General features: G+C 65.1%; 102 protein-coding genes (2 of these 102 only partly in view). 59 read left to right on the forward strand and 43 right to left on the reverse strand.

The window, feature by feature from the left end:
- The 5 genes from dusB to ruvA all read left to right on the forward strand — a co-directional run.
- Positions 1–999 carry the 3' portion of a tRNA dihydrouridine synthase DusB gene (gene dusB / locus AC1DB0_RS22115; RefSeq protein ID WP_054424745.1) on the forward strand. The gene continues 27 nt to the left of window position 1, outside the view, so 999 of the gene's 1026 nt are visible here — the last part of the coding sequence; its start codon lies off the left edge, out of view; it ends in the stop codon at positions 997–999.
- 36 nt (positions 1000–1035) lie between these two features.
- Positions 1036–1275, forward strand: a complete 240-nt coding sequence (locus AC1DB0_RS22120; RefSeq protein WP_006217670.1) for a helix-turn-helix domain-containing protein — start codon at positions 1036–1038, stop codon at positions 1273–1275.
- Between the two features lie 103 nt (positions 1276–1378).
- Complete coding sequence (gene purH / locus AC1DB0_RS22125) at positions 1379–2968, forward strand: bifunctional phosphoribosylaminoimidazolecarboxamide formyltransferase/IMP cyclohydrolase (protein WP_476757796.1); 1590 nt, start codon at positions 1379–1381, stop codon at positions 2966–2968.
- Positions 2968–3516, forward strand: coding sequence for a crossover junction endodeoxyribonuclease RuvC (gene ruvC, locus AC1DB0_RS22130; RefSeq protein ID WP_175170812.1), 549 nt, complete (start codon positions 2968–2970; stop codon positions 3514–3516). The genes purH and ruvC overlap by 1 nt, the downstream gene beginning before the upstream one ends.
- Before the next feature lie 132 nt (positions 3517–3648).
- A complete protein-coding gene (gene ruvA / locus AC1DB0_RS22135; RefSeq protein ID WP_476757797.1) occupies positions 3649–4221 on the forward strand; it encodes a Holliday junction branch migration protein RuvA in 573 nt (190 codons plus the stop codon).
- A gap of 93 nt (positions 4222–4314) precedes the next feature.
- Here the strand turns inward: ruvA and AC1DB0_RS22140 are convergent, their stop codons facing one another.
- The 5 genes from AC1DB0_RS22140 to AC1DB0_RS22160 all read right to left on the reverse strand — a co-directional run bounded on the left by AC1DB0_RS22140 (position 4315) and on the right by AC1DB0_RS22160 (position 9986).
- A complete protein-coding gene (locus AC1DB0_RS22140; RefSeq protein WP_175170811.1) occupies positions 4315–5223 on the reverse strand; it encodes a complex I NDUFA9 subunit family protein in 909 nt (302 codons plus the stop codon).
- Positions 5224–5340: 117 nt separating this feature from the next.
- Positions 5341–6306 (reverse strand): threo-3-hydroxy-L-aspartate ammonia-lyase, encoded by a 966-nt coding sequence (locus AC1DB0_RS22145; RefSeq protein ID WP_054424578.1) that lies wholly within the window; start codon positions 6304–6306, stop codon positions 5341–5343.
- Positions 6307–6464: 158 nt separating this feature from the next.
- Positions 6465–7538 carry a Holliday junction branch migration DNA helicase RuvB gene (ruvB, locus tag AC1DB0_RS22150; protein WP_054424579.1) on the reverse strand — a complete coding sequence of 358 codons (1074 nt, stop codon included), beginning with the start codon at positions 7536–7538 and terminating at the stop codon, positions 6465–6467.
- A 169-nt stretch (positions 7539–7707) separates the two neighbouring features.
- Positions 7708–9285, reverse strand: coding sequence for a sensor histidine kinase (locus tag AC1DB0_RS22155; protein ID WP_175170810.1), 1578 nt, complete (start codon positions 9283–9285; stop codon positions 7708–7710).
- The gene (locus AC1DB0_RS22160) at positions 9285–9986 is read right to left on the reverse strand and encodes a response regulator (RefSeq protein ID WP_054424747.1); all 702 of its coding nucleotides are present in this window, start codon (positions 9984–9986) and stop codon (positions 9285–9287) included. The genes AC1DB0_RS22155 and AC1DB0_RS22160 overlap by 1 nt, the downstream gene beginning before the upstream one ends.
- Positions 9987–10353: 367 nt before the next feature.
- Here AC1DB0_RS22160 and AC1DB0_RS22165 point away from each other — a divergent pair, with 367 nt between their 5' ends.
- Together AC1DB0_RS22165 and recQ are read left to right on the forward strand one after the other, a co-directional pair.
- Positions 10354–11706: a fimbrial protein gene (locus tag AC1DB0_RS22165; protein WP_476758752.1), complete on the forward strand. Its 1353-nt coding sequence runs from the start codon at positions 10354–10356 to the stop codon at positions 11704–11706.
- 146 nt (positions 11707–11852) lie between these two features.
- A complete protein-coding gene (gene recQ / locus AC1DB0_RS22170; RefSeq protein WP_054424582.1) occupies positions 11853–13682 on the forward strand; it encodes a DNA helicase RecQ in 1830 nt (609 codons plus the stop codon).
- Positions 13683–13874: 192 nt separating this feature from the next.
- On the opposite strand, the gene AC1DB0_RS22175 is transcribed toward recQ, so the two are convergent.
- Complete coding sequence (locus tag AC1DB0_RS22175) at positions 13875–14930, reverse strand: cytochrome d ubiquinol oxidase subunit II (protein WP_476757798.1); 1056 nt, start codon at positions 14928–14930, stop codon at positions 13875–13877.
- A complete protein-coding gene (locus AC1DB0_RS22180) occupies positions 14927–16270 on the reverse strand; it encodes a cytochrome ubiquinol oxidase subunit I (RefSeq protein ID WP_054424584.1) in 1344 nt (447 codons plus the stop codon). The genes AC1DB0_RS22175 and AC1DB0_RS22180 overlap by 4 nt, the downstream gene beginning before the upstream one ends.
- A 136-nt stretch (positions 16271–16406) precedes the next feature.
- On the opposite strand from AC1DB0_RS22180, the gene AC1DB0_RS22185 reads away from it, so the two are divergent.
- The 4 genes from AC1DB0_RS22185 to minE all read left to right on the forward strand — a co-directional run bounded on the left by AC1DB0_RS22185 (position 16407) and on the right by minE (position 20414).
- Positions 16407–18176, forward strand: a complete 1770-nt coding sequence (locus tag AC1DB0_RS22185) for a glutamine--tRNA ligase/YqeY domain fusion protein (RefSeq protein ID WP_054424585.1) — start codon at positions 16407–16409, stop codon at positions 18174–18176.
- A 163-nt stretch (positions 18177–18339) separates the two neighbouring features.
- Positions 18340–19227, forward strand: coding sequence for a septum site-determining protein MinC (gene minC / locus AC1DB0_RS22190; protein ID WP_447981101.1), 888 nt, complete (start codon positions 18340–18342; stop codon positions 19225–19227).
- Between the two features lie 110 nt (positions 19228–19337).
- Positions 19338–20153: a septum site-determining protein MinD gene (gene minD, locus AC1DB0_RS22195; RefSeq protein ID WP_054424590.1), complete on the forward strand. Its 816-nt coding sequence runs from the start codon at positions 19338–19340 to the stop codon at positions 20151–20153.
- Positions 20154–20156: 3 nt separating this feature from the next.
- Positions 20157–20414, forward strand: coding sequence for a cell division topological specificity factor MinE (gene minE, locus AC1DB0_RS22200; protein WP_054424591.1), 258 nt, complete (start codon positions 20157–20159; stop codon positions 20412–20414).
- A gap of 99 nt (positions 20415–20513) precedes the next feature.
- On the opposite strand, the gene AC1DB0_RS22205 is transcribed toward minE, so the two are convergent.
- The 6 genes from AC1DB0_RS22205 to AC1DB0_RS22230 form a co-directional block, all read right to left on the reverse strand.
- Positions 20514–20738, reverse strand: coding sequence for a glycine zipper 2TM domain-containing protein (locus AC1DB0_RS22205; protein WP_054424593.1), 225 nt, complete (start codon positions 20736–20738; stop codon positions 20514–20516).
- A gap of 191 nt (positions 20739–20929) precedes the next feature.
- Positions 20930–21463 (reverse strand): isochorismatase family protein, encoded by a 534-nt coding sequence (locus tag AC1DB0_RS22210; RefSeq protein WP_175170804.1) that lies wholly within the window; start codon positions 21461–21463, stop codon positions 20930–20932.
- 78 nt (positions 21464–21541) lie between these two features.
- Positions 21542–21922: a type II toxin-antitoxin system VapC family toxin gene (locus AC1DB0_RS22215; protein ID WP_054424597.1), complete on the reverse strand. Its 381-nt coding sequence runs from the start codon at positions 21920–21922 to the stop codon at positions 21542–21544.
- On the reverse strand, positions 21909–22118 hold the full coding sequence (locus tag AC1DB0_RS22220; protein ID WP_082387118.1) for a type II toxin-antitoxin system VapB family antitoxin: 210 nt from the start codon (positions 22116–22118) through the stop codon (positions 21909–21911). Before AC1DB0_RS22220 ends, AC1DB0_RS22215 begins: the two co-directional genes overlap by 14 nt.
- A gap of 121 nt (positions 22119–22239) precedes the next feature.
- Positions 22240–23913 carry an energy-dependent translational throttle protein EttA gene (gene ettA, locus AC1DB0_RS22225; RefSeq protein ID WP_006217650.1) on the reverse strand — a complete coding sequence of 558 codons (1674 nt, stop codon included), beginning with the start codon at positions 23911–23913 and terminating at the stop codon, positions 22240–22242.
- An 86-nt stretch (positions 23914–23999) separates the two neighbouring features.
- Positions 24000–24926: a DMT family transporter gene (locus AC1DB0_RS22230; RefSeq protein ID WP_156336661.1), complete on the reverse strand. Its 927-nt coding sequence runs from the start codon at positions 24924–24926 to the stop codon at positions 24000–24002.
- Positions 24927–25023: 97 nt separating this feature from the next.
- Here AC1DB0_RS22230 and AC1DB0_RS22235 point away from each other — a divergent pair, with 97 nt between their 5' ends.
- Positions 25024–25815 carry an AraC family transcriptional regulator gene (locus tag AC1DB0_RS22235; RefSeq protein ID WP_342067615.1) on the forward strand — a complete coding sequence of 264 codons (792 nt, stop codon included), beginning with the start codon at positions 25024–25026 and terminating at the stop codon, positions 25813–25815.
- 121 nt (positions 25816–25936) lie between these two features.
- Positions 25937–26452: a hypothetical protein gene (locus AC1DB0_RS22240; protein ID WP_476757801.1), complete on the forward strand. Its 516-nt coding sequence runs from the start codon at positions 25937–25939 to the stop codon at positions 26450–26452.
- 504 nt (positions 26453–26956) lie between these two features.
- Here AC1DB0_RS22240 and AC1DB0_RS22245 read toward each other — a convergent pair.
- From AC1DB0_RS22245 to AC1DB0_RS22275, 7 genes are all read right to left on the reverse strand, one after another.
- Positions 26957–27952, reverse strand: a complete 996-nt coding sequence (locus AC1DB0_RS22245) for an ABC transporter ATP-binding protein (protein ID WP_054428069.1) — start codon at positions 27950–27952, stop codon at positions 26957–26959.
- The gene (locus AC1DB0_RS22250) at positions 27949–28929 is read right to left on the reverse strand and encodes an ABC transporter ATP-binding protein (RefSeq protein ID WP_054428070.1); all 981 of its coding nucleotides are present in this window, start codon (positions 28927–28929) and stop codon (positions 27949–27951) included. The genes AC1DB0_RS22245 and AC1DB0_RS22250 overlap by 4 nt, the downstream gene beginning before the upstream one ends.
- Positions 28930–28936: 7 nt before the next feature.
- Positions 28937–29851 carry an ABC transporter permease gene (locus AC1DB0_RS22255; protein WP_175170801.1) on the reverse strand — a complete coding sequence of 305 codons (915 nt, stop codon included), beginning with the start codon at positions 29849–29851 and terminating at the stop codon, positions 28937–28939.
- On the reverse strand, positions 29851–30840 hold the full coding sequence (locus AC1DB0_RS22260; RefSeq protein WP_054428072.1) for an ABC transporter permease: 990 nt from the start codon (positions 30838–30840) through the stop codon (positions 29851–29853). The genes AC1DB0_RS22255 and AC1DB0_RS22260 overlap by 1 nt, the downstream gene beginning before the upstream one ends.
- Positions 30841–30907: 67 nt before the next feature.
- Entirely contained in the window at positions 30908–32479 is a 1572-nt protein-coding gene (locus AC1DB0_RS22265) for an ABC transporter substrate-binding protein (protein ID WP_054428073.1), read from the reverse strand.
- 264 nt (positions 32480–32743) lie between these two features.
- Positions 32744–33250, reverse strand: a complete 507-nt coding sequence (locus AC1DB0_RS22270; RefSeq protein WP_054428074.1) for a MarR family winged helix-turn-helix transcriptional regulator — start codon at positions 33248–33250, stop codon at positions 32744–32746.
- A 26-nt stretch (positions 33251–33276) separates the two neighbouring features.
- Entirely contained in the window at positions 33277–33639 is a 363-nt protein-coding gene (locus AC1DB0_RS22275; RefSeq protein ID WP_156337066.1) for a hypothetical protein, read from the reverse strand.
- On the opposite strand from AC1DB0_RS22275, the gene AC1DB0_RS22280 reads away from it, so the two are divergent.
- The 14 genes from AC1DB0_RS22280 to AC1DB0_RS22345 all read left to right on the forward strand — a co-directional run bounded on the left by AC1DB0_RS22280 (position 33620) and on the right by AC1DB0_RS22345 (position 50973).
- Positions 33620–35911: a thiamine pyrophosphate-dependent enzyme gene (locus tag AC1DB0_RS22280; protein ID WP_476757802.1), complete on the forward strand. Its 2292-nt coding sequence runs from the start codon at positions 33620–33622 to the stop codon at positions 35909–35911. The genes AC1DB0_RS22275 and AC1DB0_RS22280 overlap by 20 nt on opposite strands.
- Before the next feature lie 13 nt (positions 35912–35924).
- Positions 35925–37469, forward strand: a complete 1545-nt coding sequence (locus AC1DB0_RS22285) for an indolepyruvate oxidoreductase subunit beta family protein (RefSeq protein ID WP_175170798.1) — start codon at positions 35925–35927, stop codon at positions 37467–37469.
- 26 nt (positions 37470–37495) lie between these two features.
- Positions 37496–38473, forward strand: coding sequence for a PDR/VanB family oxidoreductase (locus tag AC1DB0_RS22290; RefSeq protein WP_441370547.1), 978 nt, complete (start codon positions 37496–37498; stop codon positions 38471–38473).
- 31 nt (positions 38474–38504) lie between these two features.
- A complete protein-coding gene (locus AC1DB0_RS22295; protein ID WP_054428077.1) occupies positions 38505–39824 on the forward strand; it encodes an aromatic ring-hydroxylating dioxygenase subunit alpha in 1320 nt (439 codons plus the stop codon).
- Positions 39821–40312, forward strand: a complete 492-nt coding sequence (locus AC1DB0_RS22300; RefSeq protein WP_175170796.1) for an aromatic-ring-hydroxylating dioxygenase subunit beta — start codon at positions 39821–39823, stop codon at positions 40310–40312. The genes AC1DB0_RS22295 and AC1DB0_RS22300 overlap by 4 nt, the downstream gene beginning before the upstream one ends.
- Before the next feature lie 9 nt (positions 40313–40321).
- The gene (locus AC1DB0_RS22305) at positions 40322–41971 is read left to right on the forward strand and encodes an AMP-binding protein (RefSeq protein ID WP_342067742.1); all 1650 of its coding nucleotides are present in this window, start codon (positions 40322–40324) and stop codon (positions 41969–41971) included.
- Complete coding sequence (locus tag AC1DB0_RS22310) at positions 41968–43137, forward strand: thiolase family protein (RefSeq protein ID WP_476757803.1); 1170 nt, start codon at positions 41968–41970, stop codon at positions 43135–43137. The genes AC1DB0_RS22305 and AC1DB0_RS22310 overlap by 4 nt, the downstream gene beginning before the upstream one ends.
- Positions 43134–44375, forward strand: a complete 1242-nt coding sequence (locus AC1DB0_RS22315) for an SDR family NAD(P)-dependent oxidoreductase (protein WP_476757804.1) — start codon at positions 43134–43136, stop codon at positions 44373–44375. The genes AC1DB0_RS22310 and AC1DB0_RS22315 overlap by 4 nt, the downstream gene beginning before the upstream one ends.
- A gap of 68 nt (positions 44376–44443) precedes the next feature.
- Positions 44444–45229 (forward strand): cyclase family protein, encoded by a 786-nt coding sequence (locus AC1DB0_RS22320; RefSeq protein ID WP_054428082.1) that lies wholly within the window; start codon positions 44444–44446, stop codon positions 45227–45229.
- A 35-nt stretch (positions 45230–45264) separates the two neighbouring features.
- Complete coding sequence (locus AC1DB0_RS22325; protein ID WP_476757805.1) at positions 45265–45993, forward strand: SDR family NAD(P)-dependent oxidoreductase; 729 nt, start codon at positions 45265–45267, stop codon at positions 45991–45993.
- Positions 45994–46169: 176 nt separating this feature from the next.
- A complete protein-coding gene (locus AC1DB0_RS22330; protein ID WP_054428084.1) occupies positions 46170–47321 on the forward strand; it encodes an ABC transporter substrate-binding protein in 1152 nt (383 codons plus the stop codon).
- A gap of 18 nt (positions 47322–47339) precedes the next feature.
- Positions 47340–48380: a branched-chain amino acid ABC transporter permease gene (locus AC1DB0_RS22335; RefSeq protein WP_175170791.1), complete on the forward strand. Its 1041-nt coding sequence runs from the start codon at positions 47340–47342 to the stop codon at positions 48378–48380.
- On the forward strand, positions 48377–50173 hold the full coding sequence (locus AC1DB0_RS22340; RefSeq protein WP_054428086.1) for a branched-chain amino acid ABC transporter ATP-binding protein/permease: 1797 nt from the start codon (positions 48377–48379) through the stop codon (positions 50171–50173). The genes AC1DB0_RS22335 and AC1DB0_RS22340 overlap by 4 nt, the downstream gene beginning before the upstream one ends.
- Positions 50170–50973 (forward strand): ABC transporter ATP-binding protein, encoded by an 804-nt coding sequence (locus tag AC1DB0_RS22345; RefSeq protein ID WP_342067746.1) that lies wholly within the window; start codon positions 50170–50172, stop codon positions 50971–50973. The genes AC1DB0_RS22340 and AC1DB0_RS22345 overlap by 4 nt, the downstream gene beginning before the upstream one ends.
- Here the strand turns inward: AC1DB0_RS22345 and AC1DB0_RS22350 are convergent.
- Complete coding sequence (locus AC1DB0_RS22350) at positions 50938–51873, reverse strand: glycosyltransferase family 2 protein (RefSeq protein WP_054428087.1); 936 nt, start codon at positions 51871–51873, stop codon at positions 50938–50940. The genes AC1DB0_RS22345 and AC1DB0_RS22350 overlap by 36 nt on opposite strands.
- A 223-nt stretch (positions 51874–52096) precedes the next feature.
- Here AC1DB0_RS22350 and AC1DB0_RS22355 point away from each other — a divergent pair, with 223 nt between their 5' ends.
- Positions 52097–53065 carry a LysR family transcriptional regulator gene (locus AC1DB0_RS22355; protein WP_054428088.1) on the forward strand — a complete coding sequence of 323 codons (969 nt, stop codon included), beginning with the start codon at positions 52097–52099 and terminating at the stop codon, positions 53063–53065.
- A 132-nt stretch (positions 53066–53197) separates the two neighbouring features.
- Here AC1DB0_RS22355 and AC1DB0_RS22360 read toward each other — a convergent pair whose 3' ends face one another.
- From AC1DB0_RS22360 to AC1DB0_RS22375, 4 genes are all read right to left on the reverse strand, one after another.
- Entirely contained in the window at positions 53198–53326 is a 129-nt protein-coding gene (locus AC1DB0_RS22360; RefSeq protein ID WP_006226408.1) for a hypothetical protein, read from the reverse strand.
- Between the two features lie 183 nt (positions 53327–53509).
- Complete coding sequence (locus AC1DB0_RS22365; RefSeq protein ID WP_054428089.1) at positions 53510–54442, reverse strand: sugar kinase; 933 nt, start codon at positions 54440–54442, stop codon at positions 53510–53512.
- A complete protein-coding gene (locus AC1DB0_RS22370; protein ID WP_054428090.1) occupies positions 54435–55082 on the reverse strand; it encodes a bifunctional 4-hydroxy-2-oxoglutarate aldolase/2-dehydro-3-deoxy-phosphogluconate aldolase in 648 nt (215 codons plus the stop codon). The genes AC1DB0_RS22365 and AC1DB0_RS22370 overlap by 8 nt, the downstream gene beginning before the upstream one ends.
- Before the next feature lie 22 nt (positions 55083–55104).
- A complete protein-coding gene (locus tag AC1DB0_RS22375; protein ID WP_447981092.1) occupies positions 55105–55890 on the reverse strand; it encodes an IclR family transcriptional regulator in 786 nt (261 codons plus the stop codon).
- Between the two features lie 240 nt (positions 55891–56130).
- On the opposite strand from AC1DB0_RS22375, the gene uvrA reads away from it, so the two are divergent.
- The 3 genes from uvrA (at position 56131) to AC1DB0_RS22390 (ending at position 63848) form a co-directional block, all read left to right on the forward strand.
- Positions 56131–61932 (forward strand): excinuclease ABC subunit UvrA, encoded by a 5802-nt coding sequence (gene uvrA, locus AC1DB0_RS22380; protein ID WP_175170788.1) that lies wholly within the window; start codon positions 56131–56133, stop codon positions 61930–61932.
- A 5-nt stretch (positions 61933–61937) separates the two neighbouring features.
- A complete protein-coding gene (locus tag AC1DB0_RS22385) occupies positions 61938–63074 on the forward strand; it encodes an aminodeoxychorismate synthase component I (protein ID WP_175170787.1) in 1137 nt (378 codons plus the stop codon).
- 141 nt (positions 63075–63215) lie between these two features.
- The gene (locus AC1DB0_RS22390) at positions 63216–63848 is read left to right on the forward strand and encodes an aminotransferase class IV family protein (protein WP_476757806.1); all 633 of its coding nucleotides are present in this window, start codon (positions 63216–63218) and stop codon (positions 63846–63848) included.
- On the opposite strand, the gene AC1DB0_RS22395 is transcribed toward AC1DB0_RS22390, so the two are convergent.
- On the reverse strand, positions 63829–64761 hold the full coding sequence (locus tag AC1DB0_RS22395; protein ID WP_447577157.1) for a LysR family transcriptional regulator: 933 nt from the start codon (positions 64759–64761) through the stop codon (positions 63829–63831). The genes AC1DB0_RS22390 and AC1DB0_RS22395 overlap by 20 nt on opposite strands.
- Positions 64762–64872: 111 nt before the next feature.
- Here AC1DB0_RS22395 and AC1DB0_RS22400 point away from each other — a divergent pair, with 111 nt between their 5' ends.
- From AC1DB0_RS22400 to AC1DB0_RS22410, 3 genes are read left to right on the forward strand one after another with little or no spacing between them, the layout of a single operon-like run.
- Positions 64873–66111, forward strand: coding sequence for an aromatic ring-hydroxylating dioxygenase subunit alpha (locus AC1DB0_RS22400; protein ID WP_427945515.1), 1239 nt, complete (start codon positions 64873–64875; stop codon positions 66109–66111).
- A gap of 2 nt (positions 66112–66113) precedes the next feature.
- Entirely contained in the window at positions 66114–66587 is a 474-nt protein-coding gene (locus AC1DB0_RS22405; RefSeq protein ID WP_054428097.1) for an aromatic-ring-hydroxylating dioxygenase subunit beta, read from the forward strand.
- Between the two features lie 13 nt (positions 66588–66600).
- On the forward strand, positions 66601–66912 hold the full coding sequence (locus tag AC1DB0_RS22410) for a non-heme iron oxygenase ferredoxin subunit (protein WP_054428098.1): 312 nt from the start codon (positions 66601–66603) through the stop codon (positions 66910–66912).
- 44 nt (positions 66913–66956) lie between these two features.
- On the opposite strand, the gene AC1DB0_RS22415 is transcribed toward AC1DB0_RS22410, so the two are convergent.
- From AC1DB0_RS22415 to AC1DB0_RS22430, 4 genes are all read right to left on the reverse strand, one after another.
- The gene (locus tag AC1DB0_RS22415; protein WP_175170783.1) at positions 66957–67796 is read right to left on the reverse strand and encodes a tRNA threonylcarbamoyladenosine dehydratase; all 840 of its coding nucleotides are present in this window, start codon (positions 67794–67796) and stop codon (positions 66957–66959) included.
- A 1029-nt stretch (positions 67797–68825) separates the two neighbouring features.
- Positions 68826–70241 carry an efflux transporter outer membrane subunit gene (locus tag AC1DB0_RS22420; RefSeq protein ID WP_054421345.1) on the reverse strand — a complete coding sequence of 472 codons (1416 nt, stop codon included), beginning with the start codon at positions 70239–70241 and terminating at the stop codon, positions 68826–68828.
- 5 nt (positions 70242–70246) lie between these two features.
- Positions 70247–72205, reverse strand: a complete 1959-nt coding sequence (locus tag AC1DB0_RS22425) for a MacB family efflux pump subunit (RefSeq protein WP_054420606.1) — start codon at positions 72203–72205, stop codon at positions 70247–70249.
- Position 72206: 1 nt separating this feature from the next.
- Complete coding sequence (locus AC1DB0_RS22430; RefSeq protein WP_054420605.1) at positions 72207–73409, reverse strand: efflux RND transporter periplasmic adaptor subunit; 1203 nt, start codon at positions 73407–73409, stop codon at positions 72207–72209.
- Between the two features lie 384 nt (positions 73410–73793).
- Here AC1DB0_RS22430 and AC1DB0_RS22435 point away from each other — a divergent pair, with 384 nt between their 5' ends.
- The 6 genes from AC1DB0_RS22435 to purU all read left to right on the forward strand — a co-directional run bounded on the left by AC1DB0_RS22435 (position 73794) and on the right by purU (position 79069).
- The gene (locus AC1DB0_RS22435) at positions 73794–75002 is read left to right on the forward strand and encodes an MFS transporter (RefSeq protein ID WP_476758739.1); all 1209 of its coding nucleotides are present in this window, start codon (positions 73794–73796) and stop codon (positions 75000–75002) included.
- 2 nt (positions 75003–75004) lie between these two features.
- Entirely contained in the window at positions 75005–75667 is a 663-nt protein-coding gene (locus AC1DB0_RS22440) for a gamma-glutamylcyclotransferase (RefSeq protein WP_054420604.1), read from the forward strand.
- 204 nt (positions 75668–75871) lie between these two features.
- The gene (gene pdxH / locus AC1DB0_RS22445) at positions 75872–76501 is read left to right on the forward strand and encodes a pyridoxamine 5'-phosphate oxidase (protein ID WP_054420603.1); all 630 of its coding nucleotides are present in this window, start codon (positions 75872–75874) and stop codon (positions 76499–76501) included.
- Between the two features lie 39 nt (positions 76502–76540).
- Positions 76541–77065, forward strand: coding sequence for a flavin reductase family protein (locus AC1DB0_RS22450; protein ID WP_054420602.1), 525 nt, complete (start codon positions 76541–76543; stop codon positions 77063–77065).
- Complete coding sequence (locus AC1DB0_RS22455; RefSeq protein WP_476757807.1) at positions 77062–78171, forward strand: NAD(P)/FAD-dependent oxidoreductase; 1110 nt, start codon at positions 77062–77064, stop codon at positions 78169–78171. The genes AC1DB0_RS22450 and AC1DB0_RS22455 overlap by 4 nt, the downstream gene beginning before the upstream one ends.
- A 43-nt stretch (positions 78172–78214) precedes the next feature.
- Complete coding sequence (purU, locus tag AC1DB0_RS22460; protein WP_447981087.1) at positions 78215–79069, forward strand: formyltetrahydrofolate deformylase; 855 nt, start codon at positions 78215–78217, stop codon at positions 79067–79069.
- Positions 79070–79072: 3 nt separating this feature from the next.
- Here the strand turns inward: purU and AC1DB0_RS22465 are convergent, their stop codons facing one another.
- Entirely contained in the window at positions 79073–80050 is a 978-nt protein-coding gene (locus AC1DB0_RS22465; RefSeq protein ID WP_447981086.1) for a LysR family transcriptional regulator, read from the reverse strand.
- Positions 80051–80167: 117 nt separating this feature from the next.
- Here AC1DB0_RS22465 and AC1DB0_RS22470 point away from each other — a divergent pair, with 117 nt between their 5' ends.
- The 4 genes from AC1DB0_RS22470 to AC1DB0_RS22485 all read left to right on the forward strand — a co-directional run bounded on the left by AC1DB0_RS22470 (position 80168) and on the right by AC1DB0_RS22485 (position 85574).
- Complete coding sequence (locus AC1DB0_RS22470) at positions 80168–81898, forward strand: acyl-CoA dehydrogenase family protein (RefSeq protein ID WP_476757809.1); 1731 nt, start codon at positions 80168–80170, stop codon at positions 81896–81898.
- 48 nt (positions 81899–81946) lie between these two features.
- Positions 81947–82930, forward strand: coding sequence for a Bug family tripartite tricarboxylate transporter substrate binding protein (locus AC1DB0_RS22475; protein ID WP_441370531.1), 984 nt, complete (start codon positions 81947–81949; stop codon positions 82928–82930).
- Between the two features lie 11 nt (positions 82931–82941).
- Positions 82942–84069: a CaiB/BaiF CoA transferase family protein gene (locus AC1DB0_RS22480; protein WP_054420598.1), complete on the forward strand. Its 1128-nt coding sequence runs from the start codon at positions 82942–82944 to the stop codon at positions 84067–84069.
- Between the two features lie 95 nt (positions 84070–84164).
- A complete protein-coding gene (locus tag AC1DB0_RS22485) occupies positions 84165–85574 on the forward strand; it encodes an APC family permease (RefSeq protein ID WP_054420597.1) in 1410 nt (469 codons plus the stop codon).
- Between the two features lie 55 nt (positions 85575–85629).
- Here the strand turns inward: AC1DB0_RS22485 and ggt are convergent, their stop codons facing one another.
- Positions 85630–87396, reverse strand: coding sequence for a gamma-glutamyltransferase (ggt, locus tag AC1DB0_RS22490; protein ID WP_476757922.1), 1767 nt, complete (start codon positions 87394–87396; stop codon positions 85630–85632).
- Between the two features lie 156 nt (positions 87397–87552).
- Here ggt and AC1DB0_RS22495 point away from each other — a divergent pair, with 156 nt between their 5' ends.
- Positions 87553–88458: a LysR family transcriptional regulator gene (locus AC1DB0_RS22495; RefSeq protein WP_054420595.1), complete on the forward strand. Its 906-nt coding sequence runs from the start codon at positions 87553–87555 to the stop codon at positions 88456–88458.
- 114 nt (positions 88459–88572) lie between these two features.
- Here AC1DB0_RS22495 and AC1DB0_RS22500 read toward each other — a convergent pair whose 3' ends face one another.
- Positions 88573–89565: a tripartite tricarboxylate transporter substrate binding protein BugE gene (locus AC1DB0_RS22500; protein WP_054420594.1), complete on the reverse strand. Its 993-nt coding sequence runs from the start codon at positions 89563–89565 to the stop codon at positions 88573–88575.
- Between the two features lie 244 nt (positions 89566–89809).
- Between AC1DB0_RS22500 and AC1DB0_RS22505 the strand changes: the two genes are divergently transcribed.
- Positions 89810–90709, forward strand: a complete 900-nt coding sequence (locus tag AC1DB0_RS22505; RefSeq protein ID WP_476757810.1) for an AEC family transporter — start codon at positions 89810–89812, stop codon at positions 90707–90709.
- Positions 90710–90911: 202 nt separating this feature from the next.
- On the opposite strand, the gene fumC is transcribed toward AC1DB0_RS22505, so the two are convergent.
- Positions 90912–92306, reverse strand: a complete 1395-nt coding sequence (gene fumC, locus AC1DB0_RS22510; protein ID WP_054420592.1) for a class II fumarate hydratase — start codon at positions 92304–92306, stop codon at positions 90912–90914.
- Positions 92307–92470: 164 nt separating this feature from the next.
- On the opposite strand from fumC, the gene tsaE reads away from it, so the two are divergent.
- Complete coding sequence (tsaE, locus tag AC1DB0_RS22515) at positions 92471–93010, forward strand: tRNA (adenosine(37)-N6)-threonylcarbamoyltransferase complex ATPase subunit type 1 TsaE (RefSeq protein ID WP_346552213.1); 540 nt, start codon at positions 92471–92473, stop codon at positions 93008–93010.
- Positions 92938–94320, forward strand: coding sequence for an N-acetylmuramoyl-L-alanine amidase (locus tag AC1DB0_RS22520; RefSeq protein WP_054420591.1), 1383 nt, complete (start codon positions 92938–92940; stop codon positions 94318–94320). The genes tsaE and AC1DB0_RS22520 overlap by 73 nt, the downstream gene beginning before the upstream one ends.
- 177 nt (positions 94321–94497) lie before the next feature.
- Here the strand turns inward: AC1DB0_RS22520 and AC1DB0_RS22525 are convergent, their stop codons facing one another.
- Positions 94498–95133 carry a VTT domain-containing protein gene (locus tag AC1DB0_RS22525; protein WP_156336307.1) on the reverse strand — a complete coding sequence of 212 codons (636 nt, stop codon included), beginning with the start codon at positions 95131–95133 and terminating at the stop codon, positions 94498–94500.
- Positions 95134–95236: 103 nt separating this feature from the next.
- Between AC1DB0_RS22525 and mutL the strand changes: the two genes are divergently transcribed.
- Together mutL and miaA are read left to right on the forward strand one after the other, a co-directional pair.
- Entirely contained in the window at positions 95237–97234 is a 1998-nt protein-coding gene (gene mutL / locus AC1DB0_RS22530) for a DNA mismatch repair endonuclease MutL (protein WP_054420590.1), read from the forward strand.
- Between the two features lie 2 nt (positions 97235–97236).
- Entirely contained in the window at positions 97237–98208 is a 972-nt protein-coding gene (gene miaA, locus AC1DB0_RS22535) for a tRNA (adenosine(37)-N6)-dimethylallyltransferase MiaA (RefSeq protein WP_447981082.1), read from the forward strand.
- Positions 98209–98295: 87 nt separating this feature from the next.
- On the opposite strand, the gene purM is transcribed toward miaA, so the two are convergent.
- Positions 98296–99345 (reverse strand): phosphoribosylformylglycinamidine cyclo-ligase, encoded by a 1050-nt coding sequence (gene purM / locus AC1DB0_RS22540; RefSeq protein WP_054420588.1) that lies wholly within the window; start codon positions 99343–99345, stop codon positions 98296–98298.
- Between the two features lie 419 nt (positions 99346–99764).
- Here purM and hda point away from each other — a divergent pair, with 419 nt between their 5' ends.
- Genes hda through AC1DB0_RS22560 form a run of 4 tightly spaced genes read left to right on the forward strand, consistent with a single transcriptional unit; the run spans position 99765 to position 103046 of the window.
- Positions 99765–100466: a DnaA regulatory inactivator Hda gene (gene hda / locus AC1DB0_RS22545; protein WP_476758740.1), complete on the forward strand. Its 702-nt coding sequence runs from the start codon at positions 99765–99767 to the stop codon at positions 100464–100466.
- On the forward strand, positions 100463–101161 hold the full coding sequence (locus tag AC1DB0_RS22550) for an HAD family hydrolase (RefSeq protein ID WP_476758741.1): 699 nt from the start codon (positions 100463–100465) through the stop codon (positions 101159–101161). Before hda ends, AC1DB0_RS22550 begins: the two co-directional genes overlap by 4 nt.
- On the forward strand, positions 101162–102553 hold the full coding sequence (pcnB, locus tag AC1DB0_RS22555; RefSeq protein ID WP_175170771.1) for a polynucleotide adenylyltransferase PcnB: 1392 nt from the start codon (positions 101162–101164) through the stop codon (positions 102551–102553). It begins immediately after the preceding gene.
- Positions 102554–102569: 16 nt separating this feature from the next.
- A complete protein-coding gene (locus AC1DB0_RS22560; RefSeq protein WP_476757923.1) occupies positions 102570–103046 on the forward strand; it encodes a 2-amino-4-hydroxy-6-hydroxymethyldihydropteridine diphosphokinase in 477 nt (158 codons plus the stop codon).
- A 181-nt stretch (positions 103047–103227) separates the two neighbouring features.
- Here AC1DB0_RS22560 and AC1DB0_RS22565 read toward each other — a convergent pair whose 3' ends face one another.
- From AC1DB0_RS22565 to AC1DB0_RS22580, 4 genes are read right to left on the reverse strand one after another with little or no spacing between them, the layout of a single operon-like run.
- Positions 103228–104124, reverse strand: coding sequence for a sugar kinase (locus tag AC1DB0_RS22565; RefSeq protein WP_342067583.1), 897 nt, complete (start codon positions 104122–104124; stop codon positions 103228–103230).
- On the reverse strand, positions 104121–104954 hold the full coding sequence (locus AC1DB0_RS22570) for an HpcH/HpaI aldolase/citrate lyase family protein (RefSeq protein ID WP_054420582.1): 834 nt from the start codon (positions 104952–104954) through the stop codon (positions 104121–104123). The genes AC1DB0_RS22565 and AC1DB0_RS22570 overlap by 4 nt, the downstream gene beginning before the upstream one ends.
- Positions 104951–106144: a CaiB/BaiF CoA transferase family protein gene (locus AC1DB0_RS22575; protein ID WP_054420581.1), complete on the reverse strand. Its 1194-nt coding sequence runs from the start codon at positions 106142–106144 to the stop codon at positions 104951–104953. Before AC1DB0_RS22575 ends, AC1DB0_RS22570 begins: the two co-directional genes overlap by 4 nt.
- Positions 106141–106971, reverse strand: coding sequence for an HTD2 family dehydratase (locus tag AC1DB0_RS22580; protein WP_342067582.1), 831 nt, complete (start codon positions 106969–106971; stop codon positions 106141–106143). The genes AC1DB0_RS22575 and AC1DB0_RS22580 overlap by 4 nt, the downstream gene beginning before the upstream one ends.
- Positions 106972–107121: 150 nt before the next feature.
- On the opposite strand from AC1DB0_RS22580, the gene AC1DB0_RS22585 reads away from it, so the two are divergent.
- Entirely contained in the window at positions 107122–108015 is an 894-nt protein-coding gene (locus AC1DB0_RS22585; RefSeq protein ID WP_054420579.1) for a LysR substrate-binding domain-containing protein, read from the forward strand.
- Positions 108016–108055: 40 nt separating this feature from the next.
- Here the strand turns inward: AC1DB0_RS22585 and paaG are convergent, their stop codons facing one another.
- From paaG to AC1DB0_RS22600, 3 genes are read right to left on the reverse strand one after another with little or no spacing between them, the layout of a single operon-like run.
- Positions 108056–108937, reverse strand: a complete 882-nt coding sequence (gene paaG / locus AC1DB0_RS22590) for a 2-(1,2-epoxy-1,2-dihydrophenyl)acetyl-CoA isomerase PaaG (RefSeq protein WP_254600654.1) — start codon at positions 108935–108937, stop codon at positions 108056–108058.
- Positions 108934–110118 (reverse strand): acyl-CoA dehydrogenase family protein, encoded by a 1185-nt coding sequence (locus tag AC1DB0_RS22595; RefSeq protein ID WP_476757811.1) that lies wholly within the window; start codon positions 110116–110118, stop codon positions 108934–108936. The genes paaG and AC1DB0_RS22595 overlap by 4 nt, the downstream gene beginning before the upstream one ends.
- A gap of 34 nt (positions 110119–110152) precedes the next feature.
- A complete protein-coding gene (locus AC1DB0_RS22600) occupies positions 110153–111343 on the reverse strand; it encodes an acyl-CoA dehydrogenase family protein (RefSeq protein ID WP_476757812.1) in 1191 nt (396 codons plus the stop codon).
- A 198-nt stretch (positions 111344–111541) separates the two neighbouring features.
- Between AC1DB0_RS22600 and AC1DB0_RS22605 the strand changes: the two genes are divergently transcribed.
- The 4 genes in view from AC1DB0_RS22605 to AC1DB0_RS22620 are tightly spaced (at most 57 nt apart) and all read left to right on the forward strand, a layout consistent with a single transcriptional unit that may run on beyond the window.
- A complete protein-coding gene (locus AC1DB0_RS22605) occupies positions 111542–111946 on the forward strand; it encodes a Zn-ribbon domain-containing OB-fold protein (protein ID WP_054420576.1) in 405 nt (134 codons plus the stop codon).
- Complete coding sequence (locus tag AC1DB0_RS22610; RefSeq protein ID WP_476757813.1) at positions 111943–113115, forward strand: thiolase; 1173 nt, start codon at positions 111943–111945, stop codon at positions 113113–113115. The genes AC1DB0_RS22605 and AC1DB0_RS22610 overlap by 4 nt, the downstream gene beginning before the upstream one ends.
- Positions 113116–113132: 17 nt before the next feature.
- A complete protein-coding gene (locus tag AC1DB0_RS22615) occupies positions 113133–114653 on the forward strand; it encodes a class I adenylate-forming enzyme family protein (RefSeq protein WP_476757814.1) in 1521 nt (506 codons plus the stop codon).
- A 57-nt stretch (positions 114654–114710) separates the two neighbouring features.
- Positions 114711–115343: the 5' portion of a Bug family tripartite tricarboxylate transporter substrate binding protein gene (locus AC1DB0_RS22620; RefSeq protein WP_054420573.1), read on the forward strand. 342 nt of this gene lie beyond the right edge of the window; 633 of the gene's 975 nt are visible here — the first part of the coding sequence; the start codon lies at positions 114711–114713; its stop codon lies beyond the right edge, outside the window.

Below are 115343 nucleotides of genomic sequence, written 5' to 3' on the forward strand. Positions count from 1 at the left end.
AACAACGTGCTTGTCGCTCCCATGGCGGGAGTGACGGACCGTCCGTTCCGACAACTTTGCAAGAAGTTGGGGGCGGGTTACGCCGTATCCGAGATGGCGGCCAGCAACCCCAAGCTGTGGGATAGCGTCAAAACGTCCCGCCGCCTGAACCACGATGGCGAAATCGCCCCCATTTCCGTGCAGATTGCGGGTGCCGACCCGGCCATGATGGCCGAAGCGGCCGTTTTCAACGCCGGCAAGGGCGCGCGCATCATCGATATCAACATGGGCTGCCCCGTGAAGAAGGTCTGTAATGTGGCCTCGGGGTCCGCGCTGCTGCGCCACGAAGACCTGATCGTCCGCATCCTGGACGCCGTCGTGTCGGCCTGCGCCCCGCTGGGGGTGCCGGTTACGCTGAAGACGCGCACAGGCTGGGACCGCGATAGCCGCAACGCCTTGCGCGTGGCGAAGCTGGCCGAAAATGCCGGCATCGCCGCCCTGACCTTGCATGGCCGCACCCGCGCCGACCTCTATACGGGCGAGGCGGAATATGACACTATCCGCGCCGTCAAGGCCGAGCTGAATATCCCCGTGATCGCCAACGGAGATATCGACTCGCCTGAAAAAGCCAAGCACGTCCTGGATTACACTGGCGCCGACGCGGTCATGATTGGCCGGGCGGCCCAAGGCCGTCCCTGGATTTTCCGCGAAGTCGACCACTACCTGCGCACGGGCGAAACACTGGCCCCTCCCTCTTACGGGGAAATGCGCGAGCTGCTGCTCGAACATCTCGACGACCATTACCGGTTCTATGGCGAGCACACCGGCGTACGTACGGCGCGCAAGCATATTGGCTGGTATCTGGACGGCCTGCCGGGCGCGGATTCGTTCTGCGCCCGCATGAACCTGATCGACAATACCCGCGACCAGTGGCGGGCGGTGTCGGATTGGTTCGACACTCTCTCGCGCGACGGCGAGACCCACCCGGCGCCGGTCGCAGAAGCCCTGCTGGCGGCATAACCGCCTCAACACCAACATAAAAATATCTGTACTCAAATGAGCAAGAAAGATGTCCTGGAAGAATGCGTGCGCGCCAGTCTGGAGCGCTATTTCGAAGACTTGGGTGAATCCGAGCCCCACGATATGTGGGACATGGTGATGCGCTGTGTCGAGCGCCCGGTGCTTGAAGTGGCGCTGGAGCGTTCGGGCGGCAACCAGTCGCGGGCATCTGAAATGCTGGGCATCACCCGCAACACCCTGCGCAAGAAGTTGCTGGCGCACAATATCCAGGTATAGCTTTCCCGCGTGGCCGGCCCCTGCCGGGTGCTGGCCGCCCCTTCGCAGATTTCCCATCCCGACCTGAACGAGAAAGGCGCACCGCCCGACTCCCGTCCCCACCATGAAAATCGAAACCGCCCTGCTTTCGGTGTCCGACAAGACCGGCATCGTTGAATTTGCCCGCGCCCTAGCTACGCGTGGCGTGCGCCTGCTGTCGACCGGCGGCACCGCCAAGCTGCTGGCCGACTCCGGCCTGACCGTCACCGAAGTGGCTGCCCACACGGGTTCGCCGGAAATCCTGGATGGCCGCGTCAAGACGCTGCACCCCAAGATTCACGGCGGCCTGCTGGCCCGCCGCGACAGCGCCGAGCACATGGACACCATCAAGGCGGCGGGTATCGATCGCATCGACATGCTGGTGGTCAACCTGTATCCGTTCCGCGAAACCGTCGCCAAGCCGGATTGCACGTTCGCTGACGCGGTTGAGAACATCGACATCGGTGGCCCGGCCATGCTGCGCGCCGCCGCCAAGAACCATGGCACCGAAGCCGGTGGCGTGACGGTCGTGATCGACCCGGTCGACTATTCGCGCGTGCTGTCCGAAATGGACAAGAACGGCAGCACCTCGTACGGCCTGCGCCTGGCGCTGGCCTCGAAGGTCTACGCCCACACGGCCGCGTACGACGGCGCCATCGCCGCCTACCTGACCAGCCTGACCGACGCCGAACCGGCGCAGGAAGCCGTGCCCGCCCGCAACGAATGGCCCGGCACGCTGACCCTGCAGGTCAAGCAGGAGCAGGCGCTGCGCTACGGCGAGAACCCGCACCAGACCGCTGCTTTCTACGTGGACGCCCAGCGTCCGGCCGGCCTGCTGGGCAACTACCGCCAGCTGCAGGGCAAGGAACTGTCCTACAACAACATCGCCGACGCCGACGCCGCATGGGAATGCGCGCGCAGCTTCGACGTGCCGGCCTGCGTCATCGTCAAGCATGCCAACCCCTGCGGCGTGGCCGTGGCGGCTGACACGCTGGGCGCCTACCAGCAAGCCTTCAAGACCGACCCGACTTCCGCTTTCGGCGGCATCATCGCCTTCAACCGCCCGGTTGACGCCGCGACCGCCGAAGCCGTTAGCGGCCAGTTCATGGAAGTGCTGCTGGCCCCGGCCTACGACGGCGCCGCCTTGGCCATTCTGGCCGCCAAGAAGAACGTGCGCGTGCTGGAAGTGCCGATGGGCGTGGGCCAGAACGCCCTGGACATCAAGCGCGTGGGCGGCGGCTGGCTGGTGCAAAGCCCGGACGCCTACAACGTGCCGCGCGATGCGCTCAAGGTGGTCAGCAAGCGCCAGCCCACCGAACAGGAAATGAACGACCTGGCATTCGCCTGGAAGGTCGCCAAGTACGTCAAGTCCAACGCCATCGTGTTTGTGGGCGGCGGCATGACGCTCGGCGTGGGCGCCGGCCAGATGAGCCGTATCGACTCGGCCCGCATCGCATCGATCAAGGCGGAAAACGCCGGCCTGACCCTGAAGGGTTCGGCCGTGGCGTCGGACGCGTTCTTCCCGTTCCGCGACGGCCTGGACGTGGTGGTGGCCGCCGGCGCAACCTGCGTGATCCAGCCCGGTGGCAGCATGCGTGACGACGAAGTCATCGCCGCGGCCGACGAGCACGGCATCGCCATGGTGCTGACCGGCACCCGCCACTTCCGCCACTGATGCGCGTTCTCGGCATCGATCCCGGCTTGCGCCGCACCGGCTTCGGTGTGATCGATGCCGACGGCTCCCGGCTGCGTTACGTGGCCAGCGGGACCATCGTGGTCCCGCCGGCGCTGACGCTGGCCGAACGCCTGAAAGTCATCCTGGACAATCTGCGCCAGGTGGCGCACGACACCAAACCCGATGTCGCCGCGCTTGAAATCGTCTTCATGAATACCAACCCCGCGTCCACCCTGCTCTTGGGTCAGGCACGCGGCGCGGCGTTGTGTGCGCTGGCCGATAGTTCGCTGGCGGTGCACGAGTACACCGCCTTGCAGATCAAGAAAGCCGTGGTGGGCACCGGACGCGCCGCCAAAGAGCAGGTGCAGATGATGGTCCAGCACTTGCTGGCGCTGGATGGCACGCCCGCCCCTGACTCCGCTGACGCCTTGGCCTGCGCCATCTGCCACGCCCACGTCGGCCCGCTGCAAGACAAGCTGGAACGCCTGGGCACGACGCTGCGCATGAGCGGCAAGACGCGCATCCGCAATGGGCGCTTGATCGGCTGATCGCGCCGCGCGCAATCGGTCTGCGACCCTCTGCATCATCCCCGCACGATCCACGCGCGCCCCTCGCGCGTATAGAATGCCCGCATTCGCCGCGCATTCTGCGGCCTCATTTTTTACCAGGCCATCATCACCATGATCGGACGCATCACCGGAACCCTGATCGAAAAACTGCCGCCCACCATTTGCGTGGACGTAGGCGGTCTGGGCTATGACATCGACGTGCCCATGAGCACGCTGTATTCGCTGCCGGAAACCGGCGCGCGCGTCACGCTGTACACGCACCTGACGGTGCGCGAAGACGCGCATATTCTGTATGGCTTCGGCACGGCGGGTGAACGCAGCGCGTTCCGCGAACTGATCAAGGTCAGCGGAATTGGGGCGCGCACGGCGCTGTCGGTGCTGTCTGGCATGTCGGTGGCGGATTTGGCGCAGGCTATTACGCTGCAGGAATCGGGCCGCTTGACCCGCGTGCCGGGTATCGGCAAGAAGACTGCTGAACGCCTGCTGCTGGAAATGCGCGGCAAGTTGGGCGCGGATATTGGCGCGGCATCGCATGCCACGCTGGATAATCAGTCGGATATTTTGAACGCGCTGCTGGCGCTGGGGTATTCGGAGAAAGAATCGCTGTCGGCGCTGAAGACGCTACCTGAAGGCGTGGGCGTGTCCGACGGGATCAAGCAGGCGCTGAAGGCGTTGGTGCGCTGATGGCGGCTTGATTGCTTGCTTGGAGCGCTGCTTGATGGGTTGCGCGCGTTCAGCTTTTGCTTTTTTTGGCGATTGTTTCGCACTTCACCCCCGCTACAGGTAGCGGGGGGCGACGGCTTCCAGGCCTGTGGGCACCACGTGCAGTTCGGGGGCGATCGGCCCGGCGCAGATGTTGTCTCGGCGCAGGGAATCCAGGTTGTCGCGCGACATCAGCGGGGTGCCTGGCATGCATTCAAACAAGCGCGCCTGCATGCGGCCCACGCCCATCGGCATGGTGATCACCGGGCGGGGATGGCCGCTCCAGGCGGCGCACAGCCGCGCAATCTCGCCCAGCGTGTAGACCTGCGGGCCACCTAGCTCATAGATTTTTCCGCACGTGTGGGTGTTGCCCAGCGCGGAGGTCATCGCGGCGACCACATCGCCCACATAGACCGGCTGCATGCGCACGTGCGCCCCCGCCAGCGGCAGCACGGGCAGCCAGCGCGCCAGCCTGGCGAACATATTCGTGAAGTTATCGTCGGCGCCAAAGATCACCGATGGCCGGAAGATCGTCCAACCGGCGTCATTGGCGGCTTGAAATTCTTTTTGGATGGCCGCTTCGCCGTCGCCCTTGGAGCGCTGATACATGCTGTCGCCCTGGGAGTCTGCCCCCAGCGCGCTGACGTGAAGCAAGCGGTGTACGCCCTGGCGCACGCATGCCTGGGCAATGCGCTGCGGCAAATGCACATGCGCGCGCGCAAAGTCCGATCCATACGGCTGGCCCGTGTTGCCGTGCAGGATGCCCACCAGGTTCACGACCACGTCGCAGCCGCGTACCAGCTCGTTCAGCGCGGCATCGTCATGGATGTCGGACTGAATCAGGGTAACGGTGGGAAATACTTGCAGTTCACTGCCCCGCGCCAACAGGCGGGTGGGCACGATGATCTGGTGCAGGTCGCCGGACAATCGGGCAATCAGATGACGGCCAAGGAAACCGGTGCCGCCGATGACAAGGATACGCATGCCGCAGCCCCCTGTTTGTCAGGATCGAGATTCGATTCTGCCCTGCACGGGCGACAACCGCAAGCACGTATCCGCGCGACGGTTCGGCGGCCCGGCTGGCGGGCCGCCTCCTGCGCATCAGGACGCCAGCAACTTGGCGTAAGCCGGAAGGTCGACGTTGCCGCCGCTGATGATGACGCCGACCCGCGCGCCCTGCACCGGCACCACGTTCTGCATGACCGCGGCCGCCGCCAGGCAGCCCGTGGGCTCCACCACCATCTTCATGCGTTCGGCGAAGAACTTCATGGTGGTGACCAATTGCGCATCCGTCACCGTGACAATATCGCGCACATGCTTCTGGATGAGCGGGAACGTCAGATTGCCCAGGTGCGTGGTGGCCGCGCCATCAGCCAGCGTCTTGGGCGCCGGGATGCGGACGATTTCACCCTTGCGCAAGGACTGCTGGCCATCGTTGCCGGCTTCGGGCTCAACGCCGTAGACCAGGCAGCGCGGGCTGAGCGCAAACGCCGACAAGGCCGAACCCGACAACAGGCCACCGCCGCCCAGGCACACAAACAGATAGTCCAGTTCGCCTACTTCTTCGAACAATTCCTTGGCCGCCGTGCCTTGGCCGGTGATCACGTCTTCGTGGTCGTAAGGCGGAATCAGCGTGGCTCCGGTTTCGGCCTGGATGCGCAGGGCGATCTGTTCGCGGTCTTCGGTATAGCGGTCATAGGTGACGATCTTGCCACCGTAGCCTTCCGTTGCCGCGCGCTTGGCCGCGGGGGCGTCCAGCGGCATGATGATCGTGGCCTGCACGCCTTGCAGCTTGGAGGCCAGCGCAATGGCCTGCGCATGATTGCCCGACGAGAACGTCACGACGCCTGCGGCGCGCTGTTCAGGGGTCAGGCGCGCGATGGCGTTATAGCCTCCGCGGAACTTGAAGGCGCCCATGCGCTGGAAGTTTTCGCACTTGAAGAAGACGGACGCGCCGCTGATGGCGTCGGCGGTCGTCGAGGTCAAGACGGGCGTACGGTGGGCGTTGCCGGCCAGGCGCTCGCTGGCGCGGACCACATCATCATAGGTAGGCAATTCGGGCAGCATGGAATCCGGTCCTTTGATCGCGGGAATGTCGAAACCCTCGGATCATAAACCTGTCACGCGAGTGCGCGCCACGCGGAATGCGCGCCACGCGAAATGCGCGCCACACAGAATACGTGCCACGCTAAATGCGCGCGACACAAAATGCGCGCTGCGCGCGCCTACTTGCCGAAGAGTTCACCGCTGCCGGTGGACACGCCGGCAGGCGGCGTCAGGCCCAGATGGCGCCATGTGGTCAACGTGGCCGTGCGGCCGCGCGGCGTGCGTTGCAGGTAGCCGTGCTGGATCAGGTACGGTTCGATGACGTCTTCGATCGTGTCGCGCTCTTCGCCGATGGCGGCGGCCAGGCTGTCCACACCCACCGGCCCGCCGTCGAACTTGTGGATGATGGCTTCAAGCAGCTTGCGGTCCATCAGGTCCAAACCTTGCGGGTCCACTTCCAGCATGGCCAACGCGCGGCCGGCAACGTCCGCATCGATAGTGCCGCTGGCCTTGACCTCGGCATAGTCGCGCACACGGCGCAACAGGCGGTTGGCGATACGGGGCGTGCCACGGGCGCGGCGCGCCACTTCGGCTGCGCCGTCAGGCGTGATGCCCGCGTTGAGCAGACCCGCGCTGCGCGTCACGATGTGGCCAAGGTCAGTGGCGTTGTAGAACTCAAGCCGGGACACGATGCCGAAACGGTCGCGCAACGGATTGGTCAACATGCCCGCGCGCGTGGTGGCGCCCACCAGCGTGAACGGTTGCAGGTCCAGCTTCACGCTGCGCGCGGCCGGGCCTTCGCCGATCAGGATGTCGATCTGAAAATCTTCAAGCGCCGGGTAGAGAATTTCCTCGACCACTGGCGACAGGCGATGGATTTCATCGATGAACAGAACGTCGTTCTTTTCCAGGTTGGTCAGCAGCGCGGCCAAGTCGCCCGGACGCTCCAGCACCGGGCCGGACGTCTGGCGCAATTGCACGCCCATTTCGTGCGCAATGATGTGGGCCAGCGTGGTCTTGCCCAGGCCCGGGGGGCCGAACAGCAGCACGTGGTCCAAGGCCTCGCCGCGCTTGCGGGCGGCGGCGATGAAGATCTCGAGCTGTTCGCGCGCACGCTGCTGGCCAACGTATTCCTGAAGCGCCTTGGGACGCAAGGCGCGTTCGATCGATTCCTCGTTGGGCGACACCGGTTGAGGCGCCACGATACGGGGCGCGTCGGGACGGGAGGACAGGGAATCGGACTGAATGGCCATGGTGCGGAAACGACAAGGGAAGAAGCAGGATGCATCGTACCGTATGGAGGGGTCCACCAGGGGCCATCGGGAGCGGCCACCAGTGGCTAGCAGGAGGGTCCACCAGGGGCCAGCGGGAGGGGACGCCCCGCGGCTGGCGAGGCGGGAGCGCCTGGGCCGCCCTATTCCCTTAAACCGTTTCCGATGACAGCGGCAGCTTCACCCGCACGCACAAACCGCCGGATTCCGCCTGAAGCAGTTCCAGCGAACCGCCATGCGCGCGCGCGATGGCTTCGGCCAACGCCAGGCCCAGGCCCACGCTGCCCGTGCGCGTGCGCGCGTCGTCCAGCCGGCTGAACGGCCGCAGCGCTTCCTGGCGGCGGTCTGGCACGATGCCGGGGCCATGGTCCGCCACGTCCAGCACCGCGTAGCGGTCTTCGCGGCGCAGGTTGACGTCTACCGGCGGCGCGCCGTGGTTCAGCGCATTGCCGATCAGGTTGTCCAGCAAGCGGCCCAGCGCCACGGCGTCGGCCTGCACGACCAACGGCGCGTCGTCGTCCACCGTTTTCAGATGGATGTCCGTACCCGCGCCCTGCCAGGCGCCCACGCGTTCGGTCAGCCAGTCGGACAGCACCATTGACGCGTAGCGGTACGCGGCAGGGTCGGTGCCGCGCACGAAGCCGATGAACTGGTCGACCATGTGCTGCATGTCTTGCAGATCGGTGCGCAGACCTTCCTTCAGCTTGGAATCGTCGGCAAGTTCGATGCGCAGCCACATGCGCGACAGCGGCCCCTTCAAGTCGTGCGGCAGGCCCGACAACAGCGTGCGCCGCACGGAATCGGATTCCGCCAGCGCGTCCAGCATCGCGTTAAACCGCACGCCCAGCGCACGGGTTTCATGCGGCCCCGAGGGCTCCACGCGCTGCGGCTGCCCGGCAGCCAGGCGGTCGGCCGCATCGGCCAGCCGGGTGATGGGGCGCGTGATGTGCCACGAGAAACCCACGGCCAGCAGCAGCAACAGACCCAGCCCGCCCAGCCAGGCGGCGATGAAGGGGGTCGCCACGGGCGGGTCCAGGCGGTCAAGCGGAATGACCAGCCATTCGCGCAGGCGCGGCACGTCTTCGCTGGCGGAGTTGGGCGCCAGCGAAATGAAGATCTCGGGTGCGGGGCCACGTGACAGCGCCACGCGGGTGCCATCGTTCAGCCGTTCGTTCAGCAGTTGCACCAGCACGCGCAAATCACGGCGGATGTCGTCGGGCTCGGGCTTGTAGCGGCGCATGCGTTCTTCATGCGCGGCGTGGTCCGCATCGCGTTGCTCGGCCACGCGCGTGTCGTCCCGCCCGTTATCGTCGTCGTGCTCTTCGCCGCGGACGTCGGGCGGCGGCGGCATCCCGCCCGGACGGGCGTCAGCGGGCGGCGGCGGGGGCGGCCGGGGGGCAGAACGTGGGGGTGGCGGCGGACGGCGGCCATTGAAGCGCTGCAACTTGGCTTCAGCCGGCAACACGCGCGACCACAGCCGCCATTGGTTCTGCGACGCGGTGCGCACGAAATCGGCGCGGTCTTCGGCAGGCACTTCGGACAAGGCTGCACGCAGCGTGCGGATCGTGGTGACGATATAGCCGATGGCCACGTCTTCCATGAACTTGTGCCGGAAGTACGACACCGTCACCAGCGTGGCCGCCTGGGTCAGCAGCACCGACCCAAGGATCAGCAGGATCAGACGTGCCCGCAGCGAACGCGGCACCAGAAAGCCGGGGGAAAAACGCATCAGGGCGAGAACCGGTAGCCAATGCCCCAGACGGTCTGAATCCAGCGCGGCTGCTTGGGGTCGTCTTCGATGACGCGGCGCAGGCGCAGGATGGCGATGTCGATGGCGCGGTCGTTGCGTTCACCGGCGTCGTCATCGCGGGCCAGCGCCAGCAGGCGTTCGCGCGACAGCGGCTTGCCCGCGTTGCGCACCAGGGCTTCCAGCAGATTGATTTCGCCGCCGGTCAGCTTGACCACCGTGCCTTCGCGCGACAGTTGGCGGGTGGAAGGATCGAACAGGAAGGGGCCGAACGTGACGGGCGCGTCCTTCGTCAGCGCGGACGGGCCGCGCTTGCGGCGCAGCACGGCCTCAATGCGGGCCAGCAGTTCACGCGGGTCGAAGGGCTTGCCCACGTAGTCGTCGGCGCCGGCTTCCAGGCCGATGATGCGGTCCACCGCTTCATCGCGGGCGGTCAGGAGAATGACGGGGATGTCTTCGCCCTGCTCGCGCAGGCGGCGGCAGGCATCGGCGCCATCGCCGCCCGGCAGCATGCGGTCAAGCACGAGCAGATCGGGCGCATAGCGGGTGATGCGCGATGACAAATCGGTGGCGTCCGGCGCCAGCAGGGTGTCGTAGCCGTGCCGGTTCAGATAGTCGGCCAGCAGTTGGCGCAGGGCCGGGTCGTCGTCAACGACCAGCAGCTTGGTGTGGGGATTGTCCATGGATGCCATAGTGCGGCGCGGCGCGTTCCGCCGCAAGGGGCAAGAAATCAACTGAAATACACCTGTTGCACGATGTACGGCGGGTTTTCCAAGCCGTTGCGGCGCGCGTGCCGTTCGCCTTGGACTGGCCCTAAAATAGCCGCCGGCCTTGCCGCTCGTCCGGTTTACTAAAAATCGTTTACAGCTACGGTAACGCCCCCTATTTACACTGGTCCGTATGGTCGCCCCTGCAAAGTGGCGCAGACGGTTGTTGCACGCGGCACTGGCGGCGGGTTTGTTCTGCCCGCTGGCCGCAGCGCTTGGCGACACCCTGTATGCGCCCCCCTATTCCGAATCCACGCCCGTTGGCGGTACGCCCGCCGCGGGTATGCCCGCTGCGGGCAGACCGGTGCTGGTCGCGCGCGGCATTGGGGTTCTGTCCCCGGTGCAACCCATCCCCGTGCGTCCCGCGCCGTCGATTGATGCGCGCGCCGTGCCGTTKGACCCGGCCCCCTGCGATTTGATGGTGGCGGAACCGGCCATGGACACCTCGGTGCAAGGCGCCGGGGGCAGCGGCGACGCCGATCCCATTCCCGGGCTGGGGTCGAGCCTGAATGGGGCCGCCGAGGTGGGGGCCGCCGAGGTGGGGGCCGCCGAGGTTGGCGCCGCCGAGGTTGGGGCGGCTCAGGTTGGAGCGGCTCAGGCCGGACCCGCCCCGGGCCAGGCCACTGCGAATGGTGCGGCCGGCTCCTCGCCGCTGGGCTGCGAGCTGACCGCTTCGGCGCCCACGGCGGATTCCGCTGCGGCACCCGAGGAAACCCCGCCGGACTATGACTTTGCGTTGGACACGGGCGACATCCCCCGCATCCCGGTCGTGGTGATTTCGGGCGTCTCGCGCCCTTCCCGCCCCTGGTTTGCCTCCGTCAGCGGCCAAGATGGCCTGCGCTATGCAGGCGACCGCAACTGGGTCTACCGCAACACCACCGGCCCGTCGGTGACGGTGGGCAACATCAACGCCAATGCACCCGTCTGGGGCAGCAGCGCGCCGGTGGGCGGCTTGCAGATCGCGAACTGGGCGGGGTCCAGCGCGACCGTGCCCGAGGGCAGCTTCGGCTACTCGTCGTCGGTCGGCAAGCTGAACCGCATGGACCCCACCGCCAGCTCTGGGGCGGTGGACTATGGCGCCTCGGTCGGCACGGGCAGCGTGCGCTACGGCCTGACCCCCGCCCTGACCGTCGAAGGCCAGATGCAAAGCGCCCCGTCGCTGACCACCCGCGGGATGGGCACCACGTATGCGGCGGGCGAATATGGCACCTTCCAGGCCGGCGCCACGCAAAGCACGTTTGACGCCTCCAACGCCTGGCGCTACCGCATCGGCTACAGCGTGGACGTGGCCGACACAGTGAACCTGGGCTACACGAACGAACAGATCGGCGCCGGCTTTGGCGACCTGTCGACGTATTCCGGCGGCGTGGCCTCGGCCCCGCAGTCACGCAACACCTTGTCGGCCGGCGTGCCGATCACCGGATGGGGCACGTTCAGCGGCACATACTCGGGGCTGCATGAAGGGTCCACGCTGGCCGAGCAGCGCGTGGGCCTGTCGCACAGCATGTTCGTGGCGCCCAAGGTGAAGCTGGCCGTCGGGGCCGACCGCGACATCATCTCGGGCAACTACGAGTGGCGCGCCAACCTGAGCATGCCCGTGGATACGTTCATGCGCGGGACCTGGCTGAGCTGGTAGGGATCGCGGGAGCGCCGGCACTCCCCCGAGCGCGAATGCCCGACCGCCGGTTGGCCGGACCGCCACCCGGACGGAAATATCCCGGTAAAAGAGGCGTCCGGGAATTGCGGCTTAAAATCCCTGCATGATGCTTCCGGCCTACCCCCATGTCTGACGCGCGCGCCCTCGGCGTATTGCAGCGCGTTTTCGGTTACGAATCCTTCCGCGGCGACCAGCAAGCCATTGTCGAACAAGTGATCGACGGCGGTGACGCGCTGGTCCTCATGCCCACGGGCGGAGGGAAATCGCTCTGTTATCAGATCCCGTCACTGGTGCGCGAAGGCACCGGTATTGTCGTGTCGCCGCTGATCGCGCTGATGCAGGATCAGGTCGACGCGCTGACCGAACTTGGCGTGCGCGCCGCGTTCCTGAACTCCACGCAAGAGTGGCGCGTGGCCCGCGACGTCGAACAGGCGTTTCTGGCGGGCGAGCTCGACTTGCTGTACGTCGCCCCTGAACGCCTGTTGACCGACCGCTGCCTGCAGCTGCTTGAACGCGGCCGCATCGCGCTGTTCGCCATCGACGAAGCGCACTGCGTCTCGCAATGGGGGCACGATTTCCGGCCGGAATACCTGGGCCTGTCGATGCTGCACGAGCGCTGGCCAGACGTGCCGCGCATTGCGCTCACCGCTACGGCCACGGCCGATACGCGCGCCGAGATCGCCCAGCGCCTGCAACTGGACGACGCCCGCCATTTCGTTTCCAGCTTTGACCGCCCGAACATCCGCTACCGCATCATCGAAAAGAACGAGGTGCGCAAGCAGCTGCTGGACATGATCCGCACCGAACACGATGGCGAGTCCGGCGTGGTGTATGGCTTGTCGCGGGCGCGGGTGGAAGAAACCGCCGAATTCCTCTGCAACCAGGGCATCGACGCGATGCCCTACCACGCCGGACTCAGCCCGCAGGTGCGCGCGGCCAACCAGTCCCGGTTCCTGCGCGAAGACGGCGTGGTCATGGTGGCCACCATCGCCTTCGGCATGGGCATCGACAAGCCCGATGTGCGTTTCGTGGCCCACATCGATCTGCCCAAGTCCGTCGAAGGCTACTACCAGGAAACCGGCCGCGCCGGCCGCGACGGCCTGCCCGCCACCGCGTGGCTTGCCTATGGCCTGCAAGACGTGGTGCAACAGCGCCGCATGATCGACGAATCCCCCGGCGACGAATCCTATCGCCGCCGGCTGGGCCAGCAATTGGACGCCATGCTGGGCCTGTGCGAAACCGTGGAATGCCGGCGCGTGCGGCTGCTGGCGTACTTCGGCCAGCAGATCACCGCCTGCGGCAACTGCGACGTCTGCCTGGAACCGCCGCAAGCGTGGGACGGCACCGTCGCCGCGCAGAAAGTGCTGTCGGCCGTTTACCGCTTGTGGAAAGAACGTGGCCAGCGTTACGGCGCCGGCCACATCATCGACATCCTGCGCGGCAAAGTCACCGACCGCACCAAGCAGCACGGCCATGAAACGCTTAGCGTTTTTGGCGTGGGCGAAGACCTGAGCGACACCGCCTGGCGCGGCGTGCTGCGCCAACTGCTGGCGCAGGGCCTGTTGACGGTGGACAACGAAGGGTTCGGCACGCTGGCGCTGACCGAAGGCAGCCGCGCCGTGTTGAAGGGTGAACGCCAGCTGATGCTGCGGCGCGAATCCGAAAAGAAAACCCGGTCAGGCAAAACCAGCAGTGGCCGCCCCAAGGCCGCGGCTATCGACCTGCCGGCCGAACTGCAACCCGTGTTCGAAGCGTTGCGCGCGTGGCGCGGCGAAGTCGCCAAGAGCCACGGCGTGCCCGCGTATGTCATCTTCCACGATGCAACGCTGCGCGAAATCGCCCTGGCTCAGCCCGACTCGATGGATGCGCTCAGCCACATCAGCGGCGTCGGCGCGCGCAAGCTCGAAGCCTACGGCGAAGAGATCCTGCAACGCGTGGCCAAACCGGTTTTGTAGGATGGGTGTAGCGCGAGCGGCCCGCCCGTAGAAAACGGCTGGTGAACGCGCGCAACCCATGAAGCAGCGCTTGCGTTGTGGCCGAGTCCGAGAAGAATCAGATGTTGTTTGATGGGTTCCGCGCGTTCGAGATCGGAGTTCTTGGCCTCGTTCTCTTGCGCTTCACCCACCCTACGCCAGGGCCAGGCCCCATCAATACGACGGCGGCGGCAGCAGCGGCACCGGGCCGCGTTCCTTGCCGAAGACCGAGCGGTAAGCCAGGATGTTGAACACCAGCACCACCGGTATCCCCACGACCGCCCCGGCCAGCACCAAGCGCATCGAACCCAGCGCGCCCGCGCCATCCCAAAGCGTCATGTCGTCCAGGATCAGGTACGGGAACAGGCTGTATGCCAGGCCGCTCAGCATCAGCAGGAACAACGCCACGCACAGCACGAACGGCAGCCAGCTGAAGCGGTCGGCCTTGCCGGGCAGACGCGCCAGCAGCATTTCTGCCGCCACGTAGCCCGCCAGCATCAGCACCCAGACCGTGGCCGCCAGGCTCAGGTGGGCGATGTTGCTCCACTTGTAGAAGATGCCCGCATTGGCCAGGCCCAGCGTGACGGCGATCGACACCATGCCCACCGCAGTCCAGCGAATGGCGTGGCGCGCCCAGTTGGCGGCGCGGCGTTGAAGGTCGCCATCCACGCGCATGACAAGCCACGACGCGCCCAGCAACACATAGGCCGCCACGGCGCATAGCCCGACGAACATCGCGAACCAGCCGTAGCCGGCGTCAGATTGATACCCGGTGGCGATGCGGCCCAGCAGCATGCCTTGGCCGAAAGCGGTAATGATCGAGCCTGCCCAGAACCCGAAGATCCAGCGCGGTTTGCTTTCATTGCGGGCGCGGATGCGGAATTCAAACGACACGCTGCGCAGCACCACGCCCAGCACCATGAAGGTCAGCGGCCCGTACAGCTTGCCCAGCACGGTGCCCCACGCAAAGGGAAAGGCCGACGCGAACAGCCCCATGCCCAGCAGCAGCCAGAACTCATTGGCGTCGCGCCAGGGGCTTAACAGAGACATCATGCGGCCGCGCTCGTGCTCGGGCGCCAATTGCAGCAGGATGCCCACGCCCAGGTCGAAGCCGTCGAGCACCATGCCGGCGGCAATCACCACGAACAGCAAGCCCATGAAGGCCAGCGGCATCCAGAAGGAAGGGTCTTCGGGGCTCAGCCCCTGCGATGCGGCAAGCATGGCGATCATGGCGTACCTCCGCCCAATTTGCGCACCGGCACGACGCCGTAGCGCGCGGCATGGAACAACATGCCCGCGAAGGCGGCCAGCAGCAAGGCATACAGCAGGCCATATCCCAGCAGCCCGTACAGCACGGTGCTGGACGGAATCTGCCCCAGCACCTCAGACTGCGTGATGGTGCCGTTCACGGCAAACGGTTGCAGCCCGATGATGGATACCCACCATCCGGCCACGACGGCAATGCCGCCCGAGAACATCATGGTGCACAGCACGCGCTGCCACCAGACAGGCAGCGTCGACGGGTCCAGCCCGCGGCGGAACGTCATCAAAAAGGTCACGCACGCCACCGCCAGCATCAACAGGCCCAGCCCGACCGCCACCCGCAATGACCAGAAGGTCAGCGCAACCGGCGGCAGCATGCCGGAATACTTGTCCAGGCCCTGATAGGTGCCGTCCGCATTGCGGTGCAGCCACATGCCGCCCGCGTTGCGGATCGTCAGGTCAGACACGTTGGTATGGGCACGTGCATCGGGCCAGCCAAACAGCACCAGTTGCGGCTCCGAGCCACTTTCCCAATAGCCCGCGGCCGCGGCGGCCTTGGCAGGCTGCAACTTGGCCACCATCTGGCCCGCGCCTGTTGCCACCGGCACCTGCAAGAACGCAGCCACCACCGCAATCACCAGCGCGGTCTTGAAGGTATTGCGTTCACCATCACCCAGCGGGCGGCGCAGCGCCTGCAAGGCGGTGACGCCCATCATCAGGAACGCGGCGGCCAGCGCCGCGCCGACCACCACCACAGCCATGCGCCATCCCACCGACGGGTTCAGCACCACGGCCACCCAGTCATAGACCTGGTAGCGGCCATCGACAAGAATCGCACCGTCGGGCGTTTGCATCCAGGATTGCAGGGCCAGCACCCAGAACACCGCCACCAGCTGGCCCACGGCCACCATCAGCACCGCCAGCGTGTGCGCGAAGTCGGACACGCGGCGCTGGCCGAACAGCATGACGCCCAGGAAACACGACTTCAAGATGAAGACGGACAGGATGCCGTAACCCAGCAAGGGGCCGGCGACGTTACCGATCTTGTCCATGAGGCCGGCCCACAGGCTGCCGATCTGAATCAGCACGGGCACGCTGGCCGCCAGGGTCAGCACGAAGGCCAGGGCGAAAATTCGCACCCAGAAGCGGTAAGCGGCGGTCCAGCCGCCGCGGCCCGACCACCGGGCGCGCACTTTGAAAAACAGCAGCACCCACGCAAGCGCCAGGGAAACGGCCAGGAAAAGCGCCAGAAAGCTCAGGCTGGCCACGAACTGCGCACGGGCCAGGGAAAGGGTGGATATATCCATAATGGGCCGTAGTGTAGAGCCAGTTACAAGACAATGGGGGCAGTTTGAAACCGCTTGAACCCGGTCTAAAAAGGCCCCTGAGGCGGAACGTGGCAAAATTGACGCTTTGTCGCCGCTTTTTCCTATTCTTTCAAGAATGACCTCCGCCACGACGCCGACCCCTGCTGCATCCAATTTCCTGCTTAACATCGTCCAGGACGACCTTGAAGCCAACCGCTTCCAGGGCAAACGCTGGGCGGGCAAGCCTGGCCCGGCCGCCGTGCAGGAACAGGGGCAGCTGGACGCCGCCCGTATCCGCACGCGCTTCCCGCCGGAGCCCAACGGCTACCTGCACATCGGTCACGCCAAGAGCATTTGCGTGAACTTCGGCCTGGCGCGCGATTTCGGCGGTGTCTGTCACCTGCGTTTTGACGACACCAACCCCGAGAAAGAAGACCAGGAATACGTCGACGCCATCATCGAAGCCGTGCACTGGCTGGGCTTTGACTGGAAGGCCGACAACGGCCAGGAAAACCTGTACTTCGCCAGCGACTACTTCGGCTATATGTACGAGTTCGCCGAAGCCCTGGTCGAAGCCGGCCACGCTTACGTCGATGAGCAAAGCCCCGAAGAAATCCGCGCCAACCGCGGCACGCTGACCGAACCCGGCACCGACTCGCCCTGGCGCAACCGCCCGGCCGCCGAGTCCATCACCCTGCTGCGTGAAATGCGCGACGGCAAGCATCCGGACGGCAGCCTGGTGCTGCGCGCGAAGATCAACATGGCCTCGCCCAACATCAACCTGCGCGACCCGGTCATGTACCGCGTGCGCCACGCGACCCACCACCGCACGGGCAACCAATGGTGCATCTACCCGATGTACAGCTGGGCTCACCCGGTGGAAGACGCGCTGGAAGGCATCACGCACAGCGTCTGCACGCTGGAATTCGAAGATCAGCGCCCGTTCTACGACTGGATACTCACGCGCCTGGCAGAGCTCGGCAAGCTGGCCCAGCCGCTGCCGCATCAATATGAATTCGCCCGCCTGAACCTGAGCTACGTCGTCACCAGCAAGCGCAAACTGCTGCAACTGGTGCGCGAAGGCCATGTGGACGGCTGGGACGACCCCCGCATGCCGACCATCTTCGGCCTGCGCCGCCGCGGCTACACGCCGGCCTCGATCCGCCTGTTCTGCGACCGCACCGCCGTGTCCAAGTCCGACTCGCGTATCGACTACAGCCTGCTCGAACAAGCCGTGCGCGACGATCTCGACCCCATCGCCGCCCGCTCGGTGGCCGTGCTGGACCCGATCAAGCTTGTCATCACGAACTATCCGGAAGGCCAGTCCGAAACCTGCACCGCACCGCGCAATCCGCATGACCCGGAAGCGGGCGTGCGCGAATTCCCGCTGTCGCGCGAGCTCTGGATTGAACGCGACGACTTCCGCGAAGAAGCGCCGAAGAAGTATTTCCGCCTGTTCCCCGGCAACACCGTGCGCCTGAAGTACGGCTACGTCGTGCGCTGCACCGGCTTCACCAAGAACGAAGCCGGCGAAGTCGTCGAAGTGCAAGCTGAATACCTGCCGGAAACCAAAAGCGGCACGCCGGGCGCAGACAGCGTCAAGGTCAAGGGCAACATCACCTGGGTCAGCGCGGCCCACGCGGTGCCGGCCCAGATCCACCTGTACGACCGCCTGTTCGCCGATGCGCGTCCGGATGGCGGCGACAAGGACTTCCTGGCCTGCCTGAACCCGAACTCCAAGCAGACCGTCACCGCCTGGCTGGAACCGGGCACCGTCGCCACGCCGGGCGCCACCTGGCAGTTCGAACGCCTGGGCTACTTCACGGCCGACCTGAAGGACTCCACGGAAGCCGCGCCGGTGCTCAACCGCATCGTGACGCTGCGCGACTCGTGGGCGCAAGGCTGACCCGCCACGCGTGCGTAACACGGAAAAAGGCGCCTTCGGGCGCCTTTTTCTTTCGTCTTCCCCCCTGCGCACCCCACCCCGTAGCGGGTTATCATGCCCGACATCCCGCAGCCGGTTGCGCGCGCCGTTTTCCTGGCGTTGCGAACCGCCAGCCACAATCAAGATGAACACTGAATCTCTAGCCCTGGACTTCAAAAGCGCCACCCTGTATGCCATCCGGGTGGTTCTGCACAGCGCAGACCCCGAACGCCTTACCGCCGCGCTGGCCAAGCGCATGGCGGATGCTGGCAGCTTCTTCGAGAACGAACCCGTGGTCATCGACGCCAGCCGCGTCGACGAGAAGATCGATTGGACGGCGCTGGTCGCCGCGCTGCGCGCCCACAACCTGCCCCCGATCGGCGTGGTGGCCGAAGGCGCGAACCTGAAGGCCGCACGCGAGGCCGGCCTGACGCCGGTGGAACTGTCCACCCCCGCCGCCCGCCCCGCCCCCGTCGTGGACACCGCGCCGCCAAACGACGTGTCGACGCCCGTGCCCTCGGTGCCGGCCGCAGCCGTTGAAACCGCGCCCGCGCCCACCGACACGTCGGCCGCTGATGGCGCAGCAACAGATACCGCAGCAACGCCGGCCAAGTCCGCATCGGCCGAACCGATGCCGGGTCGCGAAGCCAGCAGCACCACGTCCGCGCCCAGCCCCACGCAAGCCGCCCCGCATTCGGCGTCGGCGCTGGTCATCACCAAGCCCTTGCGTTCCGGCCAGCGCGTTTACGCGCGCCACACGGACCTTGTCGTGATCGGCATGGTGAGCCAGGGCGCCGAAGTTATCGCCGACGGCAACGTGCACGTGTACGGCCCGTTGCGCGGCAAGGCCATGGCTGGCGCGCGCGGTGACACGTCGGCGCGCATCTTCACAACGCATCTGGATGCCGAGCTGCTGGCCGTGGCTGGCGTGTACCGCGTGGTGGAAGACAAGCTCGACCGGACGCTGCAAAATCAGCCGGCCTTGATTCGCCTGGACGGCGATACGTTACGCATCGAAGCGCTGAAACCGTAGATCGTTTTTGCGCGGCGCCACGAACGTCTCAACACATTCTGTAAGAAGCCTTACACGGGCTTTTTGCTTTACGATAACGCGATTTATTCGAACATAAGGGTTTGATCGTCATGACACGCATTGTTGTGGTGACTTCCGGCAAAGGCGGCGTGGGTAAAACCACGACGAGCGCCAGTTTTTCCGCGGGCCTCGCGATGCGGGGCCACAAGACCGCTGTCATCGACTTCGATGTCGGCCTGCGCAATCTCGACCTCATCATGGGCTGCGAGCGTCGCGTGGTGTACGACTTCGTCAATGTGATCCAGGGCGAAGCCACCCTCAACCAGGCACTGATCAAGGACAAGCAGCTTGAAAACCTGTTCATCCTGCCCGCCTCGCAAACGCGCGACAAAGACGCGCTGACGCAGGAAGGCGTGGAAAAGGTCATCAACGACCTGAAGGAAATGGGCTTCGAGTACATCGTCTGCGACTCGCCCGCCGGCATCGAAACGGGCGCGCTGATGGCCGCCTACTTCGCCGACGACGCACTCGTCGTCACGAACCCCGAAGTCTCGTCGGTACGTGACTCGGACCGCATCCTGGGCATCCTGGCGGCCAAGTCCAAGCGCGCCGTTGACGGCGGCGATCCGGTCAAGGAATTCCTGCTGCTCACTCGCTACAACCCGAAGCGCGTGGTCGACGGCGAAATGCTGTCCTTGGGCGACATCGAAGACATCCTGCGCATCAAGCTGATCGGCGTCATCCCCGAATCGGAAGCGGTGCTGCAAGCGTCGAACCAAGGCCTGCCGGCCATTCACCTGAAAGACACGGACGTCTCCGAAGCCTACAAGGACGTCGTGGCCCGTTACCTTGGCGAAGACAAGGCCCTGCGCTTTACCGACTACGAAAAGCCCGGTCTTCTGAAACGCCTGTTCGGAGGCAAGTAAGCAATGTCCTTCCTGTCGTTTCTGCTTGGTCAAAAGAAATCGTCCGCGTCCGTTGCCAAAGAACGGTTGCAGATCATCCTGGCCCACGAGCGGGGCCGCGGCGACTCGCCCGACTACCTGCCGCAGTTGCAGCAGGAACTTATCGCCGTGATCTCAAAATACGTGAAGATCAACCCTGAAGACATCAAGGTGCACCTGGAACGCCAGGACACGCTGGAAGTGTTGGAAGTGAAGATCGAGATGCCGCAGAACGATACGTGATGCGGCGTGGCCGCGCCGGCCTCTGCTGGCGCGCGTCCACCACAACGGCCATAAAAAAACGCCCGGCAATGCCGGGCGTTTTGCATGGCGGGCAGACGCTTAGCGCTTGCCGACCTGATCGCCGATCACGCCACCGATCGCTGCTCCGCCAACCGTACCGAGCACGCCGCCGTTAGTGATCACGGCGCCCGCGACACCGCCCAATGCGGCCCCGCCCACCGTGCTCTTTTGACGATGGCTCATGCCGTCCCAGGACGAGCAGCCGGCCATTGCGGCGGTCATCGCCACGGCGATACAGATTTTGGAAAGAGATGCGATTTTCATGATGAGGCTCCTATTCTTATACCCAGGGGCCGCACCATGGACCTAACGCGAGCGCGCGATCCCCTTTTGGGTTTAGAAACTTCAGGATCTCAAAATATCGCGGCAAGCGGTGTTAGGTTTGCCCAGGAATTGTGTCAAACAGCGAGAGAATCTTTGCGCGCCTCTGGGGGCAATGTTGCAGGCCGAGTCGGCTATTTGACCAGACGTAACACATCACGAAAGCGCGGATGCTCGCAAGTCTCCATCCACTCAAATATGGCCATTTCCGATGTGACGATATCCGCACCATGCGCACGCGCACGGCGCAACGCGGCATGATGATCAGCAGGCTTGCGCGAGCCGGCGGCGTCAGACACCAACACCGCCTTGTAGCCCATGTCCGCCAAGCCGATCACGGTTTGCAGCACGCAGATATGCGCCTCGCAACCTGCCACCAGAATGGTCTTGCGCGCGGCGGGCAACCACGCTTCAAAGCCGGGTTCGCGCGCGGAAGAAAAATGCATCTTCTGAAACGTCGACTGCACAATGTCGCGCAGCGGGTCGACCGTGACGCCAAGCATCTTGCTGTGATGTTCGGTGGCGATCACCGGCACATCCAGCAGCCTCGCGGCTTGCGCAAGCTTGTGCGTGGAGTTCAGCACGGCCTCGTTGTCATGGATGACCGGCATCAGCCGGCCCTGCATATCAACGATGAGGAAAGTGGAATCGGAGGCGTGCAGCAGCATGGAAGATCTCCGGAAATTCTGCATCTGGAATGTTGGGCCGCATCAGCAGCAATGCTCAGGCACCCGCCGCTGCAAACCTCAATGATATAGCGGCGGCTCAACGGACAAATTCAACGCCACCGCGACGGACCTGAGCCGTTTGTCTTTGGTCCACAACGAGGCGCCAGGCGTAAGTCGGGTGGACGCAAGCAGATGCAGGTCAACATAGCCGATACCCTTACCAAACAGTCTTTCGGCATGAAGGAAATGTATCGCCTCGTCGTGACTTGCCCGGACGGCCTGCGGTAATAGCGTCATCGCACCCAACACCATGTCACGCTTTCCCAGAGAACCAAGCGCCAGCTCGCCCACAATGAACGGATGCATCAGCACGTACTCATTGTTCAACAGCTGCTCAAGCCGGGGCTCGCGAGCCGCGCCCAGATGGTCAACCCAGATAGACGTATCAACTAGGATCATCTGACGTCTCCGTTTGCCGCCTGGGAGCCAGCTTCAATTTCGGAGAAGATCCACCCAGCTTCGCCAGGCGCTTCGCTGCTTCTTTCTGAACAAGATTGGTCAGCGCCTGCTGCACGAGTGCAGACGTCTCTTGTATACCCGTGTAGGTACGCGCCCTCTCGAGCAATTCATCATCGAGCGTCACCGTCGTACGCATGTTTGCCCCGCCACAATAGGTGAATCAAAAATTACATCATCTGATGCGGTTTTTGATTCTAGCATCGTGAAAAAATCCCGGCGCATCGGCCGGGATTTCTCAGACTGCTTTACCGCAAGGCTTACTTCAGTGCCTTGTAGCGCAGGCGCTTGGGCTTGGCGCCTTCTTCGCCCAGGCGGCGCTTCTTGTCGGCTTCGTACTCTTGGTAGTTGCCGTCGAAGAACACCACTTGCGAATCGCCTTCGAACGCCAGGATGTGCGTGGCGATACGGTCCAGGAACCAGCGATCGTGGCTGATGACCATGACGCTGCCGGGGAACTCCAGCAAGGCGTCTTCCAGCGCGCGCAGCGTTTCAACGTCGAGGTCGTTGGACGGTTCGTCAAGCAGCAACACGTTGCCGCCCGCGATCAGCGTCTTGGCCATGTGCAGACGGCCGCGTTCACCGCCCGACAGTTGGCCCACCACCTTGTTCTGGTCGCCGCCCTTGAAGTTGAAGCGGCCCAGATAGGCGCGCGACGACATTTCGAACTTGCCCACGGTCAGGATGTCGGCGCCGTCGGCTACCGCATCAAACACCGTCTTCTTGTCTTCCAGCGCATCGCGCGACTGGTCCACATAGGCCAGCTTCACGGTCTGGCCGATGGTGACTTCGCCCGAATCCGGCTGTTCGCGGCCGGCGATCATGCGGAACAACGTGGACTTACCGGCGCCGTTCGCGCCGATGATGCCAACGATGGCGCCCGGCGGGATCTTGAAGCTGAGGTTGTCGATCAACAGGCGATCGCCATACGCCTTGCTGACGTTGTTGAATTCAATGACCTCGTTACCCAGACGCTCGCCCACCGGAATGAAGATTTCCTGGGTTTCGTTGCGCTTCTGGTATTCGTAGGACGACAGTTCCTCAAAGCGGGCCAGACGCGCCTTGGCCTTGGCCTGACGGCCCTTCGGGTTCTGACGCACCCACTCCAGTTCTTTCTTGATCGTCTTCTGGCGGGCCGATTCCGAGGACTCTTCCTGCTTCAGGCGGTCTTCTTTTTGCTCGAGCCACGAGCTGTAGTTGCCCTTCCAGGGAATGCCGTAGCCGCGGTCCAGTTCCAGAATCCACTCAGCGGCGTTATCCAGGAAGTAGCGATCGTGGGTCACGCCGACCACGGTGCCGGGGAACTTGTGCAGGAATTGCTCCAGCCATTCCACGCTTTCGGCGTCCAAGTGGTTGGTGGGTTCGTCCAGCAGCAGCATGTCGGGCTTGGACAGCAGCAGGCGGCACAGGGCCACGCGGCGCTTTTCACCCCCCGACAGATTGCCGACGATGGCGTCCCAGGGCGGCAGGCGCAGGGCGTCTGCGGCGATTTCCATCTGGTGCTCGATATCGTCCGAACCGCTGGAGGCGGCGGCGGCGATGATGGCTTCCAGATCGGCTTGTTCAGCGGCCAGCGCGTCGAAGTCAGCGTCGGGCTCGGCGTAAGCGGCGTAGACCTCGTCCAGGCGCTTCTTGGCGGTGACGACGGCGCCCAGGCCTTCTTCGACCGATTGGCGCACCGTGTGCTCGGGGTTCAGTTGCGGTTCCTGCGGCAGATAGCCGATGTTCAGGCCCGGCATGGGAATGGCTTCGCCTTCGATCTCTTTATCGACGCCAGCCATGATCTTCAGCAGCGTCGACTTGCCCGAGCCGTTCAGGCCCAGCACGCCGATCTTGGCGCCAGGAAAAAACGAAAGCGAGATATCACGCAAAATCTGCCGCTTGGGCGGCACGATCTTGCCGACGCGGTTCATGGTGTAGACGTATTGGGCCATGGGCTCGTATAGGGAAAGAAAGCTGATGAACCGTCGATTGTAGGCCGGAACCCTGACAGGCGTGCGTCAGGGACGGAACACTGCGGTCAACCGCCAGCTTTGCCCGTGCGCAACCCCAGGCGCGGCGTGCGCATCTGAGCCAGCATCACCCCCGCCAGCGCCAGCGCGCCCCCCACGATATGGAAGATATGCGGCTTTTCGTCCAGGAAGACGGCAGCGATCGCCACCGTGGCCACCGGCATCAGGTTCAAAAAGATACTGGCGCGGTTCGGGCCCAGGTGCTTCACCCCCTGCATCCACAGAAACGGCGCAAACAGCGACGGGAAAATTGCCGCATACAGCACCAGCGGCACGTTGTCGGCATTCAGCGGCGACGGCGCCGCCATCAGGAACGCGGGCAGCTGGAACAACACGCCAAACGCCACCTGCACATACAGCGACTGCCACGGCCCCACCGGCAAGCCCCAGCGGCGCAGCAGCACGCCGTACAGCGCATAGGCCAGCGCGGCCATGCCCATCAGCAGATCACCCGGGTTCGCACCCACCGACAAGAGCCGCGCCGGATCGCCTTCGCCAATCAGCAGCGCCAGCCCGGCCAGCGATACCAGGCCGCCCAGCATCGCCATCAGCGTCGGCCGCTGGCGCAGCACGACCGTCCCGACCGCGATAGTCAGCAGCGGAATCATCGCCGTGATGATGCCCATATTGGTCGCGGTGGTGGTGGACGCCGCCACATAGGCCAGGCCCTGGTACAGCGCCATCCCCAAACCGCCCAGCACCGCGAACTTGGGCAAGTACGGCACGATCAGCCGGCGCTGCGCCCACACGCCCGGCAGCGCAAACGGCGTCAGCATCACGCCAGCCAGCGCCCAGCGGTAAAAACCGATCACGGCAGGTGAAATCACGCCAGCGGCCATCTTGGTAACGATCATATTGACCGACCAGATCAGGGCCGCCAGCATCGGAAACAACAGATAGCGGGCGGGAATGGTGGGAGAGTCAGCGCGCGTCATGAATGCGTAATGCCAGATAGGAATAGGCCGCAAGTGTAGGGCGTGTCCGACATGCTGTATATAATGAAAAACAGACATTCCCGTACGAACTTCCGACATGGACTTCGCCGATTCCGCCCCGGTTCTGGCCGGCCACCTGCCCTATCCGCTGGCCTGCCGCATCCTGCATTTCACGCCCCATTCGCGCATGCAGCGCCACAGCTCGCCGTGGGCGGAACTGAACTTTGCGCTGTCGGGCATCATGGAAATCGGCATCAACGGCGTCACCTACCTGTCGCCGCCGCAGTACGCCATCTGGATACCGCCGCATGTGGAGCACTGCTGCCAGAACGAAGGCGAAGTGCACTACGCCTGCATCGATATCCCGGCCGAGGCCTGCGCAGGGCTACCCGATACGCCCTGCACCCTTGAGATCAGCCCCGTCATGCGCGCGATTCTGGCCGACTTCGAACGGCGCGGCATCCGCTACCCCGCCACCCCCGAAGACCGCCGGATGGCGCAGATCGTTATCGACCAAGCCCGCCAGGCCCGCGCCTACGCGAGCTATCTGCCATCCACCACAGAACCGGTGCTGGCCTCCATCCTGTCGGCGTTACAGCGCCGCCCCGGCGACAAACGCGGCGCCGCCTACTGGGCCGCCACCGCGGGCATCACCGAGCGCACCCTGCTGCGCCACTGCCAACAACATCTGGGTATGTCGTTCAACGACTGGCGCCAGCGCCTGCGCGTCGTATCCGCACTAGGCATGCTGGACGCCGGCCAACCCGTGCAAACCGTAGCGCGCGAACTGGGCTACAGCACACCCTCCGCCTTCATCGCCATGTTCCAGCGGCTGACCGGCGAATCCCCCGACAGCGTGCGCAAACGCAGCGTACCGGCCATGGCCTGAAAGGCCTTACCACTTCGTCATCCAAGCGTCCGATGCATTGCAACGCCGATCGCGCGACAATGTCGCCTGACCTTATGTATTTTGCCGTGCCGTCGCGGCTTCATCGCGCCCAGGAAATTTCATGTCCGCCTCTGCAACTCCCCCCACTTCCGTCACCCACTTCAGCGCATCCGAACTGGACATGCTGGCCAAAACGGCTGACGCCCTAAGCGCCTACCTGGGCAAACCGGTCCTGGCCGAAGTGGTGCTGGGCGACGAAGGCACCGAGTGGGTGACCTACGGCGTTCCGCTGGACGAAAACGCAAAAGTCGAAGAAGACCAGACCCACGTCCAACTGGGCGGCGCCGGCTCCCGCATCCTGGGCAACCGCGGCGGCCTGCCGCATTCTGACGACGACACCTACGACTGCCTTTACCTGTGGGCCGTACAGATTTCGCTGAACGAAGGCGAAAGATTCATCAAGCTGGACCACGACGGCGAAGAATCCGCGTGGTCAGACAGCTTGGAAGACGTCTTGCCCTTCGCGTTGAGCGAGGAGCCGCAGCCGGTTCAGAACGACGAAGAGGAAGAAGAAGAAGACGAGGACGATGAAGACGACGACACGCCGTATGAGCGCGTAGAAGAACCGCGCCATTGAATTTGAAGTAATAGCACGTCGGCAATGATGGGTAAGCGCGATCCACAATCGCGCGATCCGCAATAGCGCAAGAGGGCAAGAGCGCAAGAGCGCATGCCAATACGCGCGTCCCCCATCCTACGAATGACCCAGCACCGTCCGCCGCAAGCGGCCATCAGCGGCCGTACCCCACAAGCCACCCCACAAGCCACCCCAATGCCAAAAAAGGCCGCCCGCGCGGCCGGCTTTGGCGGCCCTGCAAGACCTTCCCACCCAAAAAAAACGCGCGGCAAAAACGCCAAGCACACCCCCCGCCCCAGGGCCGGTCAATTCATGCACAACGCGAGTCCGTCGCGGTGGGGGGCGGGGTGCGCGGGGAGTCGATGCGCCCGAGGGAATCTGAAGGCAGTTGCCGCAGGCAACAACGAAGATGACGAAGGGGCAGTCCGGAGCGAAGGCTCCGGACCGCAATCGTTGACCCGCGCACCCCGCCCCCCACCGCGACGGACGCCACAAGAACAACGATCACCCCGAAATCCGCCCCTCCTCCACCGCGTGGCAAGCCACCACCGACACCCCCGCCAACCGAGCCACCGGCGCCTCCGCCCGGCACCGATCATTCGCATGCGGACACCGCGGATGAAACGTACACCCTGACGGCGGATTCAACGGATTCGGCACTTCCCCCGCCACCGCGGTACGCGGCTTCCCCGCCCCATTGATATCCGGAATCGCCTCCAGCAGCATCCGCGTATACGGATGCCGTGGCCGCGCAAACAACTCATCACGCGGCGCCACTTCCACCATCCGCCCCAAATACATCACCCCGACGCGATCCGCCACGTGATGCACCACCGCCAGATTGTGCGAAATGAACAGGTAAGTCAGCCCCAGCTTGCGTTGCAGATCCTTCATCAGATTCAGCACCTGCGCCTGCACCGACACGTCCAGCGCCGACGTCGGCTCATCGCACACCAGGAATTCCGGATTCACCGCCAACGCCCGCGCAATCGAAATGCGCTGGCGCTGACCGCCCGAAAACTGATGCGGATAGCGCCCCTGATCCGCCGGGTCCAACCCCACCTGCTTCAGCAATTCACTCACCCGCGCAACCCGTTCGTCGGGCGTCATCTGCGTATGCGTCAGCATCGGCTCCGCAATGATGCGGCCCACGCGCCAACGCGGATTCAAGCTGGCATACGGGTCCTGGAAAATCATCTGCAAGCGCTTACGCAACGCCCGCCCGCCCTTCTCCGACATCCGCGACAACGGCTGCCCATCGAAACGGATATCCCCCCGCGTCAGGCCATACAAACCCACCAGCATCCGCGCCACCGTGGATTTTCCACACCCTGACTCGCCCACCAGCGCCAACGTTTCGCCCCGCGCAATCTCGAACGACACGCCATCCACCGCGCGCAGCATCACCCGCGGCTTGCCCGCCAGCTTGCGTTCCAACCAAGGCGGCGACACATCGAACCAGCGCGCCGCGTCTTTCACTTCAACCAGAGGCGTGCTCATGCGGCCACCTTACTTTTTTCGTCATGCAACCAACAGGCCGCGCGGGACGTGCCCGCCGGCAACAACTCGGGGCGCTCCGTCGCACAGCGCGGCAAACGCTGCCCGCAACGCGGGTTAAACGCACAGCCCGGCGGAATCGCGTTCAGACGCGGCATGCTGCCGTCAATCTGCACCAGCCGTTCCGTGTGCCCTTCCAGCGACGGAATCGACCCCATCAGCCCCGAGGTATACGGATGGCGCGGCTTGTGAATCACATCCGCCACCGGCCCGATCTCGGCCACGCGGCCCGCGTACATCACCGCCACGCGGTCGGCCGTTTCCGCAATCACGCCCATATCGTGCGTGATCAGCATCACCGCCGTGCCATGCTCGCGGCACAGCCGTTTCAGCAGCTCGATGATCTGCGCCTGAATGGACACATCCAGCGCCGTCGTCGGCTCGTCGGCCACCACCAGCTTGGGCTCGGCCGCCAGCGCCAGCGCAATCACCACGCGCTGACGCATCCCGCCCGAAAACTGATGCGGATAGTGGTCAATGCGCTCGCGCGCCGCCGGAATACCCGTCGACGCCAACAGCTCCACCGCGCGGTTGCGCGCCTGCGACCACGTCATATCCAAGTGCGTGACGATAGTTTCGGCCAACTGCCGGCCCACCGTGTACAGCGGATTCAACGACGTCAGCGGGTCCTGGAACACCGCCCCGATCTCGCGTCCGCGCACGCGGCGCATCTGCTCATCAGGCAGGTTGTCGATACGGCGGCCCGCCAGCAGGATCTCGCCTGCGGCGATGCGCCCCGGCGGCTCCAGCAAACCAATGATGGACGCGCCGGTCAGCGATTTGCCGGCGCCCGACTCACCCACCACGCCCAGGACTTCGCCCGCCTGGATGGAAAAGGACACATCGTCCAGGGCGCGTAGCGTGCCGCGGCGCGTGGGAAACTCCACGCGCAGATTGCGGACTTCTAAAAGTGCGCTCATGGTTACCTCAATTCAGCCGCGGGTTGAGCGCATCGCGCAGCCAGTCACCCAGTAGGTTGACCGACAGCACCAGCAGCACCAGCGCCGCGCCCGGGAAAATGGTGATCCACCATTCGCCGGAAAACAGGAAGTCGTTACCGATACGGATCAGCGTACCCAGCGACGGCGCCGTCGGCGGCACGCCCACCCCCAGGAACGACAAGGTCGCCTCGGTGATGATGGCGGTGGCCAGATGCACCGTCGCCAACACCAGCACCGGCCCCAGCACATTGGGCAGCACGTGGCGGAACATGATGACGGGCGACGCCACCCCAATCACGCGCGCCGCCTGCACGTATTCGCGGTTCTTCTCCACCAGCGTGGAGCCGCGCACTGTGCGTGCATATTGCGGCCAGCCGGCCAGCGCAATGGCGCCGATCAGAACCGGGAACGCGATCAGCTCATGCATGTCGCGCGGCACCGCGGCACGCGCCACGCCATCGATCAGCAGCGCGATCAGAATGGCCGGGAACGACAGCTGCACGTCGGCCACCCGCATGATGAACGCGTCGATGCGTCCGCCCGCGTAGCCCGAGATCAGACCCAGCACAATGCCGATCAGCATCGACAGCACCACCGACGCCAACCCGATCAACAGCGACACGCGCGTGCCGTACAGAATGGCCGAATACAGATCGCGGCCCTGGCTGTCGGTGCCCAGCAGATACGTCGCCTGGCCGTTGGCCTCCCAAGCGGGCGGCAACAAGGCGTCCAGCAATTCCACCTTGGTCAGATCGAAGGGGTTGTGCGGCGCGACCCAGCCGGCGCCGAACGAGCCAATCAGCAACGTCGCCAGCAGCAGCGTTGCAATGATGGCCACGGGCGCCCGGCGCCAGGCCCAGGCAATGTCACTGTCCCACCAGCGTTTGAGTACGGCGCGCATCAGTGAGCCCCCCCGGCGCGAGTCATCCCGGAACGCAAGCGCGGGTCCACGACGAAATAAAGAAGATCGACGATCAGGTTGATCACCACGAACACCAGCGCGATCAGGCACAGGTACGCGGCCATGACCGGCACGTCGGCGAATTGCACCGCCTGGATGAACAGCAGGCCCATGCCCGGCCACTGGAACACGGTCTCGGTGACGATGGCGAAAGCGATGATGCCGCCCAGCTGCAAGCCGGTAATGGTGATCACCGGCACCATCGTGTTCTTCAGCGCATGGCCGAAGTGGATGGCCCGGCGCTTCAGGCCCCGGGCGCGGGCAAACTTGATGTAGTCAGACCGCAGCACTTCCAGCATTTCCGAACGCACAAGGCGCAGCACCAAGGTCATCTGAAACAGCGACAAGGTGATGGACGGCAGGATCAAATGCTTCCAGCCGGTCGCGGTGAAGAGGCCCGACGTCCACCAGCCCACGGCGACGGTATCGCCCCGCCCATAGCTGGGCAGCCAGCCCAGCTGCACCGAGAACACCAGAATCAGCAGGATGCCGATCAGGAACGTCGGCAACGACACGCCCAAGAGCGATCCTGCAAGCAGCAACTGAGACACCAGGCTGTTGCGCTTGAGCGCGGTGTACACCCCCAGCGGCACACCCACCACCAGCGCCAGCAAGGCGGCCACCATGGACAGCTCTAGCGTTGCCGGCAGGCGGGATTTCAACAAGGTGGAAACGGGTTCGCTCTGACGCAGGGAGATACCGAAATTACCCTGCGCGGCGTTGGCCACGAAATGGCCGAATTGAACGATGGCGGGCTCGTTCAGCCCCAAGCGTTCACGCAACTCGATGCGCTCGGCATCGGTGGCGTCCTGCCCCAGCATGATGGTGACAGGGTCGCCGACGTATTGAAAAAGCACAAAGGCCAGTAGCGCGACGGTGAGCATCACCGCTACGGCCTGCAACAGGCGACGCAGTATGAAAGCAAACATAGGCGGGAAAAACCAAAAGCAAAACGGCGGGAGCCGGGTAGGCTCCACGCCGTCTGGTTAGCCGGGATCAGTCAACCTTGACCCAATCGGCAACAAGGCGATTGTCGGCACGGTGGATGACCGTGACGTTCTTGCGCATCGCCCAGGGGATGACCTGGTCATGCAGCGGGATGTGACCGAAGTCCTTGGCGTGCCCTTCCAGCACGGTGATGATGTCGGCGTCGCGCTTGGCGGGATCAGTCTCGGTCTTGATGCGATCAATGATGGCGTCAAGTTCCTTGTTGCTGTAGCCGCCCAGGTTGTACATGCCGTCCGCGCCTTCGCCCTTGGTGCGGATCAGGTTTTGCAGCGAGTACATGGCGTCGAACGTGGGCACGCCCCAGCCGAACAGGTAGGCGCTGGTGTCAAACGACTGCACCTTCGGGAAGTACGTGGAACGCGGCATGGCGTTCATCGTGGCCTTCACGCCCACCTTCGCCCACATGCCAACCACGGCCTGACAGATGGCTTCGTCGTTGATGTAGCGGTTGTTCGGGCAGTCCAGCGTGAAGTTCAGCGTGCCGTCGTAGCCCGCTTCCTTCAGCAGCGCGCGCGACTTTTCGGGATCGTAGGGCACGCGCTTGTGCACCGATTCCGCCCAGCCATGCACCTGCGGCGCGATCATCGTGCCGGTGGGCGCAGACAGGCCGCGCATCACGGCGCGCTTGATGGCGTCCACGTCGATGGCGCGGTACAGCGCTTCACGCACGCGGATGTCCTGGAACGGGTTCTTGCCCTTGATGTTCGAGTACTGCAACTCCGGACGCTTCTGATCCAGGCCCAGGTAGATGGTGCGGTATTCGTTGCCTTCAACGACCTTCTGCGCCTGGCGCAGACGCTCCAGATCTTGTGCGGCAGGGTCCAGCACGAAGTCGATCTCGCCCGACAGCAGCGCCGCGGTGCGGGTGGCGTTCTGCTTGATCGGCGTGAACACCACTTCCGTCACGTTGCCGACCTTGCCAGCCTTGTTCCACCAGTCCTTGTTTTCTTCAAAGACGGTGCGCACGTCCACTTCGCGCGTCTTCAGCTTGTACGGGCCGGTGCCGTTGGTGTTGCGGGCGCCGAAGGTTTCTTCCTTGTTGACGTAGTCCTGCGGCTTGGCGATGTTGTTCTTTTCCGACCAGGCCTTGTTCATGATGAACACGTTGGTCAGCTGGCGCAGCAGCACCGGGTTGGGCGCCGACGTTTCGATTTCGATCGTCAGGTCGTCGATCTTGCGCGCTTCCTTGATGCCGGTCGTGTAGGCCTTGTAGTTCGACGTGGGGGCCATGGCGCGGTGAATCGAGAACACCGCGTCGTCCGCCGTGAAGGCGGCGCCGTCATGGAACTTCACGCCGGGGCGCAGCTTGAAGCGGTACAGGGTGGGCGACAGTTGTTCCCATTCCGTCGCCAGGCGCGGCACCACCTTGAACGTCTTGTCGTAGTCCACCAGCGGTTCGTAGATGTAGCTGTTGGCGGCGATCGTCATGCCTTCGTTCTGCGAGTGCGGATCAAAGGTAAGGATGTCGCCCTGAGCGGCCCAACGGAAAGTCTTGGCGTACCCGATCGAGGGTGCTGCCACGGCGGCGGCGATCGCGATAGCAATCAAAGTGCGGCGCATAGGGGTTAACTCCTGACATTAGTCTGAATACCGGCGCGAGTGTGCCTAGCGCCAAGACCCCAGTCAATTCAGGGTTTATGCGTACCGTGGCCCCTTTTCACAGAGGGAGACCTAATAAGGGACACATATGCTTGTAACAAAATAATTGGATCGAACGATGTTCGAGTGCGCGGATGCAACGGGCCCGTTCACGCGCAGCCCGGCGCGTCCCCGGCAAGGCTCACGCGCCGTTCGGCTCATCCACGGCACGGCTTGCCCTGATTCCTACTCGTCCGCGTCAATCGGCAATTCCAGCGGCACGTGCTCGGTCATCAGCGTGCCCAGCATCTCGATCAGCAGCGCGGCCTTCTCTTCGCCAAACGGCGCCAGCACCGCCTTCTGATGCTGCAAGGCCTGTTCGCACAGGCTCGCGATCAGATGCGTGCCTTTGGTGGTGATGCAGACGCGCGTCTGGCGCCGGTCTGCCCGCACGCCGGTGCGCGCCACCAGCCCTTCGGCTTCCATCCGCTGCACCACCTTGCTCAGCGTGGGCTGCTTGGTAATGGCCAGCACCGCCAGCGTGCCGATAGTTTCGCCGGGGCTGCCCTCCAGGCTGGCCAGCACCCGCCATTCGGTCACCGACAGCCCCGCCGCCTTCACCTGCAAATGGAATTCGGCCGAAATGCGCTGGCTGGCCTGCGCCAGCAGATAGGCCAGATAGCCGTCAACGAAACGCGGCCCCGCCGCGCTGCGTCCTGTCAGAAGCGTGTCCCGCTGCTTGTCCAACCGCATGTTGCTTTGCTCCCACGCACCGGAATTCATGTATGGCCGACGGCCGAAAAAAGGCATTGCACCACGACGGCGCAAACGCGCGCCATGTTGTGCCGCAATGCTGTTGCGCAGCACAGGGTATACCCGAAATCGCAACCCGTTTTTGCACCATGACAGCGCCAGAATACTGCCATGGGACTAGAGAACAACCAGTATATACACCCTTGTTTTAGCGTGATATTTTTTGATTTCCATGAAATTTCATCTTTTTTGTTGACAGCTAAAACGTTGACTCCTAAAGTATTTTTCAGACGGAAATTTCGTGACACGACGATGCTGCATGGCAGCAAGGCTTGAGGACCGGCGCGCCGGCCCGCGAAGGAGTTCGAGATGGCTGAAAGGTCTTTCAAGAAAGAAGTCCAGCAGTTGCGCATCGGGGCCGGCGAAGAGTTTCGCGGCGAAGGCATTCTGGCCGTCACGAAGGGGCTGTTGCAGTCGGGCGTGGGGTATGTCGCGGGCTATCAGGGCTCACCCATTTCCCACCTGATGGATGTGCTGGCGGATGCCAACGACATCCTTCAGGAACTGGGCGTGCACTTCGAGGCCAGCGCCTCGGAAGCCACCGCCGCCGCCACGCTGGCCGCCTCCGTCATGTACCCCATTCGCGGCGCCGTCACGTGGAAATCCACCGTCGGCACCAACGTCGCGTCGGACGCGCTGGCCAACCTGGCCTCTGGCGGCGTCACGGGCGGCGCGCTCGTCATCGTGGGCGAAGACTACGGCGAAGGCTCGTCCATCATGCAGGAACGCTCGCACGCGTTCGCCATGAAGTCGCAGATCTGGCTGCTGGACCCGCGCCCCAACCTGGAAAGCATGGTCAAGGCCGTGGAAGACGGCTTTGCATTGTCCGAAGCCAGCAAGACACCGGTGATGCTGCAACTGCGCATCCGCGGCTGCCACGTGCATGGCCGCTTCATCGCCAAGGAAAACAAACGGCCCGCGTTCTCGCTGGCCGAAGCGTTGGAAAGCCCGGCGCGCGACACCAGCCGCATCGTGCTGCCGCCCGCGTCCTTCCTGCACGAACAGGAAAAGATCAAAGAACGCTGGCCCGCCGCCATCCGCTACATCAAGGAACACCAGCTCAACGAGCACTTTGACGGCGGCCAGAACGACATCGGCCTGATCCTGCAAGGCGGCCTGTACAACGGCGTCATCCGCGCATTGCAATTGCTGGGCCTGGCCGACAACTTCGGCAACAGCCGCATTCCGCTGTACGTCATGAACGTGACCTATCCCGTCATCGAAGACGAGGTCACCGAATTCTGCCGCGGCAAGCGCGCCGTGCTGCTGCTGGAAGAAGGCCAGCCCGACTACATCGAACAGAACCTCCATGCGGTGTTGCGCAAGGCCGGCATCGATACGCATCTGTCCGGCAAGGACGTGCTGCCGATGGCCGGCGAATACACCACGCAAGTGATGCGCGACGGCTTGCACGAATTCTTGAAGCGGCATCGCCCGGAATCGTTGCAGACGCACGCAGCGGTGGCGGTGGATGCGCAGGCTGCGGCAAGCGCCGGTGCCGGTGCCGGTGCCGGTGCCGGTGCTGATGCCGGTGCTGAATCCCGGCAGCTGGAAATCACCGAGCTGTCGCGCCCGAAGCCTGCGGCAAAGCCCGCCGCACCACCCACTGAGCAGCCCATTACCTTCCACAAGCAGGTGGCTGGCCTGGCCTCGGTCGTGCCGCCGCGCCCCGCCGGGTTCTGTACGGGCTGCCCCGAACGCCCCATCTTTTCCGCGCTGACGCTGGCGCAGGAAACGTTGGGCCAGCACCATATTTCCTGCGATATCGGCTGCCATCTTTTTTCCATCCTGCCGCCCTTCAACCTGGGCGCCACCACCATGGGCTACGGCCTGGGCGCGTCCAGCGCGGCGGCGTTCAACGTGCCGGCCGCCAAGCGGCCCATTTCCATCATGGGCGACGGCGGCTTCTGGCATAACGGCCTGTCGTCCGGCATCGGCAACGCGGTATTCAACAAGTACGACGGCGTCATCGTCATCGTCGACAACTTCTACGCGTCGGCAACCGGCGGGCAAGACATTCTGTCGTCCCGCGCCGACAACCCAGACCGCTCCACCAACAACCCCATCGACCATGCCGTGCGCGGCGTCGGCGTGAAATGGGTGCGCACGCTGGACCGCACGTACGACGTGGCCAAGGTGCGCGCCACTATCGAAGAAGCGCTGACCACCGACATCAAAGGCCCGAAGGTCATCATCGCGCAGTCGGAATGCATGCTGAACAAGCAGCGCCGCGTGAAGCCGCTGTTCAACAAGGCGGTCAAGGAAGGCCGCCGCATGGTCAAGGAACGCTTTGGCGTGGACCCCGACGTCTGCACCGGCGACCACGCCTGTATCCGGCTGTCGGGCTGCCCGTCCTTGTCCGTGAAGGACAGCGGCGACCCCTTGAAAGAAGACCCCGTCGCGCATGTGGAAAGCAGCTGCGTCGGCTGCGGCAACTGCGGCGAAGTGGCGCATGCCGCCGTGCTGTGCCCGTCTTTCTACCGCGCCGACATCGTCCACAACCCGACAGGCAGCGACCGTTTCATGGCGCGTGTGCGCGGTGCGGTCATTGGTTTCCTGCAACGCCGCCGCGCCGCGCGGCTGGCTCAATACGCCCTGTAAGGACAACGCTTTCATGAACCCGGTGGCATTGCAGCAAGGCAACCCGATCAAGATCGCCATCCTGGCCATGGGCGGCCAGGGCGGCGGCGTATTGGCCGACTGGATCGTCGACATGGCCGAGCACGCCGGATGGTGGGCGCAGACCACCTCCGTGCCGGGCGTGGCGCAACGTACCGGCGCCACCATCTATTACCTGGAACTGCTGCCCGAAGCGGATGTGCAGCGCGCCGGACGCCCGCCCGCGCTGGCGCTGATGCCTACCCCCGGCGATGTGGACCTGGTGGTGGCGGCTGAACTGATGGAAGGCGGCCGCGCCATTCAGCGCGGCCTGGTCACGCCCGAACGCACCGTCCTGCTGTCGTCATCGCACCGCAGCTACGCCGTCAGCGAAAAGTCCGCACCCGGCAATGGCATCGCCGACCCCAACAAAGTGCTGGAAGCCGGCCGCGCCGCCGCCAAGCGCTTTCTGTGTTTCGACCTGCAAGACCTGGCCGACCGCGCGGGCAGCGTCATCAGCGCCAGCCTGTTCGGCGCCGTGGCGGGCAGCGGCGCCTTGCCGTTTTCACGCGAAGACTACGAAGCCACCGTGCGCCGCGCGGGCCTGGGCGTGGACGCCAGCCTGCGCGCCTTTGCGCTGGGTTTCGATGCCGCGCATCAGGCGCCCGCGCAACCCGCCGCCATCGACCTGACGCGCCCCGTTCCCAACGTGCCGGAACGCGCCGCCAGCCCCAAGGCGCAAGCCTTGCTGGACACCATCAAGCGCGACTTCCCCGCCTGTGCGCAGCCCATGCTGACGGCCGGCGTGCGCCGCCAGATTGAATTCCAGGATCTGGCTTACGCCACCGACTACCTGCGCCGCATGAAGGCGCTGCGGGATCTTGACGCGCAACACGGCGGCGACGCCCAGCAATGGGCGTTGACCTGTGCGGCCGCGCGCTATGTCGCCACCGCCATGGCGTACGACGACGTGATACGCGTGGCCGACCTGAAAACGCGCGGAACCCGCTTTGACCGCATTCGTCAAGAAGTGGGCGCGCGCCCCGACCAACTGGTCATGACCACCGACTACATGCACCCGCGCCTGGAAGAAATTTGCGGCACCTTGCCCACAGGGCTGGGCCGCTGGCTTGAAGGCTCCAAGGCCTTTGGCGGCTTTGTGGAACGCCGGCTGGGCAAGGGGCGGCTGATGCAAAGCGGCACGCTCGGCGGCTTCCTGATGCTGTATTCGCTGGCTGGCATGCGCCGCTTTCGCCGCCGCACGCTGCGCCACCAGATTGAATCCGAAGGCTTGCAGCAATGGCTGGACTTGATCACGAAGCTCGCGCCGCAGGACTACGCGCTGGCCGTTGAAACCGTCAACTGCCGCCGGCTGGTCAAGGGCTATAGCGACACGCATGTGCGCGGTGGCGGCAAGTACCGCCAACTGCTTGCGGCAGCCGCGCAACTGGTGGGCCGGCCGGATGCGGCCGAGTCATTGCGCGCCTTGCGCGACACCGCGCTGGCCGATGAAAAGTGCGGCCCCATGGAACGTCAGCTGGCCGAAAAGCTGGCTGCCTGATTCGAATACCGATAGAGACAAACGCCGTGCAGACACTGAAACTCATCATCCGCGAAGTCCGGCAAGAGTCGCCGCTGATCCGATCCTTCCGTCTGGCCCGTGAAGACGCCGGCCCCCTGCCCGCCTTCGGCCCCGGCGCGCATTTGAAGGTAACGGTGCCCGGCTTGCGCGAGCCGCGCTGCTATTCGCTGGTGCAGCTGGCACCGCAAGCCAATCACTTCGCCGAACCCCAGGAATACCGGCTGGGTGTGCGGCTGGAAGAAACCAGCCAGGGCGGATCGCGCCACATGCATGGGCTCGCCGAAGGCGACACGCTTAGCGTCGAAGGCCCCAAGAACGATTTCCCGCTGCATGAATCTCCTGCGGGCGACGAGCCCGTGGTGTTGATCGCGGGCGGCATCGGCATCACGCCGGTGGCGTCCATGGCCGCCGCGCTGAAGGCCGCCGGCCGCGACTTTCATCTGCACTACTGTGGCCGCAGCAAAGATCAGCTGGCCTTCCTGCCCGAGCTTGAAGCGCTGGCCGGCGACGCCCTTTCCGTTCATGCCGACGATGATTCGACCAGCCGTTTCGACCTGCAAGCCGTGCTGGCCGCAGCGTCACCGCGCCAGCACCTGTACGTGTGCGGCCCCAAGGGCCTGATCGACGCCGTCATCGCAGGCGCCAAGGCCCGCCATTGGCCGGATGCCCACGTCCACTTCGAACTCTTCGCCACCGCCGCGGCGCAAGCCGGCGACCAGCCCTTTGAAGTCGAGCTGCGCCAATCCGGCCGCACGCTGACCATACCCGCCGACAAAACCATCGTCGACGTCATGGAAGAAGAAGGCTGCGACCCGATGTTCGACTGCAAGCGCGGCGAATGCGGCGTCTGCCAGGCGACCGTGCTGGAAGGCGAACCCGATCATCGCGACTACTACCTCTCGGATACCGAGAAGGCCAGCGGCAAGATCATCCAGATCTGCATCTCGCGCGCAAAGTCGGCGCGTCTGGTGCTGGACCTGTAAGGCCGCCGGCCCCGACGACAAGGAAGCGACCATGGCCAAATACCGCGACAACCCCGACGCCATCCGCGCCCTGCTGCGCGACACGGAAGTTCACAAAGACCTGTTCATCGACCAGGAACTGTTCGACCTGGAAATGGAGCGCCTGTACGCCAACACCTGGGTCTACGTCGGGCACGACAGCCAGGTGCCGAACAACGGCGACTACATCACCACCACTGTCGGCAACCAGCCCGTGGTGATGGTGCGCCATAGCGACAAGACCGTGCGCGTGCTGCACAACCGCTGTCCGCACAAGGGCACGATGGTGGCGGGCGAGGCCTGTGGCAACACCGGCAAGTTCTTCCGCTGCCCCTACCACGCCTGGACGTTCAAGACCGATGGCAGCCTGCTGTCGATTCCGCTGAAGAAAGGCTACGAAAACACCGGCCTGGAAAACTGCGAAGCCAGCCAGGGCATGGCGGCCGTCAAAGACGTGAAGAACCATCGCGGCTTCGTATTCTGCCGCTTGAATCCGGAAGGCCAGTCGTTCGAGGACTTCTTCGGCGAATCCTTGTCCACGCTGGACAACATGGTTGACCGGTCCCCGGAAGGCCGGCTGGAAGTGGCTGGCGGCGTGCTGCGCTACATGCATCGTTGCAACTGGAAGATGCTGGTCGACAACCAGACCGACACCTGCCACCCGATGGTGGCGCATGAATCATCAGCCGGCACCGCCGTGAAGGTGTGGGAACAGGCGCCGGAAGGCACGCCCAAACCGATGGCGGTGGAACTGTTTGCGCCCTTTATCTCGCCGTATGAATTCTTCGAGAACATGGGCATACGCGTGTGGGAAAACGGCCACGGGCATACCGGCGTGTCGGACTCCATCCACGCGTCGTATTCGGGCGTGCCGGGTTACTGGGATTCGATGGTTGAAGCCTATGGCGAGGAACGCGCCAAGCAGATTCTGGGCGATGTGCGCCACAACACTGTGTACTTCCCCAACATCATGGTGAAGGGCCCGATCCAGACGCTGCGCATCTTCAAGCCCATCGCCGCCGACCGCACGCTGGTGGAATCGTGGACGTTCCGCCTGGTGGGCGCGCCCGACCTGCTGCTGGAACGCACGCTTATGTACAACCGACTGATCAACGCGCCCACGTCCGTTGTCGGCCATGACGATCTGGAAATGTACGAACGCGCGCAAGACGGTTTGAATTCGCGGGCGCGCGACTGGGTCAACGTGGGCCGTCTGTACACCCCGGATGAAGCCGGCCAGAAAAACGTCACCACCAACGGCACCAATGAATGGCAGATGCGCAACCAGTACCGCGCATGGGGCCGCTACATGACCGGACCGGAGTCGGTATGAGCGCAAGCGACCGCGAGTTGATTGATTTTGTCTACGCCGAAGCGCGCCTGCTGGACGAGCTGCGCTTTGAAGACTGGCTGAACCTGTACACCGAAGACGGCTACTACTGGATGCCGCTGGCGCATGGCCAGACCGACCCGAAGCTGCATGCCTCATTGATGTACGAAGACAAGCTGCTGTTGCGCGTGCGCGTGGAACGGCTGGCCGGCCAGCGCACGTTTTCGCAGCAACCCAAGAGCCGTTGCCATCACCTGCTGCAAGCGCCCACGGTGGAACACGGCCACCCGGACGCCGCGCCTAACGAAGGCCGGCATGTGGTGCGCACCGCCTTCCACTACGTCGAAACCCGGCAGGACACGCAGACGCTGTTTGCCGGCTGGGCCACGCATCACCTGGTCGAGCAGGACGGCGCGCTGCGCATCCGCTTGAAGCGCGTTGACCTCGTCAACTGCGATGCCGCCTTCGGCAACATCCAACTGTTCATGTAGGAGCGGCTTGTGAGCACCACCGTCCATCAGGCTTTCAGCGACACCGCCGCCCGTTACGGCGCCCAGCCCTTTCTGTGCATCCTGCCGGAAACCGCTGACGTCTACGGCATCGACGCTGGCGAACTCAGCTACGCCCGCGCGGCGGATGCCATCGGCACCCTGCGCGCCGCCTATGCCCAAGCGGGCTATGGCCACGGCCATCGCGTGGGGCTGCTGTTGGAGAACCGCCCGTCGTTCTTCCTGCATTGGTTCGCGTTGAACGCGCTGGGCGTATCGGTCGTGCCGATCAACCCCGACCTGCGCGCGGCCGAACTCGAATACCTGACCGGCCACTCCGAGATCGCCTTGGCCGTCGCCCTGCCGCACCGTCATGCTGACCTGATGGCCGCCGCCGCACGCGCGGGCCGCCCGTTGCGCGTGATGGGCCCGGACGACGCGCCGCCCGCCGCCCCCTTTGCCGCGCCGCTGGGCGATACCGCCCCCACCGAACTGACCGAGTGCGCGCTGCTGTACACGTCTGGCACGACTGGCCGCCCCAAGGGCTGCATCCTGCCCAACCGCTACTTCCTGCACGCGGGTGGCTGGTATGCGCGCATTGGCGGCCTGGCCGCGCTGCGCCCCGGCCAGGAACGCATGCTGACCCCGCTGCCGCTGGTCCACATGAACGCGATGGCGTATTCGGCCATGGCGATGGTGCTGACCGGCGGCTGCCTGATTCCGCTGGATCGCTTTCATCCCAAAACATGGTGGAACAGCGTGCGCGACTCCGGCGCCACCGTGCTGCATTACCTGGGCGTCATGCCCGCCATCCTGATGAAGGCCGCGCCGTCGGACGACGACTTGCAGCCCGCCATCCGCTTCGGTTTCGGTGCGGGCGTAGACCGCAAGCTGCATGCGCCCTTTGAAGCGCGCTTCGGCTTCCCCTTGCTGGAAGCCTGGGCCATGACCGAAACCGGCGCGGGCGCCGTCATCATCGCCAACCAGGAACCGCGCCACATTGGCACCAGCAGCTTCGGCCGCGAAGAAGATGACGTCGACGTGCGCATCGTGACCGACGCCGGCCAGCCCGCCGCCGTGGGCGAACATGGCGAACTGCTGGTCCGCCATGCGGGCGACGACCCGCGCTACGGCTTCTTTGCCGGCTACCTGAAAGACGAAGCCGCAACCGATGAAGCCTGGCAGGACGGCTGGTTCCACACGGGCGACATCGTCCGCCGCGAAGCCGACGGGGCGCTGCGCTTCGTAGACCGCAAGAAGAACGTGATTCGCCGCAGCGGTGAAAACATTTCCGCCGTGGAAGTGGAAAGCGTGCTGATGCAGCATCCGCTGGTCAAAGCGGTGGCGGTGGCCGCCGTGCCAGACCCGGTGCGCGGCGACGAAGTGCTGGCCTGCGTGGTGCCCGAATCCCTGCCCGCCGACGCCGCCGCCATGGCGGACGCCGCACGCGGCATCGTGCAGTGGTGCCTGGAGCAGCTGGCGTACTACAAGGCGCCCGGCTATGTGGCGTTTGTGGACAGCCTGCCGCTCACCACCACCAACAAGATCCAGCGCGGCGAGATGAAAGCGCTTGCGCCCACCCTGCCCGGCACGGCGCGCTGCGTCGACACCAACGCCATGAAAAAGCGCCAGGAACCCGCCCGCCAGGAGTCTGCCCAATGATCCGCCTGGGCTACGACGGCATTGTGGCGGCGCTGCCCGTCACGATCCCGTATGAACGCTATTCCACTCATGCCGCGCATTGGTGGCTGGGCCGCGCGCTGGGTGCGCTGATCCGGCAGTCCGGCGTGGCCAAGACTGATGTCGACGGCCTGTGCGTGTCCAGCTTCACGCTGGCGCCCGACACCGCCGTGGGCCTCGTCCAGCACCTGGGCATGAGCCCGCGCTGGCTGGACCACATCCCCATGGGCGGCGCCAGCGGCGTGGCTGCCCTGCGCCGCGCCGCGCGCGCCGTGCAAGCGGGCGACGCGAACATCGTGGCCTGCATCGCGGGCGACACCAACCACGTGGACTCGTTTCGCAACACGGTCAGCCAGTTCTCACGCTTTGCGCAAGACGCCGTCTACCCCTATGGCGCGGGCGGGCCGAACGCCAGCTTCGCCCTGCTGACGGCCAACTACATGCGCACCACCGGCGCCACCCGCGAAGACTTCGGCAAGCTGTGCGTGGCCCAGCGCGACAACGCCTTGCGCTATCCGCACGCGCTGATGAAAAAGCCGCTGAGCTTGCAGCAGTACCTGGACGCGCGCGTCATCACCGACCCAATCCACCTGTTCGACTGCGTCATGCCCTGCGCGGGCGCCGACGCTTTTCTGGTGATGCGCGAAGATCAGGCACGCGCGCTGAACCTGCCCTACGCCCGCATCCGCGCCACCATCGAACGCCACAACGCCTGGATCGACGACCCGATCCAGACGCGCGGAGGCTGGACCATGGACGTGGACGAACTCTACGGCCAAGCCAACGCCACGCCCGCCGACATGGACTTCCTGCAAGCCTATGACGACTATCCCGTCATCAACCTGATGCAAATGGAAGACCTGGGCTTCTGCGAAAAAGGCGCCGCGCCGGAATTCATCCGCAAGCACACCTTCACCGTGGACGGCAGCTTCCCCTTCAACACCAATGGCGGCCAACTGTCGGTAGGCCAGGCGGGCGCCGCGGGCGGCTACCTGGGCCTGATCGAGGCCTTGCGCCAACTGACCGGCACCGCGGGCGGCACACAAGTGGCTGACGCCCGCATTGGCTTGGTCAGCGGCTTCGGCATGATCAATTACGACCGCGGGCTGTGCACCGCCGCGGCCATTCTGGCAAGGAGCGACGCATGACCGAGCCGCTAGCCAAACCGCCCCGGAAGAATCCGGTGGCGCGCACTCGCCAGCCCACGCTGCCGCCGGGTTCGCGCAGCCGCGCCGCGCTGGGGCTGACCGCCGCCGCCGCCGAAGGCCGCTTTGATCTTCAGACCTGCGCCGACTGCGGCGCGGTGCAATATCCGCCGCGTGAAGTCTGCGGCCATTGCCTGTCCGAGCACCTGCCCTGGAAGCCTGCCGACCCCAACGGCGTGCTGCTGGTCAGCACCACCCTGCATCACAGCAACGACCTGTACTTCCGCGAACGCCTGCCGTGGCGCGTAGGCACCGTGCGCATGGACGCCGGCCCGTCGGTGGTGGCCCATGTGCACCAAGACTGCGCCGATGGCGCCCGCGTGCGGCTGACGCTGAAGCTGGACCGCAGCGGCCAGGCCGTGATGATCGCTCTGCCAGAAAGGAATACCCCGAACATGGAAGACGACAAGACCCTGCGCGAAACCTCGTGCGACCCGAAGTTCCGCCGCGCGCTCGTCACCGATGGCAAATCCGCCGTGGGCAACGCCGTCGCGCGCGCCCTGCTGGACGCCGGTTGCCCCACGGTGTTCGTGGGTGACCCGCAAACCTGGAAGCGCGACGCGGCGTTTGACGCGCTGGCCGCCGACCCCCGCGTGCAGACGGTGACGCTGGATGTCACCGATACCGATTCCGTCGAACGCGCGGCGGCTTCCATCGGCGGCAAGGTCGAAATCCTGGTGAACACGGCCGACCTGGAACGCGAAGGCGGCCTGATGGGCCGCAAGGACGTGAACACCGCGCGCGACGCGCTGGACGTCAACGTGCTGGGCCTGATGCGGCTGGCGCAAGGCTTCGGCCCCGCGCTGTGCGGCCGCGCCGCCGACGGCGTGAACAGCGCCACCGCCTGGGTCAACGTGCTGTCCATCTACGCGCACATGAACCTGCCGTCGCGCGGCATGTGGTCGGCGTCGCAAGCCGCCGCCTTGTCGCTGACGCAATGCCTGCGCGCCGAGATGCGTGGCGCGGGCGTGCGGGTGGTGAACGTGTTCCCCGGGCCGGTCGACCACGAATGGGAACAGCGCACGCCCCCGCCGCGCGTGGCGCCGGCAGCGATTGCCGCCGCCATCGTGCGCGCCTTGAAGGATGGCGTTGAAGACGTCTATGTCGGCGACGTGGCGCAGGAATTCCGCGCGCGGCTGGCCGAAAACCCCAAGGGACTGGAACGGGAACTGGGCGCCTGACGGCTCCGGCCTGACTCCCCGCCGCCGCCCACGCACGACCCCCAACACGAATCAAAAGGAGCAACAGCATGAGCCAGAACATACTTGCCCAATTCATGACGGAACTTGCGTCCGGGCGCATCGGCATCGTGGACCTGACCGAGACGCTGACGCCGGAATTCCCCACCATCGTGCTGCCTCCTGAATTCGGCCAAGCGTGGCCGTTCCGCATCGAGGAAATCTCGCGTTACGACGAGCGCGGCCCGGCCTGGTACTGGAACAACTTCTCGTGCTCGGAACACACCGGCACGCACTTTGACGCGCCCGCGCATTGGGTCACCGGCAAAGACCAGCCCGACAACACCGTCGACACGATTCCCATCGACGCCTTCATCGCCAGCGCCTGCGTCATCGACTGTTCCGCCGAGGCCCGCGACAACCCCGACTTCCTGCTCACCATCGACTTCGTGAAGAAGTGGGAAGAACAGCATGGCCGCATCCCCGCGCGCTCGTGGGTGCTGATGCGCACCGACTGGTCCAAGCGCGCCAAGCCCGCCGAATACCTGAACCTGCAAGACGACGGTGCGCACTCGCCCGGCCCCGACGCCGACGTTGTGCCCTGGCTGATCAAGGAGCGCGATGTGCACGGCTTCGGCACGGAATCCGTGGGCACTGACGCGGGCCAGGCCCAGCATCTGGACCCGCCCTACCCCTGCCACTACTACATGCACGGCAACAACCGCTACGGCCTGCAATGCCTGACGAACCTGGATCAGCTGCCGCCGACGGGCGCGGTGATCTTCTCGGCGCCGCTGAAGATCCGCAGCGGTTCGGGCAGCCCCCTGCGCGTGCTGGCGCTGGCGCCCAAGGCCTGACCGGCACGTTTGGCGAACTCCAACCAAGGACACGCATGACACATATGAACGTAGCGCTGGTCACCGGCGGCAGCGCCGGCATCGGCGCCGAAATCTGCCGCAGCATGCTGGATGCGGGCTACGAAGTGATTTCGATGGCGCGCCGCGCCGCTGACTTCACCCACCCGCGCCTGCACAACATGCAGGTGGACTTGCTGGACGCTGACGCCACCGCGCAAGCCGGCCAGGAAGCCGCGTCCAAATTTCCCATCAGCCACGTTATCCACAACGCGGGCGTCATCTGGCCAAACCTGTTGCCGCAAGTCACGCAGCAAGAGCTGCACGGGTTGACGCAGATCCACCTGGGTGCGGCGATCAGCCTGGTGCAGGCCGCGTTGCCCGGCATGCAGGAACGCCATTTCGGCCGCATCGTGATGATGTCTTCGCGCGGCGCGCTGGGCCTGCCCACCCGCACTGCGTACTCGGCCACCAAGGCCGGCATGGTCGGCATGGCGCGCACATGGTCGCTGGAGCTTGCGCCCTACGGCATCACGGTCAACGTGGTGGCGCCCGGCCCGATCCAGACGGACATGTTTTACGAAGTGATCGAACCCGGCAGCGAACGCGAAAAGCAGCTGGCCAACGGCATCCCGGTCAAGCGCCTGGGCCGCTCGGACGATGTGGCGCGCGCCGTGATGTTCTTTGCGGACCCCGCCAACAGCTTCGTCACCGGCCAGACCTTGTTTGTGTGCGGCGGCGCCAGCGTCAGTTCCATCACCATCTGACCGGGCGCATCCCCCGTCTGTCGTCGGGTTTTAACGGATAGGTAAGCATCAGTACCACGTCTACAGTGCTCATCCTTGAGGGTTAGAGATTTTAAGCAACAAGTAATTCCTGTCGTTCCTGTTTTCTCCGCTTTTCAGCCGCACTCCCACTCTGCTCCCTATCCGGAGGTTTTGCCATGCTGTCGAAGAAACTCCCCCTGGCTGCTGCTGCCGCCATCGCCACCCTGTTCGCCCTGCCCGCGCTGGCCCAAGTCAAAGTGGGCGTCGTCACGTCGTCCACCGGCCCCACCGCGCTGGTGGGCATTCCGCAAAAGAACACGGTGCCGCTGCTGCCCAAGAAGATCGGTGACCTGACCATCGAATACATCTCGCTGGACGACGCCAGCGATTCGACCAACTCGGTCACCGCCTTCAAGAAACTGATTTCGGAGCAGAACGTGGACGCGCTGATCGGGCCGTCGGGTTCGCCCAACGCCATGGGCGTGATCCAGTTCGCCGCAGAAGCCGGCGTGCCGATGCTGGCGCCCGTGGGCACGGCGGCGGTGGTGCTGCCGATGAACGATCAGAAGAAGTGGGTGTTCAAGACCACGCAGAACGACGACATCATCGCCCGTGCGCTGGTGGACCACATGGCCAAGAACGGCATCAAGACGGTGGGCTTCATCGGCCTGAACGATCCGTATGGCGAGAACTGGTACAAGGTTTTCTCGGGCCTGGCCACCGAGAAAGGCATCAAGGTCACCGCCAACGAGCGCTACCTGCGCTTTGACAGCTCGGTCACGGGCCAGGCCTTGAAGATCCTGGCCGCCAAGCCCGACGCCGTGCTGGTCGCTGCCCCGGGCGCGGCCAGCGTGTTGCCGCAAACCACGCTGTTCGATCAGGGCTACAAGGGCAAGTTCTACCAAACCCACGGCGCGGCCCTGCCCGACTTCCTGAAGCTGGGCGGCAAGAAGGTCGAAGGCACGGTGCTGGCCGCCAGCCTGATGCTGGTGTTGCCGGAAATGCCGGACAGCAACCCGTCCAAGAAAGTTGCCAGCGACTACATCGCCGCGTACGAAAAGTTGAACGGCTCCAAGCCCGCCACCTTCGGCGCCAACGTCTATGACGCCGGCCTGCTGTTGGAAAAGGCGGTGCCGATTGCAGAAAAGGCCGGCAAACCGGGCACCAAGGAATTCCGCAGCGCCTTGCGCGACGCGCTGGAACAGACCAAGGAGCTGGTAGGCACGCAAGGCGTCTACAACATGAGCGCCGCGGACCACAGCGGCTTCGATGACCGCGGCCGCGAGCTCATCACCGTCAAAGACGGCAACTGGACGCTCGTGAAGTAACGGCTTGGACTTTTTCGCATGAATGCTCAGATCGCCTTGATACTTGGGCAGGACGGCATCACCAACGGCGCGATCTATGCGTTGTTGGCGTTGTCGATCCTGCTGGTCTTTACCGTTACCCGCGTGCTGTTCATCCCTCAGGGCGAATTCGTCGCCTTCGGTGCGCTGACCATGGCGGCCATCCAGGCCGGTAAACCCGTGCTGCTGGTCTGGCTGCTGCTGGCGTTCGCGCTGGCCGAAGCCGCCGCCGACCTGATGGCGCGGGCCAAGCGCCCTGGCCGCAACCGCGGCCTGTGGCGCATTGGCGTCAAGGTGATCTATCCGCTGATCCTGGCGGGCCTGCTTTACCAGCTGCCGCTGGCGCAATTGCCAATGGCGGTGCAGGCCTTGCTGACGCTGCTGCTGGTGGTGCCGATGGGGCCGCAGCTGTATCGCTTGTTCTACCAGCCGATCGCATCGGCTTCAACGCTGGTGCTGCTGATTGTGTCCATTGCCGTGCACCTGGCGCTGGTTGGCCTGGGGCTGCTGGCGTTTGGCGCCGAGGGCGCGCGCACCGCGCCGTTTTCCGACGCCAGCCTGACGCTGGGGCCGATCAACGTCAACAGCCAGGCACTGTGGGTGGTGGCGGTGTCGGCGGTGCTGATCGTCGTGCTGTACCAATTCTTTGAACGCTCGATGTACGGCAAAGCCCTGCGCGCCGCCGCGTTCAACCGGCTGGGCGCGCGGCTGATGGGCATTTCGCCCATTTTCGCGGGCCGCGCCACCTTCTTCCTGGCCGCGCTGATCGGCACGGTGTCCGGCATTTTGATCGCCCCCATCACCACCATGTATTTCGATTCAGGCTTCATGGTCAGCCTGAAGGGCTTCGTGGGCGCCATCATCGGCGGGCTGGTCAGCTACCCGCTGGCGGCGGGCGGCGCCATTCTGGTGGGCCTGATCGAAGCGTTCTCGTCGTTTTACGCCAGCGCCTACAAAGAAATCATTGTGTTCACGCTGATCATCCCCGTGCTGCTCTGGCGCTCGTTGAAAAGCCATCACGTCGAGGAAGAAGACGAATGAACCCCCGCATCATCCTCTTCGTGTTCCTGGCGCTGCTGGCGCTGGGGCCGCTGGCCTTGCCGCCGTTCTATGTGACCTTGCTGAACTACATCGGCCTGTACGCGCTGGTGGCGCTGGGCCTGGTGCTGCTGACGGGCGTGGGCGGGCTGACCAGCTTTGGGCAGGCTGCGTTCGTGGGCGTAGGCGCTTACACCACGGCGCTGCTGACGACCCGCGCCGACACCCTGCCCAGCTGGCTGGCATGGCTGGGCGCATCGCCCTGGCTGACGCTGTTGGCCGGCCTGGTGCTGACGCTGGTGATCGCGTATTTGCTGGGCGCCATCACGCTCAAGCTGTCGGGCCACTTTCTGCCGCTGGGCACCATTGCATGGGGCTTGTCGCTGTACTTCGCCTTCGGTTCCGTTGAAGGACTGGGCGGGCATACCGGCATTCCGGACATCCCCGCCATCAGCCTGTTCGGCTGGTCGTTGAACCAGGGCGAACACATCTACTACCTGATCTGGGCGTTCCTGCTCGTGGCGGTATGGTCCACGCAAAACCTGCTGGACTCGCGCGAAGGCCGCGCCATCCGCGCGCTCAAGGGCGGGCGCGTCATGGCGGAATCCATGGGCGTGGACACGGCGCGTTCGCGCATGGTGATCTTCATCATCGCGGCGTTGCAGGCCTGCGCGTCGGGCTGGCTGTATGCGCACATGCAGCGCTTCGTGAACCCCAACCCGTTCGGCTTGCAGATGGGTATCGAATACCTGTTCATGACCGTCATCGGCGGCGCGGGCCAGGTCTGGGGCGCGCTGGTGGGTGCGGGGGTATTCACCGTGCTCAAGCAATGGCTGCAGGACTGGATGCCCAAGCTGCTGGGCCAGACGGGCAACTTTGAAGTCATCGTTTTCGGGTTTGGCATGGTGCTGTTGCTGCACCGCGCCCGCAGCGGCCTGTGGCCGGTGCTGACCCGCTGGGTGCCGGTCAAGAAGGCGGTGCGCCGCGTGGACATGAACGCCGAGCCGCTGCCGCGCAAGCCCATGCCGGCGCGTGGCGAAGTGGTGCTGAAGGCCGTGGACGTGACGCGCAAGTTCGGCGGCCTGGTCGCCAACAACGCGATGAACCTGGAGATACGCGCGGGCGAAATCCTGGCGCTGATCGGCCCGAACGGCGCGGGCAAGAGCACGATGTTCAACCAGATCTCGGGCGTGGATACGCCGACGTCGGGTCAGGTGACGTTGTTGGGCGAATCGGTGGCGGGCGCTGGCGCGCGCAAGATTGCGCGGCTGGGGTTGTCGCGCACGTTCCAGCATGTGCGCCTGCTGGGCCGCATGAGCGTGCTGGAAAACGTGGCTATCGGCGCCCACCTGCGCGGGCATCGCGGCGTGCTGCCCGCGGCGTGGCGCATGGACCGGCCCGAAGAAGCGCGCCTGCTGGCCGAAGCCGCGCGCCAGGTCGAACGCGTGGGCCTGGGCAAGCATCTGCACGACGAAGCGGGCTCGCTGGCGCTGGGCCAACAACGCATTCTGGAAATTGCGCGCGCGCTGGCTTCCGACCCGTGCATCCTGCTGCTGGACGAACCCGCGGCCGGGCTGCGGTATCAAGAAAAGTGCGAGCTGGCCGAGCTGCTGAAGAAGCTGCGTGCTGAAGGCATGGCCATCCTGCTGGTCGAGCACGATATGGATTTCGTGATGGGCCTGGTGGATCGCGTGGTGGTAATGGACTTTGGGGAAAAGATCGCCGAAGGCTTGCCCGCCGACATCCAGAACAACCCCGCGGTGCTTGAAGCGTATCTGGGCGGAGTGGACGAATGAGCACGAACCTGCTGGAAGTGCGCGGCCTGCGCGTGGCCTACGACAAGGTGGAAGCCGTGTCGGGCGTAAGCCTGACGGTGGGCGAAGGCCAGATCGTGACCGTGATCGGCCCGAACGGCGCGGGCAAGACCACCTTGCTGTCCGCCATCATGGGTGTGCTGCCGTCAACGGGCCACATCACGTTCGGCGGCAAGGCGCAAGAACATGCCGAGATCGAAGAAATGGTGGCGGCCGGCATGAACCTGGTGCCGGAGAAGCGCGAACTCTTTGCCGAGATGACGGTGCAAGACAACCTGATGCTGGGCGCGTTCCACCGCTTCCGTTGCGGCCTGCGCGATCAGGACAAGACGCTGGCAGAGGTCTATGAGCTGTTCCCCCGCTTGAAGGAACGCCATGCCCAGTTGGCCGGCACCCTGTCGGGCGGTGAACGCCAGATGCTGGCCGTGGGCCGCGCGCTGATGGCCAAGCCCCGGCTGCTGATGCTGGATGAGCCCAGCCTGGGCCTCGCGCCGCGCATCGTGCGCGAGGTGTTTCGCATCGTGGCGCGGCTGCGCGAGATGGGCGTATCCATTTTGCTGATCGAACAAAACGCCCGCGCCGCACTGCAAGTGGCCGACTACGCCTATGTGCTGGAGACGGGCGCCGTCACGCTGGAAGGCCCGGCGGCGGAAGTCGCCGTGGACCCGCGCGTGGTCGAGGTGTACCTGGGCCTAGGCCACGGCGCGGCCCAAGGCGGATCAGGCAGCGCCGCCAGCCACGGCGGCTCAGGCCACCCCGCGCCGCCGGTCGCGGCGGTATAGCGCATAGCCGACGGGCCACATCGCCGCCACCATGAAGGTCGCGACGGGGTTCGTCAGCTTGTAGGCCTGCACGGCGGTCGGCACGCCGGAGTGCTTCAGGTGCAGGCGGAAGCGCGTATAGCGCGCCGCCGCCATGATGAATTCGCGCGGCCGGAAGCGGAAGAATTCCAGGTGATGTTGCAGCATGTCCCACGCCAGCAGGTACAGGCCCTGCGCGTTGTTGGACACGGACACGGCGCCTTGGCTCAGGCCGCCCGGCGTGTCGTGGTAGGTGCGCACGACACGGTTGATGAAACGGCTGAGATAGCCCGCGCGTGCAATCGCCCACCACACCAGGCTTTCCGGCACGAAGCCCGCCACGTCTTCGGGAAAGGGATATTTCCTGAGGATGTCGGTGCGCATGCAGCCGAATTTTTCGCCCTTGATGCGATACCGGAAGTACACGTCCACGGCGGTGCTGTCGAAGACGTCTTGCGGATAGCGGTCGCCCACGATGCTGCCGTCAGGGCGCGCACACAAGCCCGTGATCGCCACATAGGAATCGCGGCGCGCAGGCGGGATGGCGTCCCAGGCGTCCTTGAAGGTGGCCAGCGCATCGGGCGGCATTTCGTCGTCGCTGTCCAGACCCACAATCATCTGGCCTTGCGCTTCACGCACGCCACGGTTGAAGGCGGTTTTCTTGTGCTGGTTGTTCTGCCAGATATAGCGGATGGGAAAATCGGCGCGCGTCTGCCAATCCAGGATGGATTCGTGTGTGTTGTCGGTGGAACCGTCGTCCACCACCACCCATTCGAAATCCCTGAATGTCTGCCGGGAGAGCGATTCATACACCCGGTGCAGCGTGCCTGCCCGGTTGTAGGTGGGCGTCAGAACGGTGAAAAACGTTGGTGTATCGGTCATGCCTGCTATGCCCCTTTGCGATCTCCGTGACACCGCTGCGGTCTTGGTCTATCTGTTTTCGCCTGAAGTGTAGGGGATATGCCCCCACTAACCGATGCCATCCCATTCGAATTTGCAATCAAATCTGACAACGCGTGCATTAATCAGGCGAAATTGCGCGGGTTTGTGCATTGGGCCGCAAGCGGGACTGGCGTAAACTCGTGCGGCCCAAACCGGAATGCCTATGGAAGCTTCAACTGTCCAGCTCAATGACATCGCCTTGTTCGTCGAGGTTGCCAAGCGCAAGAGCTTCAGCATGGCGGCCCGCGCGCTGGACATGCCCACGTCCACGCTGTCTCGCCGCATCAATGAACTGGAACGCGCCATCGGCCTGCGGCTCATCAACCGCAACACGCGCCGGCTGGACCTGACCGAAGCGGGCGCGGCGTACATGCGCCGCTGCCAGGGGCTGATCGACGAAGCGCGTCTGGCGCATGAACAATTGCTGTCGCTGTCCGGCGGCCCGTCCGGTAATTTGCGGGTGTCGATGCCTTACAGCCTGGCGATCTGGCTGCTGCCGGAAACCATCAACGACTTCACCGACCGTTATCCCGACGTCGAATGCGAATTCGACCTGAGCATGATGACGGCGTCCGACGCGCAAGGCACGCCGTTCGACGTAGTGCTGCGCTTTGGCCGCAATTCAGACTTTTCGCTGGCCACGCTGGATGCCGGCAATGGCAATGGCAATGGCGGCGGCGCCACGCGGCCCGATGGCGCGGTGGTGCAGGAACTGGTGTCGCTGGACAACTATCTGTATGCGTCCGACCGCTATCTGGAACGCCACGGCGAACCGAAGACGCCCGCCGATCTGAGCCAGCATCAATGCCTGCGCACCACCATCGACGACGCGCATTCGCACTGGACGCTGCACAACGGGTCGGTCAATGAAGTGGTGCCGGTCAGCGGCCATCTTGCCGCCAACAATATGAGCATTGCGGGCACGCTGGCCGGGCTGGACCTGGCCATTACGCGGATGCCCCATTGCCAGGCGCTGGACCCGATCATCAAGCGCAATTCACTGCGGCGCGTATTGCCGGGCTGGTCGGTGGACCCGATCTCGATCTACGTGATCTACCCGTCAAGCATCCAGCCGGCGAAGACGCGGGCGTTCATGGATTTCATCAAGCCGAAGCTGGGTCCGGCGGTCTGATAGGTTGACGGGTATCGCGCTTCGCCCCTTTCGCCCTGCACCCATTTCGCGCTTCGCCCAGCTTCAGTGCACCCCAAAAAAAATCCCCGCACAGCTTGCGCCATGCGGGGATTTTTCAGATCAGGGCGTTGATTAGACGCGCTTGATCTTTTCCAGCATCTTGAAAACACCCTTGGGCGACTTGACGAACAAGCGCTTGAAGGCCTTGCCCAGGCAACGGCGTTCCAGGGTGTTACGACGCACGCGTTTGCGTTCAGCCATGTTGATTCTCCTGTTGAATTTGCGGAAAAAATATCCCGCACAACCGGTAGTCGGGCTGGCGGAAAAATTGGGTAACTTGGCATTTTAGCCTGAAATTCACAGGCGGCGCCAATGGCGGGAAATCAGGGCGGCAAATCGGCAGGGAATAATCCGTCCCTAAATCTTTCCACGCCCTGCCCGCCATCACTCCGCCAGCGACTTCAGCCGTGCCAAAACCTGTTCGGTGCGCGGCAACGGGTCCACCGCGCCATAGCCCAAGGTGGACAACGCCGCCGCCGCATTCGCGTAGCGCACCGCGTCTTCCCAGGAATCGCCCTGACAGCGCCGGGCCAGCAGGCTGCCGGCGAAACAATCGCCCGCTCCCGTGGCGTCTACCGCGTCCACGCGCAACGCGGCGACCGGCGTGCGCGTTTTGCCGTCGTCAATGATGGAACCGTCCTTGCCTAGCTTCAGCACCACCACGCCCGCCGCGCCACCATCGCGAATCCAGTCCAGCGTGCGTTCGGGGTCGTCGTTGCCGGTCAGGTGCTGCATGTCGTCCATGCTGGGCAGGAACAGGTCCGCCTCGCGCATGGTTTCGCGCAAGATGGCGCGCGCCCGGTCAACCGGCCACAGCCGCAAGCGCAGGTTCGAATCCAGGCTGACCTGGGCGCCAGCCGCATGCGCACGTTCGATGGCGGCAAACACCGTATCGCAGGCGCTGGTACTGATCGCCATGCTGATGCCGGACACGTGCAGGAACTGGCTGCGTTCGATCAGCCCGCTATCCAGCAAAGCCGGCGTCATCAGGCTGGCGGCGGAACCGCGGCGCAGGTAGCTGAACGCATGGCCGTCGGGGCCGTGCTGCACGAAGTACAGGCCAGTGTGGGCGTCGTCATCGCGCTGCACGCCGCTGGTGTCGACCCCTTCCGAGGCCCACAAGTCCAGGAACTGGGCGCCAAAGGCGTCATTGCCCACGCGCGTCAGGTAGGCGCAGCGGGCGCCCTGCCGGGCCGCGGCGATAACGGCGTTGGACGTGTCGCCGCCAAAGCCTTGCAGATATTGCAGCTGGCCCTTGTGCGTCTGGTTCATCTCAACCAGCGGTTCGCCCAGCGCGACGATATCGAAGTCAGCCATGGGCGGCCTCGCGGGTACGGGTGATCTGGGCCACCAGCGCGGCGGTGTCGCGCGCGGCGAAGGCGGCCTTGTCGTAGAGGTTGCTGCCGATGCCCACCAGCCCGGCGCCTGCGGCAAAGTACGACGCCATGTTGTCTTGCGTAATGCCGCCCGTGGGGCAGAAGATCGTGTCGGGGTAAACCGATTTCAGCGCGGCCAGATGCTTGGGGCCGCCGGTGTCGGCGGGGAACACCTTCACTACGTCCACGCCCGCGCGGCGCGCGGCCAGCACTTCGGTGGGGGTGAACGCCCCCAGCAGGCATAGCGCGTCGGCGGCGTGCGCCATGTCGACGATATCGGTGGCCAAGGCGGGCGACACCAGGAAATCGGCGCCCGCCACCAGGGCCTCGCGCGCCTGGGTTTCATCCAGCACGGTGCCCACGCCCAGCAGCAGGCTGGCGCCGTGCTTGTCGCGCAGCGCGCGCACCAGGTCCGTCACGCCCGGAATCGTCCAGGTCAGTTCCAGGGTGGTGCAGCCGGCCGCCACGGCCACTTCGGCGGCATAGGCGGCGGTGGCCGCGTCCGTATAGCGCAGCACGGGCACGACCCGGGCGGCCAGCAGGGCGGAAAGCTTTGAGGCGATAGGAGCGGAAGCGGTCATGGAATTCCTCTGTGGCGAACGGTCAGACGCCGCCGGACGATGCCGGCAGAACGGCAAGTTTGGCTGCGGCGGCGTCGCGCAGCCGCAGCAAGGGATCGATATAAGCGGCTTGCGGGTCGTCTTGCCGCCGGAACAGCAAGGTGCTGACGCTGACGCCCGCCACCGGCCGGCCAGCCGCGTCGCACAGCGCCACGCCGTAGCAGACGATGCCGGCTTCATTTTCCTCGTTGTCCATGGCATAGCCGAGGCGGCGCGCCTCGTCCAGCACGGTGCGCAGCGCAGGCAGGCTGGTGACAGTGCCGGGCATGCGGGCCGGCAGCGGCAAATCGCGCAGCAGGCGTTCGCGGGCGGCGTCGTCCAGCGCGGCCAGATAGGCCTTGCCGACCGCGCTGGAATGCAGCGCCACTGATGACCCCACGCGCGACACCATGCGCACCGGGCCGGGGCTTTCCAGCTTGTCGATATAGATCATTTCGTGGCCGGCCGGCACCGCCAGATGCACGGTTTCGCCGGTGGCGTCGCGCAGCGCCTGCAAGTCGGGCGCCAGAGCCGCACGCAGGTCAAATTGCGACCAGGCGCGGCTGGCCAGCGACATCAGGCGCGTGCCCAGGCGGTACACGCCGCCCGATTCCGCCACCATGCCCTGCTCGGCCAGCGCCGCCACGATGCGGTAGACCGTCGGGCGAGGATAGCCGCAGGTGCGCGCCAGCAGCGCGGCCGTGGGCGGTTCGGGCGCATCGGCCACCGCCTGCAACACGGTCATGAATTTAGCGAACGCCGCAGCGCCCGCGACCTTGGTTTCCAACAAGAACGTCCCCAAATGATGACAATCTGCCATCAACAATGCCCGCAGCGATTTCGTAAGGCAATCAGCACGAATGTCAGACGAATCTGCGATACTGTTTATTTGTACAGCTGCACGGCCTATATTTGTCCATATTATGGACAAGCGCCTCACAATATAGGCAATTATTCCATATCGCCGCGCTTGGAACCAGCGAAGGGTTATCGCTCGGGCAGGCGCCTACCTCAGGCTACGATACCGTCCATGAGCTCCCAAATCCGCATCGTTGGCGCACGCCAGAACAACCTCAAAAACCTGGACCTGACTCTCGCCACCGGCGAATTGGTCGTTGTGACCGGCGTGTCGGGGTCCGGCAAAAGTTCACTGGCGTTTGACACGCTGTATGCCGAAGGCCAGCGGCGCTACGTGGAAACCTTCTCGCCCTATGCGCGCCAGTTCCTGGACCGCATGGACAAGCCGCAGGTGGACCGCATCGAAGGCATTTTGCCGGCCATCGCCATCGACCAGACCAACCCCGTGCGCAGCTCGCGCAGCACGGTTGGCACGATGACCGAACTGAACGACCACCTGAAGCTGCTGTTCGCGCGGGGCGCCCGGCTGTACTGCCGTGGCTGCGGCAAGGTGGTGCGCCGTGACACGCCTGATTCCATCTACCACTCGCTGGCCGAACGCGCCGCCGTGGCAGGCGACCCGCGCCTGGTCGTGACCTTTCCCATCGCCGTGCCCGCCAACTTCACCGAAGACGAAGTGCGCGGCTTTCTTGAGCAGCAGGGTTATACACGCGTGCACGCCGAGGAAACGGCCGTGCCGCGCGCGACCGTTGCCAAAAGCGCAAAAGCCGCCAAAGCCGCCAAGGGCGCCAAGAAGGGCAAGGCCGCCAAGGACGCGGGCGAAGAACGCCGCATTCTGCACGTCATTCAAGACCGCTTCCGCTTTGCCGGCACCGAGCGCGAACGCGTCATGGAAGCGCTGGACACCGCGCTGCGCATGGGCGCCGGGCATCTGGCCGTCTACGCCGTGAACGCCGAAGGCGAAAACGCAGACATCTGGAAGTACAGCGACCGCCTGCACTGCGCCGACTGCAACATCGAATACACCGACCCGCTGCCCAGCAGCTTCTCGTTCAATTCACCGCTGGGCGCCTGCGAGGCCTGCCGCGGTTTCGGCCGCGTGATCGGCATCGACTTCGGCCTGGTCATCCCCGACGAAAACAAAACCCTGCTGGAAGGCGCGATCAAGCCGTGGACCACGCCGTCTTATAAAGAATGCCAGGACGAGCTGCAAAAATACGCACCGCGCGCGGGCGTGCCGCTGGGCGTGCCATGGAAAAGCCTGTCTGAAGAACACAAGCGCTGGGTGCTGTATGGCACGCCCGACTGGAAGGGCGGCAACGACGCCTGGAAGCACCAGTGGTACGGCGTGCAGCGCTTTTTCGACTGGCTGGAAACCAAGGCCTACAAGATGCACGTGCGCGTGCTGCTGTCGAAATACCGCAGCTACACGCCCTGCCCCACCTGCAACGGCGCGCGCCTGAAACCCGATGCGCTGCTGTGGCGCCTGGGCACGAAAGAAGAAGCCGACACCGTGCTGCCGCCGGAAGACGGCCGCTACCAGCGCTTCATGCCGGTCGGCGCCAACTGGACGCGCGATCAGCTGAACAACATCGGCGGCCTGTCCATCCATGACGTGATGCTGCTGCCCATCGAACGCGTGCGACGCTTCTTCGATGAGCTGTCGTTCTCGGGTGCGCTGGACGCGGCCACCGATCTGCTGATGACGGAAGTCCGCGCGCGTCTGAAATTCCTGTGCGACGTGGGCCTGGGCTACCTGACGCTTGACCGCCAGAGCCGCACGCTGTCGGGCGGTGAAGTGCAGCGCATCAACCTGACCACCGCGCTGGGCACATCACTGGTGAACACGCTGTTCGTGCTGGACGAGCCGTCCATCGGCCTGCACCCGCGCGACATGCACCGCGTGGTGGAAGTCATGCACCGGCTGCGCAACGCCGGCAACACGCTGGTGGTGGTGGAGCACGATCCGCAAGTGATGGTGGCTGCCGACCGCATTATCGACATCGGCCCCGGCCCGGGCGAACGCGGCGGCTACATCGTCTTTGACGGTACGCCCAAGCAACTGCGCGCGGCCGACACGCTGACCGGCAATTACCTGGGCGGCCGCCAGCGCGTGGAAGCGCCGCGCCCCATGCCGGTGGCGGCGAACACGCCGCGCCTGCTGCTGGAAGGCGTCAACGCGCACAACCTGAAGAACGTATCGGTTGAGCTGCCGCTGGGCCGCCTCGTCTGCGTGACCGGCGTGTCTGGCTCGGGCAAGTCCACCCTGGTTCAAGACGTGCTGTACCCCGCCCTGCTCAAGCAAAAGGGCAAGCCGTCGGAATCGCCCGGCGCGTTTGACCGCCTGCTGGGCGCCGAGCAGATTGCCGACGTGGTCATGGTGGACCAGACCCCGATCGGCAAGACGGCGCGCTCCAACCCCGCCAGCTACGTGGGCGCCTTTGACGCCATCCGCAAGCTGTTCGCCCAGGCCCCGCTTGCGCGCGAACGCGCCTACACAGCCGGCACGTTCAGCTTCAACGGCGGCGACGGCCGCTGCCCGACTTGCGGCGGCACCGGGTTTGAACACGTCGAAATGCAGTTCCTGTCCGACGTCTACCTGCGCTGCCCGGATTGCGACGGCAAGCGTTTCCGCCCCGAAGTGCTGGAAGTGCGCGTCGAACACCTGGGCAAGAGCGCGTCCATCGACGAAGTGCTGGCCATGACGGTCAGCGAAGCGCTGGACTTCTTCAAGGGCCTGCGCGACGTCCAGACCGGCCTGGCGCCGCTGGCCGACGTGGGCCTGGAATACGTGCGGCTGGGCCAGCCCGTGCCCACGTTGTCGGGGGGCGAGGCGCAGCGCCTGAAGCTGGCCGGCCACTTGGCCGAAGCCGCCCGCAGCGGCATTTCCACGGCCAAGGTCGCCAAGAAGGGCAGCCTGTTCCTGTTCGACGAACCCACCACCGGCCTGCACTTTGACGACGTCGCGCGGCTGATGCGCGCCTTCCGCAAGCTGCTGGCCGCCGGCCACACGCTGCTGGTCATTGAACACAACCTGGACGTGATCCGCGCAGCCGACTGGCTGATCGACCTGGGCCCCGAAGGCGGCGACGCCGGCGGCCTGGTGCTGGGCGTAGGCACGCCGCAAGACCTGATGGACAACCCCAAGTCCCACACCGGCGCCGCGCTGCGCGACTACGAGGTCAGCATCCTGCCGGCTGACGTGGTGGTGACCAGCGACGCCGATGCGCAGGAAGCCGAGCAAGCCGGCCTGACCGCCCGCATCGCCGAACCCGTCGCAACCTACAACGACGCCGCCATTGGGGCGGGCGACGGCACGCCGCTGCAATCCGTGATGCGCGCGCGCCGCCAAGGCAACATGGCGATCGAAATCCGCAACGCGCGCGAACACAACCTGAAGAACATCAGCGTCGAAATCCCGCACGACAAGTTCACCGTGATCACCGGCGTGTCCGGCTCGGGCAAGTCGACGCTGGCTTTCGACATTCTGTTCAACGAAGGCCAGCGCCGTTATCTGGAATCGTTGAACGCCTACGCCCGCGCCATCGTGCAGCCGGCCGGCAAGCCGGATGTGGACGCCATCTTCGGCATCCCGCCCACCGTCGCCATCGAACAGCGCACCAGCCGCGGGGGCCGCAAGTCCACCGTGGCCACCATGACGGAAATCCACCATTTCCTGCGCCTGCTCTATGTGAAGCTGGGCACGCAGTACTGCCCGGATTGCAACGTGGCCGTCGAACCGCAGAACACGGACCAGATCGTGGCCCGCCTGCTGCGCGACCACAAGGGTGAGCATATCGGCCTGTTGGCCCCGCTGGTCACCGCGCGCAAGGGCTATTACACGGACCTGGCCAAGTGGGCCGGTTCCAAGGGCCATTCGCACCTGCGCGTGGACGGCGAGTTCATCCCCGTGGCCCCGTGGCCGCGCCTGGACCGCTACAAGGAACACACCATCGAACTGCCCGTGGCGGACGTGGTGGTGGACCCCGCCAACGAAGCCGACCTGCGCGCGGCCGTCAAGAGCGCGCTGGAAAATGGCCAGGGCGTGATGTCGGTGGTGTGGCCGGTGAACAAGCTGCATGAAGCGCTGAACAGCGAATTGCAGCAACAGCATTTCTCGGTCAAGCGCGCGTGCCCGTCTTGCGGCACCAGCTTCCCCGAACCCGACCCGCGCTTGTTCTCGTACAACTCCAAGCACGGCTGGTGCACGGGCTGCTACGGCACGGGCCTGCAATTGCAGGGCTTTGACGAAGAACAGACTGGCGAAGAAACCGCCTGGAACGCGTGGTACGAAGGCGAGGCCAAGGCCTGCACGCAATGCGACGGGCAGCGCCTGAACCGCGTGGCGCGCGCCGTGCGCTGGCGCGATAAATCCATCGCCGAACTGGCGTCGTTGCCCGTGTCTGACGCGCACACCTTCTTCACCGGACTGGTTGCGCGCGGCCGCGAAGGCGAAATCGCCCGCGACATCCTGACGGAAATCCGCGGCCGCCTGAACTTCATGCAGGAAGTGGGCCTGAACTATCTGGCGCTGGACCGCGCCGCGCCGACGTTGTCGGGCGGCGAAGCGCAGCGCATCCGCCTGGCCGCGCAGCTGGGTTCCAACCTGCAGGGCGTTTGCTACGTGCTGGACGAGCCCACCATCGGCCTGCACCCGCGCGACAACCGCATCCTGCTGGACGCGCTGGCTCGGCTGGAAGGCAACGGCAACACGCTGGTGGTGGTGGAACATGACGACGACACCATCCGCCGCGCGTCGCACGTGATCGACATCGGACCGGGCGCGGGCATCCGCGGCGGCCGTGTCGTGGCGCAAGGCACCGTGGAAGACGTGATGAATGCGCCGGAGTCCATCACCGGCCGCTACCTGAAGACGCCGCTTGCGCATCCGCTGCAAGGCCGCCGTCCGGTTGAAGCCGACACGCCCATGATCGAAATTCGCGGCGCGCGCCTGCACAACCTGCGCAGCGTGGACGCCAAGATTCCGGTGGGCCGCCTCAGTGTGGTGACTGGCGTGTCCGGTTCCGGCAAATCCACGTTGGCGCGTGAAGTGCTGCTGGACAACCTGACGCAAGCCGTCTCGCAAGGCAAGTCGCCCGGCTGGGCTGGCTGCGAGAGCATCAAGGGTTGGGAAGCCATCGACCGCGTGCTGGAAGTGGACCAGACCCCCATCGGCAAGACGCCGCGCTCGTGCCCGGCCACCTACGTGGGCTTCTGGGACGACGTGCGCAAGCAGTTCGCCGACACCCGCGAAGCCCGCATGCGCGGCTGGACGGCGGCGCGCTTCTCGTTCAACACCGGCGACGGCCGCTGCCCCATCTGCGAAGGCCAAGGCATGCGCACCATCGAAATGAACTTCCTGCCCGACGTGAAAGTGCCGTGCGACGCGTGCAATGGCGCACGCTTCAACAGCGACACGCTCAGCGTGCAGATGCGCGGCAAGAACGCCGGCGAGCTCCTGTCCATGGAAGTGGACGACGCCATCGGCTACTTCGCGGCGCACCCGAAAATCCATCGTCCGCTGCAACTGATGCAAGACGTGGGCCTGGGGTACCTGACGCTGGGCCAGCCGTCGCCCACGCTGTCGGGCGGCGAGGCGCAGCGCATCAAGCTGGTCACCGAGCTGTCCAAGGCGCGCCTGACCGATGGCCTGATCAAGACCGGCCGCGCCTCGCGCATTCCGCACACGCTGTACGTGCTGGACGAACCGACGGTGGGCTTGTCGATGGCCGACGTCGAAAAATTGATCCATGTGCTGCATCGTCTGGTGGAAGCCGGCAACACGGTGGTGGTGATCGAGCATAATCTGGACGTCATCGCCGAAGCCGACTGGCTGCTGGATCTGGGCCCCGAAGGCGGCACGGGCGGCGGCAAGCTGGTTGCCGAAGGCTCGCCGGAACATGTGATGACCCTGGCCGACCACTCCCACACGGGGCGCGTCCTGACGGAATTCCTGGCACATCAACCGCAGTAGCAAGCATGGAATGTCGTTTTGAAGACCGGCTGGCCGGCCGCGCGCTGAAGTTCGAGGGCTTTTGCTCCCGCATCGAAGCGCGCACCGCCGGCGAAGTCGCCCCCGCGCTGGCGGCCATTGAGGCCGCGCGGCAACAGGGGCGCTGGGTCGCCCTGTTGCTGGACTATGAACTGGGCGAATGGCTGTTGCCCGAAGCCACCCTGCCCGCGCCGGCCGGCCCGTGGTCGCCGCCGCAAGACGACGGCCGCGCCCGGCTGACCGCGCTGGTTTTCGAACGCAAGGTGGACGACACCCCCTGGGATGCGCCGGACGCCGCCAGCGCGCCGTCCGCCATCAGCCTGCCCGCCCCGCGCATGACCGAAGCCGCTTATGTGCGCCAGATCGACGCCATCCGCGGGCTGATCGGCGACGGCGAGCTCTACCAGGTCAATTTCACGCAGCCGCTGGACGTGCAATACCAAGGCGACGCCGCCACGCTCTACCGGCGCATCGCCAGCCGCAACCCGGTTGCCCACGGCGCATTCATCCAAGACGGCGCACGCACGGTGCTGTCGTTTTCGCCCGAACTCTTCGTCCGGCGCGATGGCCCCCGCCTGACGACCCGCCCCATGAAAGGCACCGCACCGCGCCACCCCGACCCGATTGAAGACGCACGGCTGGGCCAGGAATTGCTGGCCAGCGAAAAGAACCGCGCCGAAAACCTGATGATCGTGGACCTGCTGCGCAACGACCTGGGCCGGCTGGCCGAGCCGGGTTCGGTCAAGGTCGACGCCCTGTTTTCGCTGGAACGCTACCCCACGGTCTGGACCATGACGTCCACCGTGTCGGCGCTGGCCCCCGACGCCACGCTGGCAGACGTGCTGACCGCCCTGTTCCCCTGCGGGTCGATCACCGGCGCCCCCAAAGTCGCCGCCATGCGCCGCATCCGCCAGATGGAAACCGCCCCGCGCGGCCTGTACTGCGGCAGCGTAGGCTGGCTGGCGCCGAATGGCGATTTTTCATTGAACGTCGCCATCCGCACGCTGGTGCTGGACCAGAACGGCCACGGCGTCTACAGCGTGGGCGGCGGCATCGTCCACGATTCCGACCCGGCGGAAGAATGGCAGGAATGCCACTGGAAGGCCCGCATCCTGCGGAGTTGAAGGGTGTTGCCGATCCGCGCGGCCAATCATCCACGCAGATAGGTAATGCCCAACGCGCAACCCATCAAACTCCTGCCACGTCACCACCGCCGGTAGTAGCATAGAGCGCGCCCCACCCCGCCCATTGCCCAGGAGAGTCCCATGCAACCCGAACTGATCGAGACCATCCTGGTCGATGCCGAACAACGCGTGCCGCTGCTGGCCCGCCACCTCGCGCGGCTGGAAGCATCATGCAAGGCGCTGGGCTACGTCTGGGGCGGCCGCGCGGTGGAAGGCGACATCATGATCGCCGCCACGGGCCTGGTCACGCCCGGCCCGCACCGTCTGCGCCTGCTGGTCGCCCGCGACGGCAGCCGCCACATCCAGACGGCCATGCTGCCGCCACTGCCCGCCGTGCAGGAAGTGATGCTGGCGCCCGAGGCGCTGCGGTCTTCGGAACCGCTGCTGCGCTACAAGACCACGCACCGCCCCTGGTACACGAAGACCATCGAATGGCTGCCCGCGCATCCGCACATCTTCGACCTGCTCTATCTGAATGAACGCGGCGAGCTGTGCGAAGGCAGCCGCAGCAACGTTTACCTGCGCATGGACGGCCGCTGGTACACGCCGCCTGTCGACAGCGGCTGCCTGCCGGGCGTGCAACGCGGTGAACTGCTGGACACCGGCAACGTGCGCGAACGCGTGCTGACCCTGGCCGACTTGCACGCCGCCGACGAAATCCGCCTGTCCAATGCACTGCGCGGCTGGTTCAGCGTCACGCTGCGGGAAGCCTGACCCGCCCGTCCTGATCCGCAAACTGCTCCACCACCACCTGCCGCAGCCATTGATTGGCAGGCTCGCGGTGGTTGCGCGCATGCCAGAACACATTGATGACCGACTCCGGAATCTTCACCGGACAGGGCGCCGTCGCCAGCCCGAACGGCGTACAGGCGCAGTCGGCAAAGCGCTGCGGCACCACGGCAATCATGTCGGTGGCCTGCAAGACCGGCCCCACTGCGATGAAATGCGGCACCGTCAACCTCAGGCGCCGGCGAATGCCAGCCCGTGCAATCACCTCATCCACCACGCCATGCCCCGTGCCTTCGGAGACGATCGCCACATGCTCCGCCGCCCGAAACTGCTTGGCCGACACGCCTGAACGCGCTAGCGGATGGTCGTGCCGGAAGATGCATACATAGGGCTGACTGAACAGCTTGCGTTGAAAGAAGCCGCTTCGCAGGCCGGGCAGAAAACCCATGGCCAGATCGATGCGGCCACGCTCCATTTCGTCGCGGACGTCGATTGACGTGGTGCGCACGGTGCGTATCGTGACCCCCGGCGCGGCGGCGTCCAGCGCCCGCATCAGGCGCGGCAAGAAGTAGGTTTCGCCCACATCGTTCACGCCAATCACGAAGGCCCGTTCGCTGCGCGCGGGGTCGAACACGGCATGCGCGTTCAGCGTGCCATGCAACGCACCCAGCGCATCCGCGATGGGCCGGGCCAGCGCCTCGGCGTACGGCGTGGGCACCATCCCGCGCGACGTGCGCAAGAACAGCTCATCCCCCAGCAGCTTGCGCAGCCGGCTCAGCGCGTTGCTGACGCCAGGTTGCGAGATGCCCAGGCTCTGGGCGGCGGCCGACACCCGGCCATGCTTATGCAGTTCGTTGAAGACGACCAGCAGGTTCAGGTCCACGTCTTTCAGGTTCATGCGTTTGTCTCCACCAATATTGATTTTGGTGATGTCTTCTATTGATCAGATTCTATTTATTTATTTCATCGCCTGCTCGATGATGAAGCGATAAAAAATAGGAGACAAACCATGCAGATCGATCCGCCCTGGCAGGGTGACGGTTCACACCGCATCCCCTTTGGCGTCTACACCGACGCCGCCCTGCACCAGCGCGAGCTGGAACGCTTTTTCTACCAGGCGCACTGGTGCTATGTCGGCCTGGAGGCCGAAATCCCCAAGCCGGGCGACTTCAAACGCACGGCGGTCGGCGAACGCTCGGTCATCCTGCTGCGCGACAACGAGGGCCAGGTCCGTGTGGTGGAAAACGTGTGCGCGCATCGCGGCGTGCAGTTCTGCCGGGAACGCTCCGGCAACCGCAGCGAATTCGTCTGCCCCTATCACCAATGGAATTACGACCTGCAAGGCAACCTGATCGGCGTGCCGTTCCGGCGCGGCGTCAAACAAGACGGCAAGGTCAACGGCGGCATGCCCGCCGACTTCAAAACGGAAGACCACGGCCTGACCAAACTGGCGGTGGCCTGTAGAAACGGGGTGGTGTTCGCGTCGTTCGACCACGACGCCGAACGGCTGGAAGACTATCTGGGCCCCGACATCCTGCACTACTTCGACCGCGTCTTCGACGGCCGCGAATTGGTGATTCACGGCTACAGCCGCCAGCGCATTCCGGGCAACTGGAAGCTGATGCAGGAAAACATCAAAGACCCCTATCACCCCGGCCTGCTGCATACCTGGTTCGTCACCTTCGGCCTGTGGCGCGCGGACAACCGGTCTGAACTGAAAATGGACCGCCACTTCCGCCACGCCGCCATGATTTCCACGCGCGGCCAGGGCGGCAAGGGCAGCGTCACCAGCGGGGTGTCCAGCTTCAAGGAACAGATGTCGTTAAACGATGACCGCTTCCTGGACATCGTGCAGGAGCCCTGGTGGAACGGCCCCACCGCCGTGCTGATGACGCTATTTCCCAGCGTGATCATTCAGCAGCAGGTGAATTCGCTGTCCACCCGCCACATCCAGCCCGTGGGGCACGACGCCTTCGATTTCGTCTGGACGCACTTCGGCTTCGCAGATGACACGCCCGAGATGACGCGGCGGCGGCTGCGCCAGGCGAACCTGTTTGGCCCTGCCGGCTTTGTGTCGGCGGACGACGGCGAAGTCATCGAATTTTCGCAATCGGGTTTTCAACAGAAGCCGTGGCACCGCAGCGTGGCGGAACTGGGCGGCAAGACCGCCGAGAACACCGACCACATGGTGACCGAAACGCTGATCCGCGGCATGTACGCGTATTGGCGCCGCGTGATGGAGGCATGACGATGCTGGACTTTCCGCTCTACTACCAGCTGACCCGCCTGTACGCCGACTACGCCGCCGCGCTGGACGCCGAAGAATGGGAGAAATGGCCCGACTTCTTTCTGGAAGACTGCGTCTACAAAGTGCTGCCCCGCGAAAACCACGAACGCGGCTATGCGCTGGCGACGATGGCGTTCGAAAGCCGCGGCATGCTGAAAGACCGCATCTACGGCGCCACCGACACGATCTTTCACGACCCCTACTACCAGCGCCATGTGGTCGGCGCGCCGCGCGTGCTGGCGGTCGACGACGACCGCATCGAATCCGAAGCGAACTACGCCGTGTTCCGCACCAAGCCCAACCAGCTGACCACCGTGTTCAACGTGGGCCGCTATCTGGACGTCGTGCGCCGCACGCCGGACGGCCTGAAGTTCGAATCGCGGCTGTGCATTTTCGACAGCGAACTGATCCCGAATTCGCTCATCTACCCCATCTGAAGAGGAAAGCCGCATGAGTACGCAATGGATCAAGGCCATCGCCCGCGCCGACGTGCCGGAAGACGACGTTATCGCCGTGCAGGCAGGTGACCGCGAAATCGCGCTGTACGGCGTGGAAGGCGAGGTCTACGCCACCGACAACCTCTGTACGCACGGCAACGCCAGGCTATGCGACGGCTTCCTGACGGGCCACGAAATCGAATGCCCGCTGCATCAGGGCCGCTTCGACGTGCGCGACGGCCGCGCGCTGTGCTCGCCGCTGCGTGAAAACGTGATGACGTATCCCGTGAGGATCGAGGACGGAATAGTGTTCGTGGCGCTGTAAACGCGCGCGGCCGCCGAGAGGGGCTGCGCGACTCCGGCTGGCGCTCAGATCGCCAGCCGCAACGCCTCGTTCGCCGCCGCCATCCCCATGGCGGCCGTCACGGTCACCACCGACCCATATCCCGCGCAAGACAAGCCCTGCGGCGCAATGTTCTGCCCCGACGCGCCCAGGTCATCTTCACCTTCCGTGGGACGCGTCCAGGCGTCAGGCAGGATGGCGGGCTGATCAAACCACAGCGCATGAATGCCCATCTTCGGCACACGCTTGAGCGCTTTGCCGTTCTGATCAGAACCGCGCGGAAAGCCATGTTCCTTGCGCAGTTTGTTGCGCAGCTTGGCGAGCAAGGCATCGTTGACCGCCACCGACAAATCACCGGCCCGCAAGGCCAACGGATCGGTCTTGCCCCCCGCGCCCCCGCACAACAACATGGGAATTCCCAACGCACGCGCATGCAAGATCATGGCGATCTTGGCCGCGGCCTGGTCGGTGCAGTCGATGATGACGGTATAGGGCCCAGGCAGAACGTCGGCCACGTTTTCCGGCGACACGAAATCATCCACGCGGGTCAACCGGCATTCCGGGTTGATCGCCAACACGCGTTCCGCCATGGCATCCACCTTGGATTGACCAAGCGTGGAAGACAGCGCGTGGATCTGCCGATTGACGTTGGATTCAGCGATATGGTCCAGGTCGATCAGCGTCAACGCCCCGACCCCGCAACGCGCCAACGCTTCGACGGTCCATGACCCGACTCCGCCAAGGCCAGCCACCGCAACGTGCGCAGTTTGCAGGCGTGCAGGAGCTTGGGGGCCGTACAACCGGGAGAGACCGCCGAAACGGCGTTCAAGGTCAGCGGGAGGGAGAGCGTGATCGGGGGAGGTCATGGCGGGTATTTTAGGGCAGGTTTTTTGTTCGGGGAGGGACGGAGGGTTGTGCTTGGTGGGTACTGGCGTTGGTGCTTCTTGGCGTTAGGGCGTCGTAGGCGCTGGGGGTTAGTGCTTCGTAGGTCGCCCATCGTCGCGGTGGCCCTGACTGCGCGCGCCCACGATTGCGGTCCGGAGCCTTCGCTCCGGACGTCCCCTTCGTCATCTTCGTCCAGGCCTTCGGCCTTCCCTTCAGATTCCCTCGGGCGCATCGAGGTTGCGCGCAGTCAGGGCCACCGCGCCGACGGGCTGCCGCAGTCTTGGCATGTCGCGCTGCTAGGGTGTGCCTTAGCCACGAGTGCTGCGGGGCCCGCCGAGTGCCGGCCGCGCGGGCGGCCTTACTCGGCATACGCGGCGGTGGGCGTTTGGGCGGTGGTCGCTTTCGCGAATGTGGAGAGCGGTTTTCTTATGGTCCCCGCACATTTGGGGGGAGGTAGAGGGGTGGCGCGCGTCCGCCACTGCCTTGCGCGTGCCGACCCGTCGCGCGCCACCGCACCGGAGTTCAACTGATGGCCGTGCCTGCTAGGGAGCGCCATTCATTCGATGGCCGTGCCTGCTGGGGAGCGCCATTCATCCGATGGCCGTGCCTCGCAGGAATGCCCTCCAACCGATGGCCATACCTCGCCGAACAGGTGAAGCGCGGCAATTCAGCCACGCGCGAAGCGAACACCGCGACGACGCACCACGACGCGTAAGCTCCAAAAGGCCGCCCGCGCGGCCGGCATGGAGCGGGCCCCGCAAGATCTTCCACCACTCAAATTCCGGTGGCGAGAACCTCAAGAACCCCGACCGCCCCAGTTACCGTGAGATTGCAACTGACGGAGCCCGTGGCGTCGGGGGCCTGGGGTGCGCGGGGCGTCGATAAGCCCGAGGGAATCTGAAGGGAAGGCCGAAGGCCTGGACGAAGATGACAACGGGGCAGTCCGGAGCGAAGGCTCCGGACCGCAATCGTTGCCCCGCGCACCCCAGGCCCCCGATGTCACGGGCGTCTTAAGAACCCACACCACCACCACGAGCCACCAAATCATCCCCCCCTAACGCTCGGTAAACCGTCACCTGATTCACCAACCGATTCAAGCCATTTTCATCCCGCGCAATCTCGGCCGTCCGCCGCTTCTCCTGCGCGTCCAGCCAGTCCTTCAACGACACCGCGCCCGCCCGATACCGGACCTCGTACAAGCGTTCCGCTTCGCGCGCCGCCCGTAACGACACCGCCAGTTGCTCTGCCTGCAACGACAACTGCGTCCGGTTCGACAGCGCGTTCTCTACGTCCGCCATCGCCTGGTACAACGACTGCCGGAAGTTGACGACGCGTTCTTCGTAGTCTGCCTTCGAGATCTTGATGTTCAGCTGCATCTGGTTCCATTGCAGGAACGGCAGTGTCAGGCCTACGCCCAGCGTTGCGATCGGGTTTTGCAGCACGTTCGACAGCGTCGGACTCGCGCTGCCTACCGCGCCGGTCAGCGTCACGGGCGGGTAGAAACTGGCGCGCGTCGCGTCAACCGTGGCCAACGCTTCGCGCAAGCGCAACTCGGCGGCTCGCAAGTCGGGGCGGCGGCCCAGCAGATCAGCCGGAACGCCCGCGCGCGCTTCGGGCAGCGGGTATTGCGGCAGGCGGGCCGGGTCGGCCATGCTGCGGTCTGGCGGGCCATCGAACAGAATCGTCAGCGCGTTCGTGTATTCCACGCGCTGCTGCACCAGCAGCGTATGCGCGGCTTGTTGGCTGGCGACGGTTTGCTCGGCTTCGGCAAGCTCCAACGCCGATGCGCCACCCGCCGCGTATTGCGCGCGTACCAGGTCCTGCGTGCGGCGTGCATACGCGATGCTTTCTTCGCTGCTGGCGATGCGCTGGTTGATGAAGGCCGTCTGCCAATACAAGGTCGCAGTGGTGCCCACCAGGGACAACGCCGCCGACTGGCGGTCTTCTTCGGTGGCCAGCGCTTCCCATTGCGCCGCGTCGCGCTGGCGGGACAGCTTGCCCCACAGATCGACCTCGTAACTGACCGTCAGCTCGGCTTGGTTGGTGCGCGTGATGCTGCGATCGCCATACAGATTGCGAACGCGCGTCACGTTGGCGTCGCCGCCCAGTTGCGGAATCAGCTTGTCTTCGGTCAGCCCCGCCTGATACTGCGCGCGACGAACGCGGATGGCGGCAGCGGCCAGGTCGTTGTTGCGCGCCAGCACCGCGTCGATCAGGCCATCCAGCACCGGGTCATTGAAGTTACGCCACCAGGCGCCGCCTTCCGCCAACGGCGCATTGGTGTTGGCCGCTGAACCATACGTCCACGCCGCGGGCGCCTGCGTCAGCGGGGGTTCGTAGTCGCTGCGCAGCAGGCTGCCGCAACCGCCCAGCGCCAGCAGCAGCGCCAGGGCGACGGGTTTGCAGATCAGGGAAACCGCTTTCATCGTCCTCATTCCCGGGCCAAGGCCTCGACGGGGTCCAGGCGCGCCGCGTTGCGCGCCGGCAAATAACCAAAAAGCACACCGATCAAAGTCGAGCACGTAAATGCCGCCACCATCGATGCCGTGGAGTAAATCATCTGGAACGAGCCGCCCGTGGCCTTGGACACCAGCACGCCCAACGCCAGCGACAGAATGATGCCCAGTGCCCCGCCGATCAAGCAGACCAGCACCGCTTCGATCAGGAACTGCTGCATGATGTCGCTGCGCCGCGCGCCCACCGCCATCCGCACCCCGATCTCGCGAGTGCGTTCGGTCACGGACACCAGCATGATGTTCATCACGCCAATGCCGCCCACCATCAGCGAGATCAGCGCAATCAGCGACACCAGCAAGGTCATCGTGGCGGTGGTGCGTTCGATGGTCTTGCGAATGGCGTCCGTGTTGAAGACGAAGAAATCCTTCACGACGTGGCGCCGCATCAGCACGCGTTCGATGGCCTTCTCGGCGGCGGCGGGCGGCGTCGCGTCGTTGACACGCACCGTGATGCTCTTCAGATGCTGCTGGCCCAGCACGCGCGACAGCGCCGTCGTGTAGGGAATCCAAACGTTCAGCGATTCGTTGTTGCCAAAGACAGATTCCTTCTTCGCCGTGACGCCAATCACGCGCGCGGGCATCGACCCCAGGAACACCACCTGCCCGATCGGCTCAGTGTGTGATCCAAACAGCGCGCGCCGTGTGCCGTCATCGATGACGACTTCCTGCGCCCGGCGCACCACACTCGTCTCATCGAAGAACTTGCCTTTTTCAAGCTGGATGGCGCGCACGCGGAAGTACTGTTCGCCCACGCCCTGGATCGACCCGTTCACCGACACGTTGCGATAGCGCAGCGTGTTGCTGGTGGCCACTTCGGGGGTGACGCTGTCTACATAGGGTTCGCGGGCCAGCGCGTCGGCGTCGGCGGCGACCAGCGTGCGGATGTTGACGGCTTTCTCGTCGCCGAAGTCCTTGCCGGGAAACACTTCCACCGTGTTGGTGCCGATGGCGCTGATATCTTCCAGGATCTTGCGCCGCGAGCCTTCGCCCAGCGCCACCACCGACACCACCGCGGCGATGCCAATGATGATGCCCAGCATGGTCAGCGACGTGCGCAGCCGGTGCGCGTTCATCGCCAGCAGCGCCATGCGCAAGGCTTCGCCACAACGGTCCAGGTACGACTGCCAGGCCGGCCGCTTGGGCAGGGGCGGCGCGTCATCGCGGACCACGTCGCGGTGCGGCGCGTCGGGGTTGCGCTTGTCGGCAACGATTTCGCCGTCGCTGATCTCGATGATGCGTTGCGCATGCCGCGCCACATTCATATCGTGCGTGACGATGATGATGGTGTGGCCGGCCGCGTTCAATTCTTCCAGGATGCGCAGCACTTCCTGGCCCGTGTGCGTGTCCAGCGCGCCGGTGGGCTCGTCGGCCAGGATGATGTCGCCGCCGTTCATCAGCGCGCGCGCAATACTCACGCGCTGCTGCTGCCCCCCCGACAACTGGCCGGGCCGGTGTTCCGACCGGTCGCCCAGCCCCAGCCGCTTGAGCAGTTCCTCGGCGCGGTCCAGCCGCGCCTCGCGTCGTTTGCCGGCGTAGACGGCCGGCATTTCCACGTTGCCCAGCGCGGTCAGGTCTGACAACAGGTGATAGCGCTGGAAGATGAAGCCGAAATGCTCGCGGCGCAGTTCGGCCAGTTCGTCCGGGTCCAGCTCGCCCGTGCTGCGGCCGCTGACCTGGTAGTCGCCCCGGGTCGGGCGGTCCAGGCAGCCCAAGATGTTCATCAAGGTGGACTTGCCCGAGCCGGACGCGCCCACGATGGCCACCATTTCGCCTGCCTCGATGGTCAGGTTGATGTCCTTCAGGACGGCAATCGTCTGGTCGCCGGCGGGAAACTCTCGGCGCACGCCAGAGAGCGAGATCAACGGCCCGCTCATGTCAGGCTCCCGGCGGCGGGCCGGGTTGCGTCGCAGCCGCCGCCGGCGCGGAGTCCGCCGACACGACGCGCTCGCCCACCTCAAGTCCTTCCAGCACCTGCGCCTGCACGTTGTTGTTCATGCCGATCTTGACGTGGCGCACCTCGGTCTTGTTGTCTTTGCCAACCACGCGCACCGCATAGCGGCCGTCTTCGCCGCGTTTGCCCAGCGCCGAGGCCGGTACCACCACCGCATCCTTGGCTTCGCCCAGCACGATGAAGACCTGGGCCGTCATCGAGATGCGCAGCTTTTCATCGGGGTTGGGCACGTCGAACAGGCCGTTGTAATAGACGGCGGCCGTCGTCGAAGAGCTGCTGGACGAGGTCAGCGACGTGGTCGCGTCGTCTTTCTGGATGGAGTCCGGCGCGGGTTCCACCGCGCGCAAGGTCGCGTGATAGCGCTGGTCAGGTTCGCCCAGAATGGTGAAGTACACGGGCAGGCCGGCCTTCACGCGGGTGACGTCGGCTTCCGAGATTTGCGCCTTGATCGTCATCGTGTCCACTTGCGCCACCTTGATGATGGTGGGCGCGCTTTGGATCGAGTTCACCGTCTGGCCTTCCTTCGTCACCACCGCCACCACCATGCCGTCGATGGGCGACACGATGCGCGTATAGCCCAGGTTGACGCGCGCGGTGTCGACCTGGATCTCGGCCTGTGCAATCTGCGCGTCCAGCGACGCGATTTCGGCGCGGGTCACGGCCAGCGTGGCTTCGGCGGTTTCATAGGCTTCGCGCGAACTGGCGTCGGCGGCCAGCATCTGGCGTTGACGCTTGAAGGCGAGTTCGGCCTGCTTCAACGTGGCGACCTTGGCGGCGCGTTCGGCGCGGCGGGTTTGCAAGGCCGCTTCGGCGTTGCGCAATTCGTTCTGCTGGGTCAGGTCATCAATCTCGGCCACCAGCTGGCCTTTCTTGACGCGATCGCCCAGTTCCACTTTCAGGGACTTCAACTGGCCGGTTGCCTGAGCGCCCACGCTGACGCGTTCAATGGCGTCGATAGTGCCGCTGGCCAGCACGCTGTCTTCCAGATTGGCCCGCGATACTTCGGCCACCGCGAAGGTGGGCGGCGGCGGCGCCGAGAAGAAGGCGGCGCGCAGGCCCAGGGCCACTAGCAGAACGACGACGGCGATCAGCGCATAACGCTTGAACTTGCTGCGGGACTTTTTCATTGAACCTGGTAAGAAGCGGCGAGGCGCGAGCCCCCGCCCGTATTGCGAAACTAGCTGCCCATCCTAAACGGGCGTGCCGGCCAAACGATGGCCTATGTGTGGCGAAACGGTGAAAAACAGTAAAGCGGTGTCCAGCCTTAAAACAGCCAGCCAATTGTTCCGTTGCGAGAACGATACAACGTCATCGGCGCAAGCATGCAACCCCGCGCCCGCACATGGCGCGAACGTGCGGCGAACGCGCCGCCATCTTGCGCCGTAAGCACACGACTTGGCCGCTAGATGGCGCCTATCTTGTTGCCACGCGCTGAAACAATTTGCCGCAGCGCAAGATAAACGCGCCTCGACATAGGCCGATGATCCGCACAGAATGAACGCAGTTACGCCGTGTCTACCTCCAACAGATCCCCCTCCTCGCCTTCCAGTTCCCCGGAATTTTCCGGGGCGGTGCTGCTGTGCCTGCTGGCAATGATGAATCACRTGGCGCTGACAGGGGGACGGATTACCGTCTCGCTGACCGCGTTGCAGATGGGGCTGTCCACGTTCAAGGTCGGCACGCTGGTCGCGGTGTTCGCGGTGCTGCCGATGCTGTTTTCGGTGCGCGCGGGTCGGTGGGTGGATCGGGTCGGCATCGTGCGCCCGCTCGTCATCGGGACGTCATTGGTCGCCATCGGCACCGCATTGCCCTTTATCTCGCAAACGCAAGTCGCATTGCTGATCGCCTCGTGCTGTATCGGTATCGGCTTCATGCTGCATCAGGTGGCGACGCAAGACTTGCTGGGCCATGCCGAACCCGCGCAACGTCTGCGCAACTTTTCATTCATGTCTCTGGCGCTGGCGGGTTCGGGGTTTTCTGGCCCGCTGATCGCCGGGCTGGCGATTGACCATCTGGGTACGCGCACCGCCTTCGGCCTGCTGGCCCTGGGGCCGCTGATCTCTGGCATCGGCCTTTACGCCTTGCGTCACCAATTGAAGGCCGTGGATTCGCAATTGTCAGGCGCCAAGGAAGCCCAGCGCCGCCGCGTGACCGAACTGCTGGCCGTCCCCGCCTTGCGCCGCATCCTGATGGTCAACACCATTTTGTCGGGCGCGTGGGACACGCACTTGTTCGTGGTGCCAATCTTTGGCGTGGCGATCGGGCTGTCGGCCACCACCATCGGCGTCATTCTTGCGTCGTTCGCGGCGGCAACGTTCGTCATCCGGCTGGTATTGCCGCTGATCATGCGCCGGGTGCGGTCGTGGACGCTGGTGCGGGTGGCGATGGCAACAGCCGCCATCGACTTCATGCTTTACCCGCTGTTCACCGACGTTAGCATCCTGATCGTGCTGTCGTTCATTCTGGGGCTTGCGTTGGGGTGCTGCCAACCGAGTATGCTATCCCTCTTGCACCAGCATTCCCCGCCCGGCCGTGCGGCCGAAGCCGTGGGATTGCGCATGGCGCTGATCAATGGCTCGCAGGTTTCCCTGCCGTTGACCTTCGGCGCGCTGGGTGCGGTCATCGGCGTTGCCCCGTTGTTCTGGGCCTATTCGCTGGCCCTGATGGCGGGAGGGTGGGCCAATCGCAACCCCCCGCTCGAGTCTGAACGGAATCCGTAGTCGTGAACATGCAGTCCTCTCCCCCCGAACCCGGCATTGCCGGCGCCAGCCTGCCCTTTCGTCTGTGGACGCAAGAGGAAAGGCAGGCATCGCTGGAAGAGGCCCTGCGCCACTGGCAGTCGGGCGAAGACGTCTGGGTGTATGGATACGGGTCGCTGATCTGGCGCCCTGACTTTGATTTCATGGAACGCCGCCTGGCGACCTTGCGCGGTCATCACCGGGCGCTGTGCCTGTGGTCTCGTGTGAACCGCGGCACCCCGGAATGCCCGGGCCTGGTGTTCGGCCTGGACCGCGGGGGCTCCTGCCGGGGCGTGGTCTACCGTCTGGCGGGCAGCCAGGTGCCGACTTACTTCCCGGCATTGTGGGAACGCGAAATGTCCACCGGCGCCTATCTGCCCCGCTGGATCAATTGCACCACCGACGCCGGCACCGTCCGCGCGCTGGTCTTCATCATGAACCGGGACAACCCGGCCTACATCCGCGCCCTGCCCGACGCCGAGCTGCTGGCCATCGTGCGCCGCGCCGCGGGCCGCTACGGCCCCTGCACCGATTACGTCGTCCAAACCGCCCAGGCGCTGCGCGCCGCCGGCATCCATGACGCCCGCCTGGACGCCATCGCCCGCATGCTGGAAGCCGACGAGCACACGCTGCCAGAAGGCGCATAAATCGGAAAATGGCCGAAGAACGGCCGAAGAACAGCCCAAGAATGACCCGGGAATGACCCAAGAATGACCCGGGAGCGGTCCCCCGCCGCAGCCCCGGCCCGCCCTCCCGGGCGGAAACTTGCCTGAGACCTGCGCGGGGTCAATAAGGGAGGGATTGCCCAAGCGGTATAAACTCCCTGTTATCAACGCTGACTCCCACGCCTCATGTCCGTCTCTGATCTGCGTCAAAGCTACGAAAAGAACGTCCTGCTGGAATCCCAGGCCGCCGCCTCGCCGTTCGACCAGTTTTCGCGCTGGTTCGACGAAGCGCTGGCCGCCAAGGTGCCTGAGCCCAACGCCATGACCCTGGCTACGGTGGACGCCTCGGGCCAGCCCAGCGCCCGCATCGTCCTGATCAAGGGCTATGACGAGCGCGGTTTCACGTTCTTCACCAACTACGAATCCCGCAAGGGCCACGACCTGCTGGCCGAACCGCGCGCCAGCCTGCTGTTCTTCTGGCAGCCGCTGGAACGCCAGGTCCGCATCGAAGGCGTGGTGGAAAAGGTCGCGGCCGAGGAATCGGACGCCTACTATCACAGCCGCCCGGCCGGTTCGCGCATTGGCGCCTGGGCCTCGCCCCAGAGCCAACCCATCACCCGTGAAGCGCTGGAAGCCCGCGAAAAAGAATTCCGCGAACGTTTCGGCGAAGAGCCGCCGCGTCCGCCGCACTGGGGCGGTTACCGCCTGAAGCCCACCGCGATCGAATTCTGGCAAGGCAGGCCGTCGCGCCTGCACGACCGGCTGCGCTATGTCGCCGACGGCTCGTCCTGGAAGATCGAACGCCTGTCGCCTTGATGCCGGGCGCGCTGCGCGCCCGCCCGACTTAACGATTGCATGCCCGCCTCCTCCCCTGATTTTGACGCCGCTTTTTTCCGCACCGCGCTGGGCCGTTACGCCACGGGCGTAACGGTGGTGACAGCCGCCGGCCTTGATGGCGCCCCCATCGGGCTGACGGTCAGCTCGTTCAACTCGGTATCGCTGAACCCGCCGCTGATCCTCTGGAGCCTGTCGCGCTCGTCGTCGTCGCTGGCGGCGTTTGAACAGTGCGAGCGCTACGTGGTCAACGTGCTGAGCGCCGAGCAGATTGCACTGGCGCGGCGCTTCGCGACCGGCAAAACGCCGGACCGCTACGCCGGTTTGACCGTGCACCACGCGCCGGGTGGCACGCCCATGCTGGACGGCCACTGCGCCGCCTGGTTCGAATGCCGCAACCGCAGCCGCTACGAAGAAGGCGATCACATCATCATGGTGGGCGAAGTGGAACGCTGCGGTCACAGCACCGAGCCGCCGCTGGTCTTCCACGCGGGCGGCTTCGATCTGACGCCCGCCGGCGCACGATCCGAAAGGAAAGCCCCATGAGCGTGGATATTGATTGCGTCGTCATCGGCGCGGGCGTTGTCGGCCTGGCAATCGCACGCGCGCTGGCGCAGTCCGGCCGCGACGTGCTCGTGACTGAAGCCACGGAAGCCATCGGAACCGGCACCAGCTCGCGCAATTCCGAAGTCATTCACGCTGGCATCTATTACCCGGCGGGCAGTCTTAAGGCGCGCCTGTGCGTGCGCGGCAAGCACCTGCTGTACGGGTACTGCGCCGAACGCGGCGTGCCGCATCAGCGTCTGGGCAAGCTCATCGTGGCGACAGACCGCGACCAGGCCACCCAACTGGAAGGCATTGCCCAACGCGCCCGCGCCAATGGCGTGGACGACCTGCAATTCATTTCGGGCGAAGAGGCCATGCGCCTGGAGCCCGCGCTGCAATGCACAGCCGCGCTGTTGTCGCCGTCGACCGGCATCGTGGACAGCCACGCGCTGATGTTGTCGTTCCAGGGCGATGCGGAAAACGCGGGCGCCCAATTCGTCTTCCATACGCCGCTGGTGTCCGGCCGCGTCCGGCCCGAAGGCGGCTTCGAACTGCAATTCGGCGGCGACGAAGCCATGACCCTGACCTGCAACGTGCTGATCAATTCGGCAGGCTTGCAGGCGCCGGCATTGGCCCGACGCATCGACGGCGTGCCGCCCACCAGCATTCCCACCGACTATCTGTGCAAGGGCAGCTACTTCACGCTGTCTGGCCGCGCGCCGTTTTCGCGCCTGATCTACCCCGTGCCGCAACATGCCGGCCTGGGCGTGCACCTGACGCTGGACATGGGTGGCCAAGCCAAGTTTGGCCCCGATACCGAATGGGTCGGCACGGAAGACTACACGCTGGACCCCGCGCGCGCCGACGTGTTCTATGCCGCCGTGCGCAGCTATTGGCCCGCGCTGCCCGACAACGCCCTGGCGCCCGGCTACACCGGCATCCGGCCGAAAATCTCGGGCCCGCACGAACCCGCCGCCGACTTCGTCATTGCCGGCCCCGCCGTGCATGGCGTGCCCGGCCTGGTGAACCTGTTTGGCATCGAATCCCCCGGGCTGACCTCCAGCCTGGCCCTGGCGGAAGAAACCCTGGCGCGCCTGGCCGCCTGATTCCGCCCCTATCCTCATTCTTACTTCGGTCTATTCCCGCACCATGCAGCACAACGACTACATCCTGACCCTGTCCTGCCCCGACCGCACGGGCATCGTCTACCGCGTCAGCGGCCTGTTGTTCGAATTGGGTTGCAACATCCTGGATTCGCAGCAATTCGGCGACGAGGAAACGGGCCAGTTCTTTCTGCGCGTGCACTTCGACCTGCCGGCCGCCGTGGCCGCTGACGACCTGCGCGGCCGCCTGAACACGCTGTCCGCCGATTACGGCATGGACCTGAAGCTGCATGACGCGCGCCGCAAGGAACGCCTGCTGATCATGGTCAGCAAGCAAGGGCACTGCCTGAACGACCTGCTGTTTCGCGTGCATAGCGGGCATTTGCACGCCGAAGTGGCCGCTATCGTGTCGAACCACAACGACTACGCCGCGCTGGCCGCGTCCTATGGCATCCCGTTCCACTACCTGCCCGTCACGGCGGAGACCAAGGCGGAACAGGAAAAGCAGGTGCTGAAGATCGTCGAGCAGTCCAACACGGATCTCGTCGTGCTGGCCCGCTACATGCAGATTCTGTCGGCGGACATGTGCCGCGCGCTGAATGGCCGCGCCATCAACATCCACCACAGCTTCCTGCCCAGCTTCAAGGGCGCGCGCCCGTATCACCAGGCACATGCGCGCGGCGTGAAGATCATCGGCGCCACCGCCCACTACGTGACGTCTGACCTGGACGAAGGCCCGATCATCGATCAGGACATCGAACGCGTCGACCACACGATGACTGCGCAAGACCTGACGCAGGTCGGCAGCGACATTGAATCGCTGGTGCTGTCGCGCGCCGTGCGCAGCCATGTGGAACACCGCATCCTGCTGAACCGCAACAAGACCATCGTCTTCCGCTGATCTTCAGCCGGCCGCGGCACCGGGCGCCACAGCATCAGCTGCCGCAGCACCGGCTGCCGCAGGACCGCCTGCCGCAGCACCGGCTGCCGCAGCCACCGACGGAAACTGGTTTGCGACCAGCGCCATTGCCTTGTGCTGCAATGGCGAACGCGCCTCGGCCGGCCAGATCACCTGGCTGATCGAGCGCGCCTCGTGCTCAAACGTGATGAAGCGCGTGCCCGCCAAGCCGCTGCGCGACAAGCACGCCGGCACGATCGACACCCCCAAGCCCTGCGACACCAGCGACGCCACGCTCAGCCAGTGGCGCACCTCGTGCCGCACCACCGGCATGAATCCCGCCGACACGCACATCGACAGCACCGTCTCGTAATAGCTGGGCGATGCCGCGCGCGCGAAGAACACGAAATCGTCGCCTGCCAGCTCGGCCAGGCGCAACGATTGGCGGCCCGCCAGCGGATGGGAATCGGGCAGGCAGACGACGAAGGGTTCGGCCATCAGGTCACGCGCCTGCACTTCGTCAGGCACCGGGTTGGCGTGGATGAAGCCCAGGTCCTGTTCGCCCCGCCGCACGGCCTCGATCTGCTCATGCGAGTTCAGCTCGGTCAGCACGTGCTCCACATCCGGCAGTTCGGCGCGCATCGCGTTCAACAAGGCGGGCAAGCCGCGATACAGCATCGACCCCACAAAACCGATACGCAGCCGGCCGCGCAGGCCCGCATCCACGCGCTGCACCAGCGTGCGCACCTCTTCGGCTTGCCGTAGCAGCGTCAGCGCCTCGCGGTACAGCACGTGGCCGGCGTCAGTGAGCTCGACATGGCGGCTGGTGCGCGCCAGCAGGCGTGCGCCGACGTTGTCTTCAAGCTGGCGGATAGCGTAGCTGAGCGGCGGTTGGGAAATGTGCAGGCGGTGGGCGGCGCGGCTGAAGTGGCGCTCTTCGGCCACCGCAATGAAATAGCGCAACAGGCGCGGGTCCAGATCCATGGTCTCCCCCTTAATCTATATTTTTTATGGATTGTTCTACACGAAAACGGTATTTGCGTAGATTAATCCATCCGCGCACCATCGGCCAATCACCCCCGTTTTGCGCAGGATGCCGCCATGGATACCCCCGTGAAGACCGCTGCCCCCACCTCTGTTCCCGCCGCTGTTTCGTCTGTCGGCGCTACCCCCGTCCCCGATTCCCGTGGCCTGAACCTGTTCAACGCGGACCCCTATGCGGCCGCGCTAAGCGAACGCTACCTGCCGCCCAAGCTGTACGCCCATCTGCTGCCGCATCTGGAACGTCTGGGCGGACTGGCGGGCGGCGTCATGGAGGAATTGGCGGCCACCGCCGACAAGCATCCGCCCACGTTATCCGTGCGCAGCCGCGCTGGCACCGATGAGTCCCGCATTGACAAGCACCCGGCCTATGTCGAGCTTGAACGTCTGGCGTACAGCGAGTTTGGCTTGGCCGCGCTGTCGCACCGCGGCGGCGTGCTGGGCTGGCCGGAACCCATGCCCGCCGCGGCCAAGTACGCGCTGAGCCACTTGTTCGTGCAAGCCGAATTCGGCCTGTGCTGCCCGGTCAGCATGACGGATTCGCTGGCGCGCACCTTGCGCAAGTTCGGCGACCCCGCGCTGGTCGAACGCGTGTTGCCGCAAGTCACGTCGCAAGATTTCGACGCGCTGCGCCAAGGCGCCATGTTCATGACCGAACAAAGCGCGGGGTCGGACGTCAGCGCCACCGAAGTCACGGCCGAAGCGCAAGCCGATGGCACGTGGCGCATTCATGGCGACAAATGGTTCTGCTCGAACCCCGACGCGGGCTTCGCGATGGTGCTGGCACGCAGCGAGCCCGACGCCGGTTTGAAGGGCGTATCGCTCTTTCTCTTGCCGCGCGACCTGGCCGACGGCAGCCACAACCATTACCGCATCCTGCGCCTGAAAGACAAGCTGGGTACGCGCTCGATGGCCAGTGGTGAAATCCGCCTGGAAGGTGCGGTGGCGTGGCTTGTCGGCGAACGCGGCCGCGGCTTCAAGCACATGGCAGACATGATCAACAACTCGCGCTTGTCCAACGGCATGCGCGCGGCCGGCCTGATGCGCCGCGCCGTCACCGAAGCGATTTTCGTCTCGCAGAACCGCCGCGCCTTCGGCAAACGCCTGATCGATATGCCGCTGATGCAGCGTCAGCTGGTCAAGATGACTGTGTGGGCCGAACAGGCGCGCAGCGTGATGTTCCAGACGGCGCGTGCGCTGGCCGATGCGGACCACGGCACGGCCGATCCGGCGCTGGCCCGCATCCTGACGCCGCTGATCAAGTTCCGCGCCTGCCGCGATGCGCGCAAGGTCACGGGCGACGCGATGGAAGTGCGCGGCGGCTGCGGCTATATCGAGGAATGGACCGAGCCGCGCCTGGTGCGCGACGCGCATCTGGGTTCCATCTGGGAAGGCACCAGCAACATCGTGGCGCTGGACGTGCTGCGCGCCATCAAGAAGGAAGGGTCGTTGCCCGCGCTGCGCGCCCATATCAACCAGCTGCTGGCCGATGGCGTGCCCTGCCCGCCCGCGCTGGCTGATCTGCAAGCCCAGGCCCTGGACAAGAGCTTTGCGCTGGCCGACCACGCAGCCCAAGGCGACCATGCCGAACTGGCGCGTCAGGCCGCATCCCTGCTGTACCACGCGGTGTCGATGGCTGCGCTGCGCTGGGAAGCCACCGGCCCTGGCCTGGAAACCCGCGCGCAACTGGCCGACCAGGTACTGCTGCACCGCCTGGCCGCGCGCGACCCCTACGCCATTCCCCCCAACGAAAGCGCGGCCTGCCAGACCATTCTGCAATACGCGTTGTAATCCGACGCCGGCGGCACAGCCGGCGCGCCCCACACAGGAGACACCACCATGAAACGCCTTTTCGCCCCCCTGCTGCTGGCGGCGGCCACCGCCGTCGCCCCGGCCACGCCTGCGCTGGCGGCCGACGCCTACCCGTCCGCCCGCCCGATCACGTTGATCGTGCCGTTCCCGCCCGGCGGCCCCACCGACGCCATGGCGCGGCGGCTGGCTGAAAAACTGCGCGAGCCCCTGAAGCAGAACGTCATTGTTGAAAACCGCAGCGGCGCGGGCGGCAACATCGGCTCGGAATACGTGGCGTCGGCCAAGCCAGACGGCTACACGCTGCTGTTCGGCACTTCCGGGCCGCTGGCCATCAACGTCAGCCTGTACAAGCGCCAGGGCTATAACCCCGAGACCAGCTTCGCGCCCATCATCCGCCTGGGTCACCTGCCGAATATCCTGGTCGTGAATCCGTCGGTGCCGGTGAACAACGCAGCAGAGCTCATCGCCTACGCCAAGCAGCATCCGGACAAGCTCAGCTATGCGTCGTCCGGCAACGGCGCGTCGTCGCATCTGGCGGGCATCCTGTTCAACCAGATGGCCGGCACGCAGATCATGCACATTCCGTACAAGGGCACCGGCCCCGCGCTGAATGATTTGCTGGGCGGACAGGTGTCGATGTCGTTCACCGACATCCTGACCGCGCTGCCCTACATCAAGGCCGGCAAGCTGCGCGCCATCGGCCTGGCCAGCGCGCAGCGTTCCGACGCCCTGCCCGACCTGCCCACCTTGTCCGAGCAAGGGCTGAAAGGCTATGACGTCAGCGTCTTCTTCGGCATCGTCGCGCCCAAGGGCACGCCGGCTGACGTGGTGGACACCTTGAACCAAGCCTTCAAGACCGCGCTGGCGGACCCGGGCATCAAGCAGACGCTGCACTCGCAAGGCATCGTCGAAGCGCAGGACCAATCGCCGCAAGGCCTGTCCGCCTTCATCACCACCGAAGTCCCCAAGTGGCGCGAGCTCATCAAGAGCGCCAACGTTTCCATCGACTGAAGCTGAACCCCATGGCCCCCACCCTACCGAATGCCGGCGCGCTTGCCGGGTGCAAAGTGATCGACCTGTCCCGCGTGTTGGGCGGCCCGTATTGCACGCAGATTCTGGCCGACCACGGCGCCGACGTGCTGAAGATCGAGCCGCCCGGCGGCGACGAAACGCGTGGATGGGGTCCGCCCTTTCTGGGCGACACGGCGTCGTACTTCATTGGCGTGAACCGCAACAAGGAAGGCATGACGCTGGACTTGTCTCAACCCGCAGGCCAGGAATTGCTGCGCCATCTGCTGGCCGATGCCGACGTGCTGGTTGAGAACTTCAAGCCCGGCACGCTGGAAAAATGGGGCTTGGGTTTTGACACGCTAAGCCAGGCCTTTCCCAAGCTGATCCATTGCCGCGTCAGCGGCTTCGGGGCCGATGGCCCGCTGGGCGGCCTGCCGGGTTATGACGCCTGCGCGCAAGCCATGTGCGGCCTGATGAGCGTGAACGGCGAAGCAGATGGCGAGGCCACCCGCGTCGGTCTGCCGGTGGTAGACATGGTGACCGGGCTGAACGCGGCCGTCGCCATTCTGCTGGCCTTGAACGAGCGCACCCGCAGCGGCCTGGGCCAATTCCTGGACATCACGCTGTACGACTGCGCGCTGTCGCTGCTGCATCCGCACGCCCCCAATTACTTCTACAGCGGCAAGGTTCCCAAGCGCAGCGGCAATGCGCATCCGAACATCGCGCCCTACGAAACGCTGCCCACCGCCAGCGGCCCGATCTTCCTGGCCGTGGGCAACAACCGCCAGTTCGCGCAGTTGGCGCAGGTGCTTGAAGCGCCGGCGCTCGCGGCCGATGCACGCTACGCCCACAACGCTGATCGTCTGCAAAACCGGCAAGCACTGCGCGACGAATTGTCCGCCTTGCTGGCGGGCCAGAACGCCGCGGAACTGGCCGACCGCCTGCTGCGCGCCGGCGTGCCGGCAGCGGCCGTGCAGACGGTGGACCAGGCGCTTGCGCATCCGCACACGAAGCATCGCGGCATGGTGCTGCAACACGGCGACTACCAAGGCGTGGGCTCGCCCATCAAGCTGTCGCGCACGCCCGCCACGCTGCGCAAGCTGCCGCCGGCGCTGGCGCCAACGAATCCCAACAACTAAGACATTTCGTTGCACCGCTGTAGCATCGTCCGCAACCTCCTCCCCTTAGACTTTTCGGGTCGACTCCCCCAAGTCCAAGAAAGAGGAGAAGGACCTTGGCTACAAACGAAACGAAAAGCCCAGTCCAGCAAGATGGACACGCCCCGCTCAAGCGGGTGATGGGACCCAAGCTGTTGTTGTTGTTCATCGTGGGCGACATCCTTGGCACCGGTGTGTACGCACTGACCGGACAGGTCGCCGCCGAAGTGGGCGGCGCGGCCTGGGTGCCCTTTCTGGTGGCGTTCGCGGTGGCGTTGCTGACCGCGCTGTCCTATCTGGAACTCGTCACCAAGTACCCCAAAGCGGCCGGCGCGGCACTGTATGTGCACAAGGCGTTTGGCGTGCACTTCCTGACCTTCATCGTCTGCTTCACCGTCATGTGTTCGGGCCTGACGTCCGCGGCCACGGCCTCGCAGGCGTTCGCCGCCAACCTGTTCGCCGCGTTCGGCATCAAAGCCGACAAGGCGTGGATTACGTTCGGCGCGCTGGGCTTCATGCTGCTGGTGATGCTGGTGAACCTGCGCGGCGCGGCCGAAAGCGTCAAAGCGAATGTGGTGCTGACGCTGATCGAATTGTCTGGCCTGCTGATGGTGATCCTGCTGGGCTTCTACGCCATGTCGGAAGGAAAGGCGGATTTCTCTCGCGTGATCGCGTTCGACACGCCGGAAGACAAGAGCGTGTTCCTGGCGGTGACGTCGGCCACCGCGCTCGCCTTCTTCGCCATGGTCGGCTTCGAGGACTCGGTCAACATGGCCGAAGAAACGCATAACCCCAGCCGAATTTTTCCGAAGGTGATGCTGACCGGCCTAGGCCTGACTGCCGTGATCTACACGCTGGTGTCGATCTGCGCCGTGGCGCTGGTGCCGGTGGGCGAGCTGGCCAAGAGCTCGACGCCGCTGGTGCTGGTGGTCAAGCGCGCAGCCCCCGATCTGCCGGTGGAATACATCATGCCCATCATCTCGATGTTCGCGGTAGCGAACTCCGCGCTGATCAACATGATGATGGCCAGCCGCCTGCTGTATGGCATGTCGCGCCAAGGCGTGCTGCCGGCATTCCTGGCGCACGTGCACCGCAAGAACCAAACGCCGTGGACGGCCATTCTGTTCACCACCGCGCTGGCGCTGGCCTTGATTGTGCTGGTGGCGCTAGCGGACTCCGAAGCCATCCGCGCGCTGGGCGGCACTACCGCGTTGCTGCTGCTGGGTGTGTTCGCCTTCGTCAACGTGGCGGTGCTGGTCCTGCGCCGCGACAAGGTCAAGCACGAACACTTCCGCATCAACCGCATCATTCCGTGGCTGGGCGCGGCGGCCTGCCTGTTCCTGGTTACGCCGCTGACGGGCCGTGACGTCATCCAGTATCAGGTGGCGGGCTGGCTGCTGTTGCTGGGTGTGGTGATGTGGGGCGTGACGTACATGGCGCATCGCCGCGAAGCGCGTATGGAACTTGATCCGGCGTCGTTGGAATAGCCGTTGGAAGCAGCGGGCGCATCATGCCGCCCGCTGCAATCGGGATTGATCCGTTTCAGCCGCCTGCCGCCAGCCCTTCTCGGCGCGGGTCCACGCCCCCTTGCAAGCCATTGCCATCGATCACGATGCCGTGAATGCCGCTGGGGAATTCGGTGATGCGCACGGGGTGCCCCATGGCTTCAAGCGCAGGCGCCAAGGCTTCCAGCACGGTGCCTTTTTCCAGTTCGGTTTCCTTGTTGCGGCTGCCCATGTTGGGCAGCGCAATGGCCGTCTGGATATCCAGCTTCCAATCCAGCACGCCCACGATCGTCTTGGCCACATAGTTGATGATGGCGCTGCCGCCGGGCGAGCCCACCAGCATCACGGGCTTGCCGTCGCGCAGCACGATAATCGGCACCATTGCGCTGCGCGGGCGCTTTCCGGGTTCGACGCGGTTGGCCACGAGCCGGCCTTCCGGGTCTTTGAACGACGATGAAAAATCTGTCATCTCGTTATTCAGCAAGAAGCCGCGCACGAAAATCTTGCTGCCGAATTCACTTTCGATGGTGGTCGTCATGGACAGCGCATTGCCCTGTTTATCCACGGCCACCAGATGGCTGGTGGACGGCAATTCCAGCGCGTTGTCGCGGCCCAGTGTCAGCAGCTTGCCTTCCGGGTCGCCGGGCAGCGCCACCTTCATGCTGCGATCGGGCTTGATCAACGCACCGCGTGCACGCAAATACGCGGGGTTCAGCAATGCGCTTACCGGCACGTTGACGAAGTCAGGGTCGGCCACGTAGAAGTCGCGGTCGGCAAACGCCAGCCGGCCAGCTTCAGAAAAGTAATGCACGGCCTCGACGGAGTTCGGTGCATAGGTGTCGATGGGGTATTGCTCAAGCTCGCCCAGCATCTGCAATACCGCGATGGGGCCGCTGCTGGGCGGCGCCATGCCGCACAGCTGATAGCCGCGATACGCGCCGCACACAGGCTCGCGCGTCTTGGCGCGGTAGCTTGCCAAATCATCCAGGCTCAGGTCGCCCGGCGTGGCGTGGCCATGCACGGCGGCCACGATGTCGCGCGCGATGTCGCCCTGGTAGAACGCATCGGCGCCCTGCTTCGCCACCGCACGCAAGGTGCGTGCAAATTCCGGGTTCTTCAGCACATGGCCCACCGGCCACGCCGCGCCGTCCGGCGCATAGAAATACGCGGCCGCCGCCGATTGTTTGGGCAGCGTCTTGTTGCCCGTCAGCAGCGTATGCAGCCGCGGCGACACGGCAAAGCCCTGTTCCGCCAGCCGGATGGCGGGCTGGAAGAGGTCCGCCCAGGGCAGCACACCGCCTTCCTTGTGCGCGAGCTCAAGGCCGCGCAGCAGGCCCGGCACGCCCACCGACATGCCGTTGTTAACGGCCTGCGCAAATGGCAGCGGTTTGCCATCGGCTTGCAGGAAGCGATCTGGGCGTGCGGCGGCCGGTGCGGTTTCGCGGCTGTCATAGGTTTGAATGCGGCCGGTCTTAGCCGAATACAGCACCATGAAGGCGCCCCCGCCAATGCCGGATGATTGCGGCTCGACCAGGTTCAACACCAGCTGCGTGGCAATGGCGGCGTCTACCACGCTGCCGCCTTGGCGCAGCATGGCTTCGCCGGCTTGCGTGGCTAGCGGATTGGCCGACACCATCATGAAGTGCGGCGCGCGCACAAGCGCGCGTGCGCGGGCGCCACTGGCGGCTTCGGGGTTGATGTCTTCAACCGCCTGCGGCCCGCGCGCCCAGGCGGCGGGCGGGGCCGCAAGGGCAGCCAAGGTGGCGGCAAGCAGGAAGGCGGCGGCGGGGCGGCAGGCGCGCATGATCAGCTCCGGAGTGGCGCCGGTAGTTCGGCAGGCGTTCATGATAGTCAAGCCAACCACCGCTGTCGCGCCAGCGCGATGGTTTTGTCACGGTCAGCCCGCCTTCAACGCATCCGACATAGAATCGCGGTTCTGGTCTCTCTTATGCCATTTGTCATGCGCCTGCGTCACATCGAGATTTTCGAAGCGATCCGCCGTACCGGGTCCCTGACCGAAGCGGCTGCGGCGCTGCATATTTCACAGCCCGCCGCCAGCAAATTGCTGGCGCATGCCGAAGCACAGCTGGGCTTCAAACTGTTTGAACGCGTCAAGGGCAGGCTCGTCGCCACGCGCGAGGCCGAAATCCTGACGCCCGAAGTCGCGCGCTTGAATCAGGATCTGAACAGCGTGCGCCGGCTGGTCGCCAGCCTGCGTGACCGGCCCAACGGGCATCTGCGATTGGGCTGCGCGCCGGCACTAGGCCTGGGGCTGCTGCCTGGCGTGGTGCGCGATAGCCGCGACGCGCAACCGGGTATCACCTTTGATATCCACACCCATCACAGCACCGAGCTCGTGCAGGGGTTGCTGACGCGCGAGCTGGACCTGGCCATCACATTTGACACCAACGACTATCCCGGCCTGACGCGCATGGGCCTGGGCCATACCGAATTGGTGCACTTGAGCCGCAAGCCCGCATCTGGCCCCATGCCCTTGTCGGAGCTGGCCGGCGTGTCCCGCGAGACGCTGATCGTGCTGGATGCCAGCGATGCCTCTGGCGCGCTGCTGCAAATGGCGCTGGATGCGCAAGGCCTGGAACCGCAAGTCGCCATCCAGGTGCAGACGCATTACGTGGCGTGCGCGCTGGTTGATGCGGGTTGCGGCGACGCGATTGTTGACGCCATCACCGCGCAGGCGATGCTGCGCCCCGGCATGAGCCTGCGCCGCCTGGACCCCGCGCTGCGCGTGCCGATCAGCATCATGGTGCGCAATCAAGATCCCCTGTCAGCGTTGCATCGCGACTTGATCGACCGCTTGCGTGCCGCTTGTGATGCGAGTGGTGCGGCGCTGGATGCGGCGGCGTGAAGTGGCAGCGTGAAAGTCCGCCCAAGAAAGCGCGCACCTATAAAAAAAACGGGCATCCGAAGATGCCCGTTCTGTTGTGGCCGAAGCGGGCATTGAAGCCCGCTTCGCGCAGCATCAATCCAGCTTGATGTTCTGCTTCTTCACCACGTCTTGAGCCCAGTCATACTGCTCTTTGATTTCCTTGGCGAACTCTTCCGGCGTGTTGCCCGACGGCGCCGAGCCTTGATCGTCCAACGCCTTGATGACCTTCGGGTCCTTCAGGGCCACAACAGCGGCGTCACGCAGCTTGTTCACGACTTCCATCGGCGTGCCCTTGGGGGCCAGCAGACCGTACCAGACCGGCTGGTTCAGCACCGGGAAGCCAGCGTCCTTGAACGTGGGCACACCCTTGACCGCAGCGATCTGCTCAGGCCATGCAATCGCCATGGCGTTCAGCTTGCCCGCCTGGATTTGCGGCATCGAGGACGGCAGGTTGTCGAACAGGATTTCGATCTGGCCGCCGACGGCGTCCGCCACGGCCGGGCCCGAACCCTTGTACGGCACGTGCACGATGTCGGTGCCCGTGGCCATCTTGAACGATTCGCCCATCAAGTGCAGCACGCCGCAGGTGCCCGAGCTGCCATAGGAGTACTTGCCCGGGTTCTTCTTCAGCTCTTCGATGAAGCCCTTGAAGTCCTTGGCCGGGAACTTCGGGTTCACGGCAACCACGTTCGCGGTGTTGGCGAAGTTGGTGACCGGCTGGAAGTCCTTGATCGGGTCGTACGGCAGGTCCTTCGGACGGCATGCCGGGTTGACGGCCATCGTCGACACCGTGGCGATCGACAGCGTGTAGCCGTCGGCATCCGCGCGCGCGGCTTCAGATGCGCCAATGGCGCCGCCTGCGCCGCCCTTGTTTTCCACAACCATCGGTTGGCCAAGTTCCTGGCTCATGCGCTGCGTCACCAGGCGCGCGATGATGTCGGTGGAACCGCCGGGCGCGAACGGAACGATCACGCGGATAGGCTTGCTGGGATACTTGTCGGCTGCGTGCGCAACAGACGCGCCAAAGGTGCCAACGGCGCCAGTCGCCACGGCGATAGCCACGGCCAGGGAGCGAACTTTATTCATAGATGTGTTTCCTCCAAGATTTGCGAGCCCGTATGTAAACGGACCGTTTTGAGATGGTCTCGTCTGTAGACGGCCAGCAGATAACGGTGGGAGCGCATTGCTTCTGTGCAGCGTGTGTGGCGCTGCTTTTATGAGTTGCTTGTGGCAGACGCGCCCGCCAGAATGACGGAGAATAGCAGCAAATGCTTACACACGCATAGCGCGTTCATCCTCCGCCAACGGCCCATAAAAACGACTCTGCCTCATGTCGGTTGCTCTTCTGGTTTTCCCTGATTTCATGCTGGTTGCGCTCGGTTGGGCGCTGCGACACAAGCTGGGTTTCACGCGCGAATTCTTTGCGGGCACCGAGCGGCTTGTCTACTTCGTGCTGTTCCCCGCGCTGTTGTTCCAATCGATTCTGCGCACGCCCATTACGGCGGGCAACGCCGTCGTGCTCTTGCAGGCGACGGCGGCTGTTGTGGCCTCGGGCGTGGCGCTGTCGTGGCTGGCCGGGCTGGTGTTGCGGCCAACATCGCTGGGGCTGGCGTCGTCCGCGCAATGCGGCTATCGCTTCAACACGTATATCGGCTTGGCGCTATCGGCCAGCCTGGCCGGTTCGGCGGGCCAGACGGTGATGGCGCTGATCATCGGCTTCGCGGTGCCGATGGCCAATGTGGCCGCCGTCTACGGGCTGGCGCGCCACAACGGCGGCAACCTGCTGCGCGAGCTGGCGCGCAATCCGCTGGTGGTGTCCACCTTGTTGGGCCTGGCCTGCAACCTGGCGGGCTTACAGTTGCCGGGTCCGGTCGACACGGTCTTTGCCCGGCTCGGTGCGGCGGCCCTGGCGCTGGGCATTCTCTGCGTGGGCGCCAGCCTGGCGTGGGAAGGCGGCAAGGGATATGGCTCGCTGATTGCGTGGATGCTGGCGGTCAAGCTGGTGGCGCTGCCCGCGGTGGCGTTGGGCGTGGCGCACCTGCTTGGGCTGCCCGCGCTTGAAGCACGCATGCTGCTGTTGTTCGCCGCCTTGCCCACGGCCTCCGCCGCGTACGTGCTGGCGATGCGCATGGGCGGCGACGGCCGCATGGTGGCGGTGCTGATTTCATTGGGTACGTTGTGTTCCGCGGCCACGATTCCGATGTGGCTGTTATTGGCTGGGCAGGGTTGATCGGCGATCCGAGACCCGAGATCCGTAAAAGTCGCCGCCGAATCAAAGGCCGCCCAATTAAAAAATCCGCCTCATAGAAAAAGTCGCCTCATAGAAAAAGCCGCCTCATAGAAAAATCCACCTCATAAAAAAAGCCGCCCAATTCACATTGGGCGGCCCTGTCACCAGTAGGCTTTCAGCCTGCTCGTGTCGTGTCGCGCGATTACGACTTGTGCGCGTTGGTCATCGAACCCGGCACGACCCATTCCGCGAATTGCGCCTCGGTCACATAACCCAATGCCAGCGCCGATTCCTTCAACGACAAGCCTTCCTTGTGCGCCTTCTTGGCGATCTGCGCGGCCTTGTCGTAGCCGATGTGCGGATTCAGCGCCGTCACCAGCATCAGTGAACGATCGACCAGTTCAGCAATGCGCTCGTGGTTCGGCTCGATGCCGGCCGCGCAGTGCTCGTTGAAGCTGGCCATGCCATCCGTCAGCAGGCGCACGGATTGCAGGAAGTTGTGGATCACCAGCGGCTTGAACACGTTCAGTTCGAAGTTGCCGCTGGCGCCACCGATGTTGATGGCCACGTCGTTGCCCAGCACTTGCGCGGCCAGCATCGTGATGGCTTCGCACTGCGTGGGGTTGACCTTGCCCGGCATGATCGAGCTGCCCGGTTCGTTTTCCGGAATGCTGATTTCGCCCAGGCCCGAACGGGGGCCGCTGGACAGCCAGCGCACATCGTTGGCGATCTTCATCAGGCCCGCGGCCAGCGACTTCAAGGCGCCGTGCGCAAACAGCAGCGCTTCGTGCGAGGCCAGCGCCTGGAACTTGTTGGGGGCCGACACGAAAGCCGTGCCGGTGGCGTGCGCCAGGTCGGCGGACACCTTGGCGCTGAATTGCGGATGCGCATTCAAGCCGGTGCCAACCGCCGTGCCGCCAATGGCCAGCTGATGCAGGCCCGGCAGCGTGGCGCGAATCTGCTGTTCGGCCAGATCCAGCTGGGCCACATAGCCCGACAATTCCTGGCCCAGCGTCAGCGGCGTTGCGTCTTGCAGGTGGGTGCGGCCGATCTTGACGATGTCGTAGAACTTGGCGCTCTTCTCGGCCAAGGTCGCGCGCAGCTTTTTCAGCGACGGCAACAGATGGTGTTCGACTTCCACGGCGGCCGCCACGTGCATGGCGGTCGGGAAAGTGTCGTTGGACGATTGGCCGCGGTTGACGTGGTCGTTCGGGTGCACCTTGCGCTCTTCGCCGCGCACGCCGCCCAGCAATTCCGAAGCGCGGTTCGCCAGCACTTCGTTCATGTTCATGTTGCTTTGCGTGCCCGATCCCGTCTGCCAGACGGACAGCGGGAATTCATTGGGCCATTTGCCGGCGATGACTTCGTCGGCGGCGCGGATGATGCCGTCGGCGATCTTCGGGTCCAGTTCGCCGAGTTCGGCGTTGACCTTGGCGGCCGCACGCTTCAGGCGCGCCATGGCGTTGACCAGGGGGACAGGCATCTTCTCGGTGGAAATCGCGAAAAAATGCAGCGAACGTTGCGTTTGGGCGCCCCAGAGGTGATCCTCGGGGACTTCGATGGGCCCAAACGTGTCTTTTTCGATGCGGGTCTTCATGGCGCGTACAACTCCGTGTGGCGGCTGTCAGTCGCAATTGGCGGCGTCCGCCTGAAGCGACATATTGAGAATAGCAATCAGTTATTAGATTAGCAGAAACCCGAATTCCTATAATTGCGAAAATCCGAGATCCCTCCACCGTTTTTTACCACTCGCCCCGCGCCATGTCCGCCCCTCTTTGCAGCCTGACCTTGCACCTGCCCGACGAAGCCGCCACGGAATCGCTGGCGCGCGAGCTTGCCCCTTTGGTTTCCGGGGGACAGACCGGCCCGGCCGGTGCCTGCATCCACCTTCAAGGCGACCTTGGCGCAGGAAAAACGGCCTTCACACGGGCGTTGTTGCGCGAATGCGGCATCACCGGCCGAATCAAAAGTCCTAGCTACGCGCTGCTTGAATCCTATAAAGTTTCTAACTTATACTTCTATCATCTTGATTTTTATAGATTTAGTGATTCGCGCGAATGGTTGGACGCAGGATTTCGGGATTTACTGCGTGAAGACGCGGTGGTTTTGATCGAATGGCCGGAGCGGGCCGAGGGCCTTTTGCCCCCTCCCGACCTGCTGATTTCCCTGGCTTATGCCGATGAGGGACGCAACGCCACCCTGACCGCGTACACCGCTCGAGGACAAACATGGTTGAACGCGATTGTCCCCCCGCCCAAGACGGCGCCCTTCCCTCGGCAGGCGCCACCCGGCGCCGCCTGATCAGCGTAGCTGCCACTCTGCTCGTCCTGCCGGTTCTGCCGCGTCTGGCGCAGGCGGCTACCATCCTGGCCGTGCGTACCTGGCCGGCCGACGAATACACCCGGGTCACGCTGGAGCTCGACAGCGAGCTCAAAGCGGAACAGTTCACGCTTGAAAACCCCCACCGGCTGGTGGTGGATATCGAAGGCCTGACCATCAGCGCCGCGCTGAACGACCTGGTTTCCAAAGTCCGTCCGGACGACCCCTATATCCAAAGCCTGCGCGTGGCGCAGAACCGCCCGAACGTGGTGCGGCTGGTGTTCGACCTGAAGCAGCCCGTGGCGCCGCAGGTGTTTACGCTCAAGCCCGTGGCCGATTACCAGTACCGCCTGGTGCTGGACTTGTATCCCAAGATCGCCCAAGACCCGCTCATTGCGATTCTGAACAAGAGCGGCCCCGATGTGGACGACCCGCTCGCGCGCATCCTGGAAGACATCCAGCGCAACCCGGTCACCCGCGCCGATCCGCCGGAGCCGCCGCGCGTGCGCGGCCAGCAGCCGGCGCCGCCCCTGCCCACGGCCCCCAAGCCTCCCCCCGCCACCGCCGGCCGCGGCAAGCAGCGCATGCTCACCATCGCGCTGGACCCTGGCCATGGCGGTGAAGACCCGGGCGCCATCGGCAGCAGCGGCCTGCGTGAAAAAGATGTGGTGCTGCGCATCGCCCGGCGCCTGAAGGCGCTGATCGACAGCCAGCCCTATATGCGCGCCTACCTGACGCGCGACGATGACTACTTCGTGCCGTTGCATGTGCGCGTGCAGAAGGCGCGGCGGGTGCATGCCGACCTGTTCATCTCGATTCACGCGGATGCCTGGGTCAAGCCGTCGGCCAATGGCTCGTCGGTGTTCGCGTTGTCGCAGCGCGGCGCCACCAGCGCGCAGGCCCGCTGGATGGCCGACAAGGAAAACGCGGCCGACTTGATCGGCGGCGTCAACCTGGGCAGCCACGACCGCCAGGTCGCCAAAGTGCTGCTGGACTTGTCCACCACCGCGCAGATCAACGATTCGCTGAAGGTCGGCAACGCCTTCCTGGACGAGATCAAGAAGATCAACCGCCTGCACAAGAACAGCGTCGAACAGGCGGGCTTTGCCGTGCTGAAGGCGCCGGATATTCCGTCCGTGCTGGTCGAAACCGCCTTCATCAGCAACCCGCAGGAAGAAGCCCTGCTGCGCAGCAATTCGCACCAGGACAAGCTGGCCCAGGCCATGATGACCGGCATCCAGCGCTACTTCACCGCCAACCCGCCGCTGGCGCGGTTGGGCGACGTCAGCTGATCACACTGACGTAAAAAAGGGGCAATGCGCCGTCAAGCGCATCGCCCCTTTTTTTGTTCTGGCGACTGACTGGCAACCCACAGTGGCCTTGGGAGAAAATGCAGTCTGATTGCTGAGTAAATTGCAGTCTGACTACATTTTTAATTGCAGTCAGACTACATTTTCGATCGTGATTGTTTACGCACGCCGGGACTTGATCAGCTTGAACACGCCGGCACCCACGACCGGCACGATGGCGGCGGCCAGACCCAGCAGCACAATGGTGTTCAGGTGTTCGCGCACCAACGGGATGTTGCCGAAGAAATAACCGGCTGCCACCAGGCTGACCACCCAGAACAGCGCGCCCAGGATGTTGAACAGCTGGAAGCGCGACATCGGCATGTCGGCCACGCCCGCGACAAAGGGCGCGAACGTGCGGACGACGGGAATGAAACGCGACATCACGATCGTCTTGCCGCCGTGCTTTTCATAGAACGCATGCGTGCGCATCAGCGCGCCGCGGTCCAGGAAGCGCAGGTTCATCGAGAACACGCGTGGCCCGATGTAGCGCCCGATCATGTAGTTCAGCGTGTTGCCAGTGATGGCGGCCACAATCAGCAGCACGGCCATCAAGACCGGATCAATATGGCCCGTGGCGCCGAACGCGCCCGCGATGAACAACAGCGAATCGCCCGGCAGGAAGGGCAGCACGACCAGGCCCGTCTCGGCGAAAACAATCAGGAACAGCACCAGGTACACCCACACGCCGTATTGCGCGACCCAGACGCCCAGCGTCTTGTCGATGTGGAGCACCATATTGAAAAATTCAAGCATTCAGCAGCCCGGAAGGATCGGAGGAAGGAAATTTCCCAGCGACTATAGCCCACCCGCCCATGACGCTAAAATCGTCCACATAGCCCCACCAGACTTGAGCCTAATGACCGAACGCCGTTCCATTCTTGCGCTTCCCGACCTGCTCATCAGCCAGATTGCCGCTGGCGAAGTGATTGAGCGCCCCGCCTCCGTGCTCAAGGAAATCCTTGAAAACGCGATTGACGCGGGCGGTCGCGCCATCGAAGTGCGCCTGGAAGGCGGCGGCATCCGGCGGATTGCCGTCACCGACGACGGCGGCGGCATTCCCCCTGAAGAACTGCCGCTGGCGCTGGCCCGCCACGCCACCAGCAAGATCCGCTCGCTGAACGAACTGGAGTCGGTGGCGTCGATGGGGTTTCGCGGCGAAGCGCTGGCATCGATTGCGTCGGTCGCCCAGGTCACCATCATTTCGCGCACCCGCGACGGCGAACACGCCTGGCAAATCGACGCCGGCAGCATGCAGGTCAGCCCGGCATCCGGCCCGCCGGGCACCACCGTGGATGTGCGCCAGTTGTTTGACGCCGTGCCCGCACGCCGCAAGTTCCTGCGATCCGAAGCCACCGAGTTCGGCCATTGCGTTGACGCCATGGAGCGCATTGCGCTGGCGCACCCCCAGATTGCGTTCCGGCTGTTCCACCATGACCGCGCGCAGCGCCAATGGCTGCCCGCCGAGCCCCCGCAGCGCATCCGCGACGTGCTGGGCGCGGAATTCGCCGAACATGGCCTGTTGCTGTCGCATGCGGTTGGCACGGTCAGCCTGGCCGGCATGATCACCCGCCCCACCGCCGCCCGCGCCCGCGCCGACCGCCAATACCTGTACGTAAACGGCCGCTATGTGCGCGACCGCACCGTCAGCCATGCGCTGCGCGCGGCCTATGCCGACGTCCTGCACGGTGACCGTCAGCCCGCCTACGTACTGTTCCTGGACATTGACCCCGCCGCCGTGGACGTGAACGTGCACCCGGCCAAACATGAAGTCCGTTTCCGCGACAGCGGCGCGGTGCACCGGTTTGTGTCGCACGCCGTTGGCCAGACGCTGGCGCAGACGGGCGGTTCGTCCGCGGTCACGCCCCCCGGCGCTTCCGCCGCACAGAACGAGTCGGAAGACGGCGGCTTTGAAACCGTGGCGCGTCCTGCTGAAAGCGGGTCTGCGAACGCTGCCCCGGTCCCGCCGTATCGCGCTCCTGACAGTACTTCGCAAAGCGCGCCGGTCAACACGGCGGCCCCGGCGCCCGCTGCGGACTCGCCTCGCCCCGGCTACACCGGCGGCAACACATCCAACGCCACGTATGGCCTGCGCCCGTCGCCCACCCCGCAACGCGCCCACACGCAGGTGCCGTTCCGGCTGCACGCAGAACCCGCCGGCATTCCCGCCGCGGATTGGCAATCGTTGTACCGCCCGCTTGGCGACGACACGGCCGCCAAGGTCACGCCGGTCAGCGAACCCCGCGCGGCCGCCACGCTGCCCGCCGATGAGGAACATCCGCTGGGCATGGCGTTGGCGCAGTTGCACGGCATCTACATCCTGGCGCAGAACCGCCGGGGCATGGTGCTGGTGGACATGCACGCAGCGCACGAGCGCGTCGTCTATGAACAGCTGAAGCAGGCGCTGGACGCCCGCAGCCTGCCGCGCCAAGACCTGTTGGTGCCAGTCGTGTTCCACGCCCAGGAAAAGGACGTGGCCATCGTCGAGGAATTCGACGAACAACTCAGCGATCTGGGTTTCGAGATGCGCCCGTCAGGCCCCACATCGATCGCCGTACGTTCCGTGCCCGCCATCCTGGCCCGTGGCGACATCGAAACGCTGGCCCGCGCCGTGCTGCGCGATCTGGGCGCCGTGGGGGTGTCGCGCTTGCTGACGGAGCAACGCAACGAACTGCTGTCCACCATGGCCTGCCACGGTTCCGTGCGCGCCAACCGCAAGCTGACCATTGAAGAAATGAACGGGCTGCTGCGGCAGATGGAAACCACCGAGCGCGCCGATCAATGCAATCATGGCCGCCCGACCTGGGTGCAGTGGTCGGTGTCCGACCTGGACAAGCTCTTTCTGCGCGGACAATAAGTTTGCCGTCTTCCCTTACCCCCGCAACCGACACGCCGCTGGTCATTTGCCTGGCTGGCCCCACCGCCGCAGGCAAGAGCGCGTCCACGTTGGCGCTGGCCGAGCGCTGGCCGATGGAAATCGTCAACGTCGATTCCGCCACGATCTATCGCGGCATGGACATCGGCACCGCCAAGCCGTCGCCCGAAGAACAGGCACGCGTGCCGCAGCATCTGCTCGACATCCTGGACCCGGCGCAGTCGTATTCCGCCGCCGAGTTCCGCGCCGATGCGCTGCGCCTGATCGGCGAGATCCGTGCGCGTGGCCGCATCCCGCTGCTGGCGGGCGGCACGATGATGTACTACAAAGCGCTGCGCGACGGGCTGGACGACCTGCCTCAGGCCGATCCCGCCTTGCGCGCCGAGCTTGAAGCCCGAGCCGCCGTCCACGGCTGGCCCGCGTTGCATGCCGAACTGGCAGTGCTGGACCCCATCACGGCCGCGCGCCTGGCGCCCAACGACAGCCAGCGCATTCAGCGTGCGTTGGAGATCTGCCAATTGTCGGGCCAGCCCATGTCGGCGCTGCTGCAACGCGGCGAGCGCAAGCCGGACGACGACGCCAATCAATACCTGACGATCAGCCTCGAACCGTCCGAGCGCAGCGCGCTGCACGCACGCATCGAACAGCGCTTTGACGCCATGCTGGCGGGCGGCCTGCTGGAAGAAGTCCGAGGCTTGCGCGCCCGCCCTGATCTGCATCCCGGCCTGCCCTCCGTGCGCTGCGTGGGCTACCGGCAAATGTGGGCGCATCTGGATGGCGAGATCGATCTGGCCACCGCCCGCGAACAGGGCATTGCCGCCACGCGCCAACTGGCCAAGCGCCAGATCACGTGGCTGCGCGCCCAGCCCGAGCGCGTCATCGTGGATTGCCTGGCGCCCGACGCCGTGGCGCAGACGATCGATGCGGTGGCGATGGCGCTGGCCGGCAAGGCTTAAGGCGTTTTCTCCACGTCGCCCACCCCAAAAAACAAAAACCCGCCATCGGCGGGTTTTTTCATGCAAGGCCCAAGACCAGAACGCGGTTTACACCACGAAGGTCTGCGCCATGCCTTCCGTCTGCTCGACGATTTCGCCGATCTTGTTGACGGTTTCGCCTTGCTCGCGCAGCGTGGCGGCGATGGCGTCGGCCTGGGCCGCGTCCACCACCAGCACCATGCCGATGCCGCAGTTGAAGACGCGGTGCATTTCGGTGTCTTCGACGCCGCCCTGCTCTTGCAGCCATTGGAACAGCTTGGGCATTTCCCAGCCGTCACGGTGCAGCTTGGCCGACAGGCCGGCTTGCAGAATGCGCGGCACGTTGTCCAGCAGACCGCCGCCGGTGATGTGGGCCAGGCCCTTGATGTCGGTGCCGTGCTTGGCCAGCGCGGCCAGCACTTGCTTCACGTAGATGCGCGTGGGCGCCATCACGACGTCAACCAGCGGCTGGCCGTGGAAGTCGTCGGTGGGCTTGGCGCCGGCGCGTTCGATGATCTTGCGCACCAGCGAAAAACCGTTGGAATGCACGCCGCTGGAGGCCAGGCCCAGCACCACGTCGCCCGGCTTGATGGACTTGCCGTCGATGATGGCGGACTTTTCCACCGCGCCCACCGCAAAGCCAGCCAGGTCGTATTCGCCGTCCGGGTACATGCCCGGCATTTCAGCGGTTTCGCCGCCGATCAGCGCGCAGCCCGACAATTCGCAGCCCTTGGCAATGCCGCCCACCACCGACGCCGCCGTGTCCACCGAGAGCTTGCCGCAGGCGAAGTAGTCCAGGAAGAACAGGGGTTCAGCGCCCTGCACCAGGATGTCGTTGACGCTCATGGCGACCAAGTCGATACCCACGGTGTCGTGGCGGTTCCACTCGAAGGCCAGGCGCAGCTTGGTGCCCACGCCGTCGGTGCCCGAGACCAGCACGGGCTCGTTGTACTTCTTCGGCACTTCGAACAAGGCGCCAAAGCCGCCGATACCGGCCAGCACCCCGGGGCGCATGGTGCGCGCGGCGAGGGGTTTGATACGGTCGACCAGGGCGTCGCCTGCGTCGATGTCGACACCGGCATCGCGGTAGGTCAAGGGGGCTTTAGGTTGATTCGTCATGAGAAATGCCGTGGGGTATGTAACAATTGCTGGGAATTTGGTGGAACGCCCTGCATTTTACGATGTTGCGGCGTTGAGCAGGGATCGAACCGGCCGCGCGTGGGGATTGCGGCAGGGGCCGGTCTGACCGGCCAGGGGGCAAAAAAGGGCGCAAACCCAAGCCAGGCAAAGCCCTTGGGCGCGACACCATCCCCCCAGGTGGTTTAAAGTGTCGGGTTGGCCGGTATGGATTTTGCCAGTTTCTGGCGGATAGCGCCTGGAAAGGGCTTGCCCCGGCCCCTTGCTTCACCGTTTTTTGGCTTTTCCGGCAACACCGGCATGTCCTGCGCCGCTGCGCGCCCCCGCGATGCAATTGTCGTGCCGGGCCGTGTTTGTGCCGGGCTGCGGCAGTACCGAACCAGCCTGATTGATAACCTCTCATGAACCGCCAGCTGCTGCTCGACGTTCTTCCCGCGCCAGCGCCATCGCTGAACAACTACATCGCCGGCCCCAACGGGGAAGCGCTGGCAGCGGTGCGCGCGCTCAATCCGGGCCGCGCCCTGTATATCTGGGGCGCAGCCGGTTGTGGCCGCACGCATCTGCTGCGCGCGCTGACCGCCCGCCCCGACGCCGTCTTCATCGACCCCGCCAAGGGTGAAACGATGCTGCGCCGTCTGGCCGAGGCCGATTCCAAATCGCCCATGCCCAAGTTCGTGGCCGTGGACGATGTGCACCGCATGGACGACRCCCGTCAGGCCGCGTTGTTCGCGCTGTACAACCGCTGGCGCGAATCCGCCGCCACTGGCCGCGCCTTTGCGCTGGCCTTGGCGGGCGACCGCGCCCCGCTGTCGATGCCGCTGCGCGAAGACCTGCGCACCCGCCTGGGCTGGGACCTGGTGTTCCGCCTGGACCCGCTGTCGGATGCCGACAAGCTCGCCGCGCTGTCCGCGCAGGCCGCCGAACGCGGCATGCATCTGGCGCCTGAAATCATCAACTGGATGTTGATTCACCACGAACGCGACATCCGCAAACTGGCCGCGCTGATCGACGCGCTTGACCGCTATTCCCTGGCCACCGGCCGTCCCATCACCTTGCCTTTGTTGCGGGCCATGCTCGCAGACCCTGATTCACAACGCACATGACCTCCCGACGTCTCGCCCTGTTCGACCTGGATCACACCCTGTTGCCGCTGGATAGCGACTACCAATGGGCCGACTATCTGGCACGCACGGGCCGTGCGGGAGACCCGGACGAAGCCCGCCGTCAGAACGACGACCTGATGGACCGCTACAACCGCGGCGAACTCACCGCCGAACAGGCCGCCGAATTCATGCTGGGGTTGCTGGCGGCGCATTCTCCTTATGACCTGGCGGACTGGCACGAAGAATTCATGCGTGAAGTCATCCGCCCGTCCATCACCGCCGACGCCCGCGCGTTGGTGCAATCTCACCTGGATGCTGGCGACTTGTGCGCCATCGTCACGGCGACCAACAGCTTCGTCACCGCCCCCATCGCCCGCGCCTTTGGCGTGCCGCACCTGGTGGCTACCGACGCCGAATACCTGAACGGCCGCTACACCGGCCGCATCCTGGGCACGCCCAGTTTCAAGGAAGGCAAGGTGGTGCGCGTGAACGATTGGCTGTCCGCGATGCGCCTGGGGCTTGCGGATTTCTCCGAATCGTTTTTCTATAGCGATTCGGTCAATGATGTACCGCTGCTCGAAAAGGTGACCCGTCCGATCGCCGCCAACCCCAGCCCGACCCTGCGCAATATCGCTCAGGAACGTGGCTGGCAAGTGATCGACTTGTTCGACCACATKGAAGACTCGAAGTCCTAAATGATCACTGACACCATAAAAAAATTCGTCGGCCGCTTGTTCGCGCCGGCGCCCCGGGGGCCGTTGCGCATCGAGCGCGACAAGCACGGCATCGACCGCCGTAACGTTTCGCGCCACGCCATCAAGGTCTGCGAAGTGCTGCGCCAGCACGGCTATGACGCCTTTATCGTCGGCGGCGCCGTGCGCGACCTGATCGTGGGGCTGGAACCCAAGGACTTCGACGTGGCCACCAACGCCACGCCCGAACAGATCCGCCCGCTGTTTCGCCGCGCCCGCATCATCGGCCGCCGCTTCCAGCTGGTGCACGTGGTGTTCGGCCAGGAAATCATCGAAACGTCCACCTTCCGCGCGCCCGCCTCGGAAGAGCAGGAAACCGACGAACACGGCCGCATCCTGCGCGACAACGTGTTCGGTTCGCAGGAAGAAGACGCCAAGCGCCGCGACTTCACGATGAACGCGCTGTACTACGACCCGCACAACGAGGAAGTCATCGACTACCACAATGGCGTGGCCGACTTGAAAAAGCGCCAGGTCCGCATCATTGGCGACCCGGTCAAGCGTTACCGCGAAGACCCGGTCCGCATGCTGCGCGCCGTGCGTTTTGCCGCGAAGCTCAATGGCACGATCGACCCGGCCACGCGCCAGCCGATCAGCACCATGGCCGAGCTCATTGAAAACGTGCCGGCATCCCGCCTGTTCGACGAAATGCTGAAGCTGCTGACCTGCGGCCACGCCATGGATTGCCTGCGCCAGTTGCGCGCAGACGGCCTGCACAACGGCCTGTTGCCGTTGCTGGATGTGGTGCTGGAACAACCGGGCGGCGAGCACTTCGTTGAACTCGCGCTGGAACGCACCGACGCCCGCGTGCGCGCCGGCAAGACCATCAGCCCCAGCTTCCTGTTTGCCGCCCTGCTGTGGCAGCAGGTGGACGTGCGCTGGAAGCAGCTGCGCGCCCAGGGCGAGCACACCATTCCCGCGCTGTCGCAAGCGGCGGATTCCGTGCTGGACGAACAGACCGAGAAGCTCGCCATCCAGCGCCGCTTCTCGTCCGACATGCGCGAAATCTGGTTCATGCAGCCGCGTTTCGAACGCCGCATGGGCAAGACGATTTTCCGCATGATCGAGCAGCCGCGCTTTCGCGCCGCCTGCGATTTCCTGCAACTGCGCGCCGCGGCCGGCGAGTTCGACAGCGTGCTGGCGCAATGGTGGATGGACTTGGCTAACGCCGATGACGTCACCCGCGCCGACATGATCGAAGAAGTCTCGCGCCTGCCGCGTGAAGCCGGTGATGCGGGTGGCGGTGGTGGCGCAGGCCCGTCCACGTCGTCAGGCCCGCGCAAGCGCCGCCGTCCGCGCCGTTCGCCGTCGCGCGGCCCGTCCAGCGCCGAGTAACACCGTGCCGCCTGCCATGGTCCGCGCGTATATCGGCCTGGGCGCCAACCTGGGTGATGGCGCGGCCACGCTGCGCCACGTGCTGGCCGAGCTGCAAGCCACGGACGGCATCGCCGCCGTGACGGCATCGCCGTTCTACCGCAGCGCCCCCGTGGAGGCCACCGGCCCCGACTTCGTCAATGCCGTGGCAGCGCTGGATACGCACTTGCCGCCTTTGGCCTTGCTGGACGCGCTGCAAGCGCTGGAAAACCAGCACGGCCGGCAGCGTCCTTATAAGAACGCGCCTCGCACGCTGGACCTGGATCTGTTGCTGTACGGAGATAGGTCGATGGATCACGAACGCCTGATCTTGCCGCATCCGCGCATGCATCAACGGGCGTTTGTGTTGCTGCCGCTAAGCGATCTAGCGCCGGAAATCAGCGTCATGGGACGGCCGGTTTCGGCGTGGATTGCAGAGATCAAAGATCAGGCGATTGAGCGAATTACGGTTTGAGGGACGCGGGCCGGTATGGGCTTGCAGCATCCTCTGATGGGTGGCGCTTCGCAGGATGCGTGAAGCGCGGCACCGTCTGGACCAAGCATCCCGCACGTTCAAGCATCCCGCACGCTCAAGAATCCCGCACGCCCAAGCATCCCTCATACCCTAACGCGCAACCCATCACACCACCGCAGCGCTACCCCTTCGGCGCAAACGCCATCATCGCCCGTTCCACATCTTCCACCTTCGGCAGCCCGGCTTCATTGCCCAGATGCTGAATCTTGTGCGCCGATGCCGCGCGCGCGAAGGTGAAGTGTTCCGCCCAGGGTTGATCCGGGCGGTTCAGGTAAGACCACACATAGGCGCCGTGGAACACGTCACCCGCCCCCGACGTATCCACAATGCGATGACCCGGCACGTCCAGCGACGGCAGGATATCGACATGGCCCGTTTCGTCGTACCACAGCATGCCGCGCTCGCCCATCGTGACAGCGCCGATGCGGCAGCCGCGGGCCTTGAGCAGATCCAGCAAGCCTTCGGGCGTCAGGTCCAGCTGTTCGCACATGCGTTCGGCGCAGACGGCGACGTCGATGTAGCGCAGCAGCTCGTCAGTGTTCTCGCGCACGCCGCCGCCATCCAGTGACGTCAGCACCCCCGCCTGCCGGCAAGCGCGCGCATAGTGCAGCGCGGCGTCGGGCTGGTGGCCATCCAGATGCAGGGCGCGGTAGCCGCTGATATCCAGCCGCGGGAATTCATTCAGGTAGTCCACATCGCGCGCGCGAACAATCGCGCGCTTGCCGTGGTTGGGCATGATGAACGACAGCGACGACCGCCGCACATGCCGCGCGTGCAGCGTCACGCCGTGCGCCGCCGCCATGTCGGAATACATATGCCCCAGCCAGTCGGGCGCCAATGAACAGATCAGATCTGGCGGCGACCCCAGCCGTCCGCACGCAAACGCCGCCGTGACGGCGTTGCCGCCAAAGGACACGGCGTAGTCACGCGCCACGCTTTTTTCGTCGCCGGTGGGCCAGGTGTCGGCCAGCACGGTGACGTCGATATAGGTATGCCCGATAAACAGCGCGTCGCTCATGCGGGGGCCTGCTCGCCCGCTTGGGCCAGCACCAGTCGGGCGCGTGCGATCACGGGCGCATCGACCATCTTGCCGTCCAGCATGAAGGTGCCGGCCGCCGTCTCGCGATGCGCGGCAACGACGCGGCGCGCCCAGTCGAGTTCTTCCCGCGCCGGCACGAAGGCCGCGTGGATCACCGGAACCTGCGCCGGGTGGATGCACAGCATGCCGCCAAACCCCATCTGCTGAGCGCGGCTGGCCGCCTGCGCCAGCCCGGCCACGTCTTGCACGCCCGGAAACACGCCGTCCAACGCGGGCGCAAGGCCCGCCGAACGGCTATGCAGCAAGACCTGCACCCGCGCATGGTCCAGCACCGTATCGGCGCCGGGCGTGTCGGGCGTCAGGCCCATGTCCAAGCCGTAGTCCAGGCTGCCGAACGCCAGCCGCGCCACGCCCGGCGTGGCGGCGACCTCGGCGGCGTTGAGCAGGCCGCGCGCGGTTTCAATGATGGGAATCACTGGCAGACCGGTCTGCGCCACATGCCGCACCTGGGCCAGGCTTTCGGCTTTGGGCAACAAGATGCCGGCCACGCCGGGCCGGCCACGGCACGCTTTCAGATCGTCGTCGTGCCAGGAGGTTGATGCGTCGTTGATGCGCACCCACAAACGGGCCTCGCGATGCGTCCCCAGGAAGTCGCACAGCGATTCCCGGGCAGACGCCTTGGCCAGATGTTCGACGGCGTCTTCGAGATCGACGATGACGGTGTCGGCGCCAGCCGCCAGCGCTTTGGGGATGCGCTCGGCGCGCGAGGCCGGCACGAACAGGGCGCTACGAACGACGGGATGGGTCACACGACCTCCGAATCATGGAACTGCGCCACTTGTTCTGGCGCGTATCCCAGCGATGCTAGCACCGCATCCGTGTTTTGGCCCACGGCAGGCACGGCGGCCATGCGCGGCGTAAAGGCGTTGCTGCTGGCGGGCGGCAGCAGCGCGGGCAGCACGCCGGCGGGGCTGTCCACCTGGCTCCAGCGGGCGCGCGCCTGCAACTGCGGGTGCGCCCAGACGCCTGCCATGTCGTTGACGCGGGCGTTGGCAATTTGCGCATCTTCCAGCCGTTGCGTGACCTGGTCGATGGACAAGTCGGCAAACGCCGCCACGATCAGATCGCGCAAGGCGTCGCGGTTGGCGGTGCGCTGCGAGTTCGAGATGAAGCGCGGGTCTTCGGCAAGCGAGGCCTGGCGCAGCACCTGGGCGCAGAACACGCGCCATTCGCGTTCGTTCTGCAGGCCCAGCATGATGGTCGAGCCGTCGCCCACCGGGAACGGGCCGTAGGGGTAGATAGAGGCGTGCGCCGCGCCTGCGCGCACGGGGGGCTTTGCGCCTTCGAACGCGTAGTACATGGGAAAACCCATCCACTCGACCATGCTTTCCAGCATGGACACGTCCAGCCGGCTGCCCAGCCCGGTTTTCTGACGCAGCAGCAGCGCATTCAGAATGGCCGAATACGCGTACATGCCCGCCGCGATATCGGCGATGGAACACCCGGCCTTGACCGGGTCGTCCTGCGTGCCGGTGACCGACAGAAAGCCGCTTTCGCTCTGGATGAGCAGGTCGTAGGCCTTCTTGTCCTGATACGGGCCGCCTTCGCCGTAGCCCGAGATATCACACACGATCAGGCGCGGGAATTTCTTGTGCAGGGCGTCAAACGACAGGCCCAGCCGGGCCGCCGCGCCCGGCGCCAGGTTTTGCACCAGCACGTCGGCCGATTCCAGCAGACGGTCCATGATGCCGCCGGCCTCGTCGCGCTTCAGGTCCAGTGTCAGGCTTTCTTTGGACCGGTTGGTCCAGACGAAGTGCGACGACAAGCCGCGCACGCGCTCGTCGTAGCCGCGCGCGAAATCGCCGCTGCCGGGGCGTTCGATCTTGATGACGCGGGCGCCCATATCCGCCAGCTGGCGGGTGCAGAACGGCGCGGCGATGGCGTGTTCCAGGCTGACGACGGTGATGCCGTCCAAGGGGCGGGATGCCTGTGTGCTCATTCGGTAAACCTCAGTTCAGCTTGGTGGGCCAGCGTGCCGTCCTGCTCGGCCCACAGCTGGGCCAGGCCCGGCTCGGTCAAGCGGCCGGCTACCTGGAAGGGCGTGGGCGAAATCAGCGGGCGCAGGCCACGGTAGGCCAGATGCGTCAGGCGCGCCTTGGGATGGGCGCGCGTAAAGGCGGCGACCATTTCCGTGGCGATCAACGGGCCATGCACAACCAGGCCGGGATAGCCCTCGGTGCCCGTCACGTAGGGGTGGTCGTAATGAATGCGATGGCCGTTGAAGGTCACCGCGGAATAACGGAACAGAAGAATGGAAGACGGGTTGACGGTGTCGCGCCATTGCGCCTCGGGGGCCGGTTCACTGCCTGCGAGCTTGGGCGGCGACGGCTGGCGGTACACGATGTCCTGCTCTTCCTGGATGACGATTTCGCCCGCCTGGTGGTATTCGTGGCGCACGGTGACAAACAGCAAGGCGCCCGTGCGGCCCGTTTTTTCCTTGACGTCGGCAACGGTGGACACGCGCTCGGCCGGCACACCCACCTTCAGCGGCTGACGGAACTCAACCCGGCCGCCCGCCCACATGCGGTTGCGGTCCTGGGCGGGCGGCAGGAAACCGCCGCGCGAGGGGTGCCCATCTGTCCCCAAGCCATCCATGCCCACCGTGCTGATGAAAAACGCCCATTGCCACAGCGGCGGCAAGGCTTCTCCCTGCGCGGGCGCGGCCCCGCCCAGGGTGGCGGCGATACGCGCGGCATGGCCGGGGTCCATGGCGTCCGCCTTGCGTTCGCCGCTGCCGATCCAGGCTGCCGGATCTGTAGAAGTCATGCCATATCCTTTGGTGGGGTTTTCTCAAGGATGAAGAATGCCCGCAAGCCGTCCCCGTTGTGAATTCGTTTTTCCTCAAGGCGGGGTTTGTGGCGCCTGAATCGACAGCCCACGCCCAGTCCCGGCGCCGCGCGCCGTAAACTACACCCCATGCACTTCGACCTTGCCGACCTTCGCCTGTTCATCCACATCGCCGAATCCCCCAGCCTGACCCAGGCGGCCAAGCGGGCGCATCTGTCCCTGGCCGCGGTCAGCGTGCGGATCAAGGCGCTGGAGAACCAGCTCAATTCCCGACTGCTGTACCGCGACAGCCGCGGCGTGGAAATCACGCCCGCCGGCCAGAAGCTGCTGCAGCACGCCCGCGTGATCATGCGCCAGGTCGACCACCTGAAGCATGACTTCCAGGAGCAATCAGATGGCGACGCCGGGCATATCCGGATCTTCGCCAACACCACGGCCGTGACCGAATTCATGCCGGACATCCTGGCGCAATTCCTGGCGGGCCACCCGGGCGTGACGGTGGACTTGCAGGAACGCCTGACACGCGACATCGTGCGCGGCGTGCTGGACGGCACAACCGACCTGGGCATCGTGGCGGGCCCCGTGGACGCGCCCGAACTGCAAGCCATCCACTTCAGCACCGACCGGCTGGTGCTGGTCGTGCCCAATGGCCACCCGCTGCAAGACCAGGACAAGGTCAAGCTGATCGACGCGGTGCGCTACCCGTTCATCACCATGCACGAAGGCTCAACGCTCGTCGCCTTCCTGCGCGACCAGCTGGAACGCAACGGCCAGCGCCTGCCGCAGCGCATCCAGCTCTATAGCTTCGATTCCATCTGCCGGATGGTGCAGGCGGGCGTGGGCGTAGGGGTCATTCCTGATTCCGCTGCCCGCCGTTACGGCGCCGACACCAAGTTGCGAGTGGTGGAACTGGATGAACCCTGGGTGGTACGCGAACGCAAGCTGCTGGTGCGCGACATTGACGCGCTGCCCGGCTGCGCGCGCGAACTCATCGAACAGATCCAGGTTCCGCACGCGCCGTGATGCACGGTAGGTTGGGTGATGTCCGGCATCACGTCCGGGCTCACTTCCCGCTGAAGGCCGGCGGCCGTTTTTCGGCAAACGCGCGCATGCCCTCCAGGTAATCGTCGGTGTAGCCCAGCTCGCGCTGCAAGCGGCATTCCATATCGAACTGCTGCGCCAGCGTGTTGCCGCTGGACGCATGCAGCGCGGCTTTCGTCGCAGCGTAAGCCCGCGTTGGCCCCGCCGCCAGGGTTGCCGTCACATCAGACAGTGTGGCGGCAAGCGCGTCGTCAGGCACCACGCGCCAGATCAGGCCCCAGGATTCCGCTTGCGTGGCGGTCACCGCTTCGCCAAACAGCGCCGCCCCCATCGCGCGGGCCGACCCCACCAGACGCGGCAGGAACCACGTGCCGCCCGCATCCGGCAGCAAGCCGATCTTGCTGAAGGCCTGAATGAAGCGCGCGGACTGCACGGCAAATACAACATCGCAAGCCAGCACCAGACTCGCGCCCGCACCCGCCGCGACGCCATTCATCACGCACACCACCGGCACCGGCAAGGCGCGCAGGCGCGTGATCAAGGGCCGATAACATGCCTCAAGAATCTGGCTCAGGTCGCGCCGCGAACCATCTTCGGCAGGTTTGCGTTCGCTTAAGTCCTGGCCGGCGCAAAAGCCCCGGCCGGCGCCGGTGATGACCAGACCGCGCAAGTCCGCATCGGCTTCCATGACATCCAACGCGCGCGCCAATTCGGCGTGCATGACTTCGGTGAAGCTGTTCAGGCGGTCAGGCCGGTTCAGCGTGATGACGCCGACGCCACGGTCCAGCGTGAATTGAATCTGGGTGTAGTCGCCGGGGTTGCCGACGTTGTTGCCCACTTTGTTGTCGGCTTTGTTGCCGGCTTTGTTATCAACCGCTGCCGCGTGGGAAGGTTGTGCGCTCATGCCCATTCCTTTTCAGTGGCGGATTTCTTTTCAGTGGCGGATTTCTTTTCAGTGACGGATTCCTTTGCAGCGGCCAGTTGCTCAAGCACCGCCAGCTGTTCGGCGGTGTCGCCCAACAGTTGATCGATCACCGTCAGCCGCTTGAAGTAGTCGCCCACATCCAGCTCGTCCGTCATGCCCATGCCGCCATGCAGCTGCACCGCCATCTGCGCCACAAGACGCCCGGCGCGCGCCGCTTCCAGCTTGGCCGACGCAATCATGCGGCGGCGCTCCGCCAGGTCCGGCTCGGTCAACGCCGCCACCGCCACATAGGCCATGGACAGGGCCAGTTCCTTCGCCACCAACATCTCGGCCAAACGATGCTGCAACGCCTGGAACGTCGCCAGCGGCTGGCCGAACTGCTTGCGCGTTTTGAGATAGTCGACGGTGATTTCCAACAGGCGGTCCATCGCGCCCGCCGCATGCGCGCACAATGCCGCCGTGCCCCATTGCAACGCCTGCGCCAGCGCCTGATCGGCAGCCGGCCCTTCCGCCAGCAAGGCATCCGCAGGCAAGCCGACCGCATCCAGATCCAGCCGCGCACAGCGCGCGCCGTCCAACGTGGGCGTGTCGGTGACGCGTACGCCCGTCGAGTCTGTGGGCACCGCCAGCAACAGCGTCTGGCCGTCTGCGCCCTTCGCGCTGACCAGCCACGCCGTGGCGGCGGCGCCATGCCACACCAGATGTTTGACGCCGTCCACGCGCCAGCCCTCAGCCGTTTTGGCGGCGCGGCAATCTTGCGGGTCGGTGTCGTAGCGCCGCCCGGGTTCCTGATACGCCACGCTGACGATGGACTCGCCCGACGCAATGCTTGGCAACCAGCGCGTGCGCACCGCGTCATCGCAGGCATCCAGCAAGGCTGCGCCCATCACGGCGCTGGGGATGACCGGTTCGGACACCAGCCCGCGCCCCAGCTCCACATGCACCGGCAGCAGGCTGGCCGGCACTTCGCCAAAGCCGCCAAAATCCTGCGAAATGGTCAGGCCCAGCACGCCAAGTTCCGCCAGCGCGCCCCATGCCTTGGGGTCAAGCCGGCCAGCCGCCTGACGGGCGCGGCGCTGGGGATAGGTCCATGCCTGGTCCACCAGGCGGCGCAGGCTGTCGGCCAGCATGCGCTGTTCTTCGGTATAGATGAAATCCATGCGTCTCTTCCTGTCGGGTTGCGCGTCAGCCGGCCTACAGGCCCAGCACCAGGCGGGCGATGATGCCCTTCTGCACTTCGGTCGTGCCGCCGTAGATCGAGGTCTTGCGCATATCGGCGTAACCCGCGCCGGCCGCGGCGGCCATCTCTGGCCCCGGCCCGTGGCCGTCGTTGTCCGCTTCCAGCCAATCGGGGTCGTAAGGCCAGGCATCCGGCCCCGCCACTTCCATTTGCAGCATGGCCAGATCCTGCTGAATCTCGGAGCCGCGTATCTTCAGCACCGACGCTTCCGGCCCCGGCGTGCCGTCATTGCTGGACGCCACGCGCAACAGCAGCATTTCCAGCGCCATGATGTCCACTTCGATGCGCGAGATGCGGTCGCGGATACGGTTGTCGGCCAGCAACGGCAAGCCGTGCGAACGCGCGTGCGCAGCCATGTCCTTCAAAATGCCCAGCTCGCGATGGCAATGGCCCAAGCCGGCGATGCCCGTGCGCTCGTGGCCCAGCAGATACTTGGCGTACGTCCAGCCCTGGTTCTCTTCGCCCACCAGGTTCGACACCGGCACCCGCACGTTTTCCAGCCAGACCTCGTTCACATCATGGCCGCCGTCCAGCGTGCGGATGGGGCGCACCGTCACGCCCGGCGAGCGCATGTCCAGCAACAGCATCGAGATGCCGCGCTGCGCGCGCGCGTCGGGGTCGGTGCGGACCAGGCAGAACATCCAATCGGCGTACTGCGCCAGCGTGGTCCAGGTTTTCTGGCCATTGACGATGTAGTCATCGCCCTCGCGCACGGCGCGCGTTTTCAGCGACGCCAGATCAGACCCGGAACCCGGCTCGGAATAGCCCTGGCACCACCAGTCTTCCACGCGCAGCATGCGCGGCAACAGGCGGGCCTGCTGTTCGGCGCTGCCGTACTTCATCAGCACCGGGCCGATCATGGACAAGCCGAAGGGCAGCAGACGCGGCGCACCGGCCTTGAAGCATTCCACTTCGAAGATCAGGCGCTGCAACGCGTTCCAACCCGTGCCGCCGTGTTCGACGGGCCAGTTGGGCGCGCCCCAACCCTGATCCGCCAGGATGTTGTGCCAGCGCACATAGTCGTTGCGCTCCAGCCGCTGATGCCGCAGCACCTTGTCGCGAATATCGTCCGGCAGCTTCGAGATGGCGAACGCGCGCACCTCGTCGCGGAATTGGCGCTCTTCGGGCGTCCAGGTCAGGTTCATGGTCTACCTCCTTTGCCCGGTATCTAGCCATGGCCGGTGCAGCCGGACAATCTGCCTCTTCCGAAGACCGGCTTCGCGCAGGATGTAGGGCGCCGCCACTACAGGCGCGCAAAAGGCCTGCTTCAGCAATGAAGAATGGCCGAACGCGGCGGCTGTGCCGACACTAGCAAGCGTCATCCACTGGAATCCCCTCCCACCATGACTGTTTCCGATCCCAAGGAAAGCGGGTTGCAAGGCGTCGAGGCGCAGTACCGCCAGGCGCTCGATCAAGGCCGCTTTCTTATCCAGCATTGCAACGGCTGCGACCGCGCCGTGTTCTACCCCCGCATGATCTGCCCGCATTGCGGCGCAGACAAACTCGATTGGGCCACGCCCGACGGACGCGGCACCGTTTATTCCACCACCGTCGTGCGGCGCAAGCCCGAAGCCGGTGGCGACTACAACGTAGCGCTGATCGACCTGCAAGAAGGCGTGCGGCTGATGAGCCGCGTGGAAGGCGTGGCGCCCGGCGACGTACACATCGGCATGGCGGTGCGCGCCCAGGTCGCGCAACAGGATGGCCACGGCCTGGTGATCTTCGTACCCAACAAGGAGGCGGCATGACGCTTAATGATCTACGCGGCGCCGTCGCCGTGGCCGGTGTGGGCCACGCCGGCCTGGGACAAGCCACGGGCTATACCGAAATGGAAATCCTGGTGCAGGCGGCGCAGCGCGCCGTGGCCGACGCCGGGCTGACGATGCGCGACATCGACGGCATCTGCACCGCCAGCGTGGCGGCGCCGATGTGGGCGATGCCGGTCATCGAACACCTGGGCATCCGCCCCACCTTCATCGACAGCACCATGCTGGGCGGCTCCAGCTTCGTGGCGCACCTGATGCCGGCGCTGCATGCGCTGGCCTCCGGCCAGTGCAACGCGGTGCTGGTCTGCTATGGCAGCACGCAGCGCACGTCCACGCTGAGCCGCGCCGAAGTCGGCCGCGTCCGCAAGCAGTTCGACCCCCAACCCTACGAAACGCCCTACGACCCGCTGAGCCCGTTGTCGTCTTATGCCCTGGCGGCCGCGCGCCACATGCACCAGTACGGCACGCGCCGCGAACATCTGGCGCAGGTGGCGCTGGCGGCCAACCAGTGGGCGCAGCTGAACCCCGAGGCGCAACTGCGCGAACCCGCCACGCTGGACCAGATTTTGTCCGCCCGCATGGTGTCAGACCCCTTGAGCGTGCGCGACTGCTGCCTGGTCACCGACGGCGCGGGCGCCTACGTGCTGGTGCGCGCCGACCGTGCGCGCGACCTGCCGCGTCCGCCCGTCTACGTGCTGGGCAACGCCACCGCCGTCTGGAACCGGCAGATCTCTTCAATGGAAGACCTGACGGTGACCGCCGCTGCCGAATCCGGCAAGCGCGCCTTTGCCATGGCGGGGGTAACGCCCAAAGAGATCGACGTTGTCGAGCTCTACGATGCCTTCACCATCAACACGCTGCTGTTCCTGGAAGACCTGGGCTTCTGCGCCAAAGGAGAAAGCAAAGACTTCATCGCGAACGGCGCCATCGCCCCGGGCGGCAGGCTGCCCGTCAACACCAATGGCGGCGGCTTGTGCTGCGTGCATCCCGGCATGTACGGCGTCTTCATCATGATCGAAGCCGTCAGGCAGCTACGCGGTGAAGGTGGCGCGCGCCAGGTCGCCAACGCCCAGCTTGCGCTGGTGCACGGCAATGGCGGCACGCTGTCCAGCCAATCCACCGCCATCCTTGGCACCCAAGCCACGCTTTGATTTAACCAGCGACTCCGATGTCTCACGCAGAACCCATCACCCGTATCCATCACGTGCTGGCGCAGCAAGCGCGCCAGCAGCCCGACGCCATCTGCCTGTACGAAGAAGGTGGCGGCACGCTGACGTACGCGCAGCTGTGGCAGCGCGTTCAAGCCGTGGCGGGCTGGTTGCGCGATCAAGGCGTGCAGCCCGGCCATCGTGTGCTGATGGTGGGGGAAAACTGCGCGGCGATGGTGGCGGCGCTGTTCGGATGCGGCGTCGTGGGAGCGTGGCCGGTGGGCGTGAACGCCCGCTTGTCCGCCCGCGAGGTCGACAACATCCGCCAGCATGCGCAGCCCGAGCTGCTGCTCTACACCACCGGCATCTCGGCGGCAGCGGCTGATCATGCCACCGCCGCCAGCGCCGTGGATGCGGACGCGGCCGTCTGGGGGCCTGGCGTACAGGCCGCGCGCGCCAGCACGCCAACCCCAGCGGAAACCGGCGCGCTGGCGGCGGAAGTCGCCACCGTCATCTACACGTCCGGCACCACGGGCGCGCCCAAGGGCGTGCTGGTGCCGCATCGCGGCCTGCTGCATTTTGCGCGCGTGTCGGCGGCATCGCGCCGCCTGACGCCGCACGACATCGGCTACGCGGCGCTGCCCATGTCGCACATCTTCGGCATCGCCACCGTGTTGATGGCCACCGTGCATGCGGGCGCCAGCCTGGTGCTGCGCAGCCGCTTCGATGCCGACGACGCCTTCAACGCGTTGGCGCATCCCGGCGTCAGCATCCTGCAAGGCGTGCCCACCATGTTCAGCCGCATGATGGCGGTAGCCCCGCCCCGCGCAGAGCTGCGCGCCCCTGCCCTGCGCTACGTGTACACGGGCGGCGCGGCGCTTGACCCGACGCTCAAGCGCGACGCCGAACGCTACTTTGGCGTGCCCATGCATCACGGCTACGGCATCACCGAATACGCGGGGTCGATGTTCATCACCAACATCGACGCGCCGCGCGACGACTGCTCGGCGGGCTATGCGGTGGACGGCGTCGAACTGCGCATCGGCAGCCCCGACGCGGGCGCCCCCACGCCCGGCGAACGCGGCGACATCCTGATCCGCGGCCCCGGCGTCATGCTGGGCTACTACCGCAACCCCGAGCAAACCGCCGACGCGCTGCTGCCCGGCGGCTGGCTCAACACCGGCGATATCGGCTATGTCGATGACAGCGGCGCGTTGTTCATCGCGGGCCGCACCAAGGACTTGATCATCCGCTCGGGCTTCAACGTGTATCCCATCGAAGTCGAGTCGGTCATCAACGCGTACCCGGGCGTGCGGCTGTCGGCCGTGGTGGGGCGCAACACCGCTGACCAGAATGAAGAAGTCATCGCGTTTGTCGAGCCGCTGCCCGGCGCCACGATCGACACCAACCTGCTGGGCTTGCATCTGCGCGCGCAGCTGGCGCCGTACAAGCGCCCCGCTCGCATCATCCCCATCGACACGATTCCCACGACCGTCAGCGGCAAGATCCTGAAGCAGCCGTTGAAAGAAAGGCTGGCGTAGGCGCGGACTCGCTGTTCCGCTCCACGACCTGCCCCCTACCCCCAAGGAGACAACAGCGTGAACATCAAGACCCTATTCGCTACGGCCGCCGCCGTGGCGGCTTGCGCACTTGCGGCCCCCGCAAGCGCGGACGCCTACCCTGAACGCCCCATCCGCCTGCTGGTGGGCTACGCCCCCGGCGGCCCCGTGGACACCACGGCGCGCGTGTTCGCCAAGTACCTGGGCGACAAGCTCGGCCAGCCCGTCGTGGTGGAAAACCGTGCGGGTGCAAGCGGCATGATCGCCTCGGACGCCACCGCCAAGGCCACGCCCGACGGCTACATGCTGGGCTTTGCCGCCAGCCCCACATTGACCATGTCGCCGCTGGTTCAACGCAGCACGCTGTTCGATCCGCGCCGCGATTTCTCGTTGATCGGGCTGGTCGTCGACTACGCCAACGTGCTGCTGATCGGCCCGCAGATTCCCGCCAAGAATGTGGGCGAGCTCGTCAACTACGCGCGTTCGCATCCCGATGCCGTGTCGTTCGGCTCCGCCGGCATCGGCGCGTCCAACCACCTGTCTGCCGAACTCTTGAAGAAGCAGGCCGACGCTTCCATGCTGCACGTGCCGTACCGCGGCAACTCGCCCGCGATGATGGACGTAATCAGCGGCAAGGTGACGTTCATGTTCGACATCACCAGCACCGCCATC

It is taken from the genome of Achromobacter sp. 10T422 (genome assembly GCF_056394065.1).

Coding starts and splice junctions, on each gene's coding strand:
- AC1DB0_RS22120 (WP_006217670.1), top strand. CDS start 1,036: ATGAGCAAGAAAGATGTCCTGGAAGAATGCGTGCGCGCCAGTCTGGAG.
- purH (WP_476757796.1), top strand. CDS start 1,379: ATGAAAATCGAAACCGCCCTGCTTTCGGTGTCCGACAAGACCGGCATC.
- ruvC (WP_175170812.1), top strand. CDS start 2,968: ATGCGCGTTCTCGGCATCGATCCCGGCTTGCGCCGCACCGGCTTCGGT.
- ruvA (WP_476757797.1), top strand. CDS start 3,649: ATGATCGGACGCATCACCGGAACCCTGATCGAAAAACTGCCGCCCACC.
- AC1DB0_RS22140 (WP_175170811.1), bottom strand. CDS start 5,223: ATGCGTATCCTTGTCATCGGCGGCACCGGTTTCCTTGGCCGTCATCTG.
- AC1DB0_RS22145 (WP_054424578.1), bottom strand. CDS start 6,306: ATGCTGCCCGAATTGCCTACCTATGATGATGTGGTCCGCGCCAGCGAG.
- ruvB (WP_054424579.1), bottom strand. CDS start 7,538: ATGGCCATTCAGTCCGATTCCCTGTCCTCCCGTCCCGACGCGCCCCGT.
- AC1DB0_RS22155 (WP_175170810.1), bottom strand. CDS start 9,285: ATGCGTTTTTCCCCCGGCTTTCTGGTGCCGCGTTCGCTGCGGGCACGT.
- AC1DB0_RS22160 (WP_054424747.1), bottom strand. CDS start 9,986: ATGGACAATCCCCACACCAAGCTGCTGGTCGTTGACGACGACCCGGCC.
- recQ (WP_054424582.1), top strand. CDS start 11,853: ATGTCTGACGCGCGCGCCCTCGGCGTATTGCAGCGCGTTTTCGGTTAC.
- AC1DB0_RS22175 (WP_476757798.1), bottom strand. CDS start 14,930: ATGATCGCCATGCTTGCCGCATCGCAGGGGCTGAGCCCCGAAGACCCT.
- AC1DB0_RS22180 (WP_054424584.1), bottom strand. CDS start 16,270: ATGGATATATCCACCCTTTCCCTGGCCCGTGCGCAGTTCGTGGCCAGC.
- AC1DB0_RS22185 (WP_054424585.1), top strand. CDS start 16,407: ATGACCTCCGCCACGACGCCGACCCCTGCTGCATCCAATTTCCTGCTT.
- minC (WP_447981101.1), top strand. CDS start 18,340: ATGAACACTGAATCTCTAGCCCTGGACTTCAAAAGCGCCACCCTGTAT.
- minD (WP_054424590.1), top strand. CDS start 19,338: ATGACACGCATTGTTGTGGTGACTTCCGGCAAAGGCGGCGTGGGTAAA.
- minE (WP_054424591.1), top strand. CDS start 20,157: ATGTCCTTCCTGTCGTTTCTGCTTGGTCAAAAGAAATCGTCCGCGTCC.
- AC1DB0_RS22205 (WP_054424593.1), bottom strand. CDS start 20,738: ATGAAAATCGCATCTCTTTCCAAAATCTGTATCGCCGTGGCGATGACC.
- AC1DB0_RS22210 (WP_175170804.1), bottom strand. CDS start 21,463: ATGCTGCTGCACGCCTCCGATTCCACTTTCCTCATCGTTGATATGCAG.
- AC1DB0_RS22215 (WP_054424597.1), bottom strand. CDS start 21,922: ATGATCCTAGTTGATACGTCTATCTGGGTTGACCATCTGGGCGCGGCT.
- AC1DB0_RS22220 (WP_082387118.1), bottom strand. CDS start 22,118: ATGCGTACGACGGTGACGCTCGATGATGAATTGCTCGAGAGGGCGCGT.
- ettA (WP_006217650.1), bottom strand. CDS start 23,913: ATGGCCCAATACGTCTACACCATGAACCGCGTCGGCAAGATCGTGCCG.
- AC1DB0_RS22230 (WP_156336661.1), bottom strand. CDS start 24,926: ATGACGCGCGCTGACTCTCCCACCATTCCCGCCCGCTATCTGTTGTTT.
- AC1DB0_RS22235 (WP_342067615.1), top strand. CDS start 25,024: ATGGACTTCGCCGATTCCGCCCCGGTTCTGGCCGGCCACCTGCCCTAT.
- AC1DB0_RS22240 (WP_476757801.1), top strand. CDS start 25,937: ATGTCCGCCTCTGCAACTCCCCCCACTTCCGTCACCCACTTCAGCGCA.
- AC1DB0_RS22245 (WP_054428069.1), bottom strand. CDS start 27,952: ATGAGCACGCCTCTGGTTGAAGTGAAAGACGCGGCGCGCTGGTTCGAT.
- AC1DB0_RS22250 (WP_054428070.1), bottom strand. CDS start 28,929: ATGAGCGCACTTTTAGAAGTCCGCAATCTGCGCGTGGAGTTTCCCACG.
- AC1DB0_RS22255 (WP_175170801.1), bottom strand. CDS start 29,851: ATGCGCGCCGTACTCAAACGCTGGTGGGACAGTGACATTGCCTGGGCC.
- AC1DB0_RS22260 (WP_054428072.1), bottom strand. CDS start 30,840: ATGTTTGCTTTCATACTGCGTCGCCTGTTGCAGGCCGTAGCGGTGATG.
- AC1DB0_RS22265 (WP_054428073.1), bottom strand. CDS start 32,479: ATGCGCCGCACTTTGATTGCTATCGCGATCGCCGCCGCCGTGGCAGCA.
- AC1DB0_RS22270 (WP_054428074.1), bottom strand. CDS start 33,250: ATGCGGTTGGACAAGCAGCGGGACACGCTTCTGACAGGACGCAGCGCG.
- AC1DB0_RS22280 (WP_476757802.1), top strand. CDS start 33,620: ATGGCTGAAAGGTCTTTCAAGAAAGAAGTCCAGCAGTTGCGCATCGGG.
- AC1DB0_RS22285 (WP_175170798.1), top strand. CDS start 35,925: ATGAACCCGGTGGCATTGCAGCAAGGCAACCCGATCAAGATCGCCATC.
- AC1DB0_RS22295 (WP_054428077.1), top strand. CDS start 38,505: ATGGCCAAATACCGCGACAACCCCGACGCCATCCGCGCCCTGCTGCGC.
- AC1DB0_RS22300 (WP_175170796.1), top strand. CDS start 39,821: ATGAGCGCAAGCGACCGCGAGTTGATTGATTTTGTCTACGCCGAAGCG.
- AC1DB0_RS22310 (WP_476757803.1), top strand. CDS start 41,968: ATGATCCGCCTGGGCTACGACGGCATTGTGGCGGCGCTGCCCGTCACG.
- AC1DB0_RS22315 (WP_476757804.1), top strand. CDS start 43,134: ATGACCGAGCCGCTAGCCAAACCGCCCCGGAAGAATCCGGTGGCGCGC.
- AC1DB0_RS22320 (WP_054428082.1), top strand. CDS start 44,444: ATGAGCCAGAACATACTTGCCCAATTCATGACGGAACTTGCGTCCGGG.
- AC1DB0_RS22325 (WP_476757805.1), top strand. CDS start 45,265: ATGACACATATGAACGTAGCGCTGGTCACCGGCGGCAGCGCCGGCATC.
- AC1DB0_RS22330 (WP_054428084.1), top strand. CDS start 46,170: ATGCTGTCGAAGAAACTCCCCCTGGCTGCTGCTGCCGCCATCGCCACC.
- AC1DB0_RS22335 (WP_175170791.1), top strand. CDS start 47,340: ATGAATGCTCAGATCGCCTTGATACTTGGGCAGGACGGCATCACCAAC.
- AC1DB0_RS22340 (WP_054428086.1), top strand. CDS start 48,377: ATGAACCCCCGCATCATCCTCTTCGTGTTCCTGGCGCTGCTGGCGCTG.
- AC1DB0_RS22345 (WP_342067746.1), top strand. CDS start 50,170: ATGAGCACGAACCTGCTGGAAGTGCGCGGCCTGCGCGTGGCCTACGAC.
- AC1DB0_RS22350 (WP_054428087.1), bottom strand. CDS start 51,873: ATGACCGATACACCAACGTTTTTCACCGTTCTGACGCCCACCTACAAC.
- AC1DB0_RS22355 (WP_054428088.1), top strand. CDS start 52,097: ATGGAAGCTTCAACTGTCCAGCTCAATGACATCGCCTTGTTCGTCGAG.
- AC1DB0_RS22360 (WP_006226408.1), bottom strand. CDS start 53,326: ATGGCTGAACGCAAACGCGTGCGTCGTAACACCCTGGAACGCCGTTGC.
- AC1DB0_RS22365 (WP_054428089.1), bottom strand. CDS start 54,442: ATGGCTGACTTCGATATCGTCGCGCTGGGCGAACCGCTGGTTGAGATG.
- AC1DB0_RS22370 (WP_054428090.1), bottom strand. CDS start 55,082: ATGACCGCTTCCGCTCCTATCGCCTCAAAGCTTTCCGCCCTGCTGGCC.
- uvrA (WP_175170788.1), top strand. CDS start 56,131: ATGAGCTCCCAAATCCGCATCGTTGGCGCACGCCAGAACAACCTCAAA.
- AC1DB0_RS22385 (WP_175170787.1), top strand. CDS start 61,938: ATGGAATGTCGTTTTGAAGACCGGCTGGCCGGCCGCGCGCTGAAGTTC.
- AC1DB0_RS22390 (WP_476757806.1), top strand. CDS start 63,216: ATGCAACCCGAACTGATCGAGACCATCCTGGTCGATGCCGAACAACGC.
- AC1DB0_RS22395 (WP_447577157.1), bottom strand. CDS start 64,761: ATGAACCTGAAAGACGTGGACCTGAACCTGCTGGTCGTCTTCAACGAA.
- AC1DB0_RS22400 (WP_427945515.1), top strand. CDS start 64,873: ATGCAGATCGATCCGCCCTGGCAGGGTGACGGTTCACACCGCATCCCC.
- AC1DB0_RS22405 (WP_054428097.1), top strand. CDS start 66,114: ATGCTGGACTTTCCGCTCTACTACCAGCTGACCCGCCTGTACGCCGAC.
- AC1DB0_RS22410 (WP_054428098.1), top strand. CDS start 66,601: ATGAGTACGCAATGGATCAAGGCCATCGCCCGCGCCGACGTGCCGGAA.
- AC1DB0_RS22415 (WP_175170783.1), bottom strand. CDS start 67,796: ATGACCTCCCCCGATCACGCTCTCCCTCCCGCTGACCTTGAACGCCGT.
- AC1DB0_RS22420 (WP_054421345.1), bottom strand. CDS start 70,241: ATGAAAGCGGTTTCCCTGATCTGCAAACCCGTCGCCCTGGCGCTGCTG.
- AC1DB0_RS22425 (WP_054420606.1), bottom strand. CDS start 72,205: ATGAGCGGGCCGTTGATCTCGCTCTCTGGCGTGCGCCGAGAGTTTCCC.
- AC1DB0_RS22430 (WP_054420605.1), bottom strand. CDS start 73,409: ATGAAAAAGTCCCGCAGCAAGTTCAAGCGTTATGCGCTGATCGCCGTC.
- pdxH (WP_054420603.1), top strand. CDS start 75,872: ATGTCCGTCTCTGATCTGCGTCAAAGCTACGAAAAGAACGTCCTGCTG.
- AC1DB0_RS22450 (WP_054420602.1), top strand. CDS start 76,541: ATGCCCGCCTCCTCCCCTGATTTTGACGCCGCTTTTTTCCGCACCGCG.
- AC1DB0_RS22455 (WP_476757807.1), top strand. CDS start 77,062: ATGAGCGTGGATATTGATTGCGTCGTCATCGGCGCGGGCGTTGTCGGC.
- purU (WP_447981087.1), top strand. CDS start 78,215: ATGCAGCACAACGACTACATCCTGACCCTGTCCTGCCCCGACCGCACG.
- AC1DB0_RS22465 (WP_447981086.1), bottom strand. CDS start 80,050: ATGGATCTGGACCCGCGCCTGTTGCGCTATTTCATTGCGGTGGCCGAA.
- AC1DB0_RS22470 (WP_476757809.1), top strand. CDS start 80,168: ATGGATACCCCCGTGAAGACCGCTGCCCCCACCTCTGTTCCCGCCGCT.
- AC1DB0_RS22475 (WP_441370531.1), top strand. CDS start 81,947: ATGAAACGCCTTTTCGCCCCCCTGCTGCTGGCGGCGGCCACCGCCGTC.
- AC1DB0_RS22480 (WP_054420598.1), top strand. CDS start 82,942: ATGGCCCCCACCCTACCGAATGCCGGCGCGCTTGCCGGGTGCAAAGTG.
- ggt (WP_476757922.1), bottom strand. CDS start 87,396: ATGCGCGCCTGCCGCCCCGCCGCCGCCTTCCTGCTTGCCGCCACCTTG.
- AC1DB0_RS22495 (WP_054420595.1), top strand. CDS start 87,553: ATGCGCCTGCGTCACATCGAGATTTTCGAAGCGATCCGCCGTACCGGG.
- AC1DB0_RS22500 (WP_054420594.1), bottom strand. CDS start 89,565: ATGAATAAAGTTCGCTCCCTGGCCGTGGCTATCGCCGTGGCGACTGGC.
- AC1DB0_RS22505 (WP_476757810.1), top strand. CDS start 89,810: ATGTCGGTTGCTCTTCTGGTTTTCCCTGATTTCATGCTGGTTGCGCTC.
- fumC (WP_054420592.1), bottom strand. CDS start 92,306: ATGAAGACCCGCATCGAAAAAGACACGTTTGGGCCCATCGAAGTCCCC.
- tsaE (WP_346552213.1), top strand. CDS start 92,471: ATGTCCGCCCCTCTTTGCAGCCTGACCTTGCACCTGCCCGACGAAGCC.
- AC1DB0_RS22520 (WP_054420591.1), top strand. CDS start 92,938: ATGGTTGAACGCGATTGTCCCCCCGCCCAAGACGGCGCCCTTCCCTCG.
- AC1DB0_RS22525 (WP_156336307.1), bottom strand. CDS start 95,133: ATGCTTGAATTTTTCAATATGGTGCTCCACATCGACAAGACGCTGGGC.
- mutL (WP_054420590.1), top strand. CDS start 95,237: ATGACCGAACGCCGTTCCATTCTTGCGCTTCCCGACCTGCTCATCAGC.
- purM (WP_054420588.1), bottom strand. CDS start 99,345: ATGACGAATCAACCTAAAGCCCCCTTGACCTACCGCGATGCCGGTGTC.
- pcnB (WP_175170771.1), top strand. CDS start 101,162: ATGATCACTGACACCATAAAAAAATTCGTCGGCCGCTTGTTCGCGCCG.
- AC1DB0_RS22560 (WP_476757923.1), top strand. CDS start 102,570: ATGGTCCGCGCGTATATCGGCCTGGGCGCCAACCTGGGTGATGGCGCG.
- AC1DB0_RS22565 (WP_342067583.1), bottom strand. CDS start 104,124: ATGAGCGACGCGCTGTTTATCGGGCATACCTATATCGACGTCACCGTG.
- AC1DB0_RS22575 (WP_054420581.1), bottom strand. CDS start 106,144: ATGAGCACACAGGCATCCCGCCCCTTGGACGGCATCACCGTCGTCAGC.
- AC1DB0_RS22580 (WP_342067582.1), bottom strand. CDS start 106,971: ATGACTTCTACAGATCCGGCAGCCTGGATCGGCAGCGGCGAACGCAAG.
- AC1DB0_RS22585 (WP_054420579.1), top strand. CDS start 107,122: ATGCACTTCGACCTTGCCGACCTTCGCCTGTTCATCCACATCGCCGAA.
- paaG (WP_254600654.1), bottom strand. CDS start 108,937: ATGAGCGCACAACCTTCCCACGCGGCAGCGGTTGATAACAAAGCCGGC.
- AC1DB0_RS22595 (WP_476757811.1), bottom strand. CDS start 110,118: ATGGATTTCATCTATACCGAAGAACAGCGCATGCTGGCCGACAGCCTG.
- AC1DB0_RS22600 (WP_476757812.1), bottom strand. CDS start 111,343: ATGAACCTGACCTGGACGCCCGAAGAGCGCCAATTCCGCGACGAGGTG.
- AC1DB0_RS22605 (WP_054420576.1), top strand. CDS start 111,542: ATGACTGTTTCCGATCCCAAGGAAAGCGGGTTGCAAGGCGTCGAGGCG.
- AC1DB0_RS22610 (WP_476757813.1), top strand. CDS start 111,943: ATGACGCTTAATGATCTACGCGGCGCCGTCGCCGTGGCCGGTGTGGGC.
- AC1DB0_RS22615 (WP_476757814.1), top strand. CDS start 113,133: ATGTCTCACGCAGAACCCATCACCCGTATCCATCACGTGCTGGCGCAG.